General features: G+C 23.5%; 113 protein-coding genes (2 of these 113 cut by a window edge). 41 read left to right on the top strand and 72 right to left on the bottom strand.

Translation table 4 applies throughout. From position 1 onward, the window contains the following. The 8 genes from SCORR_RS02350 to SCORR_RS02380 all read left to right on the top strand — a co-directional run. Window positions 1–734 carry the 3' portion of a hypothetical protein gene (locus SCORR_RS02350; protein WP_094048740.1) on the top strand. 139 nt of this gene lie to the left of the window's left edge, so only the last 734 of its 873 coding nucleotides appear in the window; its start codon lies beyond the left edge, outside the window; the stop codon is at window positions 732–734. Window positions 735–921: 187 nt separating this feature from the next. Then, complete coding sequence (locus SCORR_RS02355) at window positions 922–1,692, top strand: hypothetical protein (protein ID WP_094048742.1); 771 nt, start codon at window positions 922–924, stop codon at window positions 1,690–1,692. A 160-nt stretch (window positions 1,693–1,852) separates the two neighbouring features. Further along, window positions 1,853–4,501 (top strand): valine--tRNA ligase, encoded by a 2,649-nt coding sequence (locus SCORR_RS02360; protein ID WP_094048744.1) that lies wholly within the window; start codon window positions 1,853–1,855, stop codon window positions 4,499–4,501. Between the two features lie 65 nt (window positions 4,502–4,566). Then, window positions 4,567–5,040 (top strand): hypothetical protein, encoded by a 474-nt coding sequence (locus tag SCORR_RS02365; protein WP_094048746.1) that lies wholly within the window; start codon window positions 4,567–4,569, stop codon window positions 5,038–5,040. 62 nt (window positions 5,041–5,102) lie between these two features. Next, the gene (locus SCORR_RS02370; protein WP_094048748.1) at window positions 5,103–5,549 is read left to right on the top strand and encodes a hypothetical protein; all 447 of its coding nucleotides are present in this window, start codon (window positions 5,103–5,105) and stop codon (window positions 5,547–5,549) included. 864 nt (window positions 5,550–6,413) lie between these two features. After that, window positions 6,414–8,297 carry a lipoprotein gene (locus SCORR_RS02375; protein WP_094048750.1) on the top strand — a complete coding sequence of 628 codons (1,884 nt, stop codon included), beginning with the start codon at window positions 6,414–6,416 and terminating at the stop codon, window positions 8,295–8,297. Between the two features lie 1,784 nt (window positions 8,298–10,081). Further along, window positions 10,082–10,420 carry an oxidoreductase gene (locus SCORR_RS05590; protein ID WP_211279187.1) on the top strand — a complete coding sequence of 113 codons (339 nt, stop codon included), beginning with the start codon at window positions 10,082–10,084 and terminating at the stop codon, window positions 10,418–10,420. A gap of 95 nt (window positions 10,421–10,515) precedes the next feature. Next, the gene (locus tag SCORR_RS02380) at window positions 10,516–11,178 is read left to right on the top strand and encodes an oxidoreductase (protein WP_342746545.1); all 663 of its coding nucleotides are present in this window, start codon (window positions 10,516–10,518) and stop codon (window positions 11,176–11,178) included. 44 nt (window positions 11,179–11,222) lie between these two features. Here the strand turns inward: SCORR_RS02380 and SCORR_RS05460 are convergent, their stop codons facing one another. After that, window positions 11,223–11,366, bottom strand: coding sequence for a hypothetical protein (locus SCORR_RS05460; RefSeq protein WP_169709030.1), 144 nt, complete (start codon window positions 11,364–11,366; stop codon window positions 11,223–11,225). 316 nt (window positions 11,367–11,682) lie between these two features. On the opposite strand from SCORR_RS05460, the gene SCORR_RS02385 reads away from it, so the two are divergent. The 4 genes from SCORR_RS02385 (at window position 11,683) to SCORR_RS02400 (ending at window position 15,965) form a co-directional block, all read left to right on the top strand. Continuing rightward, window positions 11,683–12,285 (top strand): LemA family protein, encoded by a 603-nt coding sequence (locus SCORR_RS02385; RefSeq protein WP_094048752.1) that lies wholly within the window; start codon window positions 11,683–11,685, stop codon window positions 12,283–12,285. A gap of 5 nt (window positions 12,286–12,290) precedes the next feature. Further along, window positions 12,291–13,331, top strand: a complete 1,041-nt coding sequence (locus tag SCORR_RS02390; RefSeq protein WP_094048754.1) for a hypothetical protein — start codon at window positions 12,291–12,293, stop codon at window positions 13,329–13,331. A 56-nt stretch (window positions 13,332–13,387) separates the two neighbouring features. After that, window positions 13,388–13,936 carry a hypothetical protein gene (locus SCORR_RS02395; RefSeq protein WP_094048756.1) on the top strand — a complete coding sequence of 183 codons (549 nt, stop codon included), beginning with the start codon at window positions 13,388–13,390 and terminating at the stop codon, window positions 13,934–13,936. A 121-nt stretch (window positions 13,937–14,057) separates the two neighbouring features. Further along, window positions 14,058–15,965, top strand: a complete 1,908-nt coding sequence (locus SCORR_RS02400; protein ID WP_157705342.1) for a ComEC/Rec2 family competence protein — start codon at window positions 14,058–14,060, stop codon at window positions 15,963–15,965. A 22-nt stretch (window positions 15,966–15,987) separates the two neighbouring features. Here SCORR_RS02400 and rpsT read toward each other — a convergent pair whose 3' ends face one another. Beyond that, the gene (rpsT, locus tag SCORR_RS02405) at window positions 15,988–16,230 is read right to left on the bottom strand and encodes a 30S ribosomal protein S20 (protein ID WP_094048760.1); all 243 of its coding nucleotides are present in this window, start codon (window positions 16,228–16,230) and stop codon (window positions 15,988–15,990) included. A gap of 133 nt (window positions 16,231–16,363) precedes the next feature. On the opposite strand from rpsT, the gene holA reads away from it, so the two are divergent. From holA to coaE, 24 genes are all read left to right on the top strand, one after another. After that, window positions 16,364–17,314, top strand: coding sequence for a DNA polymerase III subunit delta (gene holA / locus SCORR_RS02410; protein WP_094048762.1), 951 nt, complete (start codon window positions 16,364–16,366; stop codon window positions 17,312–17,314). Window positions 17,315–17,342: 28 nt separating this feature from the next. Beyond that, on the top strand, window positions 17,343–18,758 hold the full coding sequence (locus SCORR_RS02415) for a hypothetical protein (RefSeq protein WP_094048764.1): 1,416 nt from the start codon (window positions 17,343–17,345) through the stop codon (window positions 18,756–18,758). Between the two features lie 78 nt (window positions 18,759–18,836). After that, the gene (locus tag SCORR_RS02420; protein WP_094048766.1) at window positions 18,837–19,118 is read left to right on the top strand and encodes a hypothetical protein; all 282 of its coding nucleotides are present in this window, start codon (window positions 18,837–18,839) and stop codon (window positions 19,116–19,118) included. A gap of 12 nt (window positions 19,119–19,130) precedes the next feature. Beyond that, window positions 19,131–20,183, top strand: a complete 1,053-nt coding sequence (locus tag SCORR_RS02425; protein WP_094048769.1) for a hypothetical protein — start codon at window positions 19,131–19,133, stop codon at window positions 20,181–20,183. Between the two features lie 196 nt (window positions 20,184–20,379). Continuing rightward, window positions 20,380–20,583 carry a hypothetical protein gene (locus tag SCORR_RS02430; protein ID WP_094048771.1) on the top strand — a complete coding sequence of 68 codons (204 nt, stop codon included), beginning with the start codon at window positions 20,380–20,382 and terminating at the stop codon, window positions 20,581–20,583. Then, a complete protein-coding gene (locus SCORR_RS02435; protein ID WP_094048772.1) occupies window positions 20,583–20,801 on the top strand; it encodes a hypothetical protein in 219 nt (72 codons plus the stop codon). Before SCORR_RS02430 ends, SCORR_RS02435 begins: the two co-directional genes overlap by 1 nt. Continuing rightward, window positions 20,801–21,028, top strand: a complete 228-nt coding sequence (locus tag SCORR_RS02440) for a hypothetical protein (RefSeq protein WP_094048774.1) — start codon at window positions 20,801–20,803, stop codon at window positions 21,026–21,028. The genes SCORR_RS02435 and SCORR_RS02440 overlap by 1 nt, the downstream gene beginning before the upstream one ends. A gap of 8 nt (window positions 21,029–21,036) precedes the next feature. After that, window positions 21,037–21,183 carry a hypothetical protein gene (locus SCORR_RS05385; RefSeq protein ID WP_157705344.1) on the top strand — a complete coding sequence of 49 codons (147 nt, stop codon included), beginning with the start codon at window positions 21,037–21,039 and terminating at the stop codon, window positions 21,181–21,183. 23 nt (window positions 21,184–21,206) lie between these two features. Beyond that, window positions 21,207–22,040, top strand: a complete 834-nt coding sequence (locus SCORR_RS02445) for a hypothetical protein (protein WP_094048776.1) — start codon at window positions 21,207–21,209, stop codon at window positions 22,038–22,040. A 294-nt stretch (window positions 22,041–22,334) separates the two neighbouring features. Next, window positions 22,335–22,841, top strand: coding sequence for a hypothetical protein (locus SCORR_RS02450; RefSeq protein ID WP_094048778.1), 507 nt, complete (start codon window positions 22,335–22,337; stop codon window positions 22,839–22,841). Beyond that, a complete protein-coding gene (locus tag SCORR_RS02455) occupies window positions 22,819–23,142 on the top strand; it encodes a hypothetical protein (protein ID WP_094048780.1) in 324 nt (107 codons plus the stop codon). The genes SCORR_RS02450 and SCORR_RS02455 overlap by 23 nt, the downstream gene beginning before the upstream one ends. A gap of 49 nt (window positions 23,143–23,191) precedes the next feature. Further along, window positions 23,192–23,509 (top strand): hypothetical protein, encoded by a 318-nt coding sequence (locus tag SCORR_RS02460; RefSeq protein WP_094048782.1) that lies wholly within the window; start codon window positions 23,192–23,194, stop codon window positions 23,507–23,509. Between the two features lie 5 nt (window positions 23,510–23,514). Continuing rightward, window positions 23,515–24,363 (top strand): hypothetical protein, encoded by an 849-nt coding sequence (locus SCORR_RS02465; RefSeq protein WP_094048784.1) that lies wholly within the window; start codon window positions 23,515–23,517, stop codon window positions 24,361–24,363. Next, window positions 24,364–26,001, top strand: a complete 1,638-nt coding sequence (locus SCORR_RS02470; protein ID WP_094048786.1) for a hypothetical protein — start codon at window positions 24,364–24,366, stop codon at window positions 25,999–26,001. It begins immediately after the preceding gene. Between the two features lie 3 nt (window positions 26,002–26,004). Further along, on the top strand, window positions 26,005–27,630 hold the full coding sequence (locus SCORR_RS02475; protein ID WP_094048788.1) for a hypothetical protein: 1,626 nt from the start codon (window positions 26,005–26,007) through the stop codon (window positions 27,628–27,630). Next, entirely contained in the window at window positions 27,623–28,273 is a 651-nt protein-coding gene (locus SCORR_RS02480) for a hypothetical protein (RefSeq protein WP_094048790.1), read from the top strand. The genes SCORR_RS02475 and SCORR_RS02480 overlap by 8 nt, the downstream gene beginning before the upstream one ends. A 27-nt stretch (window positions 28,274–28,300) precedes the next feature. Further along, complete coding sequence (locus SCORR_RS02485) at window positions 28,301–28,714, top strand: hypothetical protein (protein WP_094048792.1); 414 nt, start codon at window positions 28,301–28,303, stop codon at window positions 28,712–28,714. Between the two features lie 97 nt (window positions 28,715–28,811). Beyond that, entirely contained in the window at window positions 28,812–30,185 is a 1,374-nt protein-coding gene (locus SCORR_RS02490) for a hypothetical protein (RefSeq protein WP_094048794.1), read from the top strand. After that, the gene (locus tag SCORR_RS02495) at window positions 30,172–32,223 is read left to right on the top strand and encodes a hypothetical protein (RefSeq protein ID WP_094048796.1); all 2,052 of its coding nucleotides are present in this window, start codon (window positions 30,172–30,174) and stop codon (window positions 32,221–32,223) included. Before SCORR_RS02490 ends, SCORR_RS02495 begins: the two co-directional genes overlap by 14 nt. 19 nt (window positions 32,224–32,242) lie before the next feature. After that, on the top strand, window positions 32,243–32,608 hold the full coding sequence (locus SCORR_RS02500) for a hypothetical protein (RefSeq protein WP_094048798.1): 366 nt from the start codon (window positions 32,243–32,245) through the stop codon (window positions 32,606–32,608). A gap of 351 nt (window positions 32,609–32,959) precedes the next feature. Next, on the top strand, window positions 32,960–34,624 hold the full coding sequence (locus SCORR_RS02505; protein ID WP_157705346.1) for a hypothetical protein: 1,665 nt from the start codon (window positions 32,960–32,962) through the stop codon (window positions 34,622–34,624). A gap of 50 nt (window positions 34,625–34,674) precedes the next feature. After that, complete coding sequence (locus SCORR_RS02510) at window positions 34,675–36,078, top strand: Mbov_0401 family ICE element transposase-like protein (protein ID WP_094048802.1); 1,404 nt, start codon at window positions 34,675–34,677, stop codon at window positions 36,076–36,078. A gap of 241 nt (window positions 36,079–36,319) precedes the next feature. Then, complete coding sequence (locus SCORR_RS02515) at window positions 36,320–37,765, top strand: hypothetical protein (protein ID WP_094048804.1); 1,446 nt, start codon at window positions 36,320–36,322, stop codon at window positions 37,763–37,765. Between the two features lie 10 nt (window positions 37,766–37,775). Further along, the gene (gene coaE, locus SCORR_RS02520) at window positions 37,776–38,390 is read left to right on the top strand and encodes a dephospho-CoA kinase (RefSeq protein ID WP_094048806.1); all 615 of its coding nucleotides are present in this window, start codon (window positions 37,776–37,778) and stop codon (window positions 38,388–38,390) included. On the opposite strand, the gene SCORR_RS02525 is transcribed toward coaE, so the two are convergent. From SCORR_RS02525 to SCORR_RS02590, 14 genes are all read right to left on the bottom strand, one after another. Continuing rightward, window positions 38,387–39,055 (bottom strand): hypothetical protein, encoded by a 669-nt coding sequence (locus SCORR_RS02525; protein ID WP_094048808.1) that lies wholly within the window; start codon window positions 39,053–39,055, stop codon window positions 38,387–38,389. The two genes, coaE and SCORR_RS02525, sit on opposite strands and share 4 nt — an antisense overlap. Window positions 39,056–39,182: 127 nt before the next feature. After that, a complete protein-coding gene (locus tag SCORR_RS02530; protein ID WP_094048809.1) occupies window positions 39,183–40,529 on the bottom strand; it encodes a Y-family DNA polymerase in 1,347 nt (448 codons plus the stop codon). Beyond that, a complete protein-coding gene (locus SCORR_RS02535) occupies window positions 40,519–41,325 on the bottom strand; it encodes a TlyA family RNA methyltransferase (protein ID WP_094048811.1) in 807 nt (268 codons plus the stop codon). The genes SCORR_RS02530 and SCORR_RS02535 overlap by 11 nt, the downstream gene beginning before the upstream one ends. A gap of 9 nt (window positions 41,326–41,334) precedes the next feature. Further along, entirely contained in the window at window positions 41,335–42,309 is a 975-nt protein-coding gene (locus tag SCORR_RS02540; RefSeq protein ID WP_094048813.1) for a hypothetical protein, read from the bottom strand. Window positions 42,310–42,311: 2 nt separating this feature from the next. Continuing rightward, window positions 42,312–43,949, bottom strand: coding sequence for a 1-deoxy-D-xylulose-5-phosphate synthase N-terminal domain-containing protein (locus SCORR_RS02545; protein WP_094048815.1), 1,638 nt, complete (start codon window positions 43,947–43,949; stop codon window positions 42,312–42,314). A gap of 25 nt (window positions 43,950–43,974) precedes the next feature. Then, window positions 43,975–44,172, bottom strand: a complete 198-nt coding sequence (xseB, locus tag SCORR_RS02550) for an exodeoxyribonuclease VII small subunit (protein WP_094048817.1) — start codon at window positions 44,170–44,172, stop codon at window positions 43,975–43,977. Continuing rightward, the gene (gene xseA, locus SCORR_RS02555; protein ID WP_094048819.1) at window positions 44,159–45,511 is read right to left on the bottom strand and encodes an exodeoxyribonuclease VII large subunit; all 1,353 of its coding nucleotides are present in this window, start codon (window positions 45,509–45,511) and stop codon (window positions 44,159–44,161) included. Before xseA ends, xseB begins: the two co-directional genes overlap by 14 nt. Window positions 45,512–45,519: 8 nt before the next feature. After that, the gene (locus SCORR_RS02560) at window positions 45,520–47,028 is read right to left on the bottom strand and encodes a hypothetical protein (protein WP_094048821.1); all 1,509 of its coding nucleotides are present in this window, start codon (window positions 47,026–47,028) and stop codon (window positions 45,520–45,522) included. A gap of 11 nt (window positions 47,029–47,039) precedes the next feature. Further along, entirely contained in the window at window positions 47,040–47,438 is a 399-nt protein-coding gene (locus SCORR_RS02565) for a transcription antitermination factor NusB (RefSeq protein WP_094048823.1), read from the bottom strand. A gap of 17 nt (window positions 47,439–47,455) precedes the next feature. Further along, window positions 47,456–48,505: a hypothetical protein gene (locus SCORR_RS02570; protein WP_094048825.1), complete on the bottom strand. Its 1,050-nt coding sequence runs from the start codon at window positions 48,503–48,505 to the stop codon at window positions 47,456–47,458. Window positions 48,506–48,543: 38 nt separating this feature from the next. Beyond that, the gene (locus tag SCORR_RS02575; RefSeq protein ID WP_094048827.1) at window positions 48,544–49,449 is read right to left on the bottom strand and encodes a deoxyribonuclease IV; all 906 of its coding nucleotides are present in this window, start codon (window positions 49,447–49,449) and stop codon (window positions 48,544–48,546) included. Next, on the bottom strand, window positions 49,442–50,341 hold the full coding sequence (locus SCORR_RS02580; protein WP_094048829.1) for a riboflavin kinase: 900 nt from the start codon (window positions 50,339–50,341) through the stop codon (window positions 49,442–49,444). Before SCORR_RS02580 ends, SCORR_RS02575 begins: the two co-directional genes overlap by 8 nt. 17 nt (window positions 50,342–50,358) lie before the next feature. Next, complete coding sequence (locus SCORR_RS02585; RefSeq protein ID WP_094048831.1) at window positions 50,359–50,658, bottom strand: hypothetical protein; 300 nt, start codon at window positions 50,656–50,658, stop codon at window positions 50,359–50,361. An 8-nt stretch (window positions 50,659–50,666) separates the two neighbouring features. Beyond that, window positions 50,667–51,335, bottom strand: a complete 669-nt coding sequence (locus SCORR_RS02590; protein WP_094048833.1) for a hypothetical protein — start codon at window positions 51,333–51,335, stop codon at window positions 50,667–50,669. 106 nt (window positions 51,336–51,441) lie between these two features. Here SCORR_RS02590 and plsY point away from each other — a divergent pair, with 106 nt between their 5' ends. Next, on the top strand, window positions 51,442–52,212 hold the full coding sequence (plsY, locus tag SCORR_RS02595) for a glycerol-3-phosphate 1-O-acyltransferase PlsY (RefSeq protein WP_094048835.1): 771 nt from the start codon (window positions 51,442–51,444) through the stop codon (window positions 52,210–52,212). A gap of 11 nt (window positions 52,213–52,223) precedes the next feature. On the opposite strand, the gene SCORR_RS02600 is transcribed toward plsY, so the two are convergent. The 7 genes from SCORR_RS02600 to SCORR_RS02630 all read right to left on the bottom strand — a co-directional run bounded on the left by SCORR_RS02600 (window position 52,224) and on the right by SCORR_RS02630 (window position 58,272). Next, the gene (locus tag SCORR_RS02600; RefSeq protein WP_094048837.1) at window positions 52,224–52,907 is read right to left on the bottom strand and encodes an MBL fold metallo-hydrolase; all 684 of its coding nucleotides are present in this window, start codon (window positions 52,905–52,907) and stop codon (window positions 52,224–52,226) included. Window positions 52,908–52,922: 15 nt separating this feature from the next. Beyond that, the gene (locus SCORR_RS02605; protein ID WP_094048839.1) at window positions 52,923–53,138 is read right to left on the bottom strand and encodes a YneF family protein; all 216 of its coding nucleotides are present in this window, start codon (window positions 53,136–53,138) and stop codon (window positions 52,923–52,925) included. Window positions 53,139–53,208: 70 nt separating this feature from the next. Next, complete coding sequence (gene tkt / locus SCORR_RS02610; protein ID WP_094048841.1) at window positions 53,209–55,179, bottom strand: transketolase; 1,971 nt, start codon at window positions 55,177–55,179, stop codon at window positions 53,209–53,211. A gap of 60 nt (window positions 55,180–55,239) precedes the next feature. Next, entirely contained in the window at window positions 55,240–55,428 is a 189-nt protein-coding gene (locus SCORR_RS02615) for a DUF896 domain-containing protein (protein ID WP_094048843.1), read from the bottom strand. 9 nt (window positions 55,429–55,437) lie between these two features. Continuing rightward, entirely contained in the window at window positions 55,438–56,718 is a 1,281-nt protein-coding gene (gene yqeH, locus SCORR_RS02620) for a ribosome biogenesis GTPase YqeH (RefSeq protein ID WP_157705348.1), read from the bottom strand. After that, window positions 56,705–57,286: a YqeG family HAD IIIA-type phosphatase gene (locus SCORR_RS02625; RefSeq protein ID WP_094048847.1), complete on the bottom strand. Its 582-nt coding sequence runs from the start codon at window positions 57,284–57,286 to the stop codon at window positions 56,705–56,707. The genes yqeH and SCORR_RS02625 overlap by 14 nt, the downstream gene beginning before the upstream one ends. A gap of 47 nt (window positions 57,287–57,333) precedes the next feature. Beyond that, window positions 57,334–58,272 (bottom strand): hypothetical protein, encoded by a 939-nt coding sequence (locus SCORR_RS02630; protein ID WP_157705350.1) that lies wholly within the window; start codon window positions 58,270–58,272, stop codon window positions 57,334–57,336. An 88-nt stretch (window positions 58,273–58,360) separates the two neighbouring features. Between SCORR_RS02630 and SCORR_RS02635 the strand changes: the two genes are divergently transcribed. Further along, the gene (locus SCORR_RS02635; protein ID WP_094048851.1) at window positions 58,361–59,188 is read left to right on the top strand and encodes a hypothetical protein; all 828 of its coding nucleotides are present in this window, start codon (window positions 58,361–58,363) and stop codon (window positions 59,186–59,188) included. Here the strand turns inward: SCORR_RS02635 and SCORR_RS02640 are convergent. The 10 genes from SCORR_RS02640 to SCORR_RS02685 form a co-directional block, all read right to left on the bottom strand. Further along, window positions 59,178–59,966, bottom strand: a complete 789-nt coding sequence (locus tag SCORR_RS02640; RefSeq protein WP_094048853.1) for a lipoprotein — start codon at window positions 59,964–59,966, stop codon at window positions 59,178–59,180. The genes SCORR_RS02635 and SCORR_RS02640 overlap by 11 nt on opposite strands. Then, complete coding sequence (locus SCORR_RS02645) at window positions 59,966–61,114, bottom strand: hypothetical protein (protein WP_094048855.1); 1,149 nt, start codon at window positions 61,112–61,114, stop codon at window positions 59,966–59,968. Before SCORR_RS02645 ends, SCORR_RS02640 begins: the two co-directional genes overlap by 1 nt. Before the next feature lie 23 nt (window positions 61,115–61,137). Beyond that, window positions 61,138–61,638 (bottom strand): hypothetical protein, encoded by a 501-nt coding sequence (locus tag SCORR_RS02650; RefSeq protein WP_094048857.1) that lies wholly within the window; start codon window positions 61,636–61,638, stop codon window positions 61,138–61,140. Between the two features lie 83 nt (window positions 61,639–61,721). After that, window positions 61,722–62,669, bottom strand: coding sequence for a Holliday junction branch migration DNA helicase RuvB (ruvB, locus tag SCORR_RS02655; RefSeq protein WP_094048859.1), 948 nt, complete (start codon window positions 62,667–62,669; stop codon window positions 61,722–61,724). After that, on the bottom strand, window positions 62,656–63,201 hold the full coding sequence (locus tag SCORR_RS02660; RefSeq protein ID WP_094048861.1) for a hypothetical protein: 546 nt from the start codon (window positions 63,199–63,201) through the stop codon (window positions 62,656–62,658). The genes ruvB and SCORR_RS02660 overlap by 14 nt, the downstream gene beginning before the upstream one ends. Window positions 63,202–63,236: 35 nt before the next feature. After that, window positions 63,237–63,602: a lipoprotein gene (locus tag SCORR_RS02665; protein ID WP_094048863.1), complete on the bottom strand. Its 366-nt coding sequence runs from the start codon at window positions 63,600–63,602 to the stop codon at window positions 63,237–63,239. Between the two features lie 88 nt (window positions 63,603–63,690). Then, on the bottom strand, window positions 63,691–64,731 hold the full coding sequence (locus tag SCORR_RS02670; RefSeq protein WP_094048865.1) for a rod shape-determining protein: 1,041 nt from the start codon (window positions 64,729–64,731) through the stop codon (window positions 63,691–63,693). A gap of 160 nt (window positions 64,732–64,891) precedes the next feature. Then, a complete protein-coding gene (locus SCORR_RS02675) occupies window positions 64,892–65,767 on the bottom strand; it encodes an HAD-IIB family hydrolase (RefSeq protein ID WP_094048867.1) in 876 nt (291 codons plus the stop codon). Window positions 65,768–65,779: 12 nt separating this feature from the next. Further along, complete coding sequence (gene yihA / locus SCORR_RS02680; RefSeq protein ID WP_094048869.1) at window positions 65,780–66,385, bottom strand: ribosome biogenesis GTP-binding protein YihA/YsxC; 606 nt, start codon at window positions 66,383–66,385, stop codon at window positions 65,780–65,782. Between the two features lie 2 nt (window positions 66,386–66,387). Continuing rightward, complete coding sequence (locus tag SCORR_RS02685; RefSeq protein WP_094048871.1) at window positions 66,388–66,711, bottom strand: hypothetical protein; 324 nt, start codon at window positions 66,709–66,711, stop codon at window positions 66,388–66,390. Between the two features lie 308 nt (window positions 66,712–67,019). Here SCORR_RS02685 and SCORR_RS05595 point away from each other — a divergent pair, with 308 nt between their 5' ends. Next, entirely contained in the window at window positions 67,020–67,148 is a 129-nt protein-coding gene (locus SCORR_RS05595; protein ID WP_281251262.1) for a hypothetical protein, read from the top strand. A gap of 157 nt (window positions 67,149–67,305) precedes the next feature. Here the strand turns inward: SCORR_RS05595 and SCORR_RS02690 are convergent, their stop codons facing one another. The 14 genes from SCORR_RS02690 to SCORR_RS02755 form a co-directional block, all read right to left on the bottom strand. Next, complete coding sequence (locus tag SCORR_RS02690) at window positions 67,306–69,183, bottom strand: ABC transporter ATP-binding protein (RefSeq protein ID WP_094048873.1); 1,878 nt, start codon at window positions 69,181–69,183, stop codon at window positions 67,306–67,308. Between the two features lie 10 nt (window positions 69,184–69,193). After that, entirely contained in the window at window positions 69,194–70,999 is a 1,806-nt protein-coding gene (locus tag SCORR_RS02695; protein ID WP_169709040.1) for an ABC transporter ATP-binding protein, read from the bottom strand. 937 nt (window positions 71,000–71,936) lie between these two features. Beyond that, window positions 71,937–72,737 carry a MurR/RpiR family transcriptional regulator gene (locus SCORR_RS02700; RefSeq protein WP_094048877.1) on the bottom strand — a complete coding sequence of 267 codons (801 nt, stop codon included), beginning with the start codon at window positions 72,735–72,737 and terminating at the stop codon, window positions 71,937–71,939. Window positions 72,738–72,762: 25 nt separating this feature from the next. Then, window positions 72,763–73,866, bottom strand: a complete 1,104-nt coding sequence (locus SCORR_RS02705; protein ID WP_169709042.1) for a MupG family TIM beta-alpha barrel fold protein — start codon at window positions 73,864–73,866, stop codon at window positions 72,763–72,765. Window positions 73,867–73,995: 129 nt separating this feature from the next. Further along, complete coding sequence (locus SCORR_RS02710; RefSeq protein ID WP_094048881.1) at window positions 73,996–74,538, bottom strand: hypothetical protein; 543 nt, start codon at window positions 74,536–74,538, stop codon at window positions 73,996–73,998. Next, window positions 74,531–75,055 (bottom strand): hypothetical protein, encoded by a 525-nt coding sequence (locus tag SCORR_RS02715; protein WP_157705352.1) that lies wholly within the window; start codon window positions 75,053–75,055, stop codon window positions 74,531–74,533. The genes SCORR_RS02710 and SCORR_RS02715 overlap by 8 nt, the downstream gene beginning before the upstream one ends. Before the next feature lie 82 nt (window positions 75,056–75,137). Then, window positions 75,138–77,210 (bottom strand): lipoprotein, encoded by a 2,073-nt coding sequence (locus SCORR_RS02720; RefSeq protein WP_094048885.1) that lies wholly within the window; start codon window positions 77,208–77,210, stop codon window positions 75,138–75,140. Between the two features lie 179 nt (window positions 77,211–77,389). Continuing rightward, window positions 77,390–79,054 (bottom strand): amino acid permease, encoded by a 1,665-nt coding sequence (locus SCORR_RS02725; protein WP_157705354.1) that lies wholly within the window; start codon window positions 79,052–79,054, stop codon window positions 77,390–77,392. Between the two features lie 534 nt (window positions 79,055–79,588). Beyond that, entirely contained in the window at window positions 79,589–81,247 is a 1,659-nt protein-coding gene (locus SCORR_RS02730) for a hypothetical protein (protein WP_094048889.1), read from the bottom strand. 879 nt (window positions 81,248–82,126) lie between these two features. Further along, window positions 82,127–82,870, bottom strand: a complete 744-nt coding sequence (locus SCORR_RS02735; protein ID WP_094048891.1) for an ATP-binding cassette domain-containing protein — start codon at window positions 82,868–82,870, stop codon at window positions 82,127–82,129. Window positions 82,871–82,884: 14 nt separating this feature from the next. Then, window positions 82,885–84,501, bottom strand: a complete 1,617-nt coding sequence (locus SCORR_RS02740; protein WP_094048893.1) for a hypothetical protein — start codon at window positions 84,499–84,501, stop codon at window positions 82,885–82,887. Then, a complete protein-coding gene (locus SCORR_RS02745; protein WP_094048895.1) occupies window positions 84,488–86,152 on the bottom strand; it encodes a hypothetical protein in 1,665 nt (554 codons plus the stop codon). Before SCORR_RS02745 ends, SCORR_RS02740 begins: the two co-directional genes overlap by 14 nt. Window positions 86,153–86,444: 292 nt before the next feature. Continuing rightward, the gene (locus SCORR_RS02750; protein WP_094048897.1) at window positions 86,445–88,322 is read right to left on the bottom strand and encodes a hypothetical protein; all 1,878 of its coding nucleotides are present in this window, start codon (window positions 88,320–88,322) and stop codon (window positions 86,445–86,447) included. A 90-nt stretch (window positions 88,323–88,412) separates the two neighbouring features. Next, window positions 88,413–88,874: a protein-tyrosine phosphatase family protein gene (locus SCORR_RS02755; protein ID WP_245831771.1), complete on the bottom strand. Its 462-nt coding sequence runs from the start codon at window positions 88,872–88,874 to the stop codon at window positions 88,413–88,415. Window positions 88,875–88,987: 113 nt separating this feature from the next. Between SCORR_RS02755 and SCORR_RS02760 the strand changes: the two genes are divergently transcribed. Next, entirely contained in the window at window positions 88,988–89,992 is a 1,005-nt protein-coding gene (locus SCORR_RS02760) for an alpha/beta hydrolase (protein WP_094048899.1), read from the top strand. A 138-nt stretch (window positions 89,993–90,130) separates the two neighbouring features. On the opposite strand, the gene SCORR_RS02765 is transcribed toward SCORR_RS02760, so the two are convergent. The 12 genes from SCORR_RS02765 to SCORR_RS02815 form a co-directional block, all read right to left on the bottom strand. Next, window positions 90,131–90,364, bottom strand: a complete 234-nt coding sequence (locus SCORR_RS02765; RefSeq protein ID WP_094048901.1) for a S1 RNA-binding domain-containing protein — start codon at window positions 90,362–90,364, stop codon at window positions 90,131–90,133. Between the two features lie 82 nt (window positions 90,365–90,446). Then, entirely contained in the window at window positions 90,447–91,214 is a 768-nt protein-coding gene (locus SCORR_RS02770) for a Pr6Pr family membrane protein (RefSeq protein ID WP_094048903.1), read from the bottom strand. 74 nt (window positions 91,215–91,288) lie between these two features. Further along, on the bottom strand, window positions 91,289–92,551 hold the full coding sequence (locus SCORR_RS02775; RefSeq protein ID WP_094048905.1) for a hypothetical protein: 1,263 nt from the start codon (window positions 92,549–92,551) through the stop codon (window positions 91,289–91,291). Between the two features lie 230 nt (window positions 92,552–92,781). Beyond that, entirely contained in the window at window positions 92,782–94,362 is a 1,581-nt protein-coding gene (locus SCORR_RS02780; protein WP_094048907.1) for an ATP-binding cassette domain-containing protein, read from the bottom strand. A gap of 9 nt (window positions 94,363–94,371) precedes the next feature. Beyond that, on the bottom strand, window positions 94,372–95,958 hold the full coding sequence (locus SCORR_RS02785) for an ATP-binding cassette domain-containing protein (RefSeq protein WP_094048909.1): 1,587 nt from the start codon (window positions 95,956–95,958) through the stop codon (window positions 94,372–94,374). A 544-nt stretch (window positions 95,959–96,502) separates the two neighbouring features. After that, window positions 96,503–96,661, bottom strand: a complete 159-nt coding sequence (locus SCORR_RS05390) for a hypothetical protein (RefSeq protein ID WP_157705356.1) — start codon at window positions 96,659–96,661, stop codon at window positions 96,503–96,505. Further along, complete coding sequence (locus SCORR_RS02790) at window positions 96,661–96,879, bottom strand: hypothetical protein (protein WP_094048911.1); 219 nt, start codon at window positions 96,877–96,879, stop codon at window positions 96,661–96,663. The genes SCORR_RS05390 and SCORR_RS02790 overlap by 1 nt, the downstream gene beginning before the upstream one ends. Beyond that, the gene (locus SCORR_RS02795) at window positions 96,872–97,066 is read right to left on the bottom strand and encodes a hypothetical protein (protein WP_094048913.1); all 195 of its coding nucleotides are present in this window, start codon (window positions 97,064–97,066) and stop codon (window positions 96,872–96,874) included. Before SCORR_RS02795 ends, SCORR_RS02790 begins: the two co-directional genes overlap by 8 nt. A 146-nt stretch (window positions 97,067–97,212) precedes the next feature. Further along, a complete protein-coding gene (locus SCORR_RS02800; RefSeq protein WP_094048915.1) occupies window positions 97,213–97,743 on the bottom strand; it encodes a hypothetical protein in 531 nt (176 codons plus the stop codon). A 62-nt stretch (window positions 97,744–97,805) separates the two neighbouring features. Continuing rightward, entirely contained in the window at window positions 97,806–98,663 is an 858-nt protein-coding gene (locus SCORR_RS02805; protein ID WP_157705358.1) for a hypothetical protein, read from the bottom strand. 40 nt (window positions 98,664–98,703) lie between these two features. After that, on the bottom strand, window positions 98,704–99,288 hold the full coding sequence (locus SCORR_RS02810; protein ID WP_342746546.1) for an Mbov_0396 family ICE element transmembrane protein: 585 nt from the start codon (window positions 99,286–99,288) through the stop codon (window positions 98,704–98,706). 209 nt (window positions 99,289–99,497) lie between these two features. Beyond that, on the bottom strand, window positions 99,498–99,749 hold the full coding sequence (locus tag SCORR_RS02815; RefSeq protein WP_094048921.1) for a hypothetical protein: 252 nt from the start codon (window positions 99,747–99,749) through the stop codon (window positions 99,498–99,500). Window positions 99,750–99,965: 216 nt separating this feature from the next. Here SCORR_RS02815 and SCORR_RS02820 point away from each other — a divergent pair, with 216 nt between their 5' ends. Further along, entirely contained in the window at window positions 99,966–100,199 is a 234-nt protein-coding gene (locus SCORR_RS02820; RefSeq protein WP_094048923.1) for a hypothetical protein, read from the top strand. Between the two features lie 528 nt (window positions 100,200–100,727). Here SCORR_RS02820 and SCORR_RS02825 read toward each other — a convergent pair. The 13 genes from SCORR_RS02825 to SCORR_RS05405 all read right to left on the bottom strand — a co-directional run. Further along, a complete protein-coding gene (locus SCORR_RS02825) occupies window positions 100,728–100,943 on the bottom strand; it encodes a hypothetical protein (protein ID WP_094048925.1) in 216 nt (71 codons plus the stop codon). A 142-nt stretch (window positions 100,944–101,085) separates the two neighbouring features. Next, the gene (locus SCORR_RS02830; RefSeq protein ID WP_157705360.1) at window positions 101,086–101,277 is read right to left on the bottom strand and encodes a hypothetical protein; all 192 of its coding nucleotides are present in this window, start codon (window positions 101,275–101,277) and stop codon (window positions 101,086–101,088) included. A gap of 211 nt (window positions 101,278–101,488) precedes the next feature. Beyond that, on the bottom strand, window positions 101,489–101,662 hold the full coding sequence (locus SCORR_RS05395) for a hypothetical protein (RefSeq protein WP_157705362.1): 174 nt from the start codon (window positions 101,660–101,662) through the stop codon (window positions 101,489–101,491). Between the two features lie 169 nt (window positions 101,663–101,831). After that, window positions 101,832–101,975, bottom strand: a complete 144-nt coding sequence (locus tag SCORR_RS05400) for a hypothetical protein (protein WP_157705364.1) — start codon at window positions 101,973–101,975, stop codon at window positions 101,832–101,834. Window positions 101,976–102,442: 467 nt separating this feature from the next. Then, window positions 102,443–103,891: a glycoside hydrolase family 32 protein gene (locus SCORR_RS02835; RefSeq protein ID WP_094048928.1), complete on the bottom strand. Its 1,449-nt coding sequence runs from the start codon at window positions 103,889–103,891 to the stop codon at window positions 102,443–102,445. After that, window positions 103,878–105,521, bottom strand: coding sequence for a PTS transporter subunit EIIB (locus SCORR_RS02840; RefSeq protein WP_094048930.1), 1,644 nt, complete (start codon window positions 105,519–105,521; stop codon window positions 103,878–103,880). Before SCORR_RS02840 ends, SCORR_RS02835 begins: the two co-directional genes overlap by 14 nt. A gap of 143 nt (window positions 105,522–105,664) precedes the next feature. Continuing rightward, entirely contained in the window at window positions 105,665–107,332 is a 1,668-nt protein-coding gene (locus SCORR_RS02845) for a dicarboxylate/amino acid:cation symporter (protein WP_169709044.1), read from the bottom strand. An 867-nt stretch (window positions 107,333–108,199) separates the two neighbouring features. Continuing rightward, on the bottom strand, window positions 108,200–108,445 hold the full coding sequence (locus SCORR_RS02850) for a hypothetical protein (RefSeq protein WP_094048934.1): 246 nt from the start codon (window positions 108,443–108,445) through the stop codon (window positions 108,200–108,202). 23 nt (window positions 108,446–108,468) lie between these two features. After that, window positions 108,469–110,592, bottom strand: a complete 2,124-nt coding sequence (locus SCORR_RS02855; protein WP_094048936.1) for a hypothetical protein — start codon at window positions 110,590–110,592, stop codon at window positions 108,469–108,471. 16 nt (window positions 110,593–110,608) lie between these two features. Next, a complete protein-coding gene (locus tag SCORR_RS02860) occupies window positions 110,609–111,799 on the bottom strand; it encodes an SGNH/GDSL hydrolase family protein (protein ID WP_094048938.1) in 1,191 nt (396 codons plus the stop codon). Beyond that, complete coding sequence (locus SCORR_RS02865) at window positions 111,799–112,731, bottom strand: hypothetical protein (protein ID WP_094048940.1); 933 nt, start codon at window positions 112,729–112,731, stop codon at window positions 111,799–111,801. The genes SCORR_RS02860 and SCORR_RS02865 overlap by 1 nt, the downstream gene beginning before the upstream one ends. Window positions 112,732–112,951: 220 nt before the next feature. Then, window positions 112,952–115,021: a hypothetical protein gene (locus tag SCORR_RS02870; RefSeq protein WP_094048942.1), complete on the bottom strand. Its 2,070-nt coding sequence runs from the start codon at window positions 115,019–115,021 to the stop codon at window positions 112,952–112,954. 210 nt (window positions 115,022–115,231) lie between these two features. Further along, window positions 115,232–115,343, bottom strand: partial view of a hypothetical protein gene (locus SCORR_RS05405; protein WP_157705366.1) — the 3' portion only. 56 nt of this gene lie beyond the right edge of the window; only the last 112 of its 168 coding nucleotides appear in the window; its start codon lies beyond the right edge, outside the window; the stop codon is at window positions 115,232–115,234.

The following is a 115,343-nucleotide window of genomic DNA, read 5'->3' on the forward strand; positions in this document are numbered from 1 at the left end:
TCATTGTAAATAGATTTTTTGAAAGTGATTATATTTCTTGATCAATTATTGCATTATGTCTATATACTATGTTTAGATTTTCATTTTTAAACTGATTTCAAAAAAATAAATATTATAAAAAAATTGTAGTATATAATTTTAAAGAAAAAGTTGGCGATGGTGAAATGCTAATTCAAAGAGAAGTATCTTATAATTCAATTAATTTTTGAATAATTATAATAATAATTAACTTATCAACTGCCTTTTTTGCGAATTACGAAGTTGCAACATTTCTAAGTAATGTTAAGATAATGCTTGCGCTTACAAATACAGCTTTAAATATGTTGCTATTGCCTTCATTCTTATTTTCATTCCAACAAATTGGTCAAATAGATAAGAATGTAGCTTCAAATTATCATAATTTATTAAAAGACCAGTTCTTTTCAAATAAATCATTATTTGATGATGTTGAATTTGAAGACTATTATTTACATTTAAAATTTAAGAAAAATAATTTAGTTTCAAGAAACGGTTTGTTTATTTACATAAATAAGGATGATGTAAAAGTAAAAGACCAACAAGGCCTTGTAAATATTAATAAAAAGATATTGAAAATCTATAAAGAACTTTGAGAGTCATATTATCATTTTTTAGAAGAAAAAAGTGATATAAAAGTTTCAAAATCTAGATTACATACGCAATATTGAATTGAAAGAATATATGATCATATTTTTGAGGACTTCTTTAATTTATAAAGATTAATTATATATTTAAAATTATTATAACTGTTTTTTAAGTAAATAAACCCTTTAAATTATTGGTTTATTTACTTTTATTTTGCTAAAGTAATAAAAAAAATTTCCATAAAAAGTAGAAAATATTTGCAATTTTATTTGATTTAATTATAATTAATATATAAGTAAAGAAATATTGGAGATTTTTATGAAGAAGTTTAAAGTTACTGAAAAATCACTAATAAATTATACAATATTGTCTTTTTTTGGGCTTTGTTTTGTGATTTCTACTTTACTAGATCCATGTAATGATGATAAATTATATCAAAAAATAACAATAATTAAAATATTTTTTGGACTTTTAATTGTTTTTTGAATTTTGTTAAAATTTTATATCGAAATAACTAGGCTTATAAAAAGATTTAGAATTAATTATGGTATGATAAAAAACTATGATTGATTTTTAAGATTTGAAAATTTATGAACATTTATTAAAACAATTTTATTAATTACTCCATTCTTAGCGTTAAATATATATTGGGCATTAAGTGTAATGAACTCTATAGAAGATTTTGAGGTTTTTTCTCTTGAATTAGCAAAATCATTTTCAGGTGATTTCCTTAATAAATTTGGATTTTTTACAAACCAAAAAGTATTTTTGTTTGGTGCGACAATTATTTGAGCGATGTTTTTATCATTGTTTTTTGCAACAGTATTTTATATAGGTTATAAAATTGCAATGAAAAGATTTACAAATAACTTAATTAGAATAAATGAAAAAATATCAAATAATTGCAAAAAAACAAAAGAGTATAAAGATATGCTAGGAGATAATTTAAAAGAATTAGAAGAAGAAAAAGCGAATATAGATAAAGCTAACTTTTTCATTAGGGAAGTTATAGTCTTTACTTATGTTAAGTTTAAAATTTCTGAAATGTGAAAAGATGTTAAAAAAGGAACATTACCACCACGAAAATAATTTTTCGGGGAATATTAATTAATTTATACAAGTGTCGTGTTATTCTTCATGACAATTGTTGTGAAGATATATTGTATTCATAATATAAAAGAGTTTTTAACTCTTTTTTTTATTTATTGGTATAATTAATTTATAAATTTTAGTTATATAAGAGGGGAATATGAAAAAAAACTCGTTGGATAATAAATATAATCATATAATTGTAGAAAAAGATAAATATAATAAATGATTAGAACTTGATCTATTTAAAGCTAAGTTAGATAGCAAAAAACCACCATTTTCAATAGTAATACCACCCCCAAATGTAACTGGTAAACTTCACTTAGGTCATGCCTGAGATGGTTCTTTGCAAGATTTATTGATTAGATATAAAAAGTTAAGTGGGTTCGATACAGTTTGAATCCCTGGGATGGATCATGCAGGAATTGCTACTCAAGCAAAAGTTGAAGAGAGATTAAGAAAAGATAATATTTCAAGATATGACTTAGGTAGAGAAAAATTCGTTGAAAAAGTTTGGGAATGAAAAGAAGAATATAGTCAAAACATTAGAAAACAATGATCAAAACTTGGTTTATCTTTAGATTACTCAAAGGAAAAATTTACTTATTCTGAACAATTGAATAAAATAGTAAATTTTGTTTTTGTTGAAATGTATAAAAAAGGATTTATTTATAGAGGGGAAAGAATAATTAATTGAGACCCTAAACAAAAAACAGCTCTTTCAAATATTGAAGTAATTTATAAAGAAACAAAAGGAAAAATGTACTACTTCAAGTATTTTTTTGAAGATAAAAAAGATTTTTTAACAGTAGCAACAACACGACCTGAAACAATGTTTGGAGATGTATGTGTTATTGTAAATCCCAATGATGAACGCTATAAAAAATATATAGGCTTAAAAGTATATAATCCAGCCAATGGTGAACTTATACCGATTATTGCAGATGAATATGTCGATATAGATTTTGGTACTGGTGTCATGAAGTGTACGCCTGCTCATGATCATAATGATTTTGAACTCTCATTAAAGCATAATTTAAAAATTATAAATGTAATGAATTTAGATGGTTCAATGAATGAAAAAACCGGAGAGTATAACGGTGTTGATAGATTTATAGTACGTAAAAATCTTGTAGAAAGTTTGCAAAATATTAAATTAGTAATAAAAATTGAAGAAATTAATCATCAGGTAGGGTATTCAGAAAGAAGTGGTGAAATAGTTGAACCACTAATATCAAAACAATGATTTGTCAAAATGAAGAGGCTATCTGAGGATGTTATAAAGCTTCAAAATTCTGAAAATAAAATTAACTTTTTTCCAGAAAGATTTTCAAGTACATTGGAAACATGAATGAAAAACGCATATGATTGAACAATTTCAAGACAATTGTGATGAGGGCATCAAATTCCTGCATGATATAATAAAAATAATAATGATATATATGTTGGTTTAGAGGCTCCGAATGATATTGAAAATTGAACTAGAGATGAAGATGTTTTAGATACATGATTCTCAAGTGCTTTTTGACCATTTGCGACGATGGATTGGGAACCAAATAAGAAATCAGAATTATTTAAAAGATATTATCCTGTATCAGTAATGGTAACAGGATATGATATTATATTCTTTTGAGTGGCTAGGATGATATTTCAAGGGATTGAATTTACAGGAACTAAACCTTTTAATGATGTTCTATTGCATGGGTTAATTAGAGATGAAAATGGTCATAAAATGTCAAAATCTCTTGGTAATGGTGTTGATCCAATGGATGTTATTGAAGAATATGGCGCTGATGCATTAAGGTACTTTTTAATTACTAATTCAAGTCCAGGTCAAGATCTGAGGTATAGTAAGGAAAAACTTAAATCAACTTGAAATTTTCTAAATAAAGTGTGAAATGCATCTAGATTTGTTTTTATGAATAGCAATATAGTTTCAAGTGATGATGATTTTATTAATTATTATTTAAATAATTTTACTAATAATAATTTAATAGACAAATGAATCCTTAATAAATTATCTATATGTAAAAATGAAATTAATAAAGTATTTGATAGTTATGAATTCTCTATTGTTGGTAAATTACTTTATAGTTTTATATGAGATGAATATTGCTCTTGATATTTAGAACTAGCTAAAGCACAATTGCAGAATGAAAACTTATCAGAATTAGAAATAAATAATACAAAAGCTACGTTAGTATATGTACTTAAACAAATTATTTTATTATTACATCCTTTTTGTCCTTTTATAACTGAAGAAATTTATTCTAACCTAGGGTTAAAAGATTCAATAATGATGGATAAGTATGATAATATAGAATTTAACTTTGAAATTGATTTAATTGAAAATATCTTTAAAACAGTAACAAGGATAAGGGAATTCAGAGCAGATCAAAATATTAAAAATAACCAAGCTTTGCAATTTAGTATTAATGCTAATAATTCAAAGTATATTATATTTAAGAATGATTTTTTTGAGTATTATAATTTTTTTGTAAATAAATTAGTTAATTCAAATGTTATATTGGACAAGATTTATTCAACTGAGTTAACTAGTATTGCAATACTTGACTACTTTTTAGAAATTGAAAATTCAAATTTTATAGATAAAGAAGAAGTTTATAAAAACTTATTAGAAACAAAATCAAAATTAGAATCTGAAATTAAAAGAAGTGAAAGTATATTAAATAATGAAAACTTTATTAAAAAAGCAAGTAAAGAAAAATTATTATTAGAAAAAGATAAGTACGATAATTATATGATTCAATACAATGCTATTATAAAAAAAATTAATAATAATAAATAAATATTACAATATATTTGTTAAAATCAATAATGTATTGAAACTATAATATAAGAAAGGAATAACTCATGAAAAAAACTTGATTGTTAATGTTGATATCATCAATAATGTTCTTAATTATCTCTGTATTGGCATATACATTGCCTGATATGAAGTATAAATCAACATTACTTTACTCATACTTTCAAGGAACTTCATTTCCATCTACATCAAGTAATATACTTATTTGATTAAAACTGTCAATCTCAATGTCTACTATAGTTGCAATTATCTCTATATTTGTTTTAGTTATGGGTTATTTTTATGAAAATACAACTTATAATAAATATGCAATAATGGGAGCTGCATTATTTGTATTTATTGCATTTTTCAGTGGTTTAATGCTTTTGATTGCTGGTTCTTTAAACATAGGTGGAATGAACAGTGGTGATAAATTGGGTCCAATATTATTACTTGTTTTTATTAATATAGGTTATTTATTTTTAACTTCAATATCTATCTGAACTGGGATTAGTGAATATAAAGCAAACTCATTAAGATAATTTAATTGATTTTCCTTTAATAGTGTATAATTATTATTGGAATTATTAGAAAGGGGCTATTTATGAAAGTATCATGAATAGTATTATTTTTTAGTTTTTTATTAACATTAATTACTTCATTGTTAATTCTAACTTTAAGCGATGATTTTGGTTATAAGTATTATACTTTTTTTCAAGGAAATAAATTTCCATCAAAAGATAATCAAATCTACATTTGGTTACTAATTTATATAGTTCTTGCAGCCATTGGTATGTTGTTTTCGTTATTTATTTTAATACTTAACTTTATTAAAGTTGATAAATTGAATACAAAAGCAAACTATACAATGATTGTATTAGGAGTGTTAATTTTAATATTTGGAATATTTTTATTAGTTGGAGGATCAAAAGCACAATCTTCTGATAAAGAAGCGATTATTTCTTTAAGTTTAATATCTGTATTTCTACCATTAAATTTAGCTTCAATAATATTAATGTCAGGGTTACAATTTAAAGGACAAAAGATATAATATATTATTACATTTAAAAAAATAAATCTTCAAACATAATTGTATGAAGATTTTTTTTTTAAAACATTTATTATATATATCAGATTAAGTTAAATAAGTTATTAGGTAATTAAAATTTTTGATTTAATGATAATACTTCAAATAATTTCAAAATAAGTATTTAAAGTAATTTTAAAATGATTAAAATATTGCACCTGTTTACAGATTTGATCAATTTATTGTTAATTTTATTAATTAAGATATTGCTAATATAATGCAAAAGATAATTTGGTTCATGTGATTTATTTTATTGATTATATTGATATTAATAAATAGTCTGCTAATATTTCCTAATTTCAATTACTAGCATTGCTATAGTATTTATTTATATATCATTTATGAGTTATTGTAAATTATGTAATAACAGACTTATTTCTTATTAATTAAAAAGTTTTTATGGAATAAATGAGAATTTTTGTATTTATTAAATTAAATAAATTAAATAATCTTCTCAGTATTCTTATCATCAACATTTTCTTTAATTGCAATTGTAGTATATTCATAATTTTATATTCAATTATTCTAATTGCATTATTGAAATTTAAATAGCAATATCATTAATGACTGGTTGATACATATTTGTTAATTCATTACTAATATCTGCATCTTTATACTTATAGCTTATGGTTTAGTAATTAAATCATTTTTAAAACCATGTTATCAACATTAATTATTATGAGTATAAATTATTAATATATCATAATTTATTTTTAAAACAAATGGTAATTTAAATATAAAAATATTTTACACTTTTGTAAAACTTTTTTAAATTTAAAATACTTTTTTTAAATATAGTTATAATTTAGATATGTAGGAGGAAGAAGTATGAAAAAACTAATATCAATTTTAGCTACATTATCATTAACAGCAACTTTATCAACTAGTGTTATAGCATGTGGTAATAGTGAAACCAATGATAATGGATCAAATAATGTAGATCCAACACCAAATGAAACAGATACTTATGATCAAGTATTTACTTTATTTAAAAAAGAAGTTACTGATATTATCAATAAAAATATAAGTATTGAATCAAAAAATTGATTTCAACAAGAGGATGAAAGTTTAACAAGTAAATTTAAATTTTTTAAACAAGAAAAAATTGCAAGTTACTTTGATAATTATCAAGCTGGAGAGGTTAAAAACGCAAACTTGTCTGATATATTTAAAAAGGACCAAGCCAATGCCACTAATTACTTTAATGATTTAAAATTTAAAGTAGGTTTTGATAAAATTAAATCTGAAATAAATGCTTTAAAAAGTAAAACAGAGTATGATATTTTATTAAATGGTGTAACTGATATTATAACAATAGAAAACTCACTTGCTGATTCTGGTGAGAGTACCTCAAAAATATCAGTATTAGATACAACAACTACTGAAACAAATAATGAAACTAAAAAAGGTTATATCATAAGTTCAAGTGCTAACTTTAACTTTTCAATTCACTATAATTCAAGTGATAATTCAGCAATTTCAAACTTTGATGTTAAGTCATCATTAGATTATACACTTACGTCATATCCTGGTTTAGCTAAATTTATTATGGATCAGTCAAGTTCTATAAAATGAGCATACCTAAAAAATGTTGATACAACTGGTTATATAAAAGGTGTCGATGAGTCAAATAAATTAATTAATAGTTTTAGTACAATAAAAGAAAATGTAAATAGTATGTTAAGTAATGATAAAACTGACATAATTAAATCATTAAATGATTCATTAAACGCATCTATAGGTAAAGATTTAGCCGGTTTCTTTAAGTTTGAAAACAAAAAAGTTGAAAATAATAACTTACCATTGTATAATATCGAGGAACTAAAAGAAGATAATGTTTGAGATTATAAAATAAATCCTACAGTTTCTAATTATTCTTGAAATAATGAGCAAAAAGGATGAAGTGATAGTAGTTTTAAAAATGGTGAGGATTTAATGAAATATATATTTATAAAGGATGAAAAAACTAATGATTCAGAGTTAAATAAATATTTATTAGAAAACCTAAAAAAATGATCATCTGAATTCATCCAAAGTGTGGAGACTAATGAAGATTTAACTTCAGAAACAGATGGATATCAAAATATAAAAACAAATTTAAATAAACTATCAGCTGTTAAATTTATTCCGTTAAATAATATACAACTTTCTATCGGAGATACATTTAAAAAAGATATGGATGAATTTAAACTAGGTTATGGTGAAGCTATAGATATTAATAATAATTTCTCAAGTTTAGTTGAAACAGATAATACATTTAAAGCAATAAGAGATAATGTAAAACAAGGCATAGTTAAATTTAATGAAATATTTGATATGAAATTTGGGGAAAATACAACTGATAATAAACAAACACTTTTCACAGTTAAAAAAGAAAATAGTTTCTTTTGAGATTTTGCAAAAGTTTCAAAAAAAATGAGTGATTTAAATAATTTATTTTCATTAAATCTAAACAATAGTGATGTGATTTCGAAAAGAAAATTATTATTAGAAGGCGGTAATCAAAACGACTATTCATTAGTAATAAATGACAAACGAATTTATACTTCACCATTACTTTATCGAGAACAATTAGGATTAGAAAGTCCTATATTAACCGGTATTAATTATTATGATGTTAATATTAAGTTTGATTACTTGAATATCAATTTTAGAACAGATTTTATGTACCATCAGACTGGTGGTTATGTACCAGTTATTAAAAATTATTAATTATAATATTTTGTTTAAAACTATAATCAATATATACAGAACAACTTAAATTAATTATTAAATTATATTTATTAATTAATACTATAAGTTGTTTTTATAATTTTAACTGAACAAATGATTGAGTTATTTTAAAAAAAATAATTTATACAAATATTATTTAATTAAGCATATCTGTAGATTGAGGGAGTATTATGAAAAAAGTAATACAATTATTTACAACCTTGTTAATAGTAAATTCTACTATAATTAGTGATATTTCGTGTGGTAAAAAAATATACTGATAATCAAAATTGTATGTTTAATGGTGATAAACTATTAGTAAATTGATATAAGTAGCTAGGCATGAAAATCTAAACTACAATATAAATGAAATACTTTCAATGTTTTAACCCCAAAACCAACAGCAGTAAAAGTACCCAATGTAGTATAAAATATAATGGATTTGTTTATTAAGTAAAAGATCTATTGAATAAAGTAACTACTAGTAATACATTTAAACCTAAAAGCAATGCAGATTAAAATATAGGTTTTATTCAACTATAGATAATATGGAGTTTAATAAAATGATTTCTTATTTTACGCATAAAGCAGAAGAGACTTTTGGTAAAACATACATTAGTGAATTAAATACTTTATTAAATATGGCAAAAAACTAGTTAAAAATTCTAATTAGTTATTCATTATTATTATATAAAATACAAAATATTATTAATATAATTCATATTAACGAGGCATAATAAGGTGATTATTTAAAATAATTAAATTTATTTAAAGCTTAATAAAATAAGATTGATATAAGGTTTTGAGTTTACCCATTTAGTATAAACGTTGATGGAATTATATCTAATTCGATTTTAATTTTATAAAATAAAATATGAAGATAGTATTTGTGATTCAATATTAAAAATATTGATTATATAAGTTTTTTTAGAAAATATAATTATTATATTTTATACAATTAAAACAAGCAGTATTATAAAAGAGTCTGTAAATAACCATACTTAACCAAAATCCTTACTACATTATTCGTACAACTTTATAATTCGATATCCATTAAATTGTTAAATTGGTTAAGATAATTACTAAATAGTTGCTAAATATGGTGGTTCTGGAGTAGTTAGTATATTAAATTAATTAATCCATGTTTGTTTTAATTTAATTTGATAATAAAAATACATTTGATTTGTTTGTAAGTGATGAAAAATATAAAGGTGTATGAAAATTTTAAGGTTTAAATAAACTAAGATTATGTTAATACATATTATTATTATTATTATTATTATTATTATTATTATTATTTTAGGTTTTAATAATTTAACAGTTTTACTTAAGATTTATAAATAATTGATTACGATAGTTAGTTGTATCAATGAATGTTAATTCAAAAGATGATTTAAATTCTAATAAAATAGCTAAGTTTATAACAAATGGTTAGGTGACAATTATTAGTTTCTTAGAAAATAATTTTTATAGTTTTTGATTATATTTTGGTTATACATTTGATAATTAATTCGATTATGAATGTAATAATACAGGAATAATATTTTTTAAAGAATTTAAAATAGGTTTAATATATCTTTATTAATATATAACTAAATAATTACTTTATCTACAAAAAAATGAATTTAATAATACTTATAAAACCAAGATTTAATAATAATTGGTACTATACATTTGATTATGAATTAAATTAATTATTAATATAGAGTTTTGAAACTCTATTTTTTTAACTTAAAAGAGTGTTAAAATAAATAGAATAAATAAAAAAATATAAGGATAAATAAATGAAAAAAACAAGAGAAAAAATAGTTTTAAGAAATGGAGTTAAACTAAAGAATCGATATATAATGGCTCCTATGACAAATAAAATGAGTTTTTGTGATGGTGAAGTAACTCAAAATGAGATTGATTATTATGGATTAAGATCGACTGAAGTGGCAGCTGTTATTACAGCTGCTGCATATATTAATGATGAAGCCAAGGGTTGAGAGGGTGAATTAAGTATATCACAGGATAAAATGATTAGTTCATTAAGTAAATTAAGTAGTCGGATACAAAAACAAGGAGCAAAATCAATTATCCAATTATTTCATGCAGGTAGAATGACAAACATATTGTTTTAGGTGGTAAACAACCAGTTTCAGCTAGTGATATACCTTCAATCAGAGAGAATGCACAAATACCAAGAGAATTACAAATAGATCAAGTTTATCAATTAATCAATGATTTTAAAGCGGCTACAATTAGAGCTATTAAAGCTGGTTTTGATGGTATTGAAATACATGGAGCGAACACTTATCTAATTCAACAATTCTTTTCTCCGCATTCTAATAGAAGAAATGATGAATTTGGTGGAAGTATTGAAAAAAGATTTCATTTTATTGATCTATTAGTAAATGAAATTATTAAAACCATAAAAGAAAATACAAAAAAAGAATTTATTATTGGTTATAGATTATCTCCAGAAGAATATGAAGAACCAGGTATAAAATTTGAAGACACTTTATTCTTAGTTGATAAACTTTCAGAAAAACATATTGATTACATACATCTTTCATTAACAAAGTATAATTTACATTCAAGATCAGTAAAGTATTCTCAAAAAAGTATGGTAGATTATATTTATAAAAAAATAAATGGTAGAACTATGCTTGTATCAGTTGGTTCAATTAGAAGTATGAAAGATATTAATAATGCATTGTTAAACTCTGATTTAGTAGCTATTGGTAGACCTTTATTAACTGATCCATATTGAGTTAGTAAAGTTGAAAATAACCTATTAGATGATATAGTAACTAAACTTCATCAAAAAGATTGCGATAAATTATTTATTAACTCAAGTTTTTATGATTTTTTGACAAATAGAATTGATAAAGATTAAAAATATCCTAGTAATTTATTTTTACTAGGATATTTTAATATATTTTATTTATTTTTTTTACTTTTAGCTTGTGATAACGCACTTCCGGCTACACTTTTCATTTTTTTACTTGCTTTTTTATCTTTGAGTACTTCAGATGCCTCTTTAGCAACTTTATCACTTGTTACTTTATCTGAGCTTTTCTTCATTACTTCACCTCATTTACTTATTATAATTATAATATAAATTAACTAATAAGTCTAGTAAACTATAAATGTATTTTTAAGTTTTTATTTTTTATAATATATTTTCACTTGTATTTTATAAACTTATTTGTTATTATAAATATAGTATTAAAAGAGGTGAGTGTATGGAAAACAATAAAAAAGAATGTAATTGTGGTACTAAAGACGGTAATTCAAATTGTAACTGTAATTGTGAATGCAAGAAAAAATAGCTTATGCTATTTTTTTTGTATTTATTAATATATTTATAATATAATAATAATTATAGGAGAAACGAAAGATGGATCATAATACAATTAATCCAAATCAAGAAGTTGGTCAAAGACCTAAACAAAATATATTTGGAGTTTTATTTTGAATTATTATTTGCTTAACGCTAATTCCGTTAATAATTCATGTTGCTAATCTAAATGCACTTAAAAGAATGAAAATTAAAGTAAATGAAGCAGAAGCTGGTATTGATGTTCAATTAAAAAGAAGACGTGATACTTTGATAAAATTAATTGATTCAGTATCTGAAAGTATTAAATTTGAAAAAGAAATGCAAACAACATTAACAAGCATGCGTACAGGTGGTGGTGTTGGTCAAATGATGAAAAATGCATCACAATTAAATGACATAGCTAGAAAAATACAAGTTCAAGTAGAAAATTATGCCAATTTAAAATCTAATGATTTAATTGGTAGTCTAATGAAAGAATCAACAAATATTGAAGAAAATATATCAGCATCAAGAAGAATTTATAATTCTAATGTTAGTCAATTTAATCAATCTATTAGTAGTTATCCAAATAATTTAGCAGCTAATCAATTAAAGTTCGTTTATTTACCATTTTTTGAAATTAGTTCATTTGATAGAGAAGATGTTAAAATTAAGTTTTAGTTTAAATGTTTAAATTAGAACTTGAGAAAAAAATAGACGATTTATTTATAAGCGATAAAAAATTTGTGTCCCTATTAGACAAGGCTAAGAAAAAGTTTTGGTTCAATATTTTTTTTATGATAGGTATGATTGCACTATTAATAATTGGTACTATAGTAATTATTATTTCCTCTATATCTGATGGTTATGTTGGTCAAGAATTTAATAAAAGTATTTATATTGGTATTGTAATTTTTATAATTGGTATATTGACAGGAATAGGAGCAATTTTTTTTAATTTTGCAAGTCCTTCACAACGAAATATAACTAGAAGTATCTCTGAATATCAGTTTGATAATAATAAAACAAAAGATATATATAATTACTATTTTAGTTTAATTAATATTAATAACGTAAACAAATCTAAGGGTATTGAATTTGAGTTTAACTCAAAATTTATGCAATTTAAATATGATGATAAAAAACTTTTTAGATTTAAAAAAATAGGTACTCAAGAGCAAACACAACCTAATAGCTTATTTTTTACGATAAAAGATCATAAACTAAAATTTACAATTTTCCATCCTGTTGAAATAATTGTAAAAACTAATAATTCACAAGGAAAAACTGAAACAAAAACTTACTATTTATCAGAAGATGAATTAGTCTATGAAAATACAAAATTTGATAGTACATTTGACGGAATAAAAATTACAAAAGGAAAAATGCTTAATAAGAATTTTCAGACAGAATCAATATTGTTTAATAAAATGTATAATGTAAATACAAAACCAAATGATATCAGGGGTCCAATGTTTTTATCTCCAAAGTTAATAGATAAATTAACTACAATTAAACAAAAAGACTTTAAAGAGTTTGGTATTGATAAAGATTTCTATGTAACTAAAAGTAGATATTTAGAAGGTAAATATGATTTATCCATAGCGCTTTTAAATTACACATGAATTAAAAGTTATAAAGGTTTCAAAAAAAACTTTGTTAAGAAAGTGATAAGAGATTTTGAATTATTAGAAAGTTCAATTCAATTTATCGAAGAAATTTATTAATCACCCATGTGATTTTTTTTTTTTTTTTATTTGTCGATTTAATAAAGGGTGGTTAAATGAAATGAAAACAATACTCAATAATATTTGTGATTAGTTTTTTAGTTGGTATTGGTATTTATGTATTTATATCTCAATTTAATTCCAAAAATAATAATGAACAAAATACAGAAGCGTTTAATGATTATGTTTCTTTTAGCGTGAAATATAACCTTGAATTAAATAATAATGAACTAGTACCTAATAAAATATTAAAAACTAAAGAAAATAAAACTACAAGTGTAAAAAAGTTCTTAAAAATTACTAATGTTGAATATATTCTTAATAACTTTGAAATTGAAAATGATAAAGATTTTTATAAAAAAGGCATAATAATTATTCTACCAAATAGAAATGAAATGACAAAAAAGTATAATCGATTATTTTTATCTAACAACTTCTTTGTAAAATATAATTTAAGAATAAATATCTCTACTAAGTTTGTTAATATACTTAATGATAATAATATTAGTTTAGATGATTGCTATGAAAAGCTCAATGAAATATATAAAAAAGACAATGATGTTTTAGAATTTATTAAGGTTGCTTTGCCTCTCATTGTATATTAAGAAAAGGTTATTAATAATTACATTTGTCTTTTTTGTTATAAGTGTTATATCAGTTAATTTATCTAATATTTGATCTATATTAAGTATTTATTTAATAACTTGAATTATTTATTTTGTTGATATGAAATCATCATGAAAGTTATTGATATTACTATTAACATTTCAGCTAGTATTTCTAATATTTTATTATATTGCAATAACAGTTACAAATGAAGGGATATTCAATGTAGTTGAAGTAAATGAACAATATATTATAGTAAAAAGACTGTTTGTCAAATATTACATAAAAGTAGGGGGGTCTAATTACTCAGTAGGGGAGTATGTATATTTGAAAGGGGAGTTATTTAATATAGATAAAACCTATGTTAAATGAGGTTTTGATTTTAATGAATATCTCTTAAAGTCTAATATTAAATTTGAGTTGATAAATACATCTATTAATAAGCGTGGTACAAATAATTTAAGGTATTATTTTATAAACTTTATGAACAGTGGAAATAAATTAGTTAATTTAATGTTATTTCAAAATAAAAAAAATGATCTTATATATAAAAATTTAATTGAACTTGGTATCCCTCACTTGGTTAATTTTGGTGGTATGAATTTATATATATTAGATAGAATCTTTGATAAGAAATTATTTAGAAGTAAAAATTATTACAAGACTGTAAAGATCATATTCTTAGTTTTTATTTTATTCTATAATTATATTTTAGGTTTTAAATTATTCATTACTAAGTCAATTACTGGAGTATTATTTCGCTTTTTAAAACAGCTTAAATTTAATAATTTATCTGGGTGAAATTCTCAAAGCTTACAATGAATTATTTTATTGTGAATTAATCCTTTTTATATATATAGTATTGGTTTTTTATATAGTATTTTATTCTTAGTATTCTTCATAAATTTTTTTGATAATAAATATAAAAAGAAAAAACACTATTTTTATAATTATTTATTATTGAATTCTTTAATACTACCTTTACAAGTTTATTTCAATTACAAGTTTCTTATTTTTTCTTCTTTATTCGAGTTATTTTTATTTCCTATTATTTCAATTTCATTTATTTTTGTATTCTTTTTACCTTTTTTTCAAATAATATCTAATTTTATATATGATGTAATATTAAATCTAACAACAGTTTTGAAATATATAAATATATCAATATTAGTAGGAAATATTACGATAAGTATATTAATTATTTACTACATTAGCTTAAGGTTTATGCAATTCTCAAGTACTTATTGTAATAAGAAAAAAATAATTACTTTTATAATGTATGTTTTTAGTTCTGTTAGTATTATTCAATACAATCAAGTAAATTATTGAACTAATAGTATTACTATGCTTAATGTTGGAAATGGTAATAGTTTTTTATTAAAGAAAAATAATACAAATATTATATTTGATGCTGGTGCGGGTTATGGTTATTCAGAGACTATTTATAAAAACTTTTTAGAATATAAGGGTATTAGAAAAATTGATTTAGTTTTTATAAGCCATAATCATTTAGATCATTATAATCAGCTTAAAAAAATACAAGAGTTATACAAGATAAATAAAATATATTATAACGATAATGTTGATACTTATATTAATTATAAAAATATTGAAATATTAAATTTTGTTGAATTAGGCAACAAGGATGAAAACGATAATTCTATTGTTTCCTTATTAAATATAAATAATACAAAGATCTTATTTATGGGCGACAGTACAAAAAAAAGTGAGAGTAGATTATTGTTAAATAATGATTTTTTAAAATCTATAGAAGGTGGTATTGATTTCTTACAAGTTGGTCACCACGGTAGCAAAACAAGTAGCTCTAATGAATTTATCAACACTATAAAACCAAAATCTTGCTATATAAGCAGTAAACATGAAAAGTATAAGAATTTTCCAAGTGATGAGACAATAGAAACACTTAAGAATAATAAATGTCAGATATTTACAACAAATAGTATTAATAATTATGAATATAATATAAATACTAAAAGTACAAAAAAGATAAAAAAAACCTCGTTTTAAAAATACAAGGTTTTATATTAAATTATCTCATTAATCTTGATTTTTCTCTTGCTGCTTTGTTAGCTTTGAAAATACCTTTGATTATTGATTTATCAAGCAAACTAACCGCTTCATTAACTAATTGTTCTTTATTTTCTAAATTATCATTTTTTGCTACCATTGCTTTTTTGATAGCTGTTTTTACTTTACTTCTAAATGCCTTATTTGCAATTCTTGACTTTTCATTGGTAAGAATTCTTTTCTCTTGTGACTTAATATTTGCCATTTTATTCTCCTTTTAGTTAAATAGTTTACAAAATAAGTATATAATAATTTTGTTTAAATTTCAAAAAAAAAGTGCATTTTTATTACTATTTTGACCTTAAAATGTTAAATTATTAATAGTAAAAGGTGAAAATATGTACTTAGTTTATTCAAAAGATAGTTATTTATTAAATAAACAAATAAGCAAAATAATCAATAAATTGTTGGAAAAAGATACCTATGAGATACATAAATACTCATTAATAGATAGCAATTTATCAAGTATATATGAGGAATGTGTTACATTATCAATATTCAGTAGTAAGAAAATTATTATTATTGATGAATGTTGATTTTTAACAGAAAAAAAAATAAAGCTACATAGTTCCTTTGATATAGATGGGTTTATGAAATTACTAAATATAATTAATGATAATATTATATTAATACTAGCTCTAAATAATGATAATTATTCTAAGAGACTTAAAATATCAAAAGAAGTTGAGAATAGATCTAAAGTAATAGAAATTAAAGCGCCTTCTGAAGATGAAAAAAAACAACTTTTAGTCAAAAGATTAGAAACATTAAATATTTCATATGATGATTTGGCTATTGATTATTTACTATCTTATTTACCAAATGATATGGGTATATTTGTAAATGAAGTGGAAAAATTAATTAATTATAATACACATATAAACATTAATTTAATAAAGACTATAGTTAATAAATACATGAATTTTGACATTTTTGGTTTATTAGATTCTATTCTTGCTAATGATGTAAATGATTTTATAAATAAATATAGATTATATATAGAGTCTAATAATGACATTTTTGGTTTTATTGCATTGGTTTCTAATACATATATTACAATCAGAAATATAATCATTTGTAAGGAGAGTAATTTAAATGATAATGAAATAATTTCAAAGTTGAATATTAATCCATATAGATATAAAATAATTACAAGTAAAAAATTAGATAAGTTAGAGTTAATTAATGATAAAATTAATACGTTATATTATTTGGAAAAAAATTTAAAAAATGGTCAATTTGATAATAAAATAATTCCAGAATTTAAATTATTACAAATATTTAAATAATCAATAAATAAGTAAGAAGGAATATAAAGTGGAAGCGAATAAAATATATGAAGATTTAGTAAAAAATTTAGCTAATTCATTTAAATCTGAAGAAATAAAGGTACGAAGTCTAGAAAATGATAGCCTAAGAGAACAATTAATAACATTAGTTAACGACTTACTGAAGCTGGAAATAGATGATAATTCATCATTTAATAATATTAAATGAAGTCATGTTTTTGGTAAAGGATTGGTTAATCTATTTAAACAAAAAATTAAGTTTGAAAAACCAGATAATAAAACTTTAGAAGATATATTATCTGATTTAGTATTCTATCAAACATTCTGTTTTAATAATTTTAATGTAGAAAGAGATGTTTTAAATAGAGTTGAAGATTTTGATGAAAAGTTAATTAAAGAATTAGCATTTATACCAAAAGAAGTTAGAGAGCAATTTAGTAATAAAATCGAGGTTGAACCCGAAATAGTTGATAAAGAAAAAGAAAAACCAAATACTGGAAATGAAGATAATTTTAAAAGTGCTGGATTCAATCATAATAATGTAAAACCACATCCTTTCCAAGATCAAAGATTTTATCCTTATAATTACAAACCAAAGTACATGAAGTTAATAAAGCATATTTTAATTGGTTTTGTACTTACATTTGTAATATCTTTCATCGTTTTGTCTCTATTGCTTAACATTGGTTCAAAAACTATTGACTCTGTTGATCAGTTTAAAAGTTGAGGTTTCAAAGATGATTTTATTGAAAAGTACAATAAAACATATACAGATTTTAAATGAACACTGTCTTACTCATTTTTAATTACTCCATTATTATCTTTAGCAGGTATGTTTAATTTAGTATTTTTAATTCTTATATGTACATCTGTTATATATTATCTCGTAACTCCTCCTAAAAATTATAGAGATCAATTCACTTTTTCTTATATAATGTTAATTGTTCTTGTGATAGTAGTGTTTTCTACTTGTTATAATTTATGAAATATTTTTAAGTACGCATTTGGAGATGCATCAATAACAACAGCTTCAATTGCAAGTGTTTTAGGTGTTAATGTTATGGGAATTAATAATGTTGATGATCTTTTAAAATGATATAACGATAATAAAGATGCAATTAATAACATGAATAATTCTTTAAATAATGAATTACCATATGGAGCTATTAAAGCGCTATTTTGAATTTTCTTTATAGTCTCTGTAGTTATAATTGGCTTCTCAGTGTTTATTGTTGTTATTAATCCAAAACGTGACAAGGAAAAAGTGATGAAAGCAATGCAAGAATATGAAAAATATATATCATCAGCAATGCAAGGTCAATCATACGAAATGGATAGTTCAATATATGAACCTGAAGAAGAAGTGAATGAGTTTATAAGAAAAAGAAAAGAAAGAATCGATGGTAAAAAAGAGAAGAAAGATAAAAAAGACAATAATGAGTAAGTTTACTCATAAAGGTATATAATTATATATAATGCTAAAACTTGTTTTAGCATTTTTTATAAAATTGATAGGAGTTTTATGGGCTATTATTACAAACATAAGTATGGTTTTTCAACACATTCAATTCATAGAATAAAACAAAGATTAAATATTAAAGAAAATGATGAGTTTGAAATTAAAGATAAGATAATGAATTTAATTGAAAAATCAGAATACCAATTTGAAACAAGTAAAACTATTTATATTAAAATACCTGTTAAAAATTTATATGCTGTTATAGATAAAAAATATAATACCATTATAACAGTTACTGATATTTCCGCTAGTAAGCAATTGGAATTAATAGATAAAGATAAATAAGAGGAATGATTTGTGTCTAATAAAGTGATGAAAAAAAATTTAATACTGCCAACTGAGTTCTTGGATAGCTGAATAAGTAGAAAAAAAGATGGCACTTTTTATTTTAATTATATAGATTTTGCCACTGATACAGTTGAAGAAATTAGTGTTGTTAATGAGTCTTTTATAAAAATAATTTTTGATAAATTTAGTAACTTTGACTCAAATCAAATTTTGAAACAATATAATCAAATATCAAAAGTAGCAAAAGCTATTATTGAAAAAAGAATAAAAAATGGAGATGAACAAATTAAGTTAACTAGTAAGGAGTTATTGTTTTTAAAGTATTTCTATTTTTTGATTACAATACTAAATGGAGAATTTAAGTTTTCCTTTGTTGGAGAACTAAAAAAATTTAGAGCTATTGATGTTTTAGTTGAAGAAATTGATGACCATATTAAAAGTACTATATTAAACATTATTAGTTATGTAATATTTGAAATGTATGATTATATATTTAGTAAGAGAACTTTTGAAAGTTTATATGAATTTGTTGAAAGTTCTAAAATTAATTTTAAGTTAAATGACAGTGAAAAAGTTATTATCATACCCTTAAAAATGATAGAAGAACAAAATTATAAATTTGTAGATTTCTATTTTCATAATGTTGTAAATAATACTTTTTTTAAGTTCTTTAAGGTATCAAAATTAGATAGAAAATCATTTTTACTAACTAATAAAACTATAGCGAATTTTATAGATAACAATACTAAAAAAGTACTTCTTAGTTTTTTTGTGGTTGACCCAAAATATGCAATTGGTGTAATTAATTTAGGACCAGGTAGGGGAGAATATAGACCATATTTTAAATATTTTATAAATAATGTATTAAATAAAAAAATTATTCCACATTGCTTAGTTCCTGAACACGTTATTGAAGAGGATGGCATTTCTCTTACTGATAATCAAAGATTTTTTTATAAATTATTTGAGCTAACAGAAGAACAAGTCCAATTAATAAATGATTGTTTAACATATAGAGATTTAAAATCAGATTTTGAGCAATTCATTAAGTTTCAAGTTTAATATACTTAATTAAATAATATGTTTGCATTTAGAGTAAGTTGTAAAGAAGTAGGAAATTAAATAATAGAAAAAAACCTTTTATATAAAGGTTTTTTTATTTGCTTTATATATAGAGACTTTTTATCTTTTTCTACTTCTTCAACTTTCTTAGAAACCTTAGTTGAAGGAGTAGAAAACGGTAAAAGGAGGGTAGAAAATGTATGCTAAATATGGCCGTAATGACAAATTCGAGGGTGTCTATGACAATATATCCGAAGCAATCCAAAGTTATTACAAGGTAACTAAAAACGATTCTAAATATCAAAATAAGTTTAGATCTATTATTTCTAGTTGCTATAAAACCGCTAAAACTGGTAGGGCCGGATGATACAAAATTAAAATAAATGAGGAGAATAAATAATGGAGACACAAAAAATTAAAATACGTCGTTATTTAAGAAACGTATTAAAAAGAGTAGATGAAAGATTAGATGAAGATAAAATGTTAGACCAAAAAGGTGAGCTGGTATGAGATTATTGCAGTGTTTGTATACAATCTTTACCAAATAATAATATAGCTATTTTAAATCATTTTGAGAATCATAAAGAAGAATTAAGAGAAATATTGGAGGATTTTTAATGATAAAAATTGAAGTATCACCAAATACAAATGATGAGTTTTGTGTTGGTTGTGGAGTAAAAGGTGTATATCATTTTTGATTAATATTATCTAATGGGTCTAGAAAAAGTAACTTTTGCAAATGTTGTTATCTAAAGATTATAGAAAGTATTAATAAAAGCATATATAACATTGTGGAAAAAATGGAAAAACAAACAACTAGAGTCTTTAAGTTCTTGTTAAATTAGGGAGCATTATGGAAAAAGTAATAGGAATATTAGAACGGGAATTAAGGGAGCTACCTATTCTTTGTGAAATAGAGGATGAAGGATTAAAAAAATACGTGGAGGAAATAGCAAGTGAAATAAAAGAAACTATTAAAATATTAAAAAAAATGAAGTAACAAATAAAGAAAGGTGATAAATTATGACAAATATTAAATGAGCAACAGAAAACCAGATGAGATATTTAAAAATCTTGTTTAATAGGATTGACGAGTGTGGAATCGAATTTAAAGATATACCAAGTAGAAATGTATTAAATACAGCTCTTTCAGAAACTAATGCTAAAGTGTTAATTAAAAATCTAAAAGAGATTTTAGGTATTGCTTCTGAAAAAACAATAAACCAATTTAATGCTGCCAAATCCCTTTCAAATATAATGATCGATAACAATTGAATACAGTCATGACAACATAAAAAAGATAGTAACTCTATCTTATGTTGAATTCCTGATAAAAAAAATAATAGAATACTAGAATGCTATTTTCCGAAAGGTCAAAAAGAAGTAGATTATGAAGATGATTATGGCGAAATCTTAACAAAAAAAAGTGGAAAATTAATTTATCAAGCAAAAAATTTAAACTTTTATAATCATAAAATTAACTTGAGTAACTGATACGCTTGTGGTGTCAAATTAAGTTGAAAACAACACTTTAGATGAATAGATGCTAAAAATGGTGAAATTATAGAAGAGAAAGCTTTAAAGAAATATGCTGAGTACGTTGAATTATTTAACTTTGTTAACTCTAGTTTTAAAGAGATAATAAAAGAAAATGAACAACGCATTTTAAAGTTACAGTTTGAAATTAATAAAAGAAAAGAACATGTAGATCTAGTAAATGCACAAAAAGGACAAGAAAATAATAAAGTTACTTTAACAGAATATGATTGATTAAATGATGGTTTCATTTTAGAAAAAAATGATGATAAAGATAAAACACATGATAAAAATAAAACACATGATAAAAATACTTCCTAAACTGAATAGTATGCAAAGAATAAAATAAGGGTATACAGTTTTAATATTTTGTAGGATAAAGTTTAAAACAAACTAATAACAAATCTAATAGGCTTTTTATAAAAGTTATTTTTGTGTTTCTCACAAACTCTTAACAAAAAAAATAAACCTAGGTTTTTGGTTAACTAATGTTAACAAACCTAACTATATAACATACTTAACTAATTTAGACATATTTAACTAATTTAGACATATTTAACTATCAAAATAATTTTTATTTTTTTGTATATTAAACTTTTATTGAGGTGATAATAAATGAAAAATAAAATACCATACATATCTATTGGTATTGATCCTTCCGGCATGGGAACTACTGGCATTGTCTTAAGAACGTATAATTACAACTATCCTAAAAAATGACATGATCAACTTTATTGTACTAATCCAATAGAAGCCTTTGAATTAATAAAACTATGGATAAAAGAAAAAATGAGTAACTTTTATTTAGATAATATTGAGATTAAAACCGTAGCAGTTGAGTTACTTCACCAAGGAATTGAAAAACATAAAGAAGTTAAAGCTACTAGAGAATTAATTGGGTTATTAAGATATTATTTTAAGTTTAAATTTTGTGGTCATTTGCCACATCATAAAGATAAGGAAGATATATCAAAGGCAATACTAAAACATGGTAAAAAAAATGAGCATTGAATTCATGCAGAAGCAGTTTTAAATTCTCATTTTTGTGAAGAAAAAAAAAGTTTAACAGTTGAAAAATTTGATTGGAGTAAAATTACATATGGCGATAAAAAAAATAGATAAAAATCAATTACATGCAATATTAGAAGCTATTGTTAAAGTTAATGCTATTAATTTAAAGTTAAATTTAAATGAAGGTATTGAAGAAGAAATTTTAGAAGTTAGAGTTAAATGATCTAATAGTTTTTGTTTTATTTACGAAAGAAGACCAAATATCATGAAACAACTTAAAAGGTATAAAGAGGGTGATGTCATTTATATTAAAGGTTACTTTTTTGCTAGATGATTTCCAGGTCAAAAAAGTAGTTTACCCGTTATTGAAAAATTATTAGAACATAAAAAAGTGGGGGTATTGACAAAATAAATAATTATGCTATGTATTAAATCACTCATATTGCTATAAGGAGGTATGTATGAAAAGAAGGGTTATTAAACTATCTGAAGATGGTACAGAAATAGTAAAAGAAGATGGTAGTTTTGAATTTGAAGAAATAGAATTTGAAGAAACAAATCCAATAGAAGAAAACAAAATAGAAGAAAAAAAAGAACCAATCTCAAATAATGATGAAGTTAAAGCTTTAAAAGAAGAGGTTCAAAAACTGAAAAATCTGCTTACAAAAACGGCTAATATTTCTACACCACCACCAAATATAGAACCAAAACAAAAATATGAAGATTCAACAAAAAGCAGTTTAGGATTTACCACCGCTGTACTTAAAAGAAGGAGTTAAAATATATGGCATTTACAATTGACCAAATAAAAGAATATTGATCCGAAAATTGAAGACATGAAAATGTCTTAGGTTTATCGAAATTAGCTGCTTTATTTCCAAATGAATTAAAGCAAGATGGAGGACAAATGAACTCCATTATAAAAGTACCTGTCATGACAGAAGTAGAAACTCAACAAGACTTTAAACAAGAAACAGGTTTCGTTGAAACTAATGCTCATGAGAAAATTGTACAAATGAAATTAACTGAAAATTTTACCTCTTATACTAAAATATTGCCTGAAAATATACCTGGTCCAAATTGGGCAGAGAACAAAATGATTGTTATCGAAAGACAAGAAGCAGCAAAATATGATGCATTTGCACTCAAAACAATATGTGAAGGTGTAAAAAATTTTATGGAGTATGAAGAAGTAAACGAAAAAAACTTTATATCTATCTTTAAAAAAATTGAGAAGGAAGCTAAGAAACACAAGTTTGAAGTATCAAATGCAATATTTTTAATTTCACCAAAAATTGCAACAATCATAGCAAACTCAAAATTAAATAGTTTGTCATATGATTTAGAAAATACTTCAATTGTTATAAATCAAATACTTAACAAATACTATTGTGTTGAAGCGGACATTGATGATTACGGTTATGATATTATTGCATTAGTACCATCAGCATATGTTTGAGCAAGTTATGTTGAAACTCCGCTTCAGTCAGGGGTATATACACAAGGTCCATTTTATGGACAAATATTTACAGTAATTAACAAATGATACAATGGTGAAGTGATTATGGATGAACATATATTAGCATTTAAAAATTCTAAAAATACTTCTCCAGAAAGCAAAAGCGCTGATTAAATGCCTAGAACTTTACAACCAACACAAATAGTTACTTATAAAAAAAAGATAACATCAAAAAATACAGATACTAATACTTCATTTTGAGGTGATTTTCTTAAGATATTTTTTATACAGATATTAGCTATTGCTGTCGGTTCACTAACTGCTGGTATTGGAACTGCTGCTGTTGAAGCGCTAGGCTTTAGTCAATTAGGGATTGCCGTTACTAGTTCAATTATTCAAACGTCGATTAACTTTGGCGTTAATGAATTATATGATTATGCTACTGACAACTTATCTGTAGAAAACACTTTAATGAATCTATTATTTGGAATATCAGATGTTGGAAAATTTGGTAGAGCGTTAAAGTATGACAAGTTATTAAAACTTGTCAATGAACATGAACTGTTATCATCCTTAAATATAACAAACAAAGTTAAAAACTTTTATCAGATAAAAAAATTTTTAACTTTAAAAAACATAATCTTAAAAGATAAAAGAGTATTATCTTTTGCTACAAAAATTACTGATATAGAAATACTTCAATCAATTATGGCAATATCAACTGCCGAAATGAAAAAATCTATTAAGCAATTTAGTGAAAAAGAGATACAAGCCTTATTAGATATTCAAAAAACTTTATATAAAATAGAACCTGGTTTATTAGTAGATATTAAAAAAATGAATATAAAAAAATATGATGCATACTTTAAAAAAAGTAGTGGAACATCAATTGAAGAGTTTCTTAAAATGAACGATTTAGAAGCTATTGAAGTTATTAAAAAACTACAAGGTACTAATTTAGGAAATTCTACTCTTGCTCAATTAAATATCTTAAGAGTTAAATCAGGATTTCAAAAAAATATTATAGATCAATTAAAAAACTATAAAACTAAAGTAAAAGGAGCAATTAAAAAGATTAATCCTTTTACATATATTCAAAAAGCAGTTAATAAAATGTTAGAACCATTTACTAATGTCATGAGTAAGATTGCTTCAAAAGTTAACAAATATTTACCAAATTTGAGCAAATTATCTAAACATTTAGTAAAAAATAACAATTTAATACCTTGCCAACCAAACAGTTTTTTATTAGGTTTTAGCTTCACCCCCACTGGAATATCTGGAGAAGGTGTATTAGAAATTTTTAAAAAACCCTATCTATGAAAAAAACAACCTGGTAGAGTAAGTTATTATCGTAAAGTAACCGTGTTTACGAATTTACAAATTGTAGAAGCTTTTGCACTATCTAATAATCAAAATAAGTTTTATAAAGATAATTGAGAATTAGGTAGAGGTTTTAATCAAGGTAATGATAAGTTATTTAAAATTTTATCTCCTGGGTTAAAAAAAGTATTTATCAACTTTAATAAATTAGTTAGAAAAGTAACTACTATTAAAACTATACTAAAAGCTGGAGTATTATCAAGTTTTAAAAACTACTCATCTAAGAAATTAAATAGTATATATAGATCTACATTAAGAAAACTAATTGAAAGTCCATTTAAAAGAATTACAGGAATAGGTTTATTTTCATCAAGTATAAGCGACTTAATATTAGATTCTACTTGAAACAGTAAAAAAGCATTTAACAATACAGTTGGTAAAACTATAAGAAAAAGAGCCAAACATGTTGGTTCTATATTGGGAGGTTAAAATATGTTTGATTTATGAAAATGTACTTCATGAGATGAGTATTATAATAACTGACCAAGTATTGCCAACAAATTTGATAAATTAACTAGTTATCAAAAGTCTTTAGGTTATAAAAATCCTCAAGACTTTTTTACTAAAAATGCATTTGCTGCTCAAGAATTAGCTAATGAGAGAGTAGGAAATATTTTAGAAAGAAACTTTTCTACAATTGATTTGCACATTTCTGTTCAAGAGCATTTAAAGAAATTTACATTTAAAGCTATAGATTTTTTGAGGATGAACGATGCAGTTGTATATCAAAATATAAGAACTACACAAACAACTTATAACAATGGTAGAAGTGATTCTATACAAACTAATCAATTATCTTCATTAGAAGCTTTAGTAGGTAATCAAGCTTGAAGAAGTTGAACAGCTGCTAATATTGAAAAGTTGTATTTAAGTTTTTGTAATGAATATGATATTCCTTTTTTACTTGACCCAGAAATGTTTTATACAAAAAAAGAAGTTGACAAATTTATGGAGCAAATGGATGATGATGTCCAAAGAGAACATGAATATACAAATATAAATGTAGATAAGATATGAAATCAATTAGGTTTGAAGCAAAACAGTGAAGACCAAATATTGTATCAACAAAAAACTAATGAAGATGGAGAACCTATAGAAGAAATTCAAAAATTAGGGGTATATGATGAAATCTTATTATTAGGCAGAAATGAAAGCAACACAATTGTAACTACTCCCGAAAATAAAAAAAGAGCTATTATAAATCTATCTAAAGACTCTGGAATAATATCTGAAGCAACGACATTTCAAACTTCTAGTGAAACAGATGTATTAAACCCAATTGGGAGAGTTTGGGGTAATTCAATTGAAAATAATTATGAAAAACTAACAAATGACTTAGATAGTAAATTATTAGATTTAAACACTAAACTAAAAGAGATAGATACAAAATTAGAGGAATTAAAAAACCCTAATAATAAATATGTTGTTGGTCAATATATGTGAACTGATGGTAAAAGTCCAGGTTTAGGTTGAGAAAGACAATATAATTCCCAGGAATACCAAGGTTTAACTTTGTTGATTGATTATTTAAACCCAACTCTAGGTATTCAAAAGGGACAAGTTATACAACATACACATACCTTTTCTGCACCAACAAATACAAAGTTATATACAGCACAAAAAGCAAATATAGGTGATTATGAAGTTGACGGTAATAAAGGGTTAATTAACTTAGGTAATGTTAAAACTTATACTAATAATTATGGAGATGTCTCTGGAACAACTTCACCCAGCGGAACAACTTACAACAAAGCTGCAGGTATATATGCTGCATTATGAAAATTTGTTGGTGTAAAAAATACTAAACAAGGTCCACAATCAAGAAGTTTCTATTGAAAAGAGCTTGAAGAAGAAAAAAAAGCAGAAGAAGAAAAAAAAGCAGAAGAAGCTAAAAAATCTACTCCTGCTTCACTGGCAGATATTGAACCTATCAAAAATGATTTAGAAGCTATTAAACCAAAGATCGAAGAATTAGATAAAAAAGAACAACATCGTCTTAAAACTCTAGGTGTAGATCCAAATAAAAAATATTGAGAAAGTGGTGATAATAATGAGTAATGAAAATATAATAACTCCACAATCACAGCCATTGTTACAACCCACTAGACCTGACTATAAACTAAGTTATACATTTTTATGGTTTACTAAAAGTGCTAAATCATACAGAAAAGAACTCAAAATTTATGACGAGTGAATTGATAACAACTTTAGAAAAAAAAGTTCTAAGATACTCGAAAATCAAGGAAATATGATTAATGGTTTAAGTTGGATATTAATAGCTGTATTAACAAGTGCATGAAGTGCAATTCCTCCACTATGAAATGATATGCCTTCTTGGTTAACATGAACAAAATTAGGTATGACTCATTTTGGTAGTGAAGATTGAGGCAATCAAGCATTTATAACCCTTGTTCCGTTATGTAGTGGTTCAATCCTTCATGTAAGCCCAAAAATAATACCTCAAAAAAAAGGTAGGTTTATTATGAACTTAATTATTAAATTTTTACCAGTATTGCTACTAATATTAATATGATATCTACCGCATACTTATAAACTATATCGTTTAGCTAAAGCTATTGAAGATAAAGAATATAAAAAAGATGTAATAAGTATTAAAAAACAAAAAAAAAATATTAAAAAAGAAAAACTATTGAACAAAATAAATAAATTAAATGATGATAGTGAATTAAATACCTCATAAAGTATTTAATTCGAAAGGAGAAAAAATATGTTTAAAGCTTTATTAAAAAACCCAAAAAGGGTTGCAAGAAACTTAATTATCATTTCAATTGCATGACTTTTAGGAGCAGTAGTACTAGCATTATTATTCTTTTATGTAAATGTGCCTGTCCCAGTGTGAGCAGCATCCCTAATTTCAATAGGTGGAGAGTTCTTAATTATGTTTTTTGTAATAGCTATTCTTGGATTTTTAGCAAATAAAAGAGATGCTGAATTAAGAAGACGTTTTATGAACGAAACTCAATACAACCAATCTAATAAATTTGCTCAAGCAAATGGAATAGATGTTGCTTCAACTGATAGAAATGTAAAAGATATTAAAAAAGAAATGAAAGCTTTGTCTAGTGAATTGTATCATGCACAAGAACGTGACAAAAACTTAAAACTTGCTAAAAAGTTCTAAAACTCCACTAAGGAGTTTTTTTGTATAACTTTTAAAAAATTATGGTGTATGTTAATAGTGAGTTATTAGTAAGTTATTAGAAAGTAGAGGTAATATAATGCCAAAATCAAACGAAGAGATATTAAAGTCTTTTAATGCTAATTCATTTGACCCAGATTTACGTGCAAGTCTATCAAATTCGCCAAAATCATATGAAAATAAGTTATTTAAGATTTTATATAATCAGAACTCTTCTGATTCTTCTCATGAGAAAGAAGTAACCTTTAATGAATTCTTTGCGGATTTGTTCGATGTATCTAATATTAAATGAACTGTTAAAAATCATTTAGGACAAACAAATAAAGTACTAGAGCAATTATTAGTTAAATATCTGGATCTAACAGAATTTCCCTTAAAGCTATGAACTACTAAATTTAGAAGTGGGCAACAAGGAAGGTATGGGATGCTTATAACAAAAATGCTACTAGATGAAAAAGACAGCAATAATTTATATTATTCAAGACCTGAACTTACCCCGATAAGAGTAGTATATAGAAATATAATTAACAACAAAGTAATAGAAATTTCTGTTTCTTTTGATGATAACCCTATTTTTGCAAAATCAGTGTATTTGCTACAAAAAAACTATAGTTTAAAACAAGGTCAAATCCAAGTAGATTCAACTCTAGTAGATATTAAAAATAATAAAGAAATTAAAAGTTTAAGAAATGATATTCCAGTTGAAGTGTTAAATCACTTAAATAATCTTAAAACAGAAACCATAAATTGAGATTTTATTCCAGTATCAATTCTTAAAAATGATTTAGGAGAAAAAAGCCGATGTGAAAAGGTTAGATCCAAACTTAAAACTTTAAACATGTTTGATGAGATAATTTCAGTTTTACCTGCATGAGAAAAAGGAGCAATCTTATTTAATGGTGCACCAGTAACCAGTCAAAGTAACCCAGTACAATTACACGAAATGTTAAAAGAGATGTTAACTGGTGGATTAGTACAACTTAAGCCTATTGATATAACTGGAGAAGGGCAAAACTTGAGTGAAAATATAGTTAACTGAAATCCTACTTCAACAATGCAAACAATGAGAAACACAAGAAATGATATATATAATGAGATTAAAACAGATATAGGTATTCCAAATATGGATGAAGTAAAATCTGCTCAACAATCAACTGCTGAGTTACTTGTTAAGCAATTCTTAACTGGTCCTATTATTGAAAGAGAAACTATGCTCATGAAGAGTTTTTTAAGGGATTTAGCTAAAAAGTTTTTAATAGTATTAAAAGAGTCTAATATAAAAGATAAATTCCCAAATGATTATGAACTAGATAAAGTAACTATCGATGTAGATCTAAACCTTAATACTGATAAAAATGTATCACAATTAATTACTCAAGCTAACACAAATACTAAAGTATCTATAGATACTAATACTACTGAAAAGGAGGATATTACTAATGATAAAAAATAGTTATGATGAAGAACAAATAGATGACTATGAAGAAGAAGATGATAATGATGAGTTTGTAGCCTCATTTACAGCCAAGCAAAAGTTAAAAAAAACTGAAGTGATAGAAGATTTAACCTATCTAGAAGAAGAGGTTATTACTGCTTATTTATACCCGTTAACTACATTAACTGGAAAAAAGGTTAGTATGGGTTTAAGAGTAGCAAAAGATAAAATGACTATTATGTCAGTTGATATAAGGTCTCAAATTAAAATAAAAGCTTATTTAAGTCAGTCGGATGATGATTATGATTTGATTGAAACTGTGGACCCGATGAATCCAAGTGAACAAATCATGAGAAGGTCTGAAAACTTAGATTTTATTACTTATAATTTAAAAGAGATTGATTTAGGTTGTTTATATTTATTAACTAAAGAAGCTATTAATGAAGATAACTTCTCTACAGTAAAGCAATATGTAGCAAAGACAATTATTAGATCAGTTGATACAGATGGTATGGAGATGAGTTTTGCGTCAATAGAGGAGTTCTCAAGCAGCTTTAAGACCCCTCCAATCAAAATAGTATTAAGTCCTCCAATGACAGAAAAAATTAAAGAAATACACGTAACAACTCCAAAAGGTACTCTAGTAGGTAATATTAAGGTAGTCGATAATGATGGTCATTTTCCAGAATTAATAGCTAAAGAAGGAACAGAAATTTATCCTAAGTTATGTTTTCCATTTCAAACCCAACCAGTTTTAAGTATTGTTAATTACTGAAGTAGCGACCAAATAATACCTTTAAAACATATAACTGCATATTTAGACTCTAAAGGTTTAAATTATGATGATGATTTTAGTTTACAAGATTTTTTAGTATTAGGTGATAGTTCTAAATATCCAACATTAAGAATAGATCATGCATATTCTATTAGATATACAACTCTTGGCAAGAGAGAAGTAGGTAGGTGAAAAGGTGGTTCTTATAATGGTTACTATTTTGATTCAACATGGGAAGACTATAATTCTAGCGCAGAGATTAAGGTTGGTGATAAATACGGATATACTGTTACCACTGCCCCAGATAACAAAACTAGACAAACTTTGTATCAAACTATAACAAGCATTGAAGACGTAAATGTAACTTCAAAGCAATCTTATAGATATACTACTGCTTTCGATACATTGTTACTAATGTTAACAGAATCGTTTTGAAAAGATTATGAATTCAAAGGTGCAACTAAATTTGAGTATGTTAATGGTGAGCAGGTAGAAAAAATTAACGATACAAGGATTTATGAAATAAGTCAAAAGTATTCTCAACAAGACAGATATGCAGTAAACACAAATAACTGACTTAGTTGAAAAAAAATAAATCAAGATAAGGTTAACTCAAATCCATCTATGACAAAAAGAATAGAATCTACAATTGCTTTATTATCAGGTTATATTAAATCAAATTTTTCTATTAATAAAGGTGATAATGATGATTATAAAATATTGTTACCATTTTATTTTGAGTTACAAAATGCAATTGATAACCCAGTAAACTATGTTGGTTACACTGATATTAAGGTAAAATTAAAATCATTATATTTTGAATTTAAAGGTAAAAATATATCTACTAAAGTTAAAGAGATTTCTAATAATATTATCTATAAATTAGACTATAACCATTATGCATTTCCTGAAGTAACCTCTCAAGTAGAAACATCTTCAATACCAAGTTCTATGCCACTTGACCAACAAACAGCAAACGGTGAGTACTCAAAATATCAATTAAAGCAGTTTTCTAATACCTCAAGCATACAAGACCTTATAAAACAGGAATATGGAAATGGGATTATTAATTACAATCCTATATCAAATGGTATAACTAATAATGGCGAGTTTTCTTTAGACAAGAACTCCTTTGTATCAGAATTAAAAGTTTCCAGTTTTTATGGAAGTGGGTTGTGAAGATTTAACTTTGTTGATGTAAATAATAATTCTTTTATTATTGATCTAAACTTATTTGATAAAACAGAAACTAAAAATAGCTTTATAAATTTGATATTATAACTATATAAGGAGATGTAATATGAAAGGTTTCTTAAAAGTAATAAGTTTCTTATCAATAAATGGAGTAACAACTACTTCTTTAATGTCAGTTGTTAGTTGTGGTGAATCATATGTAAAGAAAATATATGAACTTCACCCAGCGGGTCCAAATAATTCTTGGGTATCTTCTGAATCACAAGGTGGACCGGTGATTATAGAAGTAGATACAAGAAATGTAAGTAAATATGTTCTTAGTGAGGCAATTGGATATGATGCATGTCACATAACATTTTATTTAAAAGACGGAACAATAAACAATACACTCAATAAGTATTGAGCTGGCCCACCTGAAGAGTATGGAAAGTATATTAAATCAGTGATAGGTATATCACCAACAGAAGAATAACCAGCTAGATGCTGGTTTTTTAATGGAAGGGCGGGGCTCGCTGAATGAAAAAAAGATTTGGTTGACTCCTATTTAAAAGTGTGAGAGAATATAAGTATCATAAGTACAGGTGTGTTAACACGTGTACTGGTGTACTGGTATTGTAGAGTACTCTTAACTTTAGAATGCGGCCGCAACAAAATTTTTTTCCCTTCTGCTCGCCCCGAAAAAAAAGATTAACATGAACAAAATTAGGTATGACTCATTTTGGTAGGGAAGATGAGTATTAAGATTACATTCTTACTTATTAGTAAAGTAGATTACAAGGTCAATTAATTTGACTTTTTTTTATATTTTGCTATGTATAGTTATATGAGATATAAAGACTTAAACCCAACCAGTAATAATTATAATTTTAATATTGACGTATTAGAAAAGGTATTTTTAGATAAATTAAAAACACCATTTTCTAATACTTCGTTATTTATGGTTTTATCAGGTGCTAAAGGTTTTGGTAAAACATATGTAATCTGTTTATTGGCTTTATTTTATACATGTAATTTTAAAGACTATAATTGCATATTATCTAAGTATACATATAAAGCAGCAAGAACAAGCTATATGTCTACTCTTAAAAAAGTAATAAATGACCTTGATAGATATGGAGTAACCATCGGACAAGCAATAGCAGAAAAAGAGATTACCGTTCATGACAGTGATGCTAAATGTGATTTGGTATGGAATAACAAAAGAAAAATAAACGTAGTTGGTTTTGATAATACAGCAAACTGAGAAGGTGTACCAGCTGAAGTTGGGGAGTGAGGTATGTTCGCTATCGATGAGGTAATCCCTTTAAAAGAAACTATTAAAGACGAAGATAATTATAGATATCAATTAATCAATATGCTTATACAAATAGTAAGAGGTCAAAATCTAGCAACATGTTTAGATCCAATTAAAGAATTAACATGTAATGGTTGAAGCATATTTAAAAAGCATTTAGTAATTTTTGGTTTTAATAATCATGATGTTGGACACCCTATATATAGATTATTTGTCGATGCTATTTGTCCTTTAACAGAAGAAAGAAAAAAAGAGTTAGAAGAAAAAGCAGTATTAACATATACAGACTCTACCTACATGAACGTTGGAGTAACCATCGTAAGAGGTACAACAGCAATCAATGAACATAATTTAAATGAAAAGCTTAAAGAGTTTGGAGAAGGTCTTAAAGATCAATTTCCAGAACACTACGATTCATTATTTCTTGGCGGGGAACACGAACTATCTTTAGAAGCTTATTCATACAGAAAAGACTTAGTTGAAAATGCTCAATTTTTTGACTTAGAAGAGTATCTAAATAAAAAGACTAATAGATTTTGATTTACCGATATTACAGTTGGATGTGATTATGCGGATGGTAATGACTATGGAGATGACGCAGTAACTGTCATCGTAGGCTTTGAGTTTAATGGTGATATAGTGGAATCAGTACATATTTTGAATGAATACTCTATATCAACAAAGAAATTTAAAGATATGACTTTAAAAGTTAAATCAATCTGTGAGTGATTAGTTGAAGTGTCTAAAAAGTATGTGATTGATAATGATAGACTATATCTTGAAGATAAGACCAAATTTAGAATAGGTCAAGATTCTAGAACTGTGAAAGATTTTATTAAGCTTATATTAGAGACTAACTATGACTATAAAAAAGACATGTTAGATCTAAACTTTGGAGTATTTAAATCAACTGGAAAATCAGGTTGAAGTATTGAGTCTAGGCATTATATGTGAAAACGTTTGTTGTCAGAAAAGAAGCTATTCTTTGCTAATCAATTAAAAGTTACTCAAGTAATACAAGGTGAAGAAATAGTTACTAAAAAGCACGGTTACGTATATGACCAACTATATAGATGTCAGAATCACCCAGAAAAAAACTTGAGAGACGAAAGACCAAAGAAAAACAAACTAGATGCTATTAATGCTGCCGAACATGCTATTAGTTTCTACAAATATAGGCTGTTTGATTATTAGGGCTAAAAATGGTAAAATTTACTTTGTAAAGGAATGTAAGTTATATTAGTATGAAAGACTATTATGTAAAAAATGATAGTTTTCCATTTTTGGCGTTTGACCAGGTAAACCTGTTTCACTTAAAAAAAGAAGACTATTTAAAAAGATTAAGAGAAGATATTGTCTCTAAATTTGAAGACAAAGATTTAGAAATTAAAACCTCTAAATGAAGAAAGAACCAAGGTTATTATGCTGACGGCACTTTTAAAAGAAGGTTACTAACTTCTGTTGGCTTAATTATATTTAAAAAAACAAGGTACAAATTTATAGATCCAGAAACTAAAAAATGAAGACGAACATTTTTGGTTGATGACTATTTACAAATAGAAAAATATAGCAAATGAAGTCACGAACTAAAAAGTCATGTCATAAATTTGTTATCTCAAGGTAGTAGCAAATATGCTGACATAGATAAAGCTATACCAGAAGCAAGACTTCATAAATCTACAATTTCCAGATTTGTTAAAAAACTAAGATTAGAAGCTTTTAATGAAGAATATTTAGAGAATCATTATAATGCTCCAAAAAAAATAGAGAAGTATAATACTTTATATATCTCTATCGATGACAGTTATGTAAATTTAAAAACAAATAATAAAGCAGCAAAATATCAAGTCAGAGTAGCTACTTTGTGTCTTGGTAAATCAGATAAACCAGACTCAAGAAATAGTACTCTTATCCATAAAAGAGTTATAACATGAACTAAAAAATGTAAATCAATAGCTAATAATTTTGTTAATGAAACAATTGAAGATTTAAACAAATATATAAAAATCTTTTATGGAAAGACAAATTTCAACTATGTAATTTGTGGGGATGGTGCAAATTGGATTAAATCAATAGCTAGTTCATTTGGTGGAAAGATTGTATTAGACAAATTTCACTTAGTAAAAGAAATAGCAAAAATTTATCCACCTAAAATGTATAGTCAATATAATAAACAATTATTTAACTGTTGTATAAATGCTTTAACTCATGGCGTAAATACCCTAGTCGATAATTATCTTATACCCTTGAGTAAAGTCGATGATGATAAAATAGATAAGATAAAAAAATTAATTAGATATATTAAAAACAATAAAAATGGGATAGAGTCTTACAAAAAAGACTACTATATTGGTTGTTTTACAGAGTCTAATATTTATCATTATGTTAAAGCTATCGCTAACTCAAAGTCCTATAATTTTAAGGTATTTCATAATTTGATAAATTTAAGGTTAGCATATATTAATAATCTAGATCCAATATTCTTGTGAAAAGACTATTTTGTAGAAGCTATTGAAAATAACATGTTTAATCAATATCTACCTTATAAGGTTATTAAAACTTATGGTAAAGAGTTTAATATACCTATGTTGAATAATAAGTCTACTTCTTATAAAGAATTAATAAAAGTTTTACAAAATAAAGAATAATAAATTAAGAAATATAAAATCTTTCTAATTTTTGTGTTGCTTTTTTGAAATAAACAAGTTATATTTTAAGTAGATAAAAGGTTTCTAATAAATAAGACATAATATAACTTACTTTTACACTCGTGCTATTTATTATTCTTAATGGTTTCCTACTAAAATAAAACTTACTCTTGCATTTAAACCCTATTTATATAGAGTTTAAAATATTGTATAATTATATTGTTTAATGAAAGGTTAATATATGGCTAATATAAAAATTTTAAAAGAAAATCGTAAATCAGTCTTTATGTTAACCTCTTTAACTATTTTTTCTCTAATTTTAATAACATTTTCAGTATTAATGATGTTTTCTCCAATTATGAGTTTAGATAATTTAGCAAAGGTTAATGAAGTATATTCTGATACAAGTATTTATACAAATATAATGAGTTTATTTTATAAAGTTAATAGTGCACCTGATTTTTCATTAATTAGTAACATTTTTATGATAGTTTATTTGCCTTTATCTACAGGTCTTATTTGCTTAGTATTATTAGTTTTAAGATTAATTATTCATTCTGTTGGTTATAAGTCAAGAAGTAGAAAAGGAATAGTAATAATAGTTAAACCTGTTAGAAGCTATCAATTAACAATGATGATTTGCTGACTTATGTGAGTAATACTTACACTTGTATCTTTTTTAAGTTATTTATCAGCTTCACCATTTTTATCAGGTGTTTCATGGTTCATAAGTTTAAATAATTCACCATATGTTGATAGTGAAACCATTCAGAAATACTCAGAAATATTTAACAATCAATTTAAAGATTGTTATTGACTAACTTTCGCCTTCTTTAGTGGTTATTCTAACGGTATTTATGGTGAGACAAGTGATGCGTTAAAATTATTATGAATCTTTTTACCATTTATTCCACAATTTATATTTATTATTATTTCTTTTATTGGGACATTGTGTGGAGAATGTAGTTGAGGAAAAATTAACGTCTCTGTTATTAGAGATCTTGATTTATCACCCGAAGGTAATATTGAAGTAACAAATAATTTATCAAAAAGAATAATGTCAAAAAAGATTAATATTAATAAAATTAGTAGTTCTGATTTACAAGCAAGAATATTATTATTTTATAAAAATTTTATACGTCTTTTAGAGTTATCGGATAATACTAAAATTCCAATATATAAAGAATCAAGATTATTGCTTGAAAAATTTAGTGTTATTCAAAAAACTAATTGAAAAAAAGCAGGTTATTATATAGAAGAAATAGTAGATTGATATTCATCGACAGATCAAAAATTTGTAAAATTAATTAGTCAGTTAGTTACTAATCCAAAAAATAATCTATTTAAAACAAATAAAGAACAGCTATATATTTTAATAAAAGAATATCAAAGTGCAATTAATAAATGAAATTTACTAGATGCTGAATTTAAAATTGAACAAATATTTGCTCTCACTATTCGTGTAACTGAATTATTAGCTAAGGTAGGGTATTGTTTAAAAACAAGGTTAGCAAATAATTTTGATAGTTATGAAAATAAAGTTGCTTTTATAGATGCATTAAATAATGCAAAGTTAAACAAGAATTACAATAATTATAGAGATATTTGTATCCAAATAATAAAAAAAATGTCTCCAGAAAAAGTAGCAATTACTGATTTTATAAATAAAACATTATCATCTTATTAAGAAGGGGATTATGATTAAAATATTAGGTCTTTATGGAAATATTGGTTCAGGAAAAACAACTTTAATAAATTATCTATTAAGTACAGATATAGGTAAATATTTACATTATATAAGTGCAGATTTAATAGGTAAAAGTTTATTGGATGAAAATATTGTCAAATTATTTATAAAAAATAATTTTGAACATATTATTAAAGATGATACTGTAGATAAAAGTAAATTAAGAGATACCCTTTTTAATAACCCTAGTTCTAATAAGTTATATAGTAACTTTATATGACCGCTTATTTCAAAAGAAATAAATAATAAAATCAGTAAAATTAGCTCTAAAGAAGTTAAGATTATTATTGTTGAAGCATCAGTTATTGATGGATTAAATATAAATTACAATTATAAATTATTAGTTTGCACAAAATTTATAAGTAAAAAATTACAATATAAAAATATAATAAAAAGAGATTTGAATAAGACAAATTATAATCAACTAAAAAATATATATAGATATCAAAAAAAGTTAAATAAACAAGTTAAATGAGATTATAAAATAAAAAATAATTATAAAAATATAAAATTATTTTTTGATAGGGGGTATAAGATAATAAAAAACCTGTTAATAGAATCTTAATCATCAACAGGTTTTTTCTTTTTGTTTTTTATATAACCAGCTTCTTTTAATGCTTCTTGTATTGCAGTTCTTACAAAATCTTGTGTTTGCTCTTCGGTATAAATTGTTTTATTATCTTCTAAATTTGGATCATCTAGTAAATTTAGTTTTTTTAATACTTTTTTATTTAATTTATTAAGATTAATTTCTAATGTGTCATCATTTTTGTTTATTAATTTAATTTCAGGTTCAAACTTAATATCGTATATATTTTTTTGTTTAGCTCCTTTTTGCTTTTTATTAAACTTAGTTTCATTTAAATTAATAGACTCGTCCTTATTTGAATTTAATAATTTAAGTCTCAATGTTTCCATTCTTGTTGTTAAATCTGATTCATCAACTTTTACTATTTCATCATTATTATCTTCAAGATTTAATTTTGCCTTCTCTTTCTTTATTTTTTCCTTAGCATTTTTTAAAATGTATTCGATTGTGCCTGGTTTAGGTTTTGACTTAATGCTTTGCTTTAGTATCTCTTCTTCAGTTTGTATGCCATGTAATCTTCTTACTTTTTCATTAAGCATCTTTTCAATTGATTCATTTTGTTTGAAGATATCTTGTTCTTTACATACGTGTATTTTCATGTGCTTTTGGCAAAACTTAGGTGTAGATATTGGCGATTTCATTATGTCCTCCAAGAATTATTTATTATTTAATTATACTATATAAATTTAAAATATAATACTTGTATATGTTTAAGTAATTAAAACAAGTAGGGGTTTTATAATAAAAGAAAGATTTATAAAGATTTAACTAATTATAGTCTTCATTCCCCTTTTTTCATTTATTTATTATTTGATCATTTGATAGATGCATATCGTCTTTTTTGATGTATTTTGATTGTGATACATTTTTCTCTTTATGCATTTGCAATGTATTTCCAGTAAAAATAACTTCTTTTCCATATTTATTTTTTAAATCATAAATTAAATCTTTGTTCACTTTTGAATATAAATCTTTAAACTTTTCTTCGTTTCATTCGTTAATTTCTTGTTGAACAAAGCTATTAATTTTATTTGTAAGGTTAGACAACCTTACCCCAATCAATAACACAGGTTCTCCTTCTCAAAGATCATAAAAGCATCTTTTAGCGACTGTAAAAATTTGTTCAACATCATTTGTAGGATTAATTATTTTTTCTTGTTTAGAGATATGTTTTTTTCTCTCTTGTTTAGAGTATACATTCTTATCTAAATTATTAAGACATTTTAAATTTATTGATATTACAGAACCAATTAAAAATCTTTTTTTAGCTCTATCAGATACTTTTGATGATAATTCAAAAATTAGTGATTCTAGTTCATTGTAATTTGTGGTTGTATAATTAAGAGTCATTTCATTCCCTATTGATTTTAAATCATTATTTGTTTGAAGTAATTCATCATCACTTATACCATTTGCTCAATTTCATAATGTAATACCACGTTTTCCTAATATTTTATATATAAAATCTTTATTAGAAAATGCCAAGTCTTTAATTGTTTTTATATTATTCTCTACTAGTATTCTCTCTGTTGCTTCGCCAACCATGAACATATTTTTTATTTCTAATGGTCAAATTTTTGTTTCTATGTCTTTTTCAAGTAAAATACTTATTCCAGAAGGTTTTTTAAAATCAACTGCCATTTTTGCAAGAAACTTATTTGTACTAACACCAATTGAACAACTTAAATCAAAACTATTTTTTATATCATCAATAATTGTTTGAGCTAACTTTCTTACACTTCCAAATCTTCGTCATATATTAGTGACATCTATATAACATTCATCAATCGAAGCTACTTCTATTTTTTTTGTATACTTATTAAATATTAAATCAAAAACTTTTTCTGAGAAATTTATATATAATTGAAAATCTGTGTGTACAATGTATAAGTCTTTGCATAATTTTTCAGCTTGAAATAATGGCATTCCTGCTTTTATACCAAACCTTCTTGCATTGTAACTTGCTGTTAATATTATCGATCTTCTATTAGGAGAACTTACAATAAGATTTTTATCTTTTATTTTTTGGTTATTAGCCATATGACATCCAGCATAAAACGCATCCATATCTAATAAAAAAATTACTTTTTTACTTTTTTGATTACTATTTACCATAAAAATTCGTTCAACATTCTTTCACTAGATTTTCAACATTTGATAGGTTATAATTTAAATCATTCTTTTTAATAATATAACATATATATTCTATATTTTTCTTTTTATTACCTAATATAGGAGATCAATATATATCCTTTATTGAAAATCCATTTATTTTTGCATATTCAATTACTCTTGTAATTGCTTTAATATGTGATTCCTTCGAATTAATTTTCCCATTTTTTACATCTTCTTTATCACACTCGAATTGAGGTTTTATTAAAACTACACCAGTTGTATCATTTTGTATAAGTTTTGAAAGTGGTTCTAAAATTTTGCTAATAGATATAAAACTTACATCACAACAAAAAAAATCAATTTCCTTATTTACCATTTCCTTTTTTATATATCTAAAATTAGTATTTTCTAATGAACATACCCTATTGTCATTTCTTAATTTTCAGTCTAATTGGTTTGTTCCAACATCAACTGCAAAAACATAACTAGCATTATTTTGTAAACAGCAATCTGTAAAACCACCAGTTGAACTACCAATATCAAGACACACTTTACCATTTAAATTAATTTTTCATTTTTTAATTGCTGCATCTAGTTTTTTTCCTGCCCTACTTACAAATTCCATTTCTTCATGATTAATATTTATTTTTATTTTCTCTTTATTAAACATTGTTCCTGGTTTAGTAATTTTTTCATTATTTACTATGACTTTACCATCCATTATTAAACTTCTAGCTTTGTTCTTGTTTTCTACAAAATCTAAATTTAACAATATTTGATCTAGCCTTTCTTTCATAAACTCTCCTTAAAATTTCTTTTTTTTATACTTATATTTTCTTAAATTTAGTCTTTTAATATTATTTGATCTATCAAGATTTTCATATAATGCATTTTCTTCTTTTATAGCATCTTTAATTCGTGAAAAAATCTCTGAACCATAAGTTGTGATAAAACTTTGTTTTAGTTTCTTTAATCTGTTCATAAATTTAGAATATGATAATGAAAATGATTTAGTCAAATTTAGTTTATGGTAATTACCATCCTTCAAAGTTTTTTTTATGGTTGATATAATGTTTTGTTTTTGTTCTTCAGTATCAACTACAAAATCTCTTTGACTATCTAATATTTCCTTACCTTCAGTCTTATAATCTACCAAAAGGTTATCAAAGTGTTCTACTTTTATTTTTACTGGATTATTAGTTAGTTTACTTTCGAAATCTTTAAAAGTATTAAAAATATTATCTTTATCTTGAATAACTTTATCATCTATAATATCGGTTTTATGAGTACTTATTTTTTCTTCATTTAACTTCTCATTATTAAATACACTTTCATCAACAGTTAGTTCTTGCGTTGGTTCTTGAATAACAGGTTCAGATAAATTAAGAATGTTTTTTTTATAAGTTTTTGCTGGAACTGGTTCTGGTCTCTTAATAACTTTGACATTTACAACTATAGGTTTTTTATTTTCATTTATTAAATCATCAAATTCCAAAGTGTAGTATGTAGGATAATCATCATACATTTGTTTATTAAATACGTTAAGTTCTCTAATTAATGTTTCTTCAGTTCCTTCTGGAACAATAATATGTTCTTCATATTCCTTAACTATTTCTTTATCAACTTGTCTTTTAAGGTGCAGAATTCTTCTCAACTCTTCAATGTCTTTTAATGTAGCATTTTTTTCTTTAGTAGTTAAACCTTCTAAAATATTATTAAATTCTCTATCTTTATAAAGTTTTTCTAAAAAATAGTTTCTATCCGCTATTTTATTTTCCATCTTTAACCTTCCTTAAGAATAAAATTAAATATATAATCAATATCTAAACGCGCTTCTTTTAATAGTTCCTTCATACTTCCATGCATTACATTGTTACTTTTTAAATTAAAATTATAAATATTTTCTTTATTTTTAAAATAAGCAATAATTTTTTCATACAATGAACCTGTTTCATATACTTCTTCGTATACGTATATATTATTATATCTATTTTGTTCCAATATTTTAATATCAAATGGCTTAATAAATCTTGCATTTACTAAGTTTATGTTTAAATTATTTTTTAAAATATAATCTTTAAAATCCTTCAATATATTTCCATATGCCATTAGAACTTTCTTGTTGTTTTTATTATAAATTAGATAATCTCATTCACCAATTTTTATTTTTTTGATTTGTTTAGATATCGGTAATTCTTTATTTTCGTACCTTAAAAAAAATACTTTATTAGTATTTTCATAAAGAAGTTTTGTAAGTTGTTTTACGTCGTTTTCATCATAAGGATTACAAATAACGCTATTTTGAATATTTGATGCAATAGATATATCATAAATTCCGTGGTGACTGACTCCCCCACTATAACTTAAACCTCCCCTATCTATTAAAAACCCAACAGGATTATTATTTCTAGCTACGTCATGTATTAATTGATCCACACATCTTTGTAAAAATGTGGAATAAATTGACACAAATACTTTTTTGTTGGTGTTACTAATAGCATTTGCTGTTAATACTATAGTTTCTTCATTTATGCCCATATCAATAACATTATTATAAAACTTTTCTTTTAAGTGATGGAAATTTGATGGTTTTAGCATTGATGCTGATAATAAATAATCATCATTTGTAAAATAATTTGTTATTTCTTCAGAAATTGCAACAGTATAGCTTTTATTTTTAACTTCTTCTACAGAGTGGTTAAAAATTAATGGTTTATTTCCTGTATAACCTAATGCTTTTTTAGTCTTAAAATGTATTAAAACATGATTTTTGATTGTCTCAACTTTATTAAGGCAATCAAAAATATTAGTAAAGTTATTACCATTTTCACAAAAAATATAATTAATTCCTAATGACTTGCAGTATGAATCTATGCTATTTAATCTAGGTGTTTCAGTTCCAATTGATTCTTCATTATCATTTAAAAAAATTATAACTTTACTTTTAGATTTTCCTAAGTTAAGTAATGCTCCGTGTGAATATGAGGTAAAAAATGCTGCATCTCCAATTGTTACTACAATATTTTTCTTAACATTGATTATTCCATAACCAACTGCGTATGCTAATGCAGTCGATGAATGACCAGAACTAATTCAATCTAAGTCACTTTCTTTAAATTCTTGAAAATTACTTAAACCATTTTTATCTTTTAATGTTTCAAACTTTTTATAACCATTAACCAATAGTTTAAATACATGAGATTGATGACCGGTATCGAATAAAATCATACTATCGTCTATATTAAAAAAAACAAAAAAGGCAATTGTTAGTTCAACAACACCTAAATTGCTTCCAATATGACCATTTTTCTTTTGAATAAAATTAGATAAATATTCTCTTATTACACTTGCGAATTTTTCTAACTCTTTTAAGTTTTTGTTTTTATATAAATTCTTATAACCTATTTCATCATCTAACATAACACTACCTTTATTTCTATATTATCTAAAAATCACTTACTTTATTATCATCCATAACTTTCTTAACTTCACCTTCTAAATTTGTAAGTAAATCTTTAGCTTCTTTAATTAGTTCATTACCTTTTTTAAATAACTCAATTGAGTCTTCCATTTTAGTTGCTGGATCATTTAATTTATTAGATATATCCTTAATTTCATCAATTAGTTCATTAAATTTGTTCATTATTTTTTCCTCTCTTTTCGATTTGAATTTCTTTTTCACCGTCAGCTAATGTTATATTTATTATATCAATATTATTAAGTTCCACTACACTTCTTATAATTTTTTTATCGTCTTTTAATATAGCGTAACCTTTTTTTAATATAAAAGATGTGTCGTGAAGTTTTATAATTTGTTCATAGTTCATTAAACTTGCTTTATATTTCTCAATATTTCTTATTACTACTGAGTTTATCTTATTTTCACTAAATTGAAGCTCATTATTACTTTGTTTAATTCTGTTATTAATAGTTTCACAATATGATTTACTTATTCAATTCAAATTCTCTTTTGTCTTATTAATTATTTTAATAATATTATTAGTAATGCTATTTGATAAAATATTTAAATTAGTATTGTTTTTGTTTAGTTTATTAGTAAGACTTTCTCTATTTTTTAATAATACATTGTCTAAAAAAATACTATAATTTGATGTATGTTTTTTTAATATTTGACCAAAATTAATTAGTTTACTATTTAGATTGTTTATTAAATAGATTTTATCTTGGGTAGCTTTTTCTCCTGCAGCCGTTGGCGTTGAAGCTCTTAAGTCCGCTACATAGTCTGAAAGAGTTACATCTGCATCATGACCAATTCCTGTTATAATTGGGATTTTACTGTTGTGTATAGCTTCTAAAACTTCCATTTCATTAAAGCTTCATAAGTCTTCATAACTTCCACCACCTCTACCAACTATTAAAACATCTAACTTAATATTAAAATTATTTGCTTGTTTAATTTTCTTTGCTATATCTTTAGCACTTTCATCACCTTGAACTAAAGCTGGAAATATATAAATATTAACTATTGAATATCTTCGCTTAATAGTTGTTATTAAATCATTAACCGCATCACCAGTTGCAGCAGTTACAATACCAATATTTTTAGGCAATAATGGTATAGGTTTTTTAAGTGAACTATCGAATCACCCTTTGCTTTCTAATTCCTTATATCTTTTTTCGTATTTTAAAGCTAATGCTCCAATACCACCTATCTCAATATTAGTGGCAATAAATGTAATTTTACAAGTTTTAGAATATAAAGAAAGACTTCCAACAGCTGTGATTTCAGTACCTTCATTTATATCTAAATCAAGAAATTTATGAGCGTTAAACTTCCACATAGCACAATCAATTTTTGCATCAACTTCTTTTAATGAAAAATATATATGACCCATTTTATTAAATGTTAGGTTTGCAACTTCCCCTTTTATTTTAATTTCTTTAAAATTGTTGTTATTTTCAATATGACTTTTTATTAGTTCATTTATCTCACTAACTTTAAAGATACTTTCTTTTTCCATCTTTCTCCTTATAAAAAACTAAGTTTTTCAATGCTATTTTTTAATTTGCTATAAAATTCAAAAATTTCAAGAGCCTCCAATTGTGAAATTTCTTTTTGTTTTAGTTTCAACTTAAACTCATTTTGATATGCAATGAAGTATTTATTTAATTCACTAATGTTAAGCCCTCTTATTTTTGCTTTGATATTACTTTCCTGTTCTTTACTTATTGATTCCTTCCTTACTTTAACATTATCGATATTTTTTTCAAAAAAATTTATAAAGGTATTAAAACTTTTTTTAATTTTTTTGGTATCTAGATCAAGGAGGTCGAAATTCTCTTCAATTGTTATTTCAGTTATTAATTGAGTATAGTTTTTATAGTTATTTTTTATGTTCATTTCCTTTAATGGTGAAGTGTAAATTATTTTTAAATCTTCTTCAACTAAATTGTTATTATCGGTTATTGAATATTTATGATTTTTATTAGAATTAATTTCTGCATTTTTATAACTTTTTTTTTCTTTTATTTCTTCTTTCTTATAATTTACATTTGATTTATCTAATATTTCTTCTCAATATTTATTTAACACGTCTTTATCGATATTTACATTTTTTGTAATCATTTCATTTTTATCAATTAGTAATTTGTTTGAATTTAAGAACTTAATTAATGACTCTAAGTCTTCAAAATTTTTTTTATTTAATAAATCAATAAAAGTTAAATAATTATTATTAATTGATAAAATTGAACAATTATTTTCAAATAATAACTTTAAAAATAATAAACTATTTAAAAAGTAGTTTTGATAGTTATAAATTTTAGTAATGTTAAAATCGATTACAACTAATGAATTAGGTTTTATTAAACTTTTTATTTTTAAAAACTTGTTTGAATAATCATTGATATGTTTTTCTACATTTTTAGAAGAGAAAGTATCTAATAATTCATCAATATAACAATTTCATACTCTATGAATTTCATCATCAAAATTACTTAACTGATTATTATTAATTTCAATAAAATAATTATAGTCAAATTTATAATAATCATTAACAAAATCCTTTTTTAATTTATATAAAAAATTATTTGAATTAAATAGTTCTTTATGAAAATGTTTATTCAAATCATCGATATTTCTTATAAAAACACTGTCTACATGTTTTTTTAAATTATTAATATTTTTTTCATAATATAATTTTTTATCATCTTTTATTTTTTGTAAAGTAAAAAAAATAATTTGATCAAAACTATTTTTTCTAAGATTGTCATTAGTGTCCTTAATGTAATTATTAAAATTTTTTTCAAGATTAATATCTATGTTTAATTTTTTATTTTCATTTTTTAAAAAGTTATAAGTAACAAAACTATCATAAATTTTTTCTAAATACTTTTTCTTACTATCAATATTTTCACTGAATTTTGATTCTAAAAAATATTTATGAAAACCACAATAAATATTATTTTTTAACTTAAGAAAAAACTTTTTTAATATATTATAAAAATTATTTTTTATAATTAAGAAATTACTATCCATATTAACCTCTACTAAATTTTATCAAGAATAGCATTAACGAAACTGGTTTCTCAACTAGGTAAGTAACTTCTTGATAAGTCTATACTCTCGTTAATTACAACTGTTTTTGGTGTTATATTATTTTTAATTTCAAAAGCTCCGTTTATAAGTATTGCCTTAATTATATTTGGTATTCTTTTTCATTTTCAGTTTTCACTAAGATTATTCTCACATAATTCAATTAATTCCTTTAATTGATCGCATATTTTAAATGCATGTTCTTCAAACTCTACACTAATATCAATTAATTGGAATCCATCAATTACTTCTTGTTTAATATTAGTTTTTTCTTCTAATAAAAAATATCTATATAGTAGTTGTATAGTATTTTGTCTTCTTTTCTTTAAATAATTAATACTAGTGCTATTCATTTTTCAATACTCCCCGACTATACAAACTTTATAAAATCTACTCCAAATATTATGGTGCTAATTTGATTCCCTTCCTTACTATTATCAGATTGTAATTTTGAGATACTTATTAAATTAGTTAAATATTTTTTATCATGCGTTGCTGAATAATATACAAATTCTTCTGGTGTAGATAACTGTAATTTATATGTATAATCTCCACTAGAGTTTCTCATTAATTTTAATGAAAGTAACATTTCGAAATCATTTGCTGAAATATTAAATTTTTTATATATAGAGAAAAACAATCCTTTAACAACAGTATTAATTGATGAATAGTAGTTTTTTAACTCTTCATCGCTAATATTTTCACTTATATTTGAAACAACCTTAAAACTATCTCTAAATTGATCATCTATTTTTAATATATAAGTATTTGAATTTGCCTCTTTGGTAGTATTAGGATTTTTAATTAATCCACTTAATTTTCTTGAGCCGTCTTTATCGCTAAATAAAGGTTTATTAGTAATGTTAAAGTCTAAAAAACTACTACTATAATCACCATCACCTATTTTATATTTAAAATAGAAAACTATTGATTCGGATTTTTCCGTAATTTCATTATTAATAAAGCTAAAATCTAGATATTTTTTTATATTTTTAATATAATTACTTGAATCACTACTTGAATCACTACTTGAATTACTACTTGAATCAATGATTAAACTATCATTATTTTGATTTGCGTAAATTTGAAAATTTATTTTATTTTTATAAAAATTAAGATTACTTATTACTTCTTGGTCTTGATTTAGTATTATTTCTGATGAATCAAAATCACTAAATCTGAAACCGATTAGTTTAATTAATTCTTTATACAATGATACCCCATTTTCTTTTTTATCTTTTAAGTTTAAATCATCAATACTAATTGATTTAAAGCTTTTAAAATTTCATAGACGAGAAATATCGCTTGGAGATTTGTATGTATTATCAACAGGCACCTCACAACTTACAATTAAACTTGTTGAAGTAGTTATAGTTGAAAAACCTAATACACTAAACATAATTTTCTTAAATAAATTCATTAAATCCACCTTTTCATATATATATTATCATAATATAATTATTCTTTAATCAATACTTTGAACGGATCTGTAAATTTAGATTCGTTCAACATTTTTATTTCATCTTTATATGGACAAAAGTCACCAATTCATGGTGTTTCTAAAACTATTGGTATTTGACTAAAAAGTGGATTATGTACTATTTTATTAAGTGATTCAAAACCTATTTTCCCATATCCAATATTATGATGACGATCTTTATGACTATTTAACTCATTTTTACTATCATTCAAGTGTATAGCTAGAAGTCTATTAATGCCAATTATTTTATTAAATTCCTCAATAACACCATCTAAATTGTTTTTAATATCATATCCTGCATCATTAATATGACAAGTATCAATACATACACCTAATTTTGATGTGCTTTTAGCGTTATTAAATATATATTTAAAATCTTCAAATTTTGTACATATTTCAGTTCCTTTTCCTGACATAGTTTCTAATGCTATTTTAATATCTATATTTATAATTTCTGGGTCTAAGAGAACTGTATCAAGACCTTTTATTAAACTATCCAATCCTTTTTCTAATGATGCTCCTACGGTCGCTCCAGGGTGTAATACAAGGGTTTTAACACCTATTTCACCTAATCTTATGATTTCTTCTTTTAATAATCTAATGCCTAAATCATATGTCTCAGGCTTAATAGTATTTGCTAAATTAATAGTGTAAGGTCCATGACAAATTAATTTATCTTTATTTATCTTATATTCTTTTAAAAGAGAGTTAAATTGCTCAATATTTAACTTATTGGTTTCGGTTCTTCTAGTGTTTTGTGGTGCCCCTGTAAAAAACATAAAGGTATTTGCCCCATTATCAATAGCTTCCATTACACTACCTATTAAGTATTTATTAGCTGCATTCATACCGACGTGGCAACCTAAATAATATTTATTATTCATATGTCTCCTTATTTATTTTTAATAATTTAATAAAACTAACATCATTTTTTAATAATAATATTAATTCATCAAGTGAATTGACCTTAATCCCATTTCTTATCCATTTTACCGGTTCGATTGTTACTTTCCAACCATATATTTCTTTATCAAAATCAAATAAATTTACCTCAAATACATCTTGATCTAATTCATTTTTTCAATAACAACCTGCTCCAATGAAAATATAATCAAGATTTTCTATATACACTTTACAAGCATACACCCCATGATTAATAAGCAACTTATTATCTTTATTAAAAACAATATTTATTGTAGGAAATCCTATTTTTCTACCAAGTTGTTTCCCTTTTTCAACAATTCCATCAAACATATACATTAATTTATTATTTATTTTAAATTCTTCAAACTTATTTTCTTTTATTAGTTGAATGTTGTTATATTTATATGATTTTAATTTAAAGTCACCAAATAATAAATTATTTGTACTGAAGTTATTTACAAAAAAGTCGGTATTAAATATTTTACATTCATAATAGTTATTAGCTATAACGGTTTTTTTTATAGATAATTCATTTACTATATTGTTAAAGAGGTCCTTTTGATCAAAATTTAAATAATTTTCATTGTAGTCATAAATAATAACATTATCAATTTTTTGACGTTTTGCTATTTTAATAATATTTTTAGTATTAAAAATTCCATTATTTAAGAAATTTTTTCTAAATAATAATATTGAAGATTTTAACTTTAGCTTTTTACTTTTATTTTTTAAATATTCGATTTGTTTATCTTCAAAATCATCCCAATTCTTAAAATCGCCAATTAAAGCGATATTATCTTCAATATTAACTTTAATTTTTATAAGATAATTAAAATAGTGTACCCTTGTCATTTATTCACCTAAGAAATTTATTTTCCTCTTTTTAAAACCTTTGTTTCAATATATTGCATTTCTAATTCTAAAAATACTAGTTTTTCTTTTATCGACATTATTGAACTCATATTATGTTCAAGATTTCTTCTTTTTGTTAATATTATTGAATATATAAATAACCCTAATACCGGTATAAAAAGCCAAAATATTAAACCTTTTTTTATTTTTTTATCATTAACTTTTTCTTGTTTTATTAAATCGTCATATTCTTTTTTTAGTTCTAAAAGCTTTTTTTCAGCTTCTTCAATACTTATATTTTTATATTCTTCAAACATTTTATACCCTAATTTAATTCTATTTTTCTTAATACTCTATCTAATAAATCTTTCATTGATTGAAATATAATTTTAATTTCATTTGTATTTGATAAGAACTTCTGTTTTTCAATTTCCACACCAATCCCTTCAAGGCTGGAGTAAATATATTTTGTATTTTTGACTAGATCAATAAATTCGTCAATTTTTTTTATTTTTTCATCAATTAATCTATTAGAAACTATTCCATCAAATATACTCTTTAACTTTTTATAAAAAGTTGTATTTCACTGATTTACATTAAATCCATTTATTATATTTAAGTAGTTCACTGAATAAATATCAATTTGTTTTTCAAAGAATATAAATATTTTTTCCTTTAAATCCTCGCTATTTTCTAAAAATACTTTACTTTGAAAAAATTTATTTCATTCAATTTCTGTTTGATAAAAATAATTATATCTTTGTGTAATTAACGTCATCATTAAACAAAGTTCATAGTTATTACCACTAATATGTTTATTGAAAAAATTATTTAACTCATTAAAAATATCTTTTGAGTCATAACTTTTGCTTATTAATATTAAATCTTTTTTTTGATTTGTACTTAGCTTAAATTGTTTGTTTAAAAACAAACCCTTTACATCTCTTTTGTAGAAATCAGAAATAATTTTATTAATGTCAATATTAAAATTCATATATAGACTCCTATGTTAGTATAATCACTTTATATTTTATCTTAAAATAAGCAATTTTTCTATAAATATAGTATTATAATATAGTCTAAATATTAAGAGGTGTAACATGTACTTAGGAACTTTTATAGCTAGTTTGATTGGATATTTAATTGGAAGTTTCACATTTTCTATTATCGTAGTTAAAATAAAAACTAGTAAAGATATTAGAGAAATTGGTAGTAATAATGCTGGTGCTACAAACACGAGCAGAGTTTTAGGTTTAAAATGAGGGATTATAGTACTTATACTTGACTCTCTTAAGGTATTGCTTACAGCTATTATTGCAATGTTAATTAATATGATAAACAATGATTTATTTAATAAAACTAGTTTTTATATACCAATGTTTTTTACATTAATTGGTCATTGTTGGCCAATATACTATAAATTTAAAGGTGGTAAAGCAGTTAGTTGCTTTATGGGTTTACTTTTAGTTACTAATTATATATTATTTATTTTATTTTTAACATTTAGTTTAACAATATTTTTTATATTTAAAAAAGTAAGTTTAGCATCTATTATAGGTTCATTAATTATTTGTATATTAACGTGAATCCCATACATATCTGGTCATTATACATTTGATATTAATGGCTGACTATTCTTTACAAATGCATATAATAATAATTTGTATTTCGTTTGATTTAATAAATTTCACGATCTAAATAAAAAAAGTTCATTTTATGATAGTTTTCTAACAATAAACATAGTGTTAACCTTATCAACAGTATTTCTAATAGTAAGACATAGAAAAAATATTGTAAGATTATTTAAAGGTAAAGAACCAAATTTTGGCAAAAAAGTTGTTATAGACGAAAAAAAACATCAAAATAATTAATTTGATGTTTTTTATTTATCAATAAATTTCATATAATATTTTTTTATTATAAAATCATTATCAATTAAATCATGAATTGATATATTGCTTGGTCCGTGACCAGGATATATCCTATATTCATTATCATAAGATTTAAAAAATCATTTTAATGCACTTATAACATCACTTTTTTCAATACTTTTTTCAAATGCACCAACAATTAATGGGTCTTGGTCCTTTGTTATTAAATCTCCAATAAAAAGAGATTTAATTTTATCTATTTCAATAATTAATGAACCAGAAGTATGAGCTTTTTTTAGAAATATGTTTAAATCATATCCATCTAATGCAATAGTCATATCATTAAGAACTACTTTTAGATTTTCTAGTGGTCTTACCGAATATGGTTCAACACCTTCAAAAAGCATACTTGTATTTTTATGTGGTTCAAATAAGTTTAACAAATCAGAATAACCAATATAAATGTTTGGTAGGTTATGTTTTTCGGATAATTCATTTAGTCCATAAAAATGTCCAAAATGTCCGTGTGTAATTATTATGTTCTTAATAGAAATATTTTTCTTAATCGTAAAATCTAATATTTTTTTATATTCTCTATAACCTGTATCAATTAAAATTGCATTATTTTTTTCCGTGCATAATAAATAACCATTTGTTTTTCTGAAATTTTTATCCTGAAAAGTGTATAAAAGCATAATTATACCTTATAGTTATTTTCCTCTTTTTACTGCATTCATTGTTTTTTTGATATCAGCTTCAGAGGGTTTTCTACCCATACTTCTATACATGGCTCTAATTTGGTTTTCATTTATTGGCGGATTATCTTTTAATTGTTTTTGTATTACCTTACGAGTTATAATAAAACCAATTATTCCACCAACGATTGCTGATACAATAGCTATAATAAGACCTGCTCATCAAGGCATCGTTGTTTATCTCCTTTATTACTATTAATTATGTTTATAAAAAACTACATACTTACTATATCATATTTTACTATTTATAAGTATCTAATATTTTTTTTACTATAATTTTTTCATTAAATGATAGATGATCAAGAACGTGATTAAATGGTGCAGAATGACCGAATGTATCAATACCAAAAGATATTCCATCATCACCAATAAATTTTTGTCAACCAAAAGTTGAAGATAATTCTATTGTAAATCTTTTTGTTTTTCTATCAATAATTAGATTTTGATAATTTATATCTTGTTTTAAGAAGTTATTCATATTAACCATTGAAACAACTCTTACCATTTTATTATTTTTATTTAATTCTTCTTTTACTTTTAAAGCTAATTCTACTTCACTTCCAGTTGCGATTAAAGTAATTTCTGGTTTAATATCATCTTCTAAAATATACGCCCCTTTATTAACATAGTCGAAAACTTTTCTTTCATCTATATGATTTAATTCAGTTAAATTCTGTCTTGTTGCAAGAATAACACTTGGTAGATTTTTATTATTTATGATTGCATCATAATAAGATGCTATTGTTTCGGCCATATCACATGGTCTATAAATAGATATATTTGGAATTGATCTTAGCATTGCTAGTTGTTCAATTGGTTGATGAGTTGGACCATCTTCACCAACTGCAATTGAATCATGTGTAAATACCATTAATTTTTGTATACCCATTAATGCTGATAATCTTATTGCTGGTTTCATATAGTCAGAAAACACAAAGAAACCACTTTCTATTGGTAATAATCCACCATGAAGTGCCATTCCGTTATTTATTGAACTCATAGCAAATTCTCTAACACCATACATAATATTTCTTCCACTTTTATTGTTAAAATCATATGTACCATCCGGACCTTTTATTTTAGTTGATTCACTTAAATCAGCACTTCCACCAATCATAGCCTTTATATTACTTGCTAAGTAGTTAAAAGTTTCTCCAGAGCTAACTCTTGTGGCTTGGGTATTTTTTTTGTTTAATTTAATTAAATCATCTATATTAATAGATCATTCTTTTTTTATCGAAGTTTCTAATTCTTTTGCTAACTCTGGGTATTTTAATTTATATTTATTAAAGTTTATTTCTCATTCTTCATTATATTTTTTTCCTTTTTCAACGACATTCAAATTATAAAATTCATATACATCATTTGGTATTTGAAATGGTTTATATTCTCAATTAAATGATTTCTTTACATTATCAATATCTGTTCCTAAAGGTGCTCCATGAACTTTTGTAGTGCCTTGATTAGTTGCTCCAATACCTATAATTGTTTTAACTTCAATATAGGTTGGTTTATCTGACTTTTTAGCATCTTCAATAGCTTTTTTAATTTCAACTATGTTTTCACCATCGCTAACTCTTATTGTATTTCAATTAGCAGCTTTAAATTTCATAGTTATATCTTCTGATTGTGAAACACTTACCTTTGCATCTAATTGGATATCATTTGAATCGTGTAATACAATTAGCTTATTTAATTTATACCTACCTGCAAAGGAAATAGCTTCTTGACACACTCCTTCTTGTAAATCTCCATCACCACATAATACAAAAGTATGGTGATCAATTAAATTAAAATCACTTGTGTTATAACGTGACGATAAATGAGATTCAGCTAATGCCATCCCAACTCCCATTGCAAAACCTTGTCCAAGAGGCCCTGTAGTGGCCTCAATTCCATCAGTCATACCATATTCTGGATGACCTGGTGTTATTGAACTAATTTGTCTAAAATTTTTTAAATCATTTATAGTAACATTAAAACCTGAAAGGTGTAGTGTTGAATATAATAATGCACTTCCATGACCAGCACTTAATACAAAACGATCTCTATTAAATCATTTTGAATTTTTTGGGTTAATTTTCATTATATCTGTAAATAATACAAAGCATATTGGGGCTGCATCTAAAACTATTCCTGGATGACCTGAGTTTGCCTTATTAATTGCATCAATTCCTAACATTCTTATTGCATTTAGATTATCTTTATTCATTTGTTCATTCTCCAAAATTATTATATAAAAAAAATAAACTATTTATAATATATAAATAATTTATTCTTTACTTTCATCTTTATCCACTATTTTTATTGATTTTAATTGATTTTCAAAATTACCTCTAAATATTTTTAAGTATTCTTGTCTTAATGAGTCTCTATCTTTTAATTCTTCATCAGTCAATTCTCTTTCTTTAGATAACTTTGCATATTCATTGATTTTTTTTATTATTTCTTCCATTTTCATTGTTCACCTCTATATTAAAGGTTTGAGTTTTTTTACAGTAACACCATATTCTGTTTTTGGTACTGTAATTGAAATTTTCATTCCATTATGAGAATTAAAGTTAATTCACCCTAATCCAGATATATGAATATCTACATTTTCTTCTTTATCAAACTCAAACTCATGTGTAATAAATTCAAAATTTGTATCCTTTAACCTAGGAGATAAAGAATGACGATGTTTTTTAAAATAGTTTAATGAATTAAGAGTCTTAGTTCTATGTAATGGTAGTCTTTTGTTTATATAAAAATGAAATCCAACTCTTAATTCTTTATTTTTATCATTCAATAATTGATTATCAACAAAACTAAACCAAGCTAGACCCCCATAAAAAATTGTTTGTCCTTTAAACAATTGATAGGTTACCTGTTTAATTTCTTTTTGAAAAAAGAAGAAATCCCAGTAACTAGGAGCAGTAGCTATTGCAATATGATTATGTTTAATTAATCCTGGTGTATCATAAATATAGTTATCTTTTGTAAAGTTGATTTTAATTTTATCTAATGTTGTATTAACATATTTAGAAGTTACAATTGAAGGAATTTGTTGGTTCAATCTTAAACATGCATTTATAAGACTTGATTTTCCAGCATTTGAAATACCAATTATATATTGGTCATATTTCACACTTCTAAGTTTTAGAATTAAATTATAAACGTATTCTTCTTTTATCGATGAAGTTAATATAATTTCAGAATTCTTTAATGATGAATCTCTAAAATACTCTGTTAAATACTCTAGTACTTTTTTACTTTTTACTGATTTAGGTAACAAATCTACTTTATTAGCAAGTATAACTACCTCTTTTTTTGATATTATTTTTTCTAATCATTCTAATCTACTGCCGGGTAAATCAAATATATCAACAACATAATAATATCGAATGTTTTCATTTTCTTTATTGATGTTATCTAAAATTTCTATAAAATCTTTGTCATTTATATCTTGTTCGACTAATCTATTATAATTTTTAATTTTAAAACATCTCAAGCAGTAATCTTGTTTAACGATATCTAATACATAACCTGGTAATCTTTCATCCTTCATATGTAGTTCTTTACCACAACCAACACATTTTTTTGGTCCATCATCATTATAATTAGTTGTATTTCCGATACCTGGCTCAAATTCGTTTAATGTTACCTTACTTATTTGTTTTACCTTTTTATAATTTTTTTCAGATTCTTTAACTGATTTTTCATTATCTAAATCGCCTTTTTTTTCATTATTATCATCATTATAAAATTTCATAATTTCCTCCAATATCCCCTTCGTCATAGAAACCTTCATGTAAAATATTTTTTTGTGCTAATTTTTTAAATAACTTATCTTCTATATAATGAACAAATTTATTACTTTTAACATCCCTACTTATAGGTGATATTAATATGCTTTTAATATGTGCTCTATTGGAAACTAATATATCAGTTACTAATTGATCACCTATTAGTATCATTTCTTCTTCTTTGTAATCAAATAATTTTTTTATTAACTTCATTTTACCTAATAATGGTTTTTTACAATCTCAAAAATAATTTTCAACCCCTGCTTTTTTAGCGAAATTTTCTACTCTACTTCTAATATTGTTTGAAAATAATACAAATTCCATGTTATGGTAGTTTACATTTTTTATAAAATTCAATACATCATTACTAGGAACTCTTTGATTTCATCCAATTAACGTATTATCCATATCACATAAAACCAACTTTATTCCACTATTTTTTAAAGAACTTAAGTTAATTTTCTTATAACTTTCTAAATAAATTGATGGTTTAAAATAGTTAAGAAGTAATGATTTTCCTTTTAAATTTTTCATAACGTTTCCTTTAAAATATTATATTATAAAAGGCGTTTAAATGGTAATTAATATTTTTTGATAAATTTATTTTTTTCATATGAATTATAAGTAAATTCAAAAATAAAATCTAAAAATATAAGTATTTTTAGTACATCATTATAACAATGATCGATTACTTTTTTTAAAGTATTATTCATGTGTTTATATGATTCAAAACTTATTTTCTTGTTTATTGGATATGAAAAAAATGAATATGTTTCACAACACATGGTATAAATATCGTTTTTTTCTAATTTAAAAGGATCATCAACTATTTCATCAAATCAGTTAAAAAACTTTTTCATACTTGTTAATGAAATCATTTCATCGTGTTGTTTACCAGAGGGTAAATTATTTTTGTTTCAGAATTCTGTTCCATCATTTTTAGTATTAGAAAAAGATAAACTGTTTTCCAATAATGTATATATATCAAAAAAATTAACGTTTAATTCGTTCTTTTCTTTATTTAAAAATGTCATTTTTAAATGCTTTTTTGTAAATAGTCTTCTATAATTATTTACTCAAAGATTTATGATTTTTACATCATTACTAGCCCCTGCGCAAATCACGGTTCTTATATCTTTATTTCTGCACATATTTAAAAATGATATAATCATTTTTTCATATTGGTTATAAAAATTATATGAATTGTCATTGTAATTTCTTTTGATACTAATTGATTTAATAGCTTTTTTATTATCTCTTGATGAAATTTCTTTTAATGATTTTGCAAAAGAATATTGGATAACATATACAATATCTTTATTATTTTCATTGTATAGTTTTTCTTCGTATTCATTGTTAATGTCATGCGAATTATTAAAAAATTCAGTATCTAAGATTATTATAGGAAATTCAATTTTCTCTATAAAACTTTTTGCTATATTTTTATCAAATCTAAATGTTTGACTTTCATTAACCAAAAAATATCCTTCATCAATAACTTGAATTGAATTTAATTTCATGTTTTTATACCTACTTTTAAATAATATCATATTTTTTTTAAGAAAATTGAGTAATATAATGTAATATAAAAATAAAGGATTAAAATAAATGGAAAATAAATTAAGACTAAAAGAGTTTATAGATAATATTGCAGTAACTTGATTTAAAGAATATTTTTTGAAAAAAATAAATTCAATCAAAAATAATTTTTTAGATGAAACAGGTTCTGAATTGGTAGGTTTTAAACCTAATATTAATGTAGCTAATTATTACCTTAACTTTGTTAAAGACGATCTAAATGACATAGATGATTTCGATACTTTACAATCTTTTATAAAAAAACATAATTTTTATAAAATAAATGCTGATGACCTTAAAATATTCAGTGAAGAAGCGTCTAATGAAATAATTGAAACACTAGATAAAGAAGGTAAAAATATAGAAGAAAAAATAACTGAGTTGATAATAAAAATGCAAATAAATAATATTACAAAAAATTTAGGAAATTCAATTGTAGTATTTAAAAACATATTAAATAAACTTGGAGATGAATCTATTATTGGTGAAATCGACTTTAGTGACTTCAAATATATTGTTGATAACAGTTATAAAGAAAGTTTAGAAAGTTTTAAAAAGTGATCTAATCAAAACAAGAAACAAAGCATTAATTATTTAGATGAGTTAAAAGTTTTAGAATCTAATGTTGATTTTGATAAGAAACAAGAAGCAAGTGAAATAATTGAACATTATTTCAATAGTATAATATCAGGCGAAATTGATGATAGTGAAATTTCAAATCTTTCAAATTCACAAAATGTAAATAATTCTAAAATAGTAATATTTAATAAGGGTATTATGTCATGTGAAGAATTATGTTCTAAAATTAATTTAATTAGTTATATTTTTAAAAACGAAAACAACTTATTTAAGAGATAATTTTATAGATATAACCTTCAATATTTAGATATAACACTTCATTTTCTTCAGATAATTCAAATTGACTTTTACTTAGTGCTAAGTTAGTTATTACTTTTTGTTTTAAGCTGAATTCATTATAAAAATCATCAAAATTATCTTTTGTTAATGAAGTGTTAATTAAGTAATCATAATTGTTTTCTACACTTTTTAATTTGTTAGGTGTTATATCAAAAACATAGTTCATATTTAATAAGATTTTATTAATAAAATTAATAGTTTCTTTCTTTTCATATGGAACATCATTTTCAAGTGTTAATAATATTTTACCAACTGTTTTTCATCCTTTTTTTATTGTTATTGCTACATCTGAATTAACTGTTAATTCAAATTCTGAATTAACAGAAATTAGATTTAAAAATATATTTTCAATATAAAATGTTAAACCTGTAAAGTCATAATTTATACCATCAGCTGTAGTTGGTTCATATAATTCAATTAAACTACTAAAAAAATCGGATTTGATCTCACTATCTGAAATAGATACAAAACTATAATCAATTTTATGAGTAGAAATATTATTCTCAAACCCTATGTGTTCTCAAGAATTATTAATTAGTTCTATATAATCGATATTATATGGTTTAATATTATTTTTTTGTTCAAAAAATTTTTCTAAAGATGATGTTTTTACATTTGCATGTTTAGAAGGAAAAGTTTCAATTTGTTCACAAGATATAACATTTAATGAAGGTGTAACAATTACCATTAAACCTAATATTGATAATAGTTTTTTCATTATTTTGATTCTCCTTCTTCAGGTTTAGATTTATTATGAGTATATTCAACAGTAACTCTAACCCTATTGACTAGGTAATTTTCAATATTAAATGGTTTGAAATTAGTTGTTTCTAATACTTTTGTTCTTATGTAATCCAATTTATCTTTATCAATTTTGTTAGTTTTTTCATCTTTATAATCAATTGTATTATTTTCTGTCCCTTCTACATTAGGTGACTCTTCTTCATTGTTTGGATCATTTTTTATAACTAATGTATCACTTGTTTTAGCGAAATTAATATTTTCTATATTTAAAAATAATTGTTCTAAAGTTGAAGTAATTTTGCTAATTACTTCATCCTGTACTAATTCACCATCATTGTAATTCAATTTAATATCTAAAATATAATTATCATAATCGCTAATTTTTGAATTATTATTATTATTATTTATATCTTTATCATTGCTTTCATTAATATTAAAAGTTATAGAATAATTTAATGGTTCTTTTTCTTGGGTTAGTAAATAAAATTTAGGTAAAATGCTAGTTAAAAAACTACTATCTAAGATAAATGAACTATCACTTCCTGTATATCATTGTTCCAATGAATTTGAATCATTATTTATTAAGATCAATTGATTTGTTGAAAGTGTTATATTTTCAGTTACTTCTTTATCTCTAATAATAATGTAATTTGATTTATCATAATATATTTTCATAAATAAATCATCAAAGTTATAGAAAACATTTTTTTTAACAAGTGGAGTTATTGAAAAATAATACGCTAAATAATCAAAAGCAATCTGTACTTCTGATTTAATTTCTTTATCACTTTTTAGATTTGGATTTGAATATAATTCGTTTGTTAATTCAATACCCTTAAATTCATTATTATCACATATATAGTCATCACAATTTAGATACATTGCGTTATCTTTTAATAAAAACTTTCCAGGAGTAGTTTTAATTGAATTATTCTTTTTTAATGTTAAACTTGGATTTAAAGAATAATATTCTTTTTTCATGTTTGTGAAAATGTTCTCAAAAGCTATTAAATTATTAGCATTTGCAAAATCAGGGTTAATATTATTATTTGAACAAGCAATCGTACTTATTGGCAGGAACATTAAACATAATGAAAGAAATGATTTACTTATTTTTTTCATTCAATTACCTTCTATGAGAAATATTATTCTTTTTCTCTTTGATCCTCTCAAAAATTTATTGCTAAGACGTTTTTAACATATCTTATTGATATTTCTAAACCATTAACAGGAACTTGAAAATATCCATTTGTGTGTTTTGCAGCTATATGAATTAAACATAAGGGAACCATTTCAGGTTCTGATTTAATAAATAAAATTGGGTCCATATCTCTAAATTCATCAAATCCAAAATGCTCGTACATATCTTTTTGAAATGATTTAATACCATTATCCATTCAATTCTCAATTAAATAATTAACTATTGAGTTATGAAATGTTAATCTATCTGAAATATGAGAATATGCAAAATCCATAGCTCAACTTGAAAACTTTTTCACAGCTTCTTCAGGAGTTCTAACAATAAGCACTCCTCTAAACCTTTTGTTATCATCGCCAATTGCAGAAATTGATATAAAAGATGTTCCTTCTAAGAATGATATTTTCCCTAGATTTGATTTTTTAATATTATAAACTTTTTCATTCATTATGCTTCACTCCATACCATAAACCCATTATACACTTTTCAATTTATTATTAAAACCCTTTATGAGTTTTAAAGTGCTAATAATTATGTTTTATTATAATTTTTCAAATACTCAATGCCTTTTTGTGTAATAATTCTACCTTTTGGTGTTTTATTAATTAAATTATTTTTATATAAAATTGGTTCTATGCTTGTTATAATTAATTGTTGAGAAATTGATAATAAATGTGATATATTTTCTAAACCTAGTGTATTATATCTTTGTAAAATTATTAAATAATCAATTTCTTGCTGCGAAATACCATATTTATAAATTTCTAGTTTTTTTAGTATCTCTAATAACTTATCATTATTTATTTTTTGATCATTATTCATTGTTAAATAATCATATATTCTTTTTAATAGATTTATTGCAACTCTAGGGTTATTTTTACAATATGTTGCTAATAATTTGTAGTTGCTATCAGTTAATTGCATTTGCATTTTATTTGCATTTATATTTAAAATTTTCTCTATTTCATTTGCATTATATTCTTTAAAATTAAGGTTTATAGGAAATCTATTAATAAATGGCAATGCTAATTTATTAATTTCTGTTGTTGCTACTATTAATGTAAAACTATTTATTTTTACATTAATTATTTTAGAATTATATTCTTTACCAATTATTACATTAATTCTATTATCTTCAAGTACTGGGTACAAAACTTCAAACACTTCTTTAGAACATGCATGTACCTCATCAATAAAAAGGAACTCCCCTTCTTTTATAGAAGTTAAAGGGGATATTATATCACTTGGTTTTTGTAGACTGGTACCATTTAATACAAATATTTTCTTATTCATAGTACTTGCAATTAAATAAGCTAAACTCGTTTTACCTAACCCACTATTCCCATTTAAAATTATATGATCTAATGAAACACAACGTTTTTTAGCTGACTCAATAAATATTTTTAGGTTTTCAACAACATTTTTTTGTCCAATATATTCGTCAAACGACTTAGGTCTTAAATTATTAATTATTTTCATTTAGATTACATAATGCTTCTTTAATTATAACTTCATCTTTTAATTTAAAGTCGATTTTACTAATTGCTATATATATGGAACTAAGTTTATACCCTAATTTATATAATGAATCAATTATTGTTAACTGTTTTTGAGTAAACTTTAGATTTAAAATTTCTTTTCTTATTACTTCTACAATTTTTTTTATTAATGTTGAAGCTATTCTTGTCATTGATATTAGTGATTCGATATCATAATTTATAGAGTAGATTATTAAATTATCATAATTTAGATTTATAAACAACTTTTCAATCGTTTTAAACCCAACATTATTTAACTCTATTATTTTAGTGCTTATATTTCATGTTTCATAGTTATCAAAAAATAAGTATTTGTAAAAATACTCACTTTTATATAATAAATACCATAGTGTTACTTCATCATTTTTATTATAAACATTGCTTGAGATTAGTTTTCCACAATAACCTAAATTACTATTTTCAATTATGATGATATTTTCATTAATTTCTTGTATTTTTCCTTTGATATACATTTGATCACCCAAATATATAATCGACAAATATTTTATTATTTTGTACTATAACTAACTAAAACTTTCCCTTTATAATTACTACTCTCTAATGCTGTTATAGAAGCATTTTTATCATTTCATTCTTTTTCAGGTATCTCAAAATCTTCTAATTTAAAACTTATATTTTTTTCACTTCATTTTTCATTATGTAATTCAGCTAATTTATTATATATTGTTTCTTTTGAAGGTCTATTTACTGATGTATTAGAACTATCCTTAGCTAGTTCTCCTAAATTAAGTTCTGTAATTATTGTACCTAATGCAATTTTTTCAGTAGTTGATTCATCACCACAAGATACAACAAATGAACTTGTAGTTGAAAAGATACTAATTGATGATAATAATACTAATATTTTCTTCATAATTCTCCTTATGTCTAATAATTATTATAACAAAAGTTAAAATAATAAAAATAGTTAGTAAAAAAACAATTAAATTTATATTAATTACTTATATAATTTCTTTTGAGTAGTTTTTTCTTAATAGTTCAATCATATGTCAAACTTCTGCTACAAACTTCTTAGTACCATTAATTACTGATAATAATGGTTGTTCTCCGATTTTAGTAGGCAATTGTAAAGTATCAGCAAAATATTTATCAATACCTTTTATTAAAGCACCACCACCACAAATTGTGATACCATTTCTAAAAATATCTCCAGCTAGTTCAGGAGGCGTATCTTCAAGCACTTGAACTGTTAAATCAACTATTCTAGATACTGGTACTTTTAATACTTCTCTTACTTCTTCTGGTGTGATTTCAACTTCTCTTGGAAGCCCTGAAACAACATCACGTCCATAAACCTTCATCCTTCTTTCATCTGGAAAAATACTTAATGAACCAATATTAATTTTTATTGCTTCTGCTGTTTTTGAACCAATTTCAAGTCCATATTGAGATCTAATGAACTTTTGACACTCTTCATTTAAATAATTACCCGCTACTTTTATTGATTTTGATAATACAATATCTCCAGATGCTAAAACTGCAACATCAGTAGTCCCTCCACCTGTATCAATTATTAAATTACCAACTGGTGCGTATATATTTACACCACCACCAAGTGCAGCCATTTTAACTTCTTCTTCTATAAAAACATCTTTTGCACCAAAGTTATATGCTATTTTTTTAAGTGCCGATTTTTCAAGTTCTGTAATAACTGATGGGCATGCTAGCAACATAATTGAGTTTTTTAATGTTTTAGTTACTCTTAACTTTTCAAATATATATTTTAACTGCGCCTCTGTAGCTCTAATATCTGTTATCACTCCATTAACCATAGGTTTAATTACTCTGATATTCTTGTTACCTTTTCCAATCATTTTATAAGCTTCTTTACCAACAGCAATAATTCTATTTTCATTTATTTTATAGGCAACAATTGATGGTTCATTATAAACTATACCCTGTCCATTAATATAAACTAATGTATTTGCAGTTCCTAAATCCATTGAAACAAAAATTGGTTTGCGTGTAAATGATTTCCCCATAAAATCTCTCCTTAAATTTCTATATAGCTATCAAATATTAATTATTTTGATTAATAATCAATAACACAAAAATAATATATTACATTATAAATAAGGAGTAAATGAATAAATTGTACTATAGAATTTATTTCAAAAAAAAATATTAATTTAATATATAAATTTATATATTAAAATTAATACCTTCTTTTATTAACTGATTTAGTTTATTACCAACAGCACCTTCTCTAACATTACCAATAATTTCTTTTGCAAGCGATTTTAATTTAAATATTGCATTATCTACTGCATACGAATTTTTGAAATCTTCAAACATGCATATATCATTTACATTATCTCCAAAGACATATAAATTATCTTCTTTAACATTTAAATAACTTAATAAACTTCTTAGTCCATAGCTTTTATTAACATTTTTTTTATAAACTTCTATTTTTGCTCCACTAGGATAATCAAATTGAACACCTTGCAAATCAAGTTTTTTAATTAATTTATTTGCAGTATCGATTTTTTCCTTAGTATCACAATCTAAAACTATATTTACAAATTCATTATCATTTTCAATACTTTCATTAATCATTTTCTCTAATGAATCATAAACATATATTATTTGTTCATCATTTTTGTTCAATAAATCAAGATTTGATTTTTTTAATACAAATTGATCATATCAAGCATCATTTTTTACAATATGAGCCCTAAAGTCATTGTGCATTACAAAATTTATACTAGTTTTATAAAATTCTTCCATAACAACTTTGATTTCATCCTTATTAAAATGATTTTTCATAATATATTTTTTTGTAACTGGGTCTATTACTGAAGACCCATTTGAACAAACTATCGGTAATTTAATATCTAATTCCTTAACCAAGAAATCAACTATAAAATAATTTCTACCTGTTGCTAAAGTTAAGGCATAATTTGAGTTTTTTTGAAATTCTAATAGACTTTTTTTATTCTCGATTGATATTTCGTCTCATTTATATAAAATAGTACCATCAATATCTGATGCAGCAATTATGTTATTATTTGACATTTGATCCTTTCATTAATCACTTTCATTAAAGTAATTATTAAAAATAATTAATACTTCATTCAAATTTTCTTTACTTACTGATGAAATTGAAATAAAATTGTCTTCTGAACTCAATTTTAAAGTTTCTTTAATTATTTTTTCATTTTTTTTAATATCATTTTTTTTGCATTTGTCTTTTTTTGTAGCAACAACAAATACTTTTATTTGATGATACTTAAAATAATTATACATTTCTACATCTTCTGTTGTTGGTTTATGTCTTAAATCTACCAATTGACATATGAAAATAAGATTTTTTCTATTAATTAAAAACTCTTCCATCATTTTTGCAAAACTTAACCTAATATCAGCACTAACTCTTGCAAAACCATAACCGGGTGCATCAACAATTCTAAATGAACCGTTATTAATATCAAAGAAATTTAATAATCTAGTTTTACCTGGCGTTGATGAAGTTTTAGCTAATTTTTTATTGTTAGTAAGTGTATTTATAAATGTGGATTTACCAACATTACTTCTTCCAATGAAGCAAACTTCTTTAATATCATCTTCAATTCAACCATCTTTTGAAGCTGCTGATTTAATAAATTTTGCATTTTTAATCTTTGTAAATTCCATAATTAGAATTTCAATATCTTTTTATATGGTTTAATTGTTTTTCTAAAATCTTTTGCTAATTTTTTTAAATCCATTTCTTCAGTTGGCTTTAATAAAACAACTTCATAATAATACTTATTTAATCTATCAACATAATTTTTTTGTCTTTCAATTTTCATTTCTAAAATCATATTTTTTTTATTATTAATCTCATAATAATTAACTAGTGAATCTAAAACTCTTTCCTCCATTTGTAAATAACTAAAAAAGTCTTCTTTTTTAAGCTTATTAAGATTAGCCTTTGAAAATGCCTTACGTTCTTCCTTATTTAAAAAATATTCTATCATAGTAAAACTCCTTATAATATATATTATACAAAAATTTTTACTATAATGAAACCTTATGGTGTATGTTGAGTGTAAATTGTTTTTATTTATTTAATAAATTATAAAACTCAAGCAAATATATAGTAACTAAATTATTTAAAGCATTATTATTAAATATTAATTTATTTTATGACTTATTTTCTATAGATATTTCTCAAATAATATAAAAATAAAGTACAAATGTAAATCTTTAATTAAAACTAATAAAATAAATTTTTAGTTAATAAATAGGTATCATTTATAACCTAAATTTTAAGCTTATTATTAAAATGTCATATTATGAAATGGTAATATTTCAATACTTAGAAAATAATAAAATATTAAATGATGATAAATCAACTATTAATAAAATTATTTTATCAGAAAAAGATATAAATATAGATAATTTAGGAGATTAATTTAATTTTTATTTTAAAATAGATTTGATAATGCAAATTATTTATAAATATATATTTTTAATATATAAAATAAATTTATTATAAAAATAATTACCTAGTAAAGAATTAGATTAAATACAAAATAAAAATAGATACAAATTGATGTATCTATTTTAATCTACAATACATTTTGTTTTTCTTCTTTTTCTTCTTTCATTAATCCAGCTTCATATAAATTTTTAAAGTGCCCTTCAACATTTTTTAATTCGTTAAAGGTTCCCATTTGTACAACACCTTTTCCTCTTGCTAAAACTATTATTTTATTACAATTTTTTATTGTTGATAGTCTATGTGCAATTGAAATACTAGTTCTATTAGCCATTAATTTATCTAACTCTTCTTGTATTTCTTTTTCAACGATATTATCTAAGGCACTTGTTGCTTCATCTAAAATTAATAGTTCTGGATTTTTTAAGAACATTCTTGCAATTACTAAACGTTGTTTTTGACCACCACTTAACATAAATCCACGCTCTCCTAGAATTGTATTGTATTTATTAGGTCAAGACATTACTAAATTATGTAAATTAGCTTTTTTAGATGCTGCTATAACTTCTAAATCAGAAGCTTCTGGGTTTGTATACATAATATTTTCTTTTACAGTTCCATACATAATTTGAGGTTCTTGTTCTACATATCCAACTAAGTCTAAATAAGACTTTAAATTTAAATCTTTTAGATTATCTTCGCCATTAATTAAGATATCACCTTCTGTTGGATCATAAAATCTTAATAATAACTTAGCAATTGATGATTTCCCACTTCCAGTTTCACCAACAAAAGCATAGCTTTTACCCTTTTCAAATATAAAATCAAACTTAGGTAAAACATTAACTTCAGGTTTTTCAGGATAGTTGAAAGAGACACCTTTGAATACAATATCCTTATTAATTGTTTCTAATAATTTACCTTGTCCTTTATAAAAATGAGGATCAAGTCTTGAAGTAGAACTAGTTATTTGATAAACCCTTCTTGTACATTCGTTTGCCATCATAAAACCAAATGCAGACCTTAACATTAAATATATTGGAGATGTCATTGTACCTAGACCAGCAATAAAAGTAGTAGAAATTATAATTAAATGTGTTAGATCATCATAATAAAAACCATATGCAGAAGTTAAAACAACTAATTGAACTGCCATAACTGTAGTAAATGCACCAGTCATAACAAAACTTAACCTTTTAAAGAATTTTTTTACTGTATCATAAAATTCACCATGAATTTCTTTAAAACGATTTTTTTCATATTCTTCAGTACCACTTGCTTTAATAAGCCTTATAGTACCAATTCTATCAGTAACATCACCATTTACATAAGTTATTGTAGTTCTCAATTTTCCTACTCATTTTCCTACTCTTTTTAAAAAGAAAAACATAATAGCCAAACCAAAAGATATAAAACTCATCGCTATAATACCTAACTTTCAATCAACTATTAATAATACAATTGCAGAACCAAAGAAGTTAAAAACAGCCATTAACATCATTGTTGGTATAACTCTTGTTTGTTCACCGATTAGTCAAGTATCAGCACCAATCTTGGTAAGAATCTCGCCTATTTTTTGATTACTATAGTAAGAAATATCTTGAGTAATCAATGCTTTTAAAGTTTCGTTTCTTAAATGTATCTCAATATCTCTTCCCAATTTACCAACAGTAACATTTCTTGTAAATACAAAAATTGCTAAAAGTATATAAACAACTAATTGTAAATATATCCATTCTTTTCAACCAAATTGTCATATTAAAAAACTAGTAGTTGCTGTTGTTTCATCGTCTTTTAATTTATTAATACATAATAAAGTTTGTTGCATCATCAAAGGAATTGAAACAGCCAAACCACTTCCTAACATCGATAGAAAAAATATAAGAAATGCTGATCAAGGATGATTTTTTAAATATGATAATAATAAATAAAGATAACCGTGTTGTTTTTTTTCATCAAGTATTTGTTGTGCTATTTCTAATTTTGTTTTTTCTTCATACTTTAACATGTTATCACCTCTATCCCATTAAACCAGCATTATATAAATCATTAAAACGACCTTTTTGTTTAATTAACTCATCAAATGAACCTATTTGTACAATACCACCAGCATTACCACCCAATACCACTATTTGATCGCAATCTCTAATAGTAGATAATCTATGTGCAATTACTATAGTTGTTCTTCCTACAATTAACTTATCTAGTTGTGCTTGTACTTCTTTTTCAACAATATTATCTAAAGCACTTGTTGCTTCATCTAAAATTAATAGTTCTGGATTTTTTAAGAACATTCTTGCAATTACTAAACGTTGTTTTTGACCACCACTGAAAATAAATCCACGTTCACCAAGTATGGTATCGTATTTATCAGATAAAGTCATAATAAAGTTATGTAGACTTGCTTTTTTAGCAGCTTCAATTACCTCGTCATCAGTTGCATTAAATTTAGCATATCTAATATTATCCATAACAGTTCCATACAATATTTGAGGTTCTTGTTCAACATAACCAATCTTATCCAAATAACTAGGCATATCAACTTCTTTTAAATCAATTCCATTCACTAGAACTTGACCTTGAGACGGGTCATAAAATCTCAATAAGACCTTAGCTATTGTTGATTTCCCACTTCCAGTTTCACCAACAAAAGCATAACTTTTACCCCTCTCAAATGTTAATGTTGTTTTTGGTAATATTACTTTTTCTGGTGACTCTGGATATATAAATTCAATATCTTTTAACTCTATTTTATCTATTTTATCTATTTTTATTGGTTCTTCGACATATTTAATAATGCTTTTTTGAGTATATATATAATTTAATCTTCAATTACAATTCATCGAAACAGATAAAGACCTTAAAATAATTGGAATTAAAAACATTGCTCCAGTTAAAATTGTAACTGTTGATATAAATGGAATTATTAAAGATGATATTTGAGCAAGTGTATAAGTATCATTGTAGATTAAAATAATCGAAATAGTTATTATACCAGGTAAAATTCAACCTAAGAAATTAGCAAAAATTATTAAAATAGTACCTAATCAAACTGTTTTGTTAATTTTTTTTCCATATTTTTTATTATTTTCTTTAATTCTTTCAAGCTCATTTAATTCAGTACCACTTGATTTTATAAGTCTGATGTTCATTAGTCTATCAGTATTATCTGCGTCCAAATTTTGTTTATAATCAAGTGAAACAATCATTGATTTACGATACTCAAAAAATACCATTAATGAAATAACAAGTAAAAAAACAAATACACCAAGTGCAATACTTGCGATAATTGGGTCTAAGTTAAACATGATTATACTAATTAATACAAACATTATTATTATGTATATAAAGTTATTTGATCACTCATTTAAACCATCAGCAGCACCTTGTGAATCACCGATTATTTTAGTCATGTAGTTTCCAATTTGGTTTTTAGAATAAAATGTTAAATCAACATCAACAAGTGTTTTTAAACATTTAACTCTTAATCATATTTCAATTTTTCTTGTTAAGACTCCACCTACATAGTTAAAAAAATATTCAACTATTGCATATAAAATAACCATGGATCAACCTAAAGCAACCCAACCTCATCAATGCATTGTGAATCCTAATAGATAATTTCCACCCTCATTGGTGATATTCTTTACAAAATTAGAAATTACTAATGCCATACATGAAAACAAAGCTGTATCAACTATAGCTAAAAAAACATATATACAAAATAAATATGGATATGCCTTGATTGAACCTTTTAATAATTCTCCATATTTTTTAAATTTATCTTTTGAAAAAAACTTTACCCTTTCTTCTACTTTTTGCATAATACACCTCATTCACTAAATTAAAAACTAAAGAAAGATTAAAAATAGTTTTTAACATTATATAAAATCATAATAATTATATTAGGTTTTATAGTAATTCTATTTATTATATACTATATTATTGATAATCGATAAATTATAAATTTAATTTAAGATTTTTTCACTACCAATAATAATTTCGAAATAATTTAAATTTTTTTTATTATTAATTTTAAAATTATGATAAAACTAATTCATCTTAACTCTATATTTATTACAAAAATATATCAAAAGTTATTTTTAACATTTAACTTAAATATTAGATAAAAATGATATTATAAAATACATTTTACTAATTTTTAATAATTACTATTAATTTAATTTAATTACGTTTTATTTAAGTGACTTTAACTAATATTAACATTAGATAATAATTAAAATAATAAATAATTAATAATATTTTTTAAGTATAATTTGTGAAACTTCGAATATTTTATTTCAGAAAAAATACTTTACACACTTTTTTGTCTTATTTTTGTTAATGTTATATTAAACTTCATTCATTTATTAAAATTTATTCTGTTCTCATTTTAACACTTATTTCTATTCTTAATTTTATTAACCAAATTTAATAAGCTATTTTGTGAAAAATTATTTTTTATTAACACATACGACTATACTTTTAATAATCATAAAAATGATTTCTTTTAAGAAATATAATTATTAATTATTCATAAATAGTATCTTAACAATTATTATATATTTTATTTAACAATTATAAGCATCGAATAAAAAACCTAGCAAGCTAGGTTTAAAACATTAGGAATTTTAATTGATTAGAATTGCTAAATTAATTGAACATTAAACATTGTAAATGAATCAGCAATTTAAACATCCTTTCCAATTAAAATTATATTATTAAAAATATTGTAATTAATTTTATAGTGTAAAATTAATTTTAATTTATACATAGTTTATCAATAGAAAAATTATTTTTATTTAACTCAATTAATTTATAATATATAATTCTTAAATAGTATAATACTGAGAAATAACTTTCTTCATTAGTTTTGTTAATCGATTCGTTTAAAGGAAGTTTTAATATTAAATTTTTATTTTTTATTAATTGACTATTATCATTATTTGTAATTGTTATTATATTGATATTTTTTGCATTTAATTTTTCTATCATTGATTGATAATCGGGGTTATTTAATGAATAAGAAATGACAATTGCAATATCATCGTTTCTCATAATTTCTGCATAAGATTTTTGACATATTATGTCTGGTACATAAAATGTCTTAAGATTTATTTTTATAACTCAATTAATAAATAATTCTATTAAAAATGAGTCATTTCCTTCTCCAAATAAATATACGTTCTTTGCTTTATAAATTAAGTTTACAATTTTTTCTATTCTATTTTTAGAATATGATGCTGCACTATTAACTGTATTGTTTATTAAATTAGTTAATTTACATTGAACCTCCTCATAAGGAGTTTCATTTTGTTCTTCTACTATTTTTTTATGGGTTTGTATTGTTCAATATAAACTTTTATACCCAGTTAAGCCTATTTTTTTACAAAATCTTGTTATAGTTGAAGCACTAGTGTTTGTTAATTTTGAAACATCAAATATAGTATAGTTATCTAAGCTTTCAAAATTATTTACAATAAATTCTGCTATTACTTTGAAACTAATATTCTCTGAATGTTTTGCTATTTGATTAATTTGATTAAAGATATTTTTTATCATTAAATTTCACTACTACTTTCTGTGTTTATTTGATGATATTAAATCTGAATTTATTTCAAGGTTTAATATTTTTCAAGAGTAGTAAATCATCTTTTGATATCGTACCAATTTTATTAACGCTATCTTTAAAATCTATATAATTATCTTTAAGTACAATTAAAACTTCTTTCTGATAATGTTTATTGTTGGAGTTAATTATACAAACATCTCCATAGTTATATTTATTATTTAAGTTATTTGGCATAATATCATTTTTAAATACCACTCTCGGTTGAGTAGAACGTATGAAACTTTCGTTAGCGTCCCCTCTTCAGAAATGATTGTTAAAATTTATAATATCCAATTCATAATCAGCAATATTTTTTTCTAGTTTGATATCAAATTCGAAAACGTTATCAAACTTCAATTCTCTAATACTTTTAATTTCTTCATTGCTTAATGGTTGATTCCCGACATAAATTGATTCAAATAAATTTGTTGATAATGCAAGTTTTATTTGATTTTTAATTTTTAAGTTACGATAACTTTCGCAACTTACTAATTTACTGACATCAAATTTTTGTGGTCCTTTTTTACCATAATCTGATCCAACAAAGCAACTAACTTCTATGTCTAAGTCTCTAAATTTTTTAGTTGACTCTAAAAATAAGCGATCAGATAGTGCGCTATTTGCCAATGGATAAAAATTATGACAACCAAATAATCTATCTTTATTTGGCATAAAGTCACAAATATTTGTTATAAAGTGATCATTATTACTTGCGTTAATTTGTATATCCAAATCTTGGTATGTTGTTTGTGCAACTTTTTGTGCAAGAAAAGGTGCATCCAACCTAATACAATCAATACCTTTAGTTTTAAAAAAAGCTAATTCATTATCAGTTATTTTATACATTTTCAATGTTACATCAGAAATATCTACTACTGTATAATAGCCCATATCATGGGCTAGTAAAATAATTCTTTCATAATATTCTAATAAGTCTTTTTCAGGCTCTTCTCCCAACTGTAAGATCGATAAAAATACTTTTCTAAAACCTGCCTCATAACAAGTTTTAAGATAATTGATTGTTTCTTGTTCAGTAAAATGTTCTGGGTATACTGAAATACCAAGATATTTATTCCTCATAAAGTAATACCTCTTTCCAATAATTATTAAATAAATCAACATATTTATTTTAATATAAAAAATAAGTTTTTAACAACTTATACTTTTATGAAATTATTGGTATAATATATAGTAATAATTTTTTTCTAATTATCTAAAATTATTTAGAAAATCTTTCAATCGTCAATTATACTTAAAATTAATTGATGTTTTTTGTTTATCTTCATAATAGTTAAGGTAAAGATACTTTCTTTTTACATCATTGTTTATTTTTATTATATCTGACTTGTTTATAATGTTATTAATAGTAACTAATTTATCTTTGTATATAACTATATAAATTGATTCACAATACATAAAATTCAATATTATATTAAACAAGGCAAATACTACATAAAATAAATATATTCCTGTAAATATATATGTTATATAACCATAATTATTAATAAAAATAACTGATATTGAAAATGATACTATAACTAAAAAAGAAATAAATATGTTTAAATATAAATCTAAAATAATGAATAATAGATATAATTTTTTATTTAAATAAAACTTTTTAGATTTAAATTTCTTTAGTTTTTTAATCTTTAAATACAGATTAATAGTAAAGTATAAAAAAATAAACAATACAATTATAAAGAATATAAATCCAATAATTACATTAACTAAGCTAAAACCATTTTTATCCATTTATATTTTCCTTTTCCATTATCTTAAGTAATGTAAAATATATTAAATAACTGTTATTAATAAGAATATATTTTTCCTTATTCATTGTTAATACAATTGTCGGTATTCATTCTCCGTTAATGTACTTTTGATCTAAAAAATAATTGCTTATTTGTTTTAAATCATACTTTATATATATATCTTGTATTAATAACAGAACTCTTTTATTTGTAATATATAATTCAATATTCTCATTATTTTTAAAGTTTTTATTAATGTTTTTATTTTTATAATTATATAATAATATTTCATTATTATATAAGTAACATGACTCATCTCTTGGCAATTCAAATTTTATTTCTATTTCATTTAGAATAGTACTTTCTCTAAAAAAATTAATATTATCTTTTTTTAAATTTAAATATAATTTTAATTTTTTATATTTGTTTTTAAAAATAAGATATAGAAATAAAGAAATTAAAAATGATACTAATCAAGTAACGATTATTATAATAGTATAAGCATCTTTTATGTTCATTCTTTTACCTCTAATTGATTGTAATACAATTAACGAATAAAAAAACAAGGTTTTTACCTTGTTTATAGTATTAAATAATTTATTAACTAATACTTGAAATATAATCTTTATCACCATTTGAAGCTACTTTAATTTTAAAATTAGAAGTTTTTTCTTTATAAGTAACTTTATAAGTAAATTGTGTACTTGATATAGTATATGTTACACTTATATCATTTCTTATTTTAACAAATGCATCTGTAATCACTTTAATATCACTTTTCATTGTTTCAATATAATTATTAGCTATTTTTAAAATTCCACTAATTAATTTTGCGTTGTCATTAAGGAAAGTATACAAATAACTAAATGGAGTATCGACTCTTGTTGAGCCATCATCGTTTAGCCCTAAATTATCAAGCAATTTAGTTAAGTCACCATTTAAAGCATTTTGAAGTGTATCATTATCAGCTAATGATTTGAAGAAATTTGATATTGAAGTAAATTTAATAGCTGGTGTATCATCTGGAATACTGGTATTTATTTCTTCAACTAAACCTTTTATAGTTTTATTTGCAAAAAACTCTGATGCATATGATTTAACATTATCAAATTTACCTTCTTTAGATTCTTTGGTACTTGAATCACTAGTTGGAATTAAATTAGTGAACATACCTGGTATTTCTCAAATCTTCATATTAAATGCTTTTTTTAAAGAAATATTTAATTTTGCATTATCGTTATCATATAGATAACCTAAAATATCTTTGCTAAATTTTTCTCATTCAGTGTCTCCGAATAAATCATATATTTTTTTTACCATTTCATTTGTGCCTGCTTTTTTGATTAATTCTAATAATGATTTAACTGATTCCATGCTATATCCACAAGCATGATTAATAATAGCTTTTATAGCTGATTTAATATATAATTTTTTATCATTAACTACATCAAAAGTTTCAGTGCCAACAAGTTTAATTACTACGTCTCCTAATAATTTTCCATATACTTCTTGCTCTCCATTATAATCGGCAAATACATCAATTTCTTTACCATCATTTGATTTGTTAGTATCATGTGTCATGAATAATATACCTAATACATTTTCAAGCGTACTTGCACCTTGGCCATTTGTATCACTTACAATAGTATTAATGATATTTAACCATTTTTTAAAATCAAAACTATTGGTATCTTTTGGTTTAGTGTTTCTTCTTGAAACAATTGTATCTGCAGTTAAAATAGAGCTACTTATTATTTCATCTTTAGTAAATGAATCTAAGTAGTTTGCTAGTACTACTACAAATTTAACTATTCTTGGTAAGTATTGTATTAAATCTAAACTAAAATTAATTGACTTATTACCACTTACTAAATCATTAATACTATTAGCAACTGATTTTGAAGCAGTATTAAAATCACTAGGATTTACTCCACTGCCTCCTAATGCACCATCAAATGCACCAGCTAAACCAATAATACTATTTTGAATTGCTTCATAATATGTATTTTCAGTAATTGGTGCAAAAGCATCTTTTAATTCATTTAAAAGCTTTGTGCTTAATATTGATTTTAAACTAGTTAATGTATCACCGTTTAAAAATCCTTGAATCATTCCTTGAAAACTATATAATGTTTTAAATAAATCTGGTAGACTAGTTGCTACATTATTTGGATCAGAAAAAGCTTTTGTTGCAATACCTAATACCGTTTCTACTATACTATTTATTTCAAATGATTTCGAATTTAAAACCCCGTCTTTATATATATTTGATCCGATACTTGTTTTCTCTTTTACTAAGTCTTCATCAAAATACTTACCAAATGCAACTGATAGTTTATCATTACTATCTTTTTTATATTCACTACTTATATCTGTATCAAATCCAAGACTACTAATTTGTTCATTTTTAGCTAATTCAAAATAATCACTTGGACTAAAATGATAGTTATTCATACTTTCATTTTTTGATATACCTAATTCTTCCATTGAATATTGATTTACCATAAGTGACTTTGCATATTGTGATAAAATATTGGCTTCAGACTTAGTTTTATTTGAAGAAGTATCTCCATTTTCTTCACTTTGACTTTCACCATTTCCACATGAAATTGCATATGTTGTGGTTGAACCTACTAATGATATTACCCCCAATATACTTAATAATTTTTTCATAAATTATATTCTCCTCTTAATATACTATTTATAATACATATAATATGATTTAGCAAGTAGTGTTTTTTTTAATAAGACCTATTTATATGGGTTTTGCTTAAAAAATAAAAATTTGTTAGAAAACTTAAAAATATTTTTATAAAAAAACATTATGCTTTTATATTTTGCATAATGTTTTGTTATTTTTTTTCTTCATTATCAATGATTAAAGAAGAATAAAAGTTTTTATTTTTTATTTTATAATTTGATATTGCTTCTTGTTTATTATATTTTTTAGTTCAATTTTTAGGATTTATTCTTAAAATAAAATCATTTGTATCAATATTTACTTTTGAAAGTTTTACTTCATTAATAATGAATGTAATAAATAGTAATAGTAAAAAAATAATAACAAATAAAGGTTGTAAAATTTGCCCGATATCATTTGAACCAAACTTTTTAAATATATCATAGTATATATAAGCTAAAAAGAATGACATAATACTTGATGCAACAATATTATAATAAATATTACCTTTTACATTCATAACATCATTAACTTTTTTAGTTTTATGATTTATTAATGCTGCTACCATTAATATTAAATATGTAGTAAATGCAAGAACTACAACAGAATCTGATATTTTGTCAATTAAGAAAGTAACTGCTTGACCAACATAATAATACTCACTTTCTTTATTTGTTCTATTAAGTGAATTCTTATAAATTACTCAAGAGGTTGTAGTTAATACTATTAATACAGTTGATATTAATATTGCATTAATATAACCGCTTAATCTATGTGATATCATCTTTTGACTTTTTTTAAAATAAACTAGTTGAACACCATTATTATCAGTTGTACTACTCAAATTAATTACACCAAAACTAGTAAAACCAGCAACAGAACCAAGAACTACTATTGCAATAATTAGTTTTAAAACTAATGCTCAATCTTTAGGTAATACTGTGGAGATTAAAGAAAATGAATCAGCGTCAGTTGTTCCAAAATATAATGATAGAGCAAACAAAACATTTACACTAACTACTAATATAACCCCTACAACTTGTCCAAAAACTAACATTCTTTTGTGAGTTATTTCTTTTTCAATACTTGATCCATACATGAAACCATCTAACTCAAATAATAGCATTGGAATAACTAATATAAAATAGCTAAAGTTTCATTGAGAAGTATTTTTATCAGTAAATGCAGTTGTATTAAAATAAAATTTAGCATATATTCCTAATCCTAAAACTAATATTAAAGGTAAGAATTTAAGGTTATTAAAAAATATATGTAAATACTTAAATCAACCATTAGATGCATATCCATTTGATATACACATAAAAAATATTATGAATACTGCTATAAAAATTATTAAAAAAGCTTCTAAATCTTGGTTCATTCAAACTGAGTTATCATAATAATCATCAATTACTCTAAAAATATAATATGATACTGTAATTGCCATTAAACCCACATATACAGGAATGTATATTATGCAATAAAATAATGAAAACATACTTCCAGTTCTTCTACCTATAAATGTTTCTGCAAAACATGTATGTGTATGATACCTATTTTTAGCACTTGTTCCAAGTTCAATAAAAACAAAAACCATTGATACACCAATAAATGACATTAAAAATAATACTATTAAAACAATATAAGGATTATGAGCAGTTAATAATGCTTGTTTACTTTTAAGATATATTCCAACCCCAATTGAGTTTCCAAAAACTATAGAAAATACTCTTCAAAAATCAAACGCTGCCGATTTTCTAACTTTTTTATTATTTATATGAACATGAAGTACTTCAGTTGGATCTATTCTCTGATCATTTTTTACATTTTTATCCACAATATAAACTCCTTTACATTTTATTTCTTAATTAATTAATATAATTATATTTACAATACAAATTAAATATCTATTTATACAATTAATAAATCTTTAAAAAATTATAACATATAAGTTTATAATTAACAAAAAAATTATTTCGTTATAAGAAATTTTGGTTGTTTATCTATATTTTATTGATTCTAACTTTTACTTGAATTAATAAATACATTCTTAAATTGGTTAACTGCTTTATTCTATCTTTTATTTAAATCAATAATAACAATGTTTATTTATATGATTTTAATAAATGAAATATATTTATTTCTTATACTTAGCCTCTACCACAACTAATCAAACTAGTGCTTTAAAATAAAGGTTTACCCTTGTGCATTATCTTTATTTAAAATACTTTCATTTTAAAATAAATTAAAAAAAGTTTGAAATGCAATTATCATTAATATTAACAAACAAAAAAATAAATAATTTCATCATTTTTTAAATATTCTTTTAAATTTGGAAATTAAAAAAATTAAATTCAACTACATTTTTGGCTTATTTATATCCATGACTAAGCGCAATCTTTCTATATCTTATGTATGATAGTCCTGAAATTAACATAAAAATAATCAAGTAAGAAAAATATATAGTAAAATAGTTTGCAAAATTTACATTAACTTCTTCAATATTATCTAATCTTGGAGGTTGATTGTCTTGTTGAGCATTTTTGAAATAATTAATATCTAAAGGAATAGTTGGTGTTTCAAATGTGTCATTATCTCCTTTAGAAAAACTATTATAGTAATATAAGCTATTTTTAGAATAGTAATTTCCAAATTGTAATTGTGCAAATTGATTAAATGGGTTAATATTTGCATTTAACTTTAAATCATCAATTAAACTTTGTTCTGGTGATATAGCAACTATATTGTTTTTTTCATAACTTATTTTAAAATCATTTTGTCATTTTAAAATATCATATGCTATTGAAGATAAGAAAAAGTAAAAATCAAATTGATCACTTGTTTTATAATTTTTAAAAGTATCTTCAAAGTATCCTGCATTTATTGAATTCTGTAATAATAATGAAGATAAGGTGTAAGCAGAAGACTTTTGTAAATAATTTATAAAATGATTAGAATAGTCTTTTAATATATTTAAAAAATTTGCATAATCTTTATTTGTTAATAAATCACTAATTTTGTTTACTATATTATAAATTCTATTTTCTTTCATGGATTTGAAGTTAGCATAATTTATATTGTAACTTCCCACAAAAGTATCCTCTAATTTAAAACCATTAGAATTTGGATTTGCAAATACTTGGTAGTTATCATTAAATAAATTATCAATATATTTAATGAAGTTTAAAAAGTTATCACCATATGGTTTTCTATCATCATTACTTAATTTATTTAAAACATATCAATAATTACCAGAAGCTCATTGATATTTGTCTAGATAATTAAAAATAAAACCAATATCAAATTTTTCAAAGTTAACTAAATAATCATTAAATATTGCATCTTTTTTTATATCATTATTAAATTTTGATCATTTTTCTAAAGTTTCATTATTTGATGCATATGAATACAACTTTGAAGTTTGTGCATAACTCAATGAACTAAATATATTTGCTAACCCAACAAAACACGAAATAATACCAACTATTATTAATACAACTTTTGAATTAAAAATCATCAATAAAAATAACGTTATAGAAAACATCATTACTACTAAAAGAAAGTAAAAAAACATAAAATTAATAACTTTAAGTCGAGCTTCATTAAAGTATTCACTACTAATTGATAAAGTAAGTAATGACTGAATTGTAAATAAAAATAAGACAGTTATTAATGAAAATGATATTAATATAACTATTCTTTGAATATAAGTTTGAAATATGCTTATTCCACCCTTAATTTCAAGATTAATTTTTCCTTGTTTTTTATCAACATAAAAGCAAATGGTTGTTAAATAGATCACAACTACTGAAAGCATTATAATATCAAACAGTTTTTTACAAAAAAATGTTCTATTAAAAAATGAATCTATCTTTTTAACATCAACATTTGAATTATAATAATTATAAAAAGAAGTTAATTCTAATAAAGTAGATATAATTACAAAAGTTAATGTAATTGATCATAAAGCCTTGTTTTTTATAATGTTTTTGAAGTTAATACCTAATAATTTAAAATTAAATTTTTTCATTATATTCACCCACATTTTTATAAATTATACCACATTTCTCCAAGTACAATTATAAACTAATCATGGTTGCGAGAAAAATAAGGGGGGGGTAACAATAGTTTAATAAAAGCAGTTTTTATTTTAAATAAATGCTGGTTATAAATTGTAAATAATATAAAAACTATTTTTATTAATCGCTCTAAAAGTATTTTTTTCAAAACAAGAAAAACCTACACTTTTTATGTATAATTTATTTTTTCTAGTTTTAATTCTTTGTTATTTAAAACACTACTTATTTTTTAATATATTTATTCAAAGCGATAAATACATTTTTTTTACAAGTTTACTCTGAATTATGCCCAAGTTTTTAAACATTTATATCAAATATATTCCTTTGCTAATTCTAAATTATTGAAAATTAACTATATATTTCTTAATATTCATATAGATATTATTTTTTTATATAAAATTATAAATAATACAATTGAATATTTGTAAATAGTTAAATTTTTTTCTAACTTTTTAAATTTTTCTTTTAGGACTTTATTCTACTTATCTTTGACTCTTAATTCTTTAGAAATAATTTTTTTTTAATTTTTGACTCATCAGTTTTACCTCTTTACAATAACTATACATACTATTGAAATTGAAGTATTTAGAGGAATTATTCAATGGCGTATTAATTGTGAACCAACCTTAATATTTAAATCATATGCTATTTTTTCGATGTTTTTTATCTTTTCCATACCTTAATAAAGCTTCATATTTTATTTGTTAATTTTATTTTTTTTTGGTATATTTCCTTTCAAACAAAAAAAAACAATGATTTTAACACTAATCTACTTAGCTTCATTTTTTCTAACCTTTATAATTTAAAAACAACTAATTAAATTAGTTGTTTTATTTTTCAGTGTATATCTTTTCTAATAAATCATTATTAGTCTCAGTATTTTTTATATGTTCTAAATAGATATCTTTTGAGTTTTGTTTATTTGGATTAATGTATTGATCATAAAGTATATTTCCTTCGTTTATCACTATTAGGTGATTATTAATTTTTGAAAAATCTTCAATTTGATGAGTTGTAATAAAAAATGTTACCCCTTTTTCATTCAACTTCTTAACAACTTGAACAAAGTATTCTTGTGAAGCTATATCTAAATTTGCTGTTGGTTCATCCATAAAAACATATTTCGGTTCATTAACTAATACCCCTGCAAAAATAGCTCTTTTTTTTCAACCCGCAGATAACTCCCCTAACTTTTTATTTTTATGTTCTTCTAAATTAAAAAACTTTATTAAAAATTCTGTTTTTTCTTTTAAGGTAGTTTTTTTAATATCATAAATAGTTCCAATATACTGAATATAATCTTTTACTGTTAAACTCAAAGGAATATTATTTGAATCAGGGAAAAAAGCAAAATCTTTTAAACTTGAAGATAATAATTTTTTATTATTATATGTAATTTCACCTTCTTTAAATTCTAATTCTTTAAAAATTGCTTTAATAGTTGTAGTTTTTCCGGCTCCATTAGGACCACAAAATAAACAAATATCACCATTTTTAATTTTAAAACTAATATTATTTAAAATATTTTTTTTATTTTTTTTATACACTTTAGTTAAATTCTTTACTTCTATCATAACTTATTCTCCTTTTAAACAATCAATGTTTTTTTAAATTTAAAATAGTTTACGTATATTAAACCTAAACTAAATAATAATAAAAATACATAAAATCCTTCGTAGCTAAAAACCTTTACATTTTTAGATTTATATCTTAGTAATTCATTATTTGCTTTATTTTCATTAGTTTGCTTTTCTTCTAGATTAATAAAACTTCTGACATACAAAGGACTGTTTTCATCTAAACTATTAATTATTAAACTATTTTCATTATCATTATTATAAAATGATCCATAAGATAAATTTATGTATAGTTCAAGTGGATTTAAATAAAAGTTAGCTTTTAGCTTATTTAAATTTTGCTGATAGTCTGACACAACTAAACTTTTAAACATATCAGATTCACTGTACTCATACATTATTTTGTAAGTGTTTGCTATAAATCAATATAAAGAAATTTCTTCTATAGAGTTGTACTTTTTAATGTCTTGCCCTCACAGGCTTTCATCAATTATTACTTGGTAATTAACTGATATAAATAAATCTGTAATAAGTTTGTTGAGTAATAAAAAGTTTTTAGAAAAATCTTTAAAAATTTTTATAAAATTATTATATTCTTCATTTTCATTATTATAATAACTATCAATTATGTTATAAAAATAATTTGAGTCAAAATTTTTTATTGTTTGATTATCAGATTTATTAAATATAAATTTTGTCAAATCAATTTCATTACTTGCTTGATTTTTATTAGCATAATAATTATGTGTTGATATTAGAAATTGTTTTAGGTTTGGAGATTTATTTTCAAGCATATTTAAAAATTTGTCATTTAATAAATTTCCTTGAAAAATTGTTACATCTCTTAAACTATTTATATCAAAATTAATTTGTAAAGTATCTTTAAAGAATTGATTATCATTAATGTTTTCAGCAATATAACTAATTTTTTTGTAGATTAAACTATCATAAGCAAGAGTTTGTGAAGTGTTATTAACATTTGTTAATGGAATCATACTTTTTTTAATGATTGGCCATAAATACATATTGACATTTAATATAAATATTAAAATACCAGCTAAAACATAAGTTAAATATTCATTAAAAAAATTAAAGAAAAAAAAGCTTAAAGTTATTGTAAGTATGGCAATTATTAAATAAAAACTGTATTTAGTCATAAATATTGGTATAAAAAAATTGAGTGACTTAGGTCAAAAACCAATAAAACACGCTTCAATAATTACTAAAAAAATTATTAAAATAAAGGTATAGCTAAATAAAACAAAAAATCGATACATTAAAGAACTTTTTAAATTTATACCTGATTTAATTTCAAGATTAAATAAATATTTAGACTTATCACTGTGTATTAAAAATTGAGCTATCATAAATGAATAAATCATAATTAATATAGAAACTAAAATACTTTTTATTAATAAAATTTGTAATATAAAGCTTGATCCTTGTGCATAATCTCCATTTAAAAAACTTTCATTTTTAAAATAAATTAAAAAAAAAGTTTGGAATGAAATTGTTATTAATATTAACAAAGCAAAAAAGAAATAATTTCATCATTTTTTAAATATTCTTTTAAATGTCAAAATTAAAAAATTAAATTTTATATCTTTTTTTAACTTATTTAACTTCATGTCTAAGCACTACCTTTCTATACTTTATGTAAGATAGTCCTGCAACTACCATAAAGATAATTAAGTAAGAAAAATATAATACATAATAATTTGTGAAACTTACATTAACTTCTTCTAAATCGTCTAATCTTGGAGGTTGATTATTTTGTTGATTACTTTTAAAATATATAAATTCTAAAGGAATGGTTGGTGATTCAAATGTATTATAAAATACTCCTCCTGATAAACTATTGTAATAATATAAACTGTTTTTAGAAAAGTAATTACCAAACTGTAGTTGCGCTAATTGATTAAAAGGATTACTATTTGCATTTATTTTTAAACTATCTATCAAACTTTGTTCTGGTGATAAATCAATTTCTATATTTTTTTCATAATTTACTCTAGTATTATTTTGTCAATTACAAATATCATATGCTATTGAAGATAAGAAAAAGTAAAAATCATATTGATCACTTGTTTTGTAGTTTTTAAAAGTTTCATCAAAATAACCATCTTCTACAGAAATTGAAATAAAAGATTTATTAAAATTATATGCAATGGACAACGGAGATTTTTCTAGGTATTCTAAAAAGTAGTTAGAGTAATCTTTTAATATATTTAAAAAATTATAATATTCATCATTTTTTGATAATCCTATAATTTTATTAATAATATTGTAAATTAAGTTTTGTTTTAAAGTTTTATAGCTAGTATATCCTTTTCTATAATTGTATACGAAACTATCTTCGAGTTTAAAACCGTTTGAATCTGGATTATTAAATAACTGATAATTATCATTAAATAACTTATCCATATCTTTAATAAAATTTATAAAATTATCACCATATATTTTTTTATCATCATCAGTTAAATTATTGATAACATATCAATAATTTCCATAAGCTCATTGATATTTGTCGAGAGTACCTTTGTTTTTATATACTTTTTCAAAGTTCGGTAAAAATTCATTAAAATATTTATCTGATTTTAAATTTTTATTAAAATAATTTCATTTTTGAAATGTTGTTGTAGATGACCCATGTCTATATAAATTTATACAGTCATTGTATCTCAAAGAACTAAGTGTACTAGACAATGGAATTAAACAAGAAATAAAACCTACAACAGTTAACACAACCTTTGAATTAAACATCATAATAAAAAAAAATGTTATTGAAAATATCATTATTGCTAAAAGAAAGTAAAAGTACATAAAGTTAATGACTTTAAGTCTTGTTTCTAAAAAATACTCATTAATTGTTAATGTAAGTAGCGATTGTGATGCTAGTAAAAATAATATTATAGTTAATATAATTGATGCAATTATAATTATTCTTTGAAGATATATTTGAAATAAACTAATACCGCCTTTTAATTCAAGATTTATTTTACCTTGCTTTTTATCGATATAAAAACATAAAGACGTTAAATAAATAACAATCACTGAAAGCATTAGCATGTCAAATATTTTTTTAAAAAAGAATATTTTGTTAAAAAGATCATTAATATTATTGACGTATATGTTTGAATTAAAATAATAATTAAAAAAAGATGCTATCTCTAAAAATGTAGACATTAACAAAAAAGTTATTGTAACCGATAATAAAACTTTGTTTTTTATAACGTTTTTATAGTTAAAACTTAATAATTTGAAATTTAATTTATTCATTTTATTACATCAACCTTCAAAATAATTATATTACTTTTTTTATAAAAAACCAACTTATATTATTGATAGGTTGAAAGAAACCTAATTAATAACAAATTAATTGTCTTTTTATTTTAAATAATGAATGAATTATATCAATATAAGATAATTAATACGCAATTTAATAATTATAATTAATTTTAAAAATAATTTTAGATTACTTTATTTATTTAGGTTCACAATAATTAAAAAAAAACTAGTGTTCTTCACTAGTTTTTTTAGTTAAATTTTTTACTGTTAGAACATTATTTTACTATGATTTTCATATATAAGTAAATGTTCTATATTTACCACCTTGTGAATAAATTTGATCTGTTCTAAAATTTAAATTTAAAAAATCTAATTTTATATTTATATCAATATAAGGCATTCCTGATCAAGGTCTTGTCATTTGAAGACCAGTATCATTATAACCAAGTGATGGTACATTTCCACCACTTGGACTAAAATTAAATTCAAAATTACTTTGGTTACCTTCATCTATTATTTTTTTTCTTTTTTTAATAAAATCTGTTTCATTTTTATTTAAAGAGAAAAAGTTGCTTAGGTCATTAGTATTGTGAATATTATTAGCATTATTTCAAAAGAATTCGTTATCTGATTTTACTGTGAATAATGAAGTATTCTGACTTGGACTAGTATAACTATCCTCAAGTTTAAATATTTCTGAAAATTGGTTTAAACCATTTTTTATATTTTGTTTTATAGATTTATAAGTTCTTGATTCATTTGTCAAATTATCCAATGATTCAGTTATATCAACTGTTGATCCATACCCTATTTTTAATTCGTTCATATCTTTTGTGAAATCACCTATTTTTAATTGAATATTACTTAAAGATAAAAACTTAATAGATAGAAGTTTTTTCAAATTAGATTTTACTGTTTCATTTTCTAAAATTTGTGAATCAGCTTCAGATTCTAAAACATTTTTAACAAATGTATTAGATCAATTTTTAATATTATCAGAAAGGTAATTATCTAGACTACTATTACCTTCGCCTTTATTAAACATAATACTTTTATATAATTCACTACCATTTAAAAAGCTATCATCATTTCAACCAGTTCGGTTATTTTTTCATGAATAGTTTGATACGCTTGGCTCTACTTTATAATCTCATAAATTTGAATCATTTAAATCTTCAAAATTAAATGAGTTATCATTTTCATTTTTAGGTGAGAATTTAATAAAGTCTTTTAATTCACCTAATGATTCTAAGCTTTTATTTAATTCTTCAATTATAGCCTTTAATGGATCATTAAATTTATTTTTTAATGTTTCTTTGATCTTACTTGAATTTTTAACAAATTTATCATCTGATTCTGATTCTTTATTAATAGAAGATAAGTCTAAATAACCATCATTATTTTCATTATTTAAATCTTTTTGTAAATAATTCCATTTTATAGATTTAGATTTATCTGAAATACCTTCTGCTAATCCTTTATATGTTGTTAATGTATAATTTAATGTAGATCTTTGATTAAAATTAGTTACATTTGTGTTGTCAGCATTTTTATATTTAATACTAAAGTTAAAATTTGCAATGGTATTTAATATATAACCATCTTTATTAACTGATTCAGAATTTTTAGATTCGTAGATACTTAGTTTCGATACATCACCTTCTGTATCAGCTAATGATTCATCAATAGTTATAATATTAGTAACATCACTTAGTAATATATCGTATTCTGATTTACTTTTTAATGCTTCAACTTCTTCTTTAATTTTATTATAGTTTGTTTTCAATTTTAAATCATTAAAATAGTTAGTTTTATTATCACTATTTATATTAAAAATATCTGTTAAGTTAGTGTTATTAGTTTTATTTTGAACATAATTTGTAAAGTAACTTGAATAGTTATTTTTTTTAAAAAATGAAAAGTTTTTATTCCCATCATCATTTTCAAACCAACTTTGTGAAGCAAGTTTAATGTTTTTATTAATTATTTCACTAACTTCTTTCTTAAATGTATTTAATGTTTCGTTATAACTGTCTACTTCGTTTGTTTCTGGTGCTGGATCTACATCATTACTGGGGTTTTCTGAACCACATGCAATAACAGCTGTTGGTATAGTTGATCCAATTAATATAGTTGTTAATATAGATAATAATTTTTTCATATTCCCTCCTAAATATTCATAAGAATTGTACATTAATAGTTTATAAAATTCAACAAAAAATATAAAAATTAACTAAATTATTAAGATATATTAAAAATTATATGGGTAGTATTTTTTTAAAAAATCCTTTCAACCTGGGTTAGGACTATGTTTAGGATAAATATTAGAAAATTGACTTCTCGCATCTTCATAGTTATTACTTTTTATATACCCTCTTGAAACGAGATACATAAATACAATACTAGCACTTCTATTTACTCCCCATATACAATGGATATACATTACTTTCTTATTAATATTTTGATCAATCATATTAAATATATCTTTAATTGCATTTTTATTTAAAGAATCAGGATATGGATAATCTTCAAAACTATAATAATACGTATCTTTAATTTTATTTTTAAATTTAACATCATCAACATAAATAGCTTCATTTAACTCTTTTTTTTCATTAAATGTTTCCTCTGCACAAGATATAACAATTTGTGCGTCCTTAACAACACTATTCATATCACCTAAATAAAGGTTTTTTATTATTTTTTTTGCCACTATAATATCCTCCAATAAATATATTTTATTCTATTAAATAATTTTATAAATTTATTTAGTTTATTTTTTATAAAAAATTTACTTTACAATAATAAGTGTATAAGGGGTAAAGTATGCAATATAAAAAGCATTTAAAAAGACTAAAAAAGTATCACTATAATTGATTTAATATAACTTTTGTTATTTTATTGTTCCCTTTAGTTATTTTATTAAGTTGAATATGTTCTAGGGTGTTTAGGGTTTATTTATTCAAATATAAAAGAACAGGATTAAATGAGAATAATATAGAAATAAATACTTATGAAGAACTATTGGGTGAATTAGAAAAACATAATGTAAAGGATTTTGATATTGAAAAAGAGCAACTTAAAGAGTTTATGATTGGACTTTTTAAAAAAGAAATAAGTACATTAATGCTAAGGAATAAAGATAGTAAGAAATGAATTATAGGTTTGCATGGGTTCAAAAGGAATAAATACTTTGCTTTAAGAAATATATTTCATTTCTATAAACAAGGTTATAACATATTAACTTTTGATGCCTATGCACATGGTAAAACTTATGGGACTAAATCTGATTTTGGATATACAAATGCTGAAGTGTTAGATGAAGTTGTTAGATGAGTAAAATTAACTTTTAATGTAGAAGAAATTGGTATATTTGGAGTTAGTATGGGTGCAAGTACTTCACTATTTTTCGCAAATAAATATTATAAAGAAAATAAAGTAAACTGAATAATTGCTGATTGTGCATTTAGTGAAGTAATTCCTCAAATTAGATATTTCTTAAAAAAAGCATTAAAGATACCTTGATGGCTTATGTCATTTAATATTAATAAAAACTTTAAAAAATATACAGATGTTAGTTTAAAAGACGTTAATTTATTAGTAAAAAATGATGATATTAATGATTTGAAAATACTATATATTCATGGTAAAGCAGATGACTTTGTTCTATACGATAACTCAATTGTCTTATATTATCTAAAAACATCAATTGAGAGCGTCAAAATAAGTGATATAGAGCTATTTGAGGGCGCAAAACATTCTGGATCATTATGGACAAACATTAGTAGATATAGGGATAAAACTTTAAACTTTGTAAAACAAAACAATTAAAAAAATTATAGTAAATTAAAAAATGTAGTTATAAATAACTACATTTTTTTTAATTATAATTTTTCAAGCTAATAGAAATACAAATAATAAAGATATAATTGTAACTATTAATTTAATGAAATCTTATTTATAATTTTTTTAGTTTGCTCTTTTTAATGAGATTTTTGCTTGTTTGTTTGCTTCATCAACTGAGATTACATAACCATCAACAGTTTGTCCTACTGAAACGAATTCATTTACGTCAGAAACGTATTTGTCAGCTATTTCAGAAATATGAATTAAACCCTTGTAAATTTGCCCATCAATATCAGCATCACAAAATGCACCAAAATTAACAGTTTTTGTAATAGTTACTTTTACAACTTTATTCATTTAATAATTCTCCTTCCTTATTAATATACATTGTTTTTTCGAAAAACGCAAAGAAAATTATTAAATTTTTTTAAAAGTTTTTTTATCAATTATAGCGACTTTTATAAAACTTAGTTTTAATAAATTGGTTATTTACATAATTATACAAATACGTAAACCCAATCATAACACCTACTATTAAAATAAATGCGATTACAAATCATGCAGCGCCGGGAATCCCCATAGGACCATTAGGGTTATGTATGTTTAAAAAGAAATATGGATATCAAATATTCCCACCCTTTGGTGTAGTGTAAAGTTCTGAATGAGATTGATATCTAATTTCTCCTTTAATTAATGAAAAAATACAATATGTTAATACCATTACAAATAATATTCAGAATTTTTTAATAAAATATGTATTAAGTTCAACTTTTTTCTTGTTTCTCATAAAGAATAAAAAGTAAGTAACAAATGCAATTGGTGTAATTATATGATTAACAACTGTTGCAAAAGCATCATATGGATGAGTCGGGAAACCAGTATCTAATGGTACTAATATTCCATTGTAAACAATAAAAGTTATTGTTATCATTACAGCAAAATTTAATGCAGTTGTATAACCTAGGAATTTAGAATCCCCTTCCTTATTAGGTCTAATTGCAGCCAATAATAATCATACTTGGCAAAATATATTAGATATCAATGTAAAGGTTGTGAAATAGTCTAAAGTATATATTTCATAATTTCCATTATAATCACTAATACCGTGTCCTGAAATCAATTTATAAAAATAATATGTATAAATAGATAAACAAGATAATATACCAAAAGTATATTTATATGTTAATTTAAATGTGTATAAATTCATTTTCTCTCCTTTATTCATTAATTCTATACTAATTTATAAAAAATGAAAAAAGATTATTAAAACTAAAATGTTTTTTATTTAGTAATAAATTTATTTGATAATAAAGATACTGATCAATAAACAAAAATCATTATAAAATTTATTAAATACAGTTTATTAGAGTTTTCATTATGAACTGATAAATAATTTAAAACGGCTGAAATTATAAATATTATTATTGGCATGATAATATTTAATATTAAATTAATAGTACTAAATGATTTATATTCAAATAATTCAAGTAAGCTTGTAAAAATATAACTTAACAACATTGTTGATAAAACAATATAGACTAAATAACATAAGAAAGTAATTAATTCTGATTCATATCAATCATTAGATTCTTTTAATATTGGAGATAAAATTACATTTAAAAACATATCTAAAAAAATAAAACCAATAAACATTAGATAAATTGATAGCTGTAATCAGAATATTTTTATTTTATATTTCTTTTTATTATAAATTAAATTACTAACAAATAATAAAGTTGATACAAAAAATAATGATATACCAAATGAACCGTAAAAGAATCTGTTTAATGAATAATCAAATGCATATAAAGAACCACCAATTAATGCATAAAGTGATAGTGTTATAAAAAATGATGGGTATAAAAAATATGAGAATCTTGAAATATATAAAGAGGTAATCTTTCATTTATTGGCTTCATATTCATGTGAATGAATATCTTTGTTATGAATAGTTAAATAAAAACTAATTACAAATCAACTATTGTTATTATAATATTCATTAACTCTTCTTAATTCAAACAAGTTTTCAGATTTATTATAGGCTAAACGATCTTGTTCTTTATGAAGTACATTTTTGATGTTTGAAGAAACTAAATTACAAGTTTGAAGTAAATCACTAAAATCATGATTGCTTAATATTCTCGTAGTTATCTCATCAATTAATAAGTTTAAATATATTGGTTTATACTTTATCGAACTATAGTCTTTAATACATGATTTTATAGCAACTATATCTTCTTTTTTTATATTAGATTTTAAATTATCTAAATACTTAATAGTATTTTCAAACTCAAATAAAATATTATTTCTTAAATTTTTTTTATATTCTTTTAAATTTTTTATATTAAAAAATAATATGGTTTTAATTGTACCATATACAATAGTAAAAATTGACCCTAATATTAACAATTGAAATGGACTAAAAATTTTATATAGCATATCTTCTTCTTCAGTGTCTTTTAAAAATTGAATTCAAGAACTATATAAATAATATAAAAATGTCATTATTGTAATAAATACTATTTCATAGATAACTTTTTTCATACTAACCCCTAATCAATTAATAATATAAATGTACTATTCTTAGTAAAATTATATAGTAATTTCTTAACGTTTAATATACTTTTATTCTTATTACAAACACTTCTGAATATTATATTTTTATTTATTAAATATAAAAAGTTTTAAATACTTTTAAACTTTTTATTTTAGCAAATAAAAGGACTTATTATTAATTTATAAACATATTGTTATATATATAAGATTAACAAATACTATAATTTAATTATTTGATCAAAATTATTATTTTCAATTTTTGTAGTATGAGAAATATATAAAATTGTTTTATTTAATGATAATATAAGACTTTCTATATTATTTCTATTTTTTTCATCTAAACCTGATGTTATTTCATCTAATATCATAAATGGTTTATCTTGTAATAAAGCTCTAGCTATTGCAATTCTTTGTATTTCTCCACCAGATATATTATTTGCATCATTATTAAGATGGTCATTTAAACTCATTTGGTCAAGCAAATATCCAAGATTAACCTTATTTAATACGTCAATAACCTCACTATCATTAATTGTTTTATTAAATAAAGTTATATTATTTTTTAATGAAGAATTGTATAATATGTTTTCTTGTGGAATATATGAAATTAAGTTTCATATATCTCTTTGATCAATATCTTTATAATTTAATTTATTATTTATTTTGATTTCTCCTTCATAATTATGAATTAATGAAAAGATTATTTTAAATAAGGTAGTTTTACCCTTACCAGATTCTCCAATTAATAAATATTTATTATGATTTTTTATACTTAAGTTAAAATCTTTAAATATAATTTTATCTTCTACTGAATAATTTAAATCCTTTACAATTATGTTTTCAAAATTAATTGTACTTGGTTCATAGTCATTTTCAACTTTTACATTTTTATATTTAAGAACTACTTCTTTTGTACTTTTGATTGTTGATATTAATCTTGAAAATGTAAATATTGCAACAAAAAATGTATATGCAATTCCAGGAGATGATAAAAATGCACCAGCTGATGTTTTGTTGATTGTAAAAAGATATAATGAAACTATTACTAAAATAGACTGAGATGAAATCGTAATCATATTAGATAAGAAGCTTTGAAAATTTCTAAATATTAGAAATTTAGACTTAGTTTTTTCATAACTTAAATTTGCATCATTAACTAATTCTGTATATAGTCTTTTTTTATTTCTATATGATAGTTCTTGATATCCATTTACATATGACAATAAATCTTCACTCAACAATTCACTTTGACTAGATATCTTAGTTTGATATTTAATATTACTCTTAACAAATAAAAATGGAATTATTGTACATAATAATGATGATGATATTGCTATTAACCCTAATATTCAATTTAATGAATAAAAACTATAACCAATTATAAAAAATTGTGGGATTATATTAGATATTGTAAAAGATGATTCAAATACTGTTGATTCAATTATATCAACATCATTTGTTAATCACGAAATATATGTACCAACACCATTGCTACTATATTCTTCATATGACATTGCATTTATTTTATCAATTATTAATTTACGTAATAATAAGTTCATTTTTTTAATTGCTCTTGGTTTAATAATAAAGTTATTAAAATTAGAAAATAATGAAAAGATTGCAATACCAGCAATAATGAAAATTGAATCTATTATTAATTTAGTTTTATCATTATTTAACACATCATCAAGAACATAACCAGAAGAAAGAATTCCATAAGTCATTCCTGCACTTGATATAGTTGCGAATAATAAATAAATTAAATAAAAGTATCAAACTTTTAAATATATTTTAGTCATGGTTTCCTCCTAAAGTTTTATTACTTGATCAAAATTATTATTTTCATGGTCAGCGGTGTGAGAAATAAATAAAATTGTTTTATCTAAACTTGTTATTAGTTCTTCTATTTTATCTCTATTTTTTTTGTCTAAACTTGCAGTTATTTCATCTAATATCATCACTTGTTTATCATCAACTAATGCTCTTGCTATTGCCAACCTTTGAATTTCTCCTCCGGACAAGTTTTTAAAATCTGGATTAATAATTGTATCTAATGAATTAATTTCAATTAGACTTTTTAAATTTACTTTTTCTAAAGTTTCAATAATTTTTTTATCAGAAATATTTTTATTTCATAAACTTATATTGTTTCTTATACTAGTCTTAAAAACAATAGGTTTTTGAGGAATATAGGTATATATTTCTTTTAAATCTTTTTTGTTTATTTCTTTATAATCTAAATCATTATTCAATTTAATTACTCCATTATAGTTATCTAATATACCGAATATAATTCGAAATAAAGTGGTCTTTCCCCTTCCTGACTCCCCTACTAATAAATACTTTTTATTTACATCAATTTCAAGGTTTAAATTTTTAAATACTTCTTTATCATTGATTTTATATTCAAGATTATTTATAGATAATTTATTAAATTCTATTAAATTAGGTTCATATATTTCTTCTTCCGCCACTGGTAAATATTTCTTAACAATTTTTTTACCTTTGATTGCAAGTGATAAATTACCCAAAGTAGAACTTAGACCCTGTAAAAAATATGCAGAGAATGTAGAACATATAAACAATGACCCAGCACTAGTAAATCCATAGTAATACAAAAATACTGTAACAATTACTACGCTTTGTTGTAATATAACTTGTAATAAATCAGTTATTAATTCTACAAAAAAACATAAGTTTGATGTTCTTAATCTATAATTCTCCATTTTATTTGTAAAATTAGTTATCAAACTTTTAAATATGTTTTTTTTATTATTAAAAGCAAAGTTGGCATATCCACTAATTAAGTTTTCAATTGATTGGGTATAGACACCTTGCTGTTTTACCAATTGTTGTTCTCTTCTAGATGTTAAATTACCTAACATCATTGGAATTAATATAATGAAAATCGCAGAAAAAATTGTTACTAATGTAATTATATAACTAACATATATATTAATAAGAACAATTGAAATAAAACACATAGATAAGTCAGCTCATATCATTATCATTTTAGCTTTCAAAGCTTGATATACTGCCTCACTCTCATTTTTATATCAAGAAATATATTCACCTTTTTTATTTTGTTCATATTCATAATCTGTTAGTGAATTAATTTTTAAGCTTACCATTCTTTTTAGTTGTAGTCTCAATTTTTTTCCCATTTTTTCATGTATAAGTTCTGATATAAAAGTAAGTAAGAGACTAGATAATGTAATGCTTAAATTAATTAAAATCAATTTTCAATTATCTTCAAGCTTTTCATTATTATCAATAATCTTATTAATTAGAATAAACAACCAATAATTCGACCCAATAAACAATAAATTACTAAATATATATAGCAAAACACAAGTAGTAATTACAAATCAGTATTTTTTAACTATTCTCTTCATACATCCCTTTTAGTAAATATATAATATTAAACCAAATTATTAACACTATTGGTTTGATTTTATACTTATTATAATTATATAAGTTAACTAATTCAACAAAAAAGTAAGTAATGTTGAAAGAAATTTTAAGGGTTATTTAACTTTTAATTTAGTTTGACATAAAGCCGTACTTAATTAGTAACCATGAATTATTTAAGTTTATTATAAAAGTTTTCATCAATTATATAGATAATAGTTATAATTTTATATAGGTTATATTATAATTATTAAATCGCTCAGTTTTTGTTTTGTTATTAATTAACAAAATATTATAATTAGTTTGATCATTATAATATTTTATATTAATGTAAATATACCATTTAAGCTTGATATTGCAATTAAACTTAATACTAATCTCTTCAATTATTTACCCCCTATTTTCCCTGGGGAAAGTTTTTTGATTAAATAAAAACTAGCAATAGCTAGTTCATGAATTAATTAAATAAAAAAACAGAGTACTAGTATCGCTAGCGCTCTATTTGCTTATTAATATAGTAACATAAATTTACATTTCAAAACTATTATCGACTAACTTATTAATTTTTTCTTTTAACATATCAATTTCTTTATCTCTTTCAAGATTCTTTTGTTCTCATTCTTTATCTCTTTTCAATAATGCATTTTCAACTGCTATTTTAACTTCTTTTTCACATTTACTATTCATTAATAAATACTCCTTACATTTAGAATAAACCGATTCTTTTTTCTTACATTTATAATATTATTATAAAAGATTTTATCTTCAATAGTCATATTCTTTACATTTAATGCAATATGTACTTCTTCAACACTACTGGATTTTTCAGAAATTTGAAAGTATTGTTTGCCACCCTTTTCATCATTAATTAATTCAAAAATGATTTTTATATTATTTTTACTCATCAGACATTCCCCCTATTTCCTTTAATCCTTTTTCCAAAAGTTGAAATATCTTGTTTGCTTCTATTTGAGATAATTTATTGTTTTTTACTAAATTAATTATGTTTTTAAAACCCTCTTCATTAGATATTTTAATTAATTCATCATTAATTTTTATATAAATATTCATACCATATACTTCTTTATCCATTTATTTACCTCCTAATTTCATTTGATAAATTATCAGAGCAAATAAAAAACTAGCAATAGCTAGTTCATGAATAAATTAATTAAAAAAATAGAGTACTAGTATTGCTAGCGCTCTATTTGCTTATTAATATAATAACATAAATGTATTTATCTTTCCTTATCTTTTTCTGCTAATTGAGCTTTTAACTCTAATATCTCTTTTTGCAATTTTAATACTTCAATTTCTTTATCTATATCTTTATTTGAATTACTTACATTAATATAGTTTAACTGCTCTTTTTCTTCTTTTTCGATCTCTTTTAATATATTCTCAATATCATAAAGTGATTTCTTTTTCTTCCAAATTTGTGTGTATTTTATACCTAAATCTATTTTCTCTCCTATGTCTTTTAAATTATCATATGCATTACTATAATCATTTATAAATTTGTCAATGACTTTATCCACCAAATCATTATTCTCTTCATTAAAAAATTCAACTGGAAATGATTTTGTTAATACAGAGCCATAAATAGCAAAATTTTCATAGTCTTTATTTAATTTATCTTGTTTTGCATTAATTTCATCAATTTTTTTGGAAGTATACCTTCACTGTTTTCTTTCTCATTCTTTTCTAGCTTCTCTTTGTTCTTTTGGCGGTATTCCTAACAATCACCCTGCGGCACTAAATATACTCATAACTTCACTTCCTCTTTATTTAATTATATAAAAAAATATGTATTTAATACATATTTTTTAATCTATTTTTTTTCTTTATTTTTATTAATTTTATTAATTTTAATATTTTTCGTATCTATTTTATGATTATTTTTAATTTGTTTACTATCCATTTTTAGTATTTTATTAGCATATTTATACTCTTTATTTAATGCTCTATTTCATTGTTTGTCATTTACGGCATTTTCTTTTTTATCTTTATAAACTTCTCTTAAATTAGTATAATTATTTCTTTTTTTATCAAATTTTTTAATATTAGAATTTAAATTAGGTATTACATTATCTTTAAGGGTATTACTATAATTGCTATTAGAATTATCTCTTTTATTTCTATAATGACCAACTGTATTACCAGCAATTGCTCCTCCAACCGCAGAAGCAACACCTCCAATTGCTGATCCTAAATTACTTCACCCTTGTCTACTAAACATACTTTTAATAGTATGACCTCCAGTTGTAGCTGCTCTCGCAGCTTTACCAAGAAATCCAGGTATTCCGCTTGCTCTTTGACCTTGCATCATATCTTGACCTTTTTTAAGATTATCTAAGCCACTTTTTGCAGCATTTGCAATACTTTCACCTTTTTTTCCTTTTACTAAACCAAGTATAGCAGCACCTCCTGCTGCTCAACCTAAAGCTTTAGCACCAGCTCCTAATATACTTTTACCGTGCATTGCACTTAATATACTGTTTCTACCTTCTTCATGACTAATACCTTCTCCACCTGTAAATGATGCCACTAATTGTGGTGCTACAAGTGAGAAAGTACATGTACCAAGTATTACTACAACATATACAAAACTTTTTTCAACAAAAGTAAAATCTTTAAATGAACTACCTTGGCTTATTTTTGTTATAAATAATGTTAAAAAATTTATCATAACCATTTAACTTAAGATATTACCAATACTAATTAAACTCTTAGCTAATGCCATATCTTTTCATTGTTTTTCTAGCGCCATTATCATTAACCATTCAAGCGGCAACTAATGGCCCTAATATAAATAATAAAAACAACTCAATTGATTTTTGTACAACAGCCATGCATAGCATAATTAATGAATATAATAAAAGCCATACTGTTAATATTTCAAATATTATATTATAATATAATATAATATCTGGTACACTATAATCATCTGGTACAAATATACTACTTCCATCTCAATTTTTATCTCCAAGTTTATATAATATATCAGCTAAGTTTCTATTATTTTTACCAAAACTTAGTTGAATTAAAGTATTCAAAAATCCAATTAAAAATAAAATACCATAAAACCCAATTGGTATGAAAAATACAAATACAATTGCTAAACCTGTTGATTTTACAGATTTTACAATTCTTTCTTTTAGATGTAAATCTTCATTAAATGTATATGTAAAATACTGAATCGTAAATATTAATACCACTAAAAATCCCCCAAGTATACAAAATGCTCAAAAACTTTTAGGAATATTATTTATATCAAAATCTCATTTCCAATTAAATATAATGTCATATACAATTTAAGTTGTACAATATTCAAATACCTTATGTATTATGAACTAAAGCAAGCGGTTCTTGAATAAAGATAAATAAAATAATCTTTAATACAACAGATAATATTGATCACCTACTTAATTAAAGATTATTTAAAGTTCTTACTATTGATTTAAAAATGAGCCTGAAAAAACTGCGACAACAATTCCAATAATTAGAATAAGAGTAGCAATAATTAAAACTCATATAATTTTTTTAATAGCAATAATCTACCTTCAATATCACCATCATCTATTGCTTTATTCATTTTTAATCATGTATTTATTAAAATAAATAACAAATATATTATTACCACTCCACAAATTATTGCAATAGTTGCTAGACCATAACCCATAATATAATCTACTATAGGTTTTAGATCCTTTGGTTCTGTATTATTAGTATTATAAAATTTGTTAATTATTAAACTATTTATAAATCATTCCATTTATTTACCTCCTATTTTCCCTGGGGAAAGTTTATTGAGCAAATAAAAAACTAGCAATAGCTAGTTCTTGTATTTTAGAAAGGGAATAAAAAAAATAGAGTACTAGTATCGCTAGCGCTCTATTTGCTTATTAATATAGTAACATAAATTATTAAAATATTTTATTTTATTTTTTTATTTTTTCTATTTCTCTTATATCAGATTATAAAAGTGATAATGGAAACGATTGGCACTATTAAGGAAATAATCCAATATAAGTTATTTTTGTTAAAAACTTTAGAGTTATTTTTATTTGGATTAGGTTTATTTGAATTATTAGGATTGTTTGGACTTACTGGAGATGGTGATGCAGGATTATTATGGTTAGGGTCATCTATTGAAGAAGCGTTGTGAATAATATATCTTGTTGATCCTGTTGATTTATATGAGTCATTATTTGCAACTATATAAACTTGTAAATCTACTGAAGTTTCTGAATCAATAAAATCATTAATTATTTGCTATAGATTATCAATATTATCAATATCAGTATTCTTACTTGAATTAAGTGATATTTTATAGTCAACATTATGTATATAAGCTCAATCTTTGTCATCTTTAACCTTATCAGGTTTATAAGTTATGAGTAATTCATTTATATAATTTTTAATATAATTTTGTACAAATTTTTCTTTTACTTCTTTTGTAGCATCTTTAAAGTTATAACTTATAGTTTCTTGACTAATCTTATTTAAGTTAATACATTTGCTCTCATCAAATAGAAAGTCATTTATTACATTAAAGTGAAAAAGGTTTGAATTTTCACTTTCTTCCCCCTTACTTCGTTTAATTTGGATTTTATCAAATATTGATGATATTAATAAATCTAGTTTTAATTCTTTTCGAGTATTATTCTCATTAATATTTGCAAAATTATCTAAATTAATTTTTTCTAATTTTTCATTAAAATTATCCTGAGTAACAATATAATAATCCTTATTATATTCTAAAATTTCTTACTTCCTTTATTATATTAGGAAAAGTTGGATTATAACTATCAGTTGATTTATTATAATTACTAAATCGCTTATTTTTTATTTTATTATTAATTAACAAAATATTATAATTAGTTTGATCATTATAATATTTTATATTTAATGTAAATATACCATTTAATCTTGATATTGCAATTAAACTTAATACTAGTCTCTTCAATTATTTACCCCCTATTTTCCTTTCAAAAATTATTTGAGCAAATAAAAAGCTGACAATAGCTAGTTCATGAATTAATTAAATAAAAAAACAGAGTACTAGTATCGCTAGCGCTCTATTTGCTTATTAATATAGTAACATAAATTTACATTTCAAAACTATTATCGACTAACTTATTAATTTTTTCTTTTAACATATCAATTTCTTTATCTCTTTCAAGATTCTTTTGTTCTCATTCTTTATCTCTTTCAAGTGTTTTTCGCTCTCACTCTTTATCTCTTTTCAATAATGCATTTTCAACTGCTATTTTAACTTCTTTTGCACATTTACTATTCATTAAAAAATACTCCTTACATTTAGAATAAACCGATTCTTTTTTTCTTCCATTTATACTATTATTATAAAAGATTTTATCTTCAATAGTCATATTCTTTACATTTAATGCAATATGTACTTCTTCAACACTACTGGATTTTTCAGAAATTTAAAAGTATTGTTTCCCACCCTTTTCATCATTAATTAATTCAAAAATGATTTTTATATTATTTTTATTCATCAGACATTCCCCCTAATTCCTTTAACCCTTTTTCCAAAAGTTGAAATATCTTGTTTGCTTCTATTTGAGATAATTTATTGTTTTTTACTAAATTAATTATGTTTTTAAAACCCTCTTCATTAGATATTTTAATTAATTCATCATTAATTTTTATATAAATATTCATACCATATACTTCTTTTTCTATTTATTTACCTCCTATTTTCATTTCAGAAATTATCAGAGCAAATAAAATACTAGCAATAGCTAGTTCATTATTAAATTAAATAAAATAAAAAAAATAGAGTGCTAGTATTGCTAGCGCTCTATTTGCTTATTAATATAATAACATAAATTTACATTTCAAAACTACTATCCACTAACTTATTAATTTTTTCTTTTAAAATATCAATTTCTTTATCTCTTTCAAGATTTTTTTGTTCTCATTCTTTATCTCTTTTCAATAACGCTTTTTCAATTTCTGCAGAACATTTACTCATATTAATCAAAAACTCCTTAAAACATTTTTTAATACTTTTATTATAATCTTTTTTTTAAAAATATTCATTTATTTACATCTATAAAATCATATATCTCTGATGGACTGGAACTATCTTTAGCAATAGCAAGTTTAATAAGTCCTTCATCAACTTTTTTCAATTCCTATTATTATATCTATTTTATCCTCCTATTTTCCCTTGTGAAAGTTTTTTGAGCAAATAAAAAGCTAATAATAGCTAGTTCATGAATTAATTAAATAAAAAAATAGGTATAAAACCTATTTTTGCTTTTGCATAAAGCAACATAATTCTTGCTAGTATATTCGTCAACACACATAGAATTATGTAGACCGATGTTTCAACCAGTCCCTATTGTGAAAACCAAGTATTTAACTTGCACTTTTATATTATCAAATAGAATTATCATAATCAACATATTATATAAAAAATATTAAATTTAAAAGAAATTACTTAATATTTATAGATTTAATATCTGATAACTCTAAATCAATTTCATTATTAAATTCTATTCTATTAAAGTCTTTTACAAAAAACCTTGATGTGAATACCGTTTTATAATCATCTGCGAATAATTCAATTGAAGATGAATCTATAAATACTTCTACTGTTTGAGATCTATTTTTTATTTTTCTTAATGCATATCTAGGGGTTTCAAACTCTCACTCGACTTCACCAGATTGCTTAGATCTATCAAGTATTATTTCATCATTTGTAAATTTTACCAAAATATACTCATTTTTATCATTTAGTATCTTGAACTCTAAGTTACCGTCTAAAGTAAATTTGAGATGTTTTGATTTATGAATTTTAACATAGTTTGTATGTTGTATTTTTTTGTTATGTAATAGGTTGTTAGTAAATTCACTAAATGGTTTTTGTAATAAATCATCACCTTCTAAATTAAGTTCTCTTGGAATTGTTAACATTGAATGCCATGAGTACTCATCTGTTGGATATTGAACATCACAAACTCCTAATCAACCAAATCATAATAATTTATTATCCATTCAATAAGTTTGAGGAGCATAAAAATCATGACCATAATCAACAGTTTTCATAGGAAAACGTTCATTAAGATTAGTGCTATTAACATCAACTTTGTCTAAAACAGAATATACAACACTTCTAGAATTATTTAATTCATATTTATTATTTTTATCATAGTATCCCTCTGCTGACATAAAAAATAAATACTTATTATCAACTTTATCTAAGTTTGGACATTCTCACATATATCCATAAGTGTTATTTTTAATACTTGGTTTTAAAACAGTTTTATACTTAAATTTATCAAAGTCTAACATTTCATAAAAGGCTAAACCACCTTTATCATCTTTTGTTCTTACACCAAATATCATATACATTTTATTATCAAGTTCAAATATTTTTGGGTCTCTTACATGGGGTGTAAATTTATCCCCATCTCAAGGTACGGCAATTCTTTTATTAATTATCTTATTATTTTCAAAATCAGCAACTAATTGAACTTCTTCTGTCATATTTCCATTGCCATCTTCCATATTACCAGTATAATAAATTTTAATTTTATCATCAAAATAATAGGCACTACCAGAAAATGAACCAAAAGCTTCCTTTTCAAAATCTGGTGTAATTGAAACACCGTGATCTTTATAGTTTATAAAATCATGTGTTGTTACATATCTTCAATGTTTAAAACCATGATATGGTTCTATTGGTGTTCATTGATAATGAATATGATGAATTCCATCTTTATATAATAAACCATTAGGGTCATTCATTAATCCATTTGGTGGAGCAATATGGTATAGTGGTCTATAAAATTTATCACTTTCTACTAGTTTATTTGCAATATCATAATATTTTTTATCAATTTCATCTCATTTTTTTCATTCTATTTCTTTAATTCTTTTCATTGTTTATTTCCTCTTTTTTAATTTCTTTTTTTACAATCTTATTTTTTTTAGTTGAAAATTCAACTCCAGGTATAGACGAAAAGTCTCTATCCAATATTTGTTTTGTAGTATTTTTAAAATATTTTAATCTTGACAATAAAATAGTTGCAAAAAATGTTGTAGTGATCGTTGCAACTAGTGCAATCGCCATTCATAAAAACCCTGTTCCAGCTCAGGTTGTCATATTGAATTTATCAACAACACTAGCTTGTGGAATAATAGTTAAGAAAACCAATAACGAACAAGGACCCATTGTTGTTAATACTCCTGATGCAGTTGTGATAATTACTCCAACTGTTGTACCAATACTTACAGCAATTACAGGAAATAAAAATCTTAATGCTACTCCAAATAAAGCTGGTTCGGTAGAACCACCAACAAATGCTATTAAATATGATGGAACAGCTGTTTTTTGTAGTTCTTTATTTTGTCTATTAATTATTGAAAATGCTAACACACTTGTTGCAACAGCGACATTAAGTTGTGTAAACATTGGGTTAATAGAAGTAGCATTATAAGTCATAAATTGTTGTAGAGCAACAACTACAAATATTTGAATAAACCCTGTTACAACAAGTCATGGAAGCATAATCGCAAATAATGGATTAAATATATACTTAGCAATCTCATGAGTTGTTGCTCATAAAACTGCAATATTCATACCATATGTTAATAACATTCCAATTGGTGCTAGTAGTAATTCACCAACAAAAAAGGATAATAATGTTACCATTGGCATTCCAAATATTTCCTTAACAACTCCTCATTTTATTTTTCTTACCAATCTTTCTAAATATACAGCCATAAAACCAATTAATACAAGTGGTAAAATTTGACCTTCATATGATATTTTTCAAGGATAACCATTTGCTAAATTTGAAAATGACCAATCAAAATCCTTTCCACCAACTTCACCAGTTTTAGCTCATTCGAATAGCGGTCTACCTGAACCCATAAAATCATTTGTAGATGCCATGTCCTTAGCACATAAAACTACTCCGATTGAAATTCCTATTGATTCACTACCTTTCATAAGTTTAAAAATTGATCAAGGTATTAATATACTAAATGCTAATGCTAATGCTTTTTGTAGTGATGTAGTAAGATTACCTAAAGTTTTAGCAAACTCACCAGTTTTTGCTATTGTAGAACCATTAACTTCAATATTATTAATTATATTATCAATTGTTGATATTATCGATAATGTAATAAGGTAAGGTATAATTGGCATCACTAATACACCAATACCATCGGTTAATGATTTAAAAAAACCTTTTTTTATTGTTACTTTAACATCAAATAAGTTAGGTACTCTCTTAATAGATATTCCTAATGTAGTCAAAAATTCTTTATTAAAGCTCTCTATATTTTTTTTAATAACTAATTGAACGAGATTGCCATTTACGACTACACCTTTTACTAATTCGTTTGTTTTTATTTCTTCTATCTTTACTATGGAAATGTCTTTTACTTTTATTCTCATCCTAGTAGAACAATGGCTAATATGGTCAATATTTTCAACATTCCCTAAATGTTCAGCAATATTTTTCACATTAGAATCAATGTTATTTTTCTCGCTAAATAATTTCATACTTCCCTCCATTTAAATAAAAGTTAATTAATTTCATTAACTTCTAATCAATATTATTTAATCACAATTATAAGTTTATATAGTAGTTTTTTTATATTTTAAATAAAAAATGGAAATATTTAATACTTCCATTTTTTATATTATTATTCTTTATTAGATTTTATTTTTTTAATTTCATCTTTATATGTTAATTTAATGTCTAAATATTTTAGTTTTAACTCATCTTCTGTAATTTTTTGATCTAATGCTATTTTTTTATTAGGATAAATACTTTTTAGTTCTTTTATCTTAATTGCCTTATCGTCTTTTGCTTTTAATATAAGGTTTACCTTTTCTTGGTAATGTGCTGCTTTCTTACTTAAAATATCAGTACTTTCACCAATCATTCCTTCGCTAAATGCGACAATTGTACTCACAACCATTGCAGCAATTATGTTGACTGAAGTTCTACCAATATCATATATATCTTCTAAAACAAGCATTATAGAAAAGGCACCGTTTTTAAAACTAGGTACACCTAACGAACCTAATAAACTTGTTATAACTAATGTTGAAGTACCAGGGGTTCCAGGTATTCCTAAAGAAACAATCATTGTCATTAATAACCCTATGAATAAGAATAACCATATTCCTTGATTGTGAATTATTGATGAATCTGAACCTGTTCATAATAATGATACTATTAATCCACCTTCTGCTCCTGCTCCACCAATCATACCCATTGTTGTCGATAAGGGTATTATTGTATTAACGCAAGATTCATCAACTTTCATTTTATCAACTAAAGATTTCATTGTAAAAGGTAAAGTAGCACTTGATGATTGTGTTACTAAACCTTGATAGGCAGGTCTTCAACCATATTTTCATCATTTATGTGGTTTAATTTTTGCAATTGCTAATATACCTGTTAAATAACCAATACAAATAAATAAACTAATATAACCAGCGGCTAATACTTTACCAACTGCTGTTAATGCTGTTAATGATTGAGTAATCATTAAGTTTGTAACTATTGACATTATTGCTAATGGTATTATTTTTATAAATCCATTAACTATTTTTAATATAATTTCTCAACTTGAATCCATTAATTTAACAAATGCTTCAACTTTCTCAGGTCTTTTTATTGATATCGCTTTAACACTTAATCCTACAATTAATGCCATGATTAAAACCGGAATTACAGCATCCTTACCCAAGTCAGCTATAAAGTTTTTTGGTAGATAATCAATTATCATTGCAGGTATTGATTTAATAGCACTATCATCACCTGAAGTACTTTTATCAGAGAACTCGTCTAATACTTTTTTACCATCACTTGTGACACCAACTTTTAATAATATACCAATTGCTGCTGCGATACAAAATGCAGCTGCAACGTTTAACATTAAAAATGTTATACCTTTACCAGTAATTCTACCTAACCTTTTAGTACTTTTTTTAGTAACAGATCTAAAGATTGATAAAAATATTAAAGGTATCATCAATAAAGTAATTGAAGTGATAAATATTTTTTTAAATAATACTGATCAAGAATCTAATTCAAATATTCAGTAAAATTCTTCTTTTCAATAAGATACACCATCTTCGTCTTTTTTTGTAAAACTTTCTGGGAATCCTACAATTGCTTGTATTATTAAACCATATAGTAAACCTAATACTAACCCTGAAAATAAATGTAAGAACTTATTCTTAAATCTTTTCAGAAAGAATCACAAACCAATTTGTAATCCAAAGAACACTATAATAGCAATTGCCGACTTATAACTACTTATAGCTAAAAAGTCTTGTAATATACTTGTGTGTAACATATTTTCCTTTCTTATAACCATAAAAAAAAGAGTACATAAAATAATTTAAATTTATATTTAAACTTATTCTTATATACTCTTTTATGATTATTTAATTTTTATTTAACTATTAATAAAGACAACATAAAAGAGTAAATCTATTATTATCATCATTATTAGTATTTATTAATTTAAATCTACTCATAGTATGTTCTCCTTAAATTTATAATAACATAATTATTTCTATTCTTATTATTTTTTTAATTTTTTATAAATTTACAATTATTTAATCCGTTTTTTTTATTAAATTATTTATTACTTTAATGAATAGATTTTAGTTCTCAATTATTGTTTTTTATGAAGTGATTAATAAATAAATTAATAAAAACATTAACTATTAAGTAATAACCATCATTATCATTTCTTAGAAAATCATGAACTAACTAGATTGTAAACCATGACATTCAACCAAGAATATATTACCTAAAATTTGAGTTCCATTTAAATGAGCTATTTGTACTTTCAAAGAAGATGAGGTATATTTTTCCTTATTTTACATTGCCAACTCATGCACTGTAATATCATTATATTAATAATTATTAATTCCTCTGATATACACTGCATTTTAATCATTTATAGTACTATGCATAGTTATTATCTCATAAATTATATTAGATAAACTCACCTCTTATATATCTATTTTGAGACTTAGTTATTTTTGTTTGCATCTTTATAGTTTTTTGTAAAAGGTATCTTAAACATTATATTCATCATCAACATCATTTTGCATACTTTAGTATGTTAAATTATTTATCATTCATATCAATCTTCTTTGGAAGTAAACATTAAATATTTTTTATATAATGATTTATAACCTTTGAAATAAGGTTAAGAAGCTTTATCGGCATAATCATCAAGTTTACTAATATCAACTTCATACTTATATTCTATTTCACAAAATATTAACGTTGGGATTGAAAAAATAACAACGAAGCATTCATTGCTATAATAAATGTTTTCATTTTTAATCCCCTTTGTATTTAAATATAAAGATATTCTAATTAATCTAACTGCTAATGCAAGATTATACAAAATAAAAATAAAGTATAGAAATAGTTTTATATAACAAAACATATATCATACTTTATTTTTAAATATTAATTACTTAATAACTTCATTTTTGATATTGTTAGGTAATTACCTTCATAAGTTAGAACTATTTCAAATTTATTTACATTACTAGTTATTTTATCTGTAACATTATATACAAAATCATTTGTACCATTAATTTCATATGTAACTTCTAAATCATTAAACTTAGAGTTAATAGTTTTTCTTACTTGTGATAATTTATCTTTATAACTATTTATCAAGTCATTTATAGTATTAACAAACGCTTTTAATCAACCTAAATTTTCTTTAACAACTTGTTTTAGTATAGATAATGGTGAGTCTTCTTTAATTGTACCATCCTCATTTAAACCAAGGTGTTTAAATAAATTATTAGGATCTGATAACGCAGTTTTTAAATTATCATTTGTATACAATGATTTAAAGAAAGTTGAAAATGTATCAAATTTAATAATGAATTCATTATCTTTATCACCATTAACTTTTGAACTAAGATTACTTACAATTTCTTTAACTGATGAAGAAGTTAAGAATCCAAATCCTAAATCTTTTTGATTATCAAATACTTTTTCTTTATTATTAGAACTCCCTAAACCAAACAATGAAGAATTAAATATATTTTCTAATGGTTCAGATAACATCTTCTTAATTGATAAATTTAATTTAGTATTATTGTTATCATATAAGTACCCAATGTATTTACCTGGATCAATAAAATATTTATTTCAATCATCTTCACCAATATTAGTAACAATATTTTTAATCATTTCAGGAAGTAAACTTGCTAATTGTGGAATTAAAGCCATTATACCTTTAATCAAAGTTGACGAAGTTGTACCAAAACCTCAGTTTATAAATGATCTAATTAACGGGTCAGTAAAATAAATCTTAACTTTTTCTCCAGCCAAAGAGACTGCTAGTTGAGAAACTATATTAATTAATCCATTTTTATTACCTGAATATGATTTAGATAAATTAGTTCAATCACCATTATCTTGATTTTCAGCATCATCATTTGGAGTTCCTAATAATAATCCAAATAAATTTTGTAAGACTGTTGAACCTTTTTTATCAGTATCTTCTGTAATAAAACTTAATAAACTAACAACATTTTTAAAATCAAAAACATTATCATCACTTGATAGTTTTTTTATCCTAATTTGATTAATATCTTTCATTGTAAGGACTTTTGAACTAAAATTATCAACTTTTGCTGAATTTAAATATACTAATAAAGTTCTAACAAAAAATAATATATTAGGTATTACTGATGCATCAGTTAAAATATCAAAACTAAAACTTTTAGTTCCATTAATTAAACCCATTAAGTTTACAGCGACACTTTTTGAAGCCTCATTTATATTTTTATTAATATCATCACTATTTTTATAAGTTAATGCTGTAGTAGTGCTATCTTTATTTATTAACTTATCAAAAGAATTTGATAATGCAATTATACTTGCACTCATAGCATCTTCATAAGAGAAAAACTCCCCTTGATCATCTTTATAAGCATCAATACTAAAAGCTTTTTCTAAATCTTTTAATACATCATTTGTTAAAATATTACCTAATGTTTTTAATAAATTAGTAGAAATTAAATCTGAAAACTTATTTGCAAGCATCGACATTAATGGTGCAAATGATTCAGGTTTTGATAACATATTTAAAATCATTGGTAGTGAACCTACTAATGAAGTTATTGTTGATGCCGTTCCATTTATCTCTGGTGCAATAACACCATCTTGATAGATTGAATCATCAACAGTTGTTTGATTTGAAACAAAGTTTGTGCTATTTTTAAAATACTTTTGAGATACATCACTAAATCTACTATATTCATTTGTATCTATATTTTTAAAATCCTTTAAACCTAAATTTGATAAATAATTATTTTTAACTATATCATTCATTAGATACGAAGAACTATAGTGAACTTTACCAAGTCCTTTATTAGTTTCGCTATCAGTCTCTGTTTCATTTTGATTTAAATATAAAGATTTTGAATACTGTGTTAAAAGTTTTGATATATTTGATTGATCATCACTATTATCAAAATTAACTGAATAAGTTTCACCACATGATGTAACAACAGTCAAAGATGATGTAGTAATAGTCAATATACCAATTAAGCTAATTAATTTTTTCATTCTTTGTCCCTCTCTTTTATTCAGTTATAAAACTATCATCAATTAAAAGTTTATATACTAATTCAGATACATATTTATGTCCAGCAGCTGTTGGGTGGACTTTATCAATAAAGAAAAAGTCATCAATATTTTTATCTTTATATTTTTCTCTAACTACTGCTTTAATATCAATATTAGTAATATCTAAACCACCAAGATCAAATGCAGTTGATTCAGAATAATTGTTTTCTACATTAATTTCTTGTTTAGAGCTCTCACTTATGAAACCGTCTAAAATAACTTTTAAATTTTGATATAAATTATAAACTTTTATAACATCATTTTTTTCATTAATTGCATTAACTATTTTTGTAATACTTGAATCAAATTCTTTACATAATAAATTTATTTTTTTAAGTTCATCTTCACTATATTCACCCGAACCACCACTATCGGTATTTTTATTATTATAACCAGGTGTTAATAATATATCTGGTGGAGTAATAAATAATATTCTTTTAGCACCATTATTTATTAAAGTACAAAGTGCATTTTTAATATTATCAAGACCATTGCTCATTATTGATTTTTGTGTATTATAATCATTTCTTGCATCTGCTAAGGCGAATAAATCATTACCTCCAATTTCTAATAAAAATAAATCTTTATCGTTTATCTTTTGTTGTTTTACTAAAGCTTGTGCTTGTTTATAAATACCAGTATTACCCATTAAGAGTTTTCCAGTTAATCCATCTGATTCGTATGCAGTTGCTCCACCTACTGAATAATTTCTTCCTCACGCTTTTTGAGTTGTACCATCAGCTTTAGTATAATCAATGTCAGCGTTATGAATTATATTTGAAGATTTAAATGTACTTTCTTCAAATCCTAATTTATCATTTATTATTTCAGCAACTCTTTTACCGTTACTAAACCCGTTATTATATAAACCACTCATTTTAGCATTGACACCTAGTTCATCTTTTGCAATAGTAACTAACCCACCATTATCACTTAAACTATCTCCAAGTGTAAAGAAATTAGAAACACCGTGATGGCTTTCTGGGTCAACACTTGTGTCTACAGCATTAGATTTATCAATATTTTTTCCTATGCTTGGATCAAAGTCAAAATTAACTTGAGCTTGTTGGGGCATACATGAGATTACTGATGTTGTTGATGTTGTTGATATAGTAAAAACTGTTAATAATGTTAATAACTTTTTCATTATTTTTTAGCTCCTTTCTTTTTATTTATTAATATAGTTGATGTTACAAAAAATACATAACCAGGTATAACTACTATTAATAGCACAAAGAAGAAAATAACTCCAGCTCTTAAATTATCAAGTGTTTCAGTAAAATGTGGAGTATAAATTTCATCGGTTGTAACTTTATCTTTTGGCATATTTGAAGAATTTAATGATTTGTTTTTAAAAATACTATGTCCAAAAATATTTAAACCATATTTTATATTCTCAATTTGTTTGTTTAAATATCAAACTTTATTATTTACTACCAATGTTCCCAATGAATCATATATATCAGTTCCATCAATCCCAACTGAAGAAGAATTAATTTTTGAGTTATATAACTCTTGATCGATAACTGTTTGGTTTCTTAATAAATCATCTCTAATTTCTGTTGAAAAAATTTCATTTAATCCATTTGAATGAAACATTCAAAATATCCCAGGATTTACATATCCAAAACTTAGAAATTCTGTTGATACAGCCTTATCGAATTCCACTAAATCCATTCCTAGGTCATATAAATCTATATCTTTATGAGAAGTTTTATAATCTCCTCATCTATTTTCATATCAATCATTTGAAAACTTTTCATAATCTTTTCTTGTCTTGGCATATTCCTCATTTTCATAAGAGTTTAATGTTGAAACAGCATCTGCTGAATAAGCTTTTTTAACAACTGTATCTAAAACAACTTCATAAGATGGATCACTACCATCAATTTCATAAATACCTTTTGGCATTACATTACTTATTTGATCTTTAATACTATTAATAAACCTTAATGACTCTACTCCAACACCTGGAGTAACCATTAAAAAACTAAATAAAAAATAAATAGCAAATGTGACCGAAATAACTATTCATTTAAGTTTAAGTTTTTCACTAAAAAAATTGACAAACTTCTGCATATTTTTAATACCCTTCTATATAAATAATAATAATAATAATTAATTCTATAAGAATTTAATATTATTTTATATGTTTTAAATAAAACCCTAGATAATAAATTATTCTTAAAAATTATTTACTTAATATAAAAATAATTTTATTATACAAGTTATAAGTTTGTTTATTAAAAAATAAAAAACCAACCATTAGCCATAGTTGGTTTATAATATCATTTTTATTTTAACTATTTGTATATTCTATGATTGCTTTATATCGCATTTTTGTATCTCAGAATATTTTATCTACTCTAAAATTAATTTTCATAAAATCTAGTTCAAAATACATATTTGTGTATCTATTATCATTACCACCATAGTAACCATCTGCAATTATACCATATTCTGTTTTTCCATCTACAATTGTATTTTCAGTTGGTAAGACTTTATTAACTCTTATTTGTGGTCTAAATCCAAAAGTAGTATCAAAATTTCAACTATAATGTGATTGATTTCCATTACTTAGAAGTAAATTATTTGCTATCTTTTGTTCTTGAGAACCAACACCATTTTTTTGCGATAAACTTAAACTTTCATTAAATTTTCCTAAAAACTCACCATATAAAAGATACATTAATCCATTTTCACCAGTTGGACAAATATAATTTGGATCAAATGCAAATTTTCATATGTTTAATTGTTGTCCTTCGATTACACCGCCCTTTACTTTTCCACTCATAGCAGTTAAAGCATCTTCATTTCAAGTATTAGTTGTACCGAAAGTATCATGATACGATTGTATTCCCTTTGTTAAGTTAGCTAGTACAGATTTATACGTAACAAAATCTTTATTATCTTTTAATGTAGATAAATCTTCTTCTTTATTTATAGTATAACCCATTGCAATATCGATATTATCAATCGAAGTTGTAATTCCTCCGTTGTCATTTCCACCATTAATTTCTAAAACTAATCCATTTAATTTAAATGTACTAAATTTAACGGTTTTGTTAATTTTTTCTTCAAATTTAGCTCTATCTAAATCAGTATATAGTTTAAAAATACTTTCTTTATAGTCATTAAATCATGTTTCAAGTTTATCACCACTTAAATAGTTTTCAACTGGATTAACACCATCGCCACTGGTTGTTACTTGGTTTCTAAAAATATAGTTATAAAGATCAGGATTTCCTACAATACTGTCATCTTTTCAATTAATCTTATCATTTTTTCAAGAATAAATACTTTCTTTTGAATTTAATGCATTAAAAGTATTACTTCAATTATTATTATCGTCTAAATCATCGATTATTTTATCAACTGTTGTTTTAATTTCTACATTTGAAATACCATCTGTTGGTTTTAAATCATTTGATAAACTTGATTTAAGAGCATTTATCGATTTTTTAAAATTACTATTAGAATCATTTAACTTATCATTTGATTCAAATTTATCATCTTCATTAGATATTCCTGATTCAATTAAAGTTGCACCACTATCAAAATACTTATATTTTAATTCTTTGGCTTTATTTTTTACATATTCAACAACATTATCTTCAGTTGTTATTTTATATGCAAAATTAAAAATATTATTTGCAGGTGGGTTTACTAACTGTGTACCATCTTTAGATTTATAGTTAAAATTAATTGTTATTTGGGTATCATCTAACGAAGCCAAATAAGTACTCTTAGGTTCATCACTATTTGTTTCAGTAGTACCGCTTTCATATAAAGTTAGAGTTGCTTTTTTATCATCTGAATTATTATTATTAAGTGTTGATAAACTAATTTCTACTAGATTGTTAACATTATTAGTTAATATTGAATACTCAATTTTTTTAGCTATATTTGATATTTCAGTTTTTATAGCATCAAAATTTATTTTTTTAGCAATATCTTCAAAAAATTTATTTTTATAGTCAGTGTTTTCTTGTTTATTGAATGCTTCATCAAGATTTACTTTATTAGTTTTAGAATTTAATTGACCATCATTTACAATTTCTTTATTTGCATTAACAAAGTTTTTTAGAGTATCAATACTAAAGAATTGGTTTTGGTTATTACCATCACTTGTTGCTTCAATTCAATTTGATCTTGTTGCACTTATAATACTATTTGTTATTGCATTCACTTCTTTAAGATAACTATCTCTTACAGTTTCGTAAGAAACTGTATCGTTATTTGGATCTGGAGTTTCTTCAGAAATATTACTATCACTACTTTGATCATTACTATCACCACAAGAAACAATACTAAATACCGGAGAAATAGTAAAAGTTAATGATGATAATATTAACACTAATTTTTTCATATTAATTTCCTTTCATTAATTTAAATATACAAATATATTATAACAAAATGAATTATAAGTGTACTATATTTTAAACTTTTTTTAATATCAGTATAATATTCAAAAAAAAAAAAAAAATGAATGTTACTATAAATATATATAATTTTAGAATAACGGAATTTAAATAGACCATTTGCAAATATAATAAATGGTCTTTTATATATTAAAATTTTATTTTATTTGTTGTAAATTATTGTAAATATTTGAGAACTTCTTAGAATAATAATAAAAATTTTCCTTATTTTCAAATCTATTACCAAAAGTTTTATAAAATTTTTGTATA

The sequence above is a fragment of the Spiroplasma corruscae genome (assembly GCF_002237575.1).
Classification (GTDB): domain Bacteria; phylum Bacillota_I; class Bacilli_A; order Mycoplasmatales; family Mycoplasmataceae; genus Spiroplasma_A; species Spiroplasma_A corruscae.